Here is a 115,343-nt window from a genome sequence, read left to right as displayed (position 1 = left end):
CGTCGAACTCAATGAACCGGATGTTCAGGACCTCAACGGCACCGCAGATTCCAGTTCCATTAACGATACATGTGATGCAGAGAACAGCACCGACACCCCTAAGGGTGATGCAGAGAGCACCGAGGGTGGTGGGGTTGATTCGCCTGGAAGCAGCGCTGATGTTGCTGCAGGTGAAGCACCCCACGGAGCCCTCTGGGTGAAGGCCTATGATATGGGTAAGGTCGACTTCCAGGAACTCAAGGGTAAGGGTATAACCGATATCTTCCTTGAGCAGCTGGCCTTCAACGATGCAAGGTTCAGGTCAAACCTTACCTCATTCCTTGGAAACGCCTCAGCCAATGGTTTGAGGGTGAGCGTCTGGGTCATCTGCCTCAAGGACTCAAGCGGTAACTGGTTCGACCCCACAGGGAGATACGCCTACAACGTCACAACCACGCAGACCGTCACGGTACAGGAACCCTACAAGTACTACTATACAGTAACCGTCAGGAAACCCTATACGGTCACCGTAAAGCAGTGGTACAAGTCATGGTACAAGTACAGGGGTAAATGGAAGTACAAATGGAAGTACAGGTACGTTAAAAAGACCCTCTACAAGTACGTTAAGGAGACAAGATACACAGTAAAGTACAGGACCGTTACAAAGACCGTTAAAAGCGTTGAGACACGCTACGGATACAACACGACCCGTGCCCAGGAATTCATAGACAACCTCACACAGAGGGTGCTCGGATACACGGGCATCAGTGGTGTCGGGGGCGTGCACCTTGACTACATCAGATACCCTGGTAACGCATACCAGAGCCCAGGTGCAACAGAGGCCATAACCGGGATAGTTAAGAGGATAAGTGAAGCTGTTAAATCAGTTAACCCTGAATTTCTTCTATCAGCGGCCCTCATGCCCGAGAAGGGAGTCAACGCCTACTATTATGGTCAGGACTACACGAAACTCGCAGAGTACCTTGACGTCCTCATCCCGATGGCATACAAGGGCAACTACCGTGAAGGTTCATCATGGATAGAGAACGTCTCCGCCTACATCAAGAGTAAGAGCCTCAGTGCAGAGGTGTGGACAGGTCTTCAGACCTACAGGTCAGATGCTGATGTGACACCCATCCCTGCAGATGAACTCCTTGGAGATATTAACGCCGCCCTTCGTGGAGGGGCTGATGGCTACGCCCTCTTCAGGTACGGACTGATTGACAGGGAATTCCTTGGTGGAGTTCCAGCTGCAATAACAAAGCCGGTCGCTGACAATTCACTGACCTCATCCATGATCATGGACGCGGCCAGCAGGGTTAAGGCATTTGTGGAGTCAAATCACAGGCTCCCCAACTACGTCACCGTGGGGGAGATGCAGGTCACTCCTGGTGAATTCCTCTACATGCTGGCAGGGCTCATCAGCGGCAGGACCCCTGAGAGAGGGTCCTTCAGTGAAGCATCAGATATAAATCTCACGGCTTCAGGGACAATTCAGAAGGAGGAGTACCTGAGAATAGCCTCAGATGTCCTTAATTACATGTCATCAACAGGGAACGCACCATCAAGGATCTCATCAACTGCAGGGGACCTCAGCTTCAATGTCCTCCTCTACATCTTCTCAAAGATCGTCGCATTCCAGGAGGCCAACGGCAGACTGCCCAACTATGTGACGGTTGACAGTTCTGTTTTCTCAGGAAAGTACCTTGCAGCAACAGCAAACTGTCAGGTGGGCAGTCCTGAGATAAGGGCGCTTGCATCGAGCATCACTAAAGGACTTACATCGGCACTCTCAAAGGCAACCGCAATCTTCAACTGGGTCAGGGATAATATCAGTTACAGCTTCTACTACAACACAAGGTACGGTGCCCTGGGAACACTCAAAAACCGGTCAGGTAACTGTGTGGACATCACCCACCTCCTGGTGGCCCTTTCAAGGGCTGCAGGGATACAGGCGAGGTACGTCCATGCAGCATGCACCTTCATTTCAGGGAACACCTATGGACACGTCTGGGCCCAGCTCTATGTAAACGGTGCATGGGTAAACGCTGATGCATCAAGCAATATGAACTCCTTTGGAGTTATAAAGAACTGGAATAGCGCCAGTATAAAGGGGTACTATGAGGAACTACCATTCTAGTCTCCCCCCTTTTTTATTTTTTTAAATTTTAAGTGGTCCGTGAGCATCATATCCAGTTTATCGTTTTTCCACTGAATCCGTGGAGACCAGATAAATAAGCATACCTTATATTCTCATCCCCACACACAGATCACTGAGGACCAGATAAAACACACCATACCACATCTACTCTCATCCCCCACACACACAGATCACTGAAGACAGATCACTGAAACACTGAACTAAATCCTTCTCCTGTTACCAAAACCCATACACACAAGCAAGAATTAACAAACTAAATCCTCTTCCTGTATTTGAGTTCCCTGAACTCAAGGATCACCGCGGTGCCCTCATCTGATTCGAATCTGAGTTCACCGTCAAGCTGGTCTGCAAGGGCCTTCATGAGCGACATCCCCACACCCTCCCTGTACTCAGCCCCCAGGCCCGCGCCGTCATCGGTGACCGTGAGCCTCAGGAGCCCATCACCCTTCAGTTTCACCCTGATGTGGCCCCTGCCATCAGGGAACGCATGCCTGATTGAGTTGGTGACTGCCTCGTTTATAAGAAGTCCCAGGGGTATTGCGGTTTCTAGGTTCAGCCTGATATCTGTTTCAACACTGAACTCAACCCCATATTCATCGAAGGCTCCCCTCAGACGCTCTATCAGTCTTGTGATGAACGATTCCATGTCAACGCCTGTGAAGTCACCTGTGTCGTAGATGGTTTCATGGAGGATCGCCATTGCCCTCACACGGTTCTGGGCGTCCGTGAGGACAGATTTCACTGCTTCATCGGCACCTATTGACTGAATGTTAAGGAGGCTTATGATTATCTGGAGGTTGTTCTTTACCCTGTGGTGCACTTCACTGAGGAGGGCGTCCCTCTCAGTGAGGGCATCCTCAAGGGACCTCTGCGTCCTTATAAGGTCAGTTATGTCCGTGAGTGACACCATAGATCCCCTGAAATCTCCATCGGTGTACATGGGGATCATCCAGCCCATGTAGTAACAATCACCTATCCTTAGCCTTTCTATCATCAAGGGTTCCCTGTGGGATGGTTCAACAGGGATTTCATCCACCTCAAGCTCCTTCATGGCCCTGTTCCTGTAGATCATGTTTCCATCATGATCCAGGACAGCTATGGCCTCACCAAGGTTTTCAACAACATTCCTGAAGAACCTCCGGGCCTCGATGAGGGCCTCCTGGTACTTCACCTTCTTATCATCTATACCGCTGAGTTCCTCTGCAAGGAACACCACCGAGATGATGATGAGGGATGCCATCATACCCATCATGAAGATCACTCCGAAGCCGGGAAAGAGTGCAGGTTCGATTCTGAGGGTCAGGATGCCCAGGATGGTTATGCAGATTATCATGATGGGGAGTATGATCCTTGCAAGGCGTCCCTCACTGAAGGACCTGTGGAGGGGTGCCATCACACCATCCTCAGGGTAGAGGCTGAGTATGGCCGTGCATGAGAGTATGTGGAGTGTGGCCGTGTAGAAGGCCATCATGAAGTAGGTGCTGTAGACGCCCACTCCCCCGATGTACCCTGTGAAGACACAGTATGCCACCGAACCGCAGATAAGGGTCAGGATCTGGGGGAGTATGTACCTTGATGAGGCAAGGAGGATGAGTATCAGGCCGTAGGCAATGAAGATGATTGATGTTATGAACCTAGAGTTTACACCGTACTCCAGTGAACCGGTATCAAGGTAACCTGCAAGTGTGAGGGTGTAGAAGACCAGGAAGAAGACGCCTGCATAGACTGCAGGGAGTTTCACATCCCTTGAGAGCATGATAAGGGATGCTGCAAGGACCATGAAAATGACTGCTGTCACAGGCTGGACCGGAGCTGAACCCAGGACCTCACCCTTCATGAAGGTGTTTCCAAGGAACCAGCCGGCAAGGATAATGAGGGAGAAGATGATGATCAGAATTGAGACTAAAAATGACAGTCGCCTTGCAAAGGCCTCGGATTTTGAAACCAGAAAAATCACCCATACAGTGATATGTCAGCGGCGGTAATAATAATTTTTGATTTAAGAGGGGATTGATTATTAACTTTTATGGAAAAGGTTATATTGATCGTTCATCAGACTCTGCATCCGGGGGGATTGCAGTGAAGTCCTTTTTCTGTCCATTCTGCAGGGCCAATGTTGTGGCCGAGGTCCATGGAAACCAGAGGGCAAGGTTCTATTACATGGTATGCCCATCATGCGGTGCAAGGGTGTGCCTTGATACCGGCTGATGGCCTTATGCTGCTTTGACAGGATACTTTTATGAATTCCCACTGTAGCTGCATTCAGATGCCAGAACCATGCACCTGACTCCTGGAGATGATGCGCCCTTAACTTATATGGACCATTAGCCATAGATTAATTAAGGGTGATATCATTGAAGACCTGGACTTTGCTCCTCATCCTCCTGCTCCTCTCCCTGAACCATGTCAGCGGAGCCCCCTGGGATGATCAGGCCGTGGACTCCACCAGCTACGGGATCATCAGGGAGTCCCATGGTGAAGGGGATGGGAAGTACTGGATATTCCGGCCCTCAAGGCCCGGAAGGTACCCTGTTGTTGTATTCATACATGGCTGGGCAGCCACCGAGCCCCTCTTCTACATGGCATGGATAAGGCACCTTGTGGGGAGGGGTAACATCGTTGTCTACCCCAGGTACCAGAACCTCCTGGATACCGGTTCAGAGAACTTCACAGATAACAGTGCAGAGGCCCTCAAGGACGCCCTTATGAGGATCGGTAATGAATACAGCGGTGAACTCTTCCTTATAGGCCACTCTGCCGGGGGATCATAGCGGTGAACCTTGCATCAAGGGATGATCTCCCGGAACCAGGGGCTGTCCTTGCAGTCCAGCCGGGTGTGTCTGAGGAGGGGAGGAAGTTCGAGAACCTCACAGGAATCCCGCCCGGGACGCTGCTTGTCGTCATGGCTGGTGATGATGATAACATAACAGGGACCAGGGACTCCTACCTCATAATGGAGGAGACGCCCCAGATCCCCTCTGAGAGGAAGATGTTCCTCCTGGTCAGGTCAGACGGACCCCTAAGGGCGGATCACCTGTCACCCCTCGCGGTTTCGGATGAATTCGGGGTCCTGGTTGATAACCTTGACTACAGCGGATACTGGAAGGTCCTTGACATCCTCATAGAACTTGGAGGGGAGAACCGGACCCTCATGGATGTGGACATGGAGAGGATACAGGATATGGGTAACTGGAGCGACGGGAGGCCCGTGCAGAGGATGATCCTCCTCTACCGGCCGGGGGTCGGATGGATGATATGAAGGGGTCCATGGAAATGAAGAGATGGAAACTGCCCTGATTGGTAGGTATATTAGTTTAATACTATTAACTTGAGTCATGGAGGAATATTATGGACAGGAAGATCCCTATAATCGCAGCCCTTGTGGCTGTCCTCATAATAACACCGGTACTTGCAGTTGAAGTCTTTGATGAGGCCATATTCTCACAGATACCCTACAGTTACACGTCCTACACATCAATACCCGCCAACAAGCCGGGTGAGGGGTCACTGGGGGGCTACTATTCCATAAACGGTAGGGGAGGGACTTCAATTTCAGGATAGTCCTCCCGGGGGCAGAGAACTTTGACACCCATGAGGTTAACGGTACAAGGATATGCTACAATGAGAGCGGACTTACAGGGACCGGTCACATTGATGAAATTGACGTGACATGGAACACCATAACCTCCCTCCTGAGGGGCGACCTCAAGGGGGCCATGTTCCGGACCATGCTCAGGGGCACCTACAATATGACCTGCGCCGCGTGGACTGGCGGTGGAGCCTTTATAAATGATGGTGAGAAGTTCAGGGGCAACTTCACCATAAACGGGATTGAAACCTTCTTCGGGGGTAACTTCACCCTCCTCGAGGAGAACGGCCGCATGGTTATAAGGGCTGATTACATCTGGCACCCCCAGGGAAAACCCAGTGAGGCTAAAAGGGTCCGTAAGGACTTCTACATGTAGAAACTTTTTTTCTTTTTATCTGTCGGCGTAGTCAACTATGATCCTCTCTGAGCAGTTCTCCCTTATCACGGTGATATTAACATCCCTCCGGGCCTCAAGCATCAGGTTTATTTTAACGTCGGTCAGGTTCTCCTTCTCCACCCTCACCTCCCTGAGGGTTCCGTCAAGGGCCCCTGCAGATAAAAGGGAGAAGGCGAGTACCATGACGATGAGGAATGATAGGAGGGCCCACTCGCCGGCTGTCCCCGTCCTTATCCTGTTCTTCCTCCGGAGACAGTGGTAGGGTGTGTCCTTGAGGGGGTAGAGGAGGGGGCATCCGTAGACCGTGAAGAGGTCCATTATAATGTGGGATGTGATTCCAGCAAGTAGGGGTATCCCGTAGGCTGGGCTCTTCACTGCAAAGAGGAGAAGGGGTGGTAAAATGAGCAGCGAGTGTCCGATGCCCCTGTGTCTCCCTGTGAGGAAGTCCATGATGTCTGGGGTTACTGCTGATGCCCCGGCGAGGAGGGCCCCTGTGATCAGGCCTGATGCAGGGATCAGGGTGTTTATTATTATGAAGAGGAGAGCTCCTGCCACAATATGCGTCCTTGGCTTCATGTTCTCTAACCTGCAATGTAGGTCATGGTCCTGAAGGTTATGAGGCCGAACCAGAGGGCTCCGGCTGCCATGAAGCCCTCCCTGACCCCCACCCTGAAGTAGCAGAATGCTATGATTATGGATATCACCGCGAAGACAGCCACGGTGACGTCCACGCTCTCCTCATCCATGCACTCAGATGGGTTGGCCTTCCTGAAGGTCCTGTAGAAGGGGTAGACCTCCCTCCTGAAGGTCCCTGTAAGGCCTGTCATGTAGGTTATGTTGCCGTTCTCATGGAGCCAGAGGTACTTCCTTGAGGCCTTCTCTGAGAGGTCCTCGAAGTGGTCCATGAAGACCCAGGTCATGGATTCAAGGGAGGAGAGCCTTTCAAGGAGTTCGTTCACCGTGAGTTTGTCGGGTGCTTCAGGGTCATGGCTCCTCATTATCATCATGAGCCCTGCCTTGAGGGGCATGGGTGAGGGTATGTAGACCATCACAGGGTCTCCAGGGATTTTCTGATCCCTGAGGGCCTCTGTGATCTCCTGGTAGGTTTCCCTTACGCTTCCCCCGCAGAAGACTATGTTGTTCTTCTCTAGGCAGGACGCAATTTTTATTATGTTCATAAGAATAAGTAATAAGTAATACTATTTAAGTTTTTCGTATGTTCGGTCCTGGTGGAGCCTCCCCACTACGGGTAAATCTTTATGTGCGCCATGATAAAGAAACTAAAGAAAGTGTGATGGTGGATCTGGATGAGAAGTAGAGCAGAGAGTATACTCAGAAACAGCGACTACAGGCGCGTACTTGAGAACATCGCATCCCTCACAGGAATACAGATGGTCCAGTACCTCCTCCCCCTCATAACATTCCCATACCTTACAAGGGTCCTCGGACCCGGTAACTATGGTAAGGTGGCCTTTGCAGTGGCCTTCATAACCTACTTCAACCTCATAACCGACTACGGATTCAACCTCTCAGCAACAAGGGAGATATCCATAAACAGGGATGACACCAAAAAGGTCTCAAGGATCTACAGTTCGGTAATGGTGACAAAGACCCTCCTCATGTTACTCACCTTCACAGCCATGCTCACCATCGTACTATCAGTTGACATGTTCAGGTCGGACCTCCCCCTCTACATATACACCTACGGCATCGTCCTTGGAAGCGTCCTCTTCCCTGTATGGTTCTTCCAGGGGTTTGAGAGGATGAGGTACATAAGCATCCTCAGGATACTCAGCTCACTCATATACACCGGCCTAATATTCATTGTGGTGAGGGGTCCCATGGACTACCTCTACGTGCCCCTCCTCAACTCCCTCGGATTCATAGCGGTTGGAATCTACAGTCAGAGGATAGTGAAGAGGGAGTTCAATGTCAGGTTCTTAAGGCCCTCACCGGCCGATGTAAGGGAGCAGCTTGTTGATGGATGGCACCTCTTCATCTCAACCATTGCAGTAAGCCTCTACACAACATCAAACCGGTTCATGCTCGGACTCCTCGCAGGGAACGTGACTGTTGGGTATTATGCCGTGGCAGAGGATATAACAAGGGCCCTCCTTGGACTCACATCACCCATAAGCCAGGCCATCTACCCCTACTTCTCCAGGATACAGGAGGATGACCGGGATAGGGCCAGGAGTGAACTTAAGAAGATGCTCATCATAATGGGTGCCCTGACCTTCGGCCTCTCGGTCCTTATGGTCCCCCTTGCACCCTTCATCATAGGGGTGCTTGCTGGTCAGGGATACGCTGAGAGCATACCCCTCCTCCAGATACTGGTCTTCATAATATTCGCGGTGGGGGTAAACAATATCCTGGGTACACAGGGTCTTCTTTCCTTCGGTTACAAGAAGGATTTCACCAGGATGGTCCTCTATGGAGGCCTGATCCACATTGTACTCTTCCTCGCCCTTGTAATCCTCATGGGTTCGGTGGGTGCCGCGATAGCCGTTGTGGCAACCGAAATAATAATCTGTATAATAGGATATACACTCCTTAAGATGAGGGGGGTTCTCTGATAACCCGGTTAAGAGGTGAATTCATGTTCAACTATATCATTGTGGGCGCCGGCCTTGCAGGTGCCGTTATGGCGGAGAGGATAGCGGATGAACTCGATGAAAGGGTGCTGGTCATTGAGAGAAGAAACCATATAGGCGGTAACTGCTATGATGAACGTGATGAGAACGGCATCATCATCCATAAGTACGGGCCCCACATCTTCCACACAGATTACAGGGAGGTCTTCGAGTACCTCTCACGCTTCACAGAGTGGAGGGAATACCAGCACCGTGTGCTGGGATCAATTGATGGAAGGCTGGTCCCCCTGCCCTTCAACCTCACATCAATGAGGGAACTTCTGCCGGAGAGCCTTTCACGGCGCCTTGAGGAGAAACTACTTGAAAAGCACCCCCATGGGGCGCGGGTCCACATACTGGAACTCATGGAGGAGGATGACCCTGACCTCAGATTCCTGGCAGACTACATCTACAGGAAAGTCTTCCTGAACTACACCATGAAGCAGTGGGGCCTGAAGCCAGAGGAGATTGACCCCGAGGTTACCGGGCGCGTGCCGGTGGTCCTCTCCAATGATGACAGGTACTTCCAGGACACCTACCAGGCTGTGCCCCTCAGGGGTTACACCGGGATGATAGGGAGGATGCTTGACCACCCGAACATCAAACTCATGCTCAACACATCCCATGATGAGGTCCTGGAGCTCAGGGATGGAAGTATCTTCGTTATGGGTTCGGAGTTCAGGGGTAAACTGGTATTCACAGGGAAGATCGATGAACTCTTCAATTACAGGTACGGTGAGCTCCCCTACCGTTCCCTTGACTTCAGGTTCGAAGCACATGACATGGAATGGTTCCAGGAGGCTGCGACCATAAACTACCCCAACAACTATGATTACACCAGGATCACTGAGTTCAAGCACCTTCACCCTGTAAGGTCAGATAGGACAGTTATAGTGAAGGAGTACCCCTGCAGTCATGTGAGGGGTGAAAATGAGGCTTGCTATCCCATCTTCACAGAGGAGACCCGTGAAATGTACAGAAGGTACCTTGAACTTGCAGCTGACTACGATAACCTTGTCCTTGTGGGCAGGCTTGCAGAGTACAGATACTATGACATGGATGACATCGTAAAGAGGAGCCTGGAGGTCTTCAGGGAACGGATACTCTGATGAATTCAGCCGCTACAATAGAAGTAAAGTACCATGTTTTAAGAGAACCACACGAGAGGAGATACCTTGAAAGTTTCAGCAGTGGTTGTGACCTTTAATCGGAAGGAACTTCTCATTGAATGCCTGGAGGCCCTCAGGAGGCAGACAAGACCCCTTGATGCCCTGTACATCATAGACAACGCATCAACCGACGGTACAGAGGAACTCCTCGGGAAGGAAGGATACCTTAACGGAAGCATGGAGAACCTCCATGATGGAGGTGTGATTAAAGTCAACTACATCAGACTCCCGAAAAACACGGGGGGAGCCGGAGGATTCCATGAGGGAGTCAGAAGAGCCTACAGTGATGGATACGACTGGATATGGCTCATGGACGATGATGCTGAACCCCTCCCTGAGAGTCTTGAGAGATTACTTGATTATGAGAGTGATGGTGTTGCTGCCCTTGCCAATCTAAAGGTTGGCATTGATGGCATGCCACAGGTGATACACAGGGGTTTCTTTGATTTTAACAGTTTCAGATGGGTTGTACGACCCATTAATCCTGAGATGGCTGATGAGTGCATTAAGATTGACCACGCATCATTTGTGGGCATCCTCATTAATTCAGAGTCCATAGGGAAGGTTGGGTTCCCGAGGGAAGATTTTTTCCTGCACTATGATGATGTTGAGTACTGTTTAAGGTTGAGGGGTACGGGTGATATAATCCTTGTTACAGGAAGCAGGATACTCCACAAGGACGCTGCCTGGGATAACCTTGAAAAGAAAAGATTTTTATGGAAAGAAGTTTCCATGGTTCCCTATGAGAAACTATGGCTCAGGTATTATGGTCTCAGGAACCATACCTGGCTACGTAAAAGGAATATGAACCCCCTGCTCTTCTACATATTCCTTTTAAGGGCAATTCCCCTTTCACTACTGGGACAGATCATCTCCATGGATAATGTAATAAAAAGATGCAGATTCATACTGAGTGCATATTATGATGGTATCCGAGGAAACTTCAATAACGAGAAACCTAAAAAACTGTTATATGAATAGTTTTACCAGGGAAACGGTATCATTATTAGAGTGTTATATGGATGAACAAATATGATTCTCCACATGACAATCATGAGTTTATTCAGAGCCCCCAGTTTGCTAAAAAATCCTTATTCAGATACTGAAAGTTAATAAACCTTGATTGGTACTCTCCTTTAAAACCTTGAGGGAGTAATGTGACCGTGCAAGGAGAAAATCGACGCTTTCAAGGGAATCATCAGCACCATCAATATCCCTAATCCGGTCCTCTGTTAGTTCCAATGCATGCGGGAACCCGTCAGAGGAGATAGGCCCTGGTGATGAGTGCATTCAAGATCCTACTCCATCCTTTAAGCCTTGAAGTGTGGTAATTGTCCGCTGAACCATACCCGCTTCTTATATTATCATGTACACTGAGGGGGTCACAGCCCATCCTTTACCTCGGGTGCTATGAGTATTCCCTCATCATATTCTATTTCACCAACCATGACATTATAAACCCTGTATTCTTCAGGGGCCGGCTCCTTAACGGCAGGATAATAATATAAGTAAGCATTGAATCCGATATGGTTCCTTAAATGGTATACAAGCTTGTGTAGTAGCTCCGGGGCCCCTGTAACAGTTCTTGCAGGGCAGAATGAACCTTTGTATCTGGATATGCTGGAATCATGTCCTATTCACTCCAGTTAAATGTGTGGAGTAGACAGGTTCTCATAGTTAGTTGGCCATGTCAGGGCCAGGGGATTGATCTACCGCCGGCATCTTAGACTCTTCATCTGCATCATATGAAAAGGATATAAACATGGACCTATAAAGTGATGGTATGAATCAGGTGCAGAGGATAGTTAAGAACATCGGTGTTACAGGGTTTGCCCAGGTTTTAACATCATTAATGGCCTTCGTACTCCTCCTATACCTTGCAAGGATCCTTGGCGAAGCCGACTTCGGGAAGTACAGTTTTGCAATCTCACTTACCACTCTCCTTGCAACATTCACAGACCTCGGTGTCAACCAGTTACTTGTAAGAGAGATAGCAAGGGATAAGGATCTCTCGGAAAGTTACATCAGTAACGCCGTCATCCTGAAGGTGCCGCTGGGGGTGATGACCCTTGCACTGGTACCCATCCTTTCATGGTTACTATCACTTAGCGGTGATATAACCATGCTCCTTTACCTCTTCGGATTCTATAACGTCCTTCTCACGATTTCAGGCACCTATCTCTCACTCTTCCAGGCGTGGGAGAGGATGGAGTATGTTGCAGTCTTCCAGATAATTGAGAGGTCCGTGACCGTCACGCTTGGACTCGCGGTCCTTTTCATGGGTTATGGTGTCTTTGCCGTTGCCCTTGTCTATGCAGTTGCCGGTGTCCTTGACCTCCTTGTTGCATCAGCTATCAGCTTTAAGAGGTTTGTGAGGCCGTCCATCAGCTTTGAACCTGGTCTTCAGTGGAGGCTCCTCGTGGAGGGTCTCCCCTTCGGTCTTAATTCCCTTTTTGCAGTGTTCTTCTTCAAGATAGACACCGTGCTCCTGGGGATCCTCAGGGATGATGTTGCTGTTGGTGTATACAATGCTGCCTACAACCCCCTCCTGAGCCTCAGCATGATAATATCAGGCATGGTTTCATCAGCGGTTTATCCAGTGATGTCAAGGCAGTTTACTGATGGGGGGGATGTCCTTGAGAACTTTACCATAGTATCCTGCAAGTATCTTTCAATCATCAGCTTCCCCATGGCCGCCGGGTGTCTGGTACTTGCAGACAGGTTCATCTCCCTCTTCTACGGTGGAGGTTTCAGTGGATCCATAATCGCCTTTCAGATCCTGAGCCTCTTCATACCCATAAGGCTTGTGAGCACCATCACAGGGACCCTTTTAAGTTCCATAGACAGGCAGGGCTTCAGGATGCTCAGCGTGAGCCTGAGCGCTGCCCTGAACATCATACTGAACATCATACTCATACCATTATACAGTTACATCGGTGCAAGTATAGCGACAGTGGTGTCAGAGCTATTCCTCTACATGCTCTTCCTCCACTATATAGGTAGACACTATAAACATGTAGATGTGAACGGTACATTCAGGAAACCTGCACTTGCATCTGTAATTATGGGGGCGGCCGTCTACCTGATGATGGACCTGAACCTTTTAATCATTATACTTCTTGCATCCTGCATTTACTTCGGAGTCCTTATCCTCATCAGGACCTTTGATGAGGAGGATAAGGTGATACTGATGAAACTTATGGGGAGGAGTCCATGAAGAACATTGGTGAGATCAGGGATCTTTGTACCGGCTGCGGGACATGCGCTGCCATGTGCCCCAGAGAGATAATTGAAATGAATGTTAACAGAAAAAAAGGAATATATGAACCAATCATAGTAGGGGAATGTGATGAGTGCGGCGTCTGCATAAAGGTCTGCCCGGGGGTATCCGTTGATTTCAGGGAACTTAACAGGGAAATATTCGGTTATGAAGGAGAAGACATGCTCATTGGGAACTATAAGGCCTGCTATGTTGCCCATTCAACCAATGAAAAACTCAGATACGATGCATCATCAGGTGGTATGGTAACCCAGATACTCATCCACCTACTTAATAAGGGCATCATCGACGGAGCCCTCGTAACCCATATGAACCCCAAAAAACCCCTTGAACCTGAACCTTTCATTGCAAGGACCCCTGAGGATATCATTGAGGCGGCTGGATCCAAGTACTGCCCGGTACCGGCGAACATAGCCCTCAAAGAGATCCTCAAGAAACCCGGAAGGTACGCTGTTGTAGGTCTGCCCTGCCATATCCAAGGCGTCAGAAAGGCCGAAATAATCAACAGGAAACTAAAGGAGAGAATAGTATATCACCTAGGAATAGTATGCAACCACACACCATCATTCAAGGCAACAGAATTCCTCCTTGAAAAACTGGGAGTCAGCAAAAATGAAGTTAAAAGTATAAAGTATCGTGGTGAGGGATGGCCCGGAAGCCTTAAAATTGAAACAACCACGGGTCAAATACTACTACTACTACCCGAATATTGGGGATCTGGGTTCGGGCAACTCTTTATACCCCCAAGATGTAGAAGATGCTCTGACCATATGGCCGAATTATCTGACATGTCATTTGCAGACCCCTGGCTACGGGAATTTGAAGGTGAAAATATAGGAAAAACCTTAATAGTACTCAGGAAGGACATTAAAATACTTGATGACCTTAAGAAGGAGGGACTATGTAACCTTGAACCTATAGAAGCAGAAAAGGTCCTTCTTTCACAATTATACAATATTTACATGAAAAAGAAGGTTCATATGATCGATAATGACCTATATAAAGGCAGATTCCCAGAAATTGACCTTATCGACAAATTAATCTCCATTTTTGAACCAGAAAAACTGCGAATTCCCAAAAAACTCATAAAGATATACATGACCCTATACTCCATTCTCGTATCTCTAAAGGCTCGTAAAGATTTCCTCATGTGATTTTAAGGGAATCGCAGAGTTCCCTTACAAGTTCACCATTCTTGAGGGCCTTTCTTTTCACCTCTGGGATGACCTTTTCTAGATGTTTTTTTATTCTTTCACGGTTCTCCCAGGCCTTCATGGTCTTTTCATGTAGGATATCATAGTTCAAATCATCTATGTCTATTATGTACTCATCTAGGCCAAGAAGTTCTCCTATTATCCCATGCATTTTGTGACTGTAGGCAATACCAACACTTGGTATGCACTGTGATGTTGATGCAATAACAGCGTGCATCCTTGCCCCTATAAATAAATCACAAAGTCCTATTATTCCTTTAACTTCCTCTGGCGTATAGTCCCCTTCAATAACATTAACGAGATTCTTATTTTTGATTTTTGAATAAACTTTTTTTGCAATTGAATAATCATCATGGACATTATTTAGGACATGAGGTATTAGGAGTATGTTAACATCATAGGTTTCGATTAGTTTGTCTATGAGTTTAGCATTCATCATTATATAATCCATATGACGACCAGCATCTTTAAGAAGATCATATATGTGCTGACTCACATTTATACCTATTATTGATCCCTGAGACGCCCTTATATCCTCATTTTTTAGTATTTCCTTGATATTTTCCTTCGATGCGGTTTTAAGTAGAAAGGCGGGGTCAGCTCCTAAAAAGTAATTTCTTATTCCTAACATTTTTAAATAATTCTCTGTTATCTTCTCCCTTATAATCAGAAGGTCAACTTTATTTAAGCAGAACTTGGCCAATAAACGGGAAATGGGATTATTAAATGGCCCCAGGGACTGTGCATAAATAACATAAGCCTTCTTAGCCAGTAATTTATAGGAAACTATATTATAAAAAAACCCGAATACTGTTAGTATTCCATAGTCCTCAGAAATGGTGTCTCCATGGAGATCAATAACGATATCAAAGTCATCAGATTCTTTTCTGATTTTGAATAAACGGAGTTTTGAAAGTAGATCATCTGAAAATTCAATTCCCTTACAGTTTAATTTGTCCCTGTTTGGCCATGGAGTCACTGCCTTGAATAGTGCGTTTTCAAAATAGTTCTTTAGTGTCTGAACTGTACTTTTAAGTATGGCTGCAGTTCCTTTATTTCTAGAACATTCAATGCCTATAAGTAAAAATCTGACACCTTTCACCTTTATTCCTCACATATATACCTTACAGCCGCATTAAATCCTTCAACCATGTGATCATATGTGAATCCATCATTTATTATCTTTCTAGAAGCATCACCCATCCTCCTTTCAAGGTCAGGGTCATCTAGTATTTTCTTTATAGATAAGGCCAGTGCTTCAACATCTCTCTCAGGTACCATGAATCCATTAACACCATCCCTGATCAGATCATATGCACCTCCAACAGCCTCCGTTGCAATAACTGGTTTACCGCATTGCATGGCTTCATTAAGTACAAAAACCCATGGATCACCTATTTTAAACGTGATAGATGGCACAACAACAACATTCGCCATTAAATAATAGGTGCATATTTCATCCTGAGATGCTTTGCCTGCAAAAAATACATTATCGATTTTCAGTTCTTCAACAAGTTTTTTAAGATTTTCTTCTTCATCACCATAACCCACTATAACTAAAGAGGATTCTGGATCATCTAACACCCCAAATGCCTTTATAAGGTAGTCAACACCTTTTCGTTTTACCAAACGTCCTACGTATAGTACAATTTTTTTATTGAAATCTCCCTTTATATTATTATTTTTTATTTTTATATGAGTTGCATTGGGCATTATAAATATCTTTTCACTTTTAGTGAGCTTTTCATAGTATTTCTTGTGTATGGTCCCTGGTACTACAATAGCATCAGCCAGCTTCGAGAAAATTTTTACTAATGGATTTATAAGTTTTCTCTTGGTTGAAAATCCCCAGTCCCAATCCTCCCTGAAGAGCAGTATCTTCTTCCCTCTCAGCTTTGCAATAGCATATATTATCATCGTTTTAACTAATTCAGGAATATTACCCCATGAACCTCCAACCACCAGATCATAATCAGCTTTTAAAAGCTCCTTTGCAAGATCAAAAATGCTACCAGAAATTTTATAATCCAATCCCTCCATCTCTTTAATCGCATCCTTATATGATTCTGCATAAACGTCTCCAATAATATTAAAATCTGTGAAAAAATATTTGATTTCAAATAATTCATTCAATTTTTTGAAAAAAGGTATTCTGTACCACATAGCCGTATTATGTATGAAAAGTATTTTCATGTTCTGACACCCCATTCTTTTCTTGATTTTTAGTTTTAAGCCCCAGATTATAAATCCTTCTAACTTATGCATCTTACACTCTTTAGTGTCAAGTTCAAGACCAGTAGAGGAAATTCGGCTCGGCTATTAACCTTTTTGAGGTCTTAACTGTACCTACAACCTGCGCTACAGATCCCTTATTCCATGAACAGTTCGTATTCGTTATGAGTATTTTAGTCATAATATGGCCTCCAATTGTTATACATTTTAGTATCATTATTTTGATAGTATCTTAGAGTAACCGTTATCATAAATAACATTTGACTTAGCAATTCTATTTATAGTATTTAGGAGCGTGTCGTTTTCTAGAGAAGAATCTAAAATTATTTTTTTATTTAAAACATTATATCTGGACAGATATCCATAGTAATTGTTTATTCCAGAAGGACTTGTATAGTTAAGAATTCTAAATTTTTTTGCTGTGAATATTTCCTCCGTGAAAAAGCTCATTTTAAAATTCCCAGTAGAAAATCCTTTACCAAACGAACATACTGAAAAAAGGAACTTGTGATCTCCAATATTATCAAAGAGCACAACCTTCTTTTCATCACCAAAATGCAATACCCATAAGGCACTGTAAACGTCGCTTTTGTAGACCGTACCCGCATCAAGCACGGTCTTTTCAGAAAATTCTGGAAATGCACGCCCTGGAGCATCACCTAAACTGTAAACGAGGGAAGTCCCAGCAATAAACTGTAAAAAAAGTACTGAAGAAAGTATTAATACTCTCCACTGGACTAAAGATCCTCTATTAAAAACTCTAAAGAATTTTTCTGCAATAAATTCCCCCCCAAAAACAAAGAAAATCGCAGTGCATATGAGAATAAGGTAAAATAACCTTCCCACATCATAACCCTTCGTGACATAGGGAAGTACAACAGATAAAAAAAGGATAAATAGACCGACAAAGGATAAACAAATAAGATTAGCATTTAAATGCTCTGAATATCTTTTCCGAAGTGCATCCACAATACCTATGGCAATGAAACCAAGAGACAAATAGTGACTAATAATTCTCACAAACTGTGAAACATACTTAACCCCAACACCAAATGCTGTAGTAACAGTTCCACCTCTATAATCCATTACAAAAAATTTTGTAAGACTAGCAATAGTATTCCTAAAGAACTCAACTCCTGCAATGAACGGGACCCTAGTAACCTGGCCGAACCATAGAAATAAAACCGTGAAAAACAGAACACTGAAACCTATCGTAAGATTTGAATTATTCTCCTCCTTGAAGAACAATAATATTGAAGAGAACAAAAATATGAAAAAAGTTATATAAGCCGTTGAGTAATGTGAGAATATTATCAGAATTGAGAATATTAAAAATAGAAGAGCCTTCTTCCACCCCATGATCCTATTATTTAACAAGACCATCACCGCCAGCGCAAAGAAGAAGACTGCCATCGCAGTTCTTAAATGTGTCGGCATATCCCACAGAAATGGCTGCTGAGATGCAAATAAAATTGCAGCTATTAAGGCTCTTCTACCACCATATTCCCTAAAAATATTGAAAACTATAATAGGAAGTAAAAAGAGACCACATTGCATTAATTTAAAGATACAATTCACAGATAATCCGCTCAATAATGAATAGATCGCTGGAAATATTGTAATACTTAAACAAGAATTATATGCACCCGCATAATTTGAAATAGACCAATATCCCATTTTAAGTGTTAAATTACCCAGATAGTATTCAAGCATTGCATCATTGAATACCCATATATATTCTGAATATAAAGACACCACCAAAGCCATACTCAGACTAATATTAAATATGGCGGTTGTATAGGTTAGTGATGAAATACTTCCGCGAAAGATCGTGATCAAAGAAATAGCATAAACTATTACCAACATCATCAAAAAAATATTAAATAAAGGACTATGGTAAGTTCTCATAATATAAGAACCTATTATACCCATTAAAGGCAACAAAAACGACATTATCATCGGAGAGGTCAATTTTTCATTTTTCAGAGAACTTAAAATATTAAAATCAAATGAAATTTTATTTCTCGCCAAAATTAAAAGAACTAAAAATACAATATTAAATGCTAATAATAATGGAAACAATGAAAGTGGCTTATAAACCATAAAATAAAAACTATTAACCACCAATCCAATAAATATTGAAAGTCCAACACCCAGACCAATAGATAATAAAAAAACATCAAGAAAAGATTCAGACAAACCAAGAGACTCAAGAAAAAGATAACCCAAAGCCACTATAAAAGTACTTAATATTAAGACTCCTCTCAGTAATGGAATATCCATCAGAACAGCTATATCCGTGACTAAAAGCAATAAAATGAAATAAATAACATCCTTTCTCATAGTAATCCCCTGTAAATCCTTTCAAGTTTATCTAGGTGTTCCTTTATTGTGTACTTTTTTGCACTTTCATATGCATTTCTTTCGAACTCCTTTAATATAGAAGGATCCTCTAAGAGTCTTTTAAGTACGCCCTTAAGCTCATCCTTATCTCCCGGCTCAAACAGAAAGCCGTTGCAACCTTCACTGACAAGTTCAGGAATCCCCCCAATATCGCTTCCAATCACTGGCGTTGAATGAGCAAAACTTTCATATACAACCATCGGCGAATTCTCATACCATACTGAAGGAACAACAGTTACATTAGCCTTACCATACATTCCACTGAGCTCTTCACCCTCAAGGAATCCATGAAAAATTATTCTCTCATCGTCTCCGTGGAGTGCCTTCAGTTTATTCTCATCAGGACCTCGCCCCACGATATGGAGCCTAATGTTATCCGCCTCAAGTTCTCTGAAGGCCCTTATCAGGACATCTACACCTTTATGTTTAGATAATGCCCCAACATAGAGGAAATCAATTTTATCATAGGTCTTTTTAATTCTTTTGGAAAGTGATTCTACAGGATTCCTTAAGAGAACCATATTATCATTAAAAAAGCCATTAGCTCTTAATTCATCGATCAAAAATTGTGAAGGTGCAGTGCATAAATCGGGTTTTCCATTAATTGAAGCTTTCTGTAACCTTTTATAAATTTTACAGATAAACCTGGGATTTTTGCAGATATTCCCCTTAGAATTCAGAAGATTGGTTCGAACACAAACTGGACAGAAATCATGGGCTGTGAAAACTAATGGGATTTTTAGATCTTTGACGGCTTTGAAAACACTTGCGGAAAGGCCTTTATAATTATTTATATGAACAAGATCTGGTCTTTCCTTTTTTAGGATATTCTTTATTTTTATGTAGGCATCAAGATTAAAAGTATCAAGTAAATGATAGATTAACTTCCTGAAAAGTGTAAGTTCACGAGCATCATATGCAGTTGAAAGGTTAAAGGGGAAAATTCTATAAACCCTTACATTATTTATATGATCAATATAATTTTCTTTTCCAGGAGCCGGTGTAATAACAATAACCTCATGTCCCCGTTCCACCAGATTTTCAGCTATCCTACCGACATAGATCTCAGCACCACCCCGAACGTGCGGCTTATAGAATCGGCTGATGAAACATATTTTCATGATTAATGCTCCAGAAGATCCAGTATAATTGAAGATACATTCATTAATTCAATTTTTTCACTTTCAACATTTAAATCTGCATTATAAACAAAGAAAACTGGCGTTTCCGCCCTGTGATTTCCTGAATGAAGTCTGTGTGAATTACTCCTTGAGAATATCTCACCGTTAACATCCCAGCCAACTCCCCATTCATCATCCAATTTAAAAATTATATCAGGGTACTTTGCAATATGATCTCCCCTGTAAAGATCCTCCCTTCTGATGGCCCATTCAACTAATTTTTCTCCTTCAGGTCCTCTGATTGATAATAACAGTTCAATCAGATCATCCCTTATGGACTCATATGAATCCGATGCTAACTTCCTATTTATACGTATACCTGCATAACTATAAGATTTTACACCTCCAGATGGGTCTGAAAGGTAACATATACTCTCAGAGCCATTAATGGGTGTTGTATTAACATAAAGCTCCAATCCTCTGGGGAACATTCTTAGAACCCTGGAAGCTAATTTACCAATGAACCTGTACCTGTCAATAAGTGATAGTGCAGTTCCCTTCATATTCGTCATGAGAGCGTCCATTTTGCTATTACCTTCCTTCAACTTTAAAAACCCATTCCTTCTTAAAATTTCATTTATATTAACAACTTTAACTGGCCTCATGGCATGACCATGGTCACTTAAAACGATAAGAGCTGTTTTTTCATCGACTTTATTGAGGAATGGGCCTATAACATCCCTGTCATAAAATTTGTAGAAATCAAGAATAACATTCTCATAAGGATTGCCTTCTTCATAGAACGGATCATTTTTATCATTGTACATCCAGAAAAGGTGCTGAATGTTATCTATTGATGATGAATAGTAAAAGAAGAGATCCCAGTCAATATCATCATAGAGTTTAAGGCCTAGGGCAACCTCATTCAGGATAACATCCTTGGTTGGTTCTATCATGTCTCCAAGGCGAACTGGATAAGATGTGAGAGGCTTCAGGCCTGAAAAATCGTATTTAGTTTCTAATTCCTCTGGCCAGCAGTCTATGTCAAACTTTTTTATATCAACTTCAGTTGTACGCCCTATCATTACTCCATTCACGGGCCATGCAGGGTACCCTCCATGGGGGAAGAGTATGCAAACCTTTTTGTTAAGCCTTTTCCCCGCATCATCCCAGAAAGTTTTCCCTGAAACATTATTTTTAAGATGGCCTCCATATTCTGCATCTGTAAATGGATCCTTAAAGAAAACGAATCCATGCTCTGCCGGATTTTTGCCCGTGTAGATGGAAGCCCAGGCTGTAGGTGAATCTGGAGGGAAAACAGAGGACAATTTTACATCGGGTGATTGTTCTTTTAGTTTTCTGAAATTTGGAAGTTCCTTTTCAAACTTGTTTATTAGTTCGATGTCCAGTCCATCAATACCTATTACCATTACTTTCATTTAATTTCACCACTTTTTCAGAAATTTCCCTCAGGAGAAAGTCCTTTATTTCATTCATGTCGCAACTTCCATCCAGAACGGTCATATTATAACTTGAAGCTACATTCCTGTAATTCAGAACCCGCTCCTCCAGGTACTTTATGGATGGAGTGTCGTCCTTCCTTGAAAAGGCTACATCCACAGGAACATCTATAAAGAAGGACATGGTTGGCTCTGGAAAGAATCTGAAGAACCTGTCTATCTCCTTTTTTATCCTTTGATCTGAGTAGTTGAGGTCCGAGGAAAGATCCGTTACCACGGTGTCAAAGATGTACCTGTCACATATTATGCTGCGCCCCATCATAAATGGTAGTTTGACCCTGAACAGTAGCTGTATCAGATAATCAAGAAGCATTATATAGTAGTATACTTTGAATAAAAGGGGATGTTCATTTATCTTTTTCTTTTTTTCATCAGAATAATCCTTATAATCATGGAACATGTCCTTGTCACGGAGCAGTATCTTCCTTCCAAGGTGTATGAAGGGCTTCAATAGGAAGGGTTCCAGTCTGCCATAGACGTAAGTACATTTTATACCTTTTTTCCTTAACATTGTATTAACATATTCTGCATATGTTGTCTTACCCGAACCGTCGATACCGCTGAATGAAATCAGAAATTTATCAGGCTTCCCTGTAGACATTTTCGATTCTCCCCGCTATCTGTGCCCATGAGTACATCTCAACCTTTTTGCGTGTTTCTATTCTTGCATCGGATTCTTTAAAATATTTCACGGCCTCCATGAACTCTTCAATGTCATCAGCAAAGATCAGGCCATCCCCCTCACTGAAGATCCTTGTAAGACCCCCGAATTTCGTTGATACTACGGGCAGATTGCATGACATGGCTTCCAGAACAGAAAGGGGCATGTCTATGCAGTCAGCCCCGCTTTTTCCCATGAAGTTCTCTTTTGGAACAACAGGAAAAGCGTAGCAGTCAGAGAGGGCATATATTTCCTCTACATTTTCAAAATAAGAATTAAATACCGTGCAACCGGCCTCCTTCAGTCTGTTCAGAAGGTTCTTATCCAAACCCTGAGATACTGCTCCAACAATCAAAACCTGAACTCCATCCATTTCCTGCAGATCTAAAAGCCAGTTAATGTTCCTGCCCTCCTTTATGGATCCTACATGGAGTACCAGGAAGTCATCCGTGTCCAGTTTAAACCTTTTTCTTAAAACATCCCTTCTTTTCTTCAGTGAAGGATGGAACCTGTCAAAGTCCATCCCCACGATGGGTAGGAAAACTGTTCTGAAATTAAGGTCCTCAAATTTCTTTTCTGTTTCCGGTGACTGGACGATAACGACGTCGGGTCTGAAAAGTTTGATCATTTTAAGGGAAATCTTTGAGAATGTTGGTCTCATCATGGATATTATGGATCTGGAACCCGTGAACACGCTTACGATTTTGAGTATGATGAAGCTGATAAGGGAGGATCCGCTGACATAATGCACATAAGATGGATTAAACTCTTTTAAGTCCTTCCAGAATCGGAATGAGATTATATTTCGTGGGTTGAGGCCTAGAACATCATGTTCCTCTGAGAGATATCTGTGAAGATAGAATGCTGTCTTTCTCATGGCCTCATCAAGTTCCACGTCAAATTCACCTAGCAGACATATCCTCATGAAATTACCTCTTGAAAAACCTTCTCTGTTATCCTGGAAGACCTTTCCCACGTGTAGTTCTTTTCAACCATCTTCCTTCCATTCTGACCCATAACTTCAGCTTTTTCAGGGTCCTCAATCAGTCTTCTTATTGCATCCGCAAGGGCCTCAGGATCACCTGGGGGTACAAGGAGTCCTGTTTCACCATCCCTTATAACATACTTTATACCGCCAACACGTGAACCTATAACAGGTTTGCCGCAGGCATTGGCCTCTATAAGGACCATTCCAAAGCCCTCAGCTATGTTAAGTGTTGGCAGGACAAGCATATCGGATGCCCTGTAGAGGTCAATCAGTGTCTCCTCATCTATAAACCCTGTGAAGAGTGTCCTGTTGATTATACCGAGTGATTCTGAGATTCTCTTATAATCGGGTATCATGTCACCTGTTCCTGCAAGTACAAGGTATGTGTCCTCATCTTTGATCATGCTGAAGGCCCTGAGGAGCACATCAACACCCTTATGAGTATGGCCCCTGTTCATTGCACCAACGAACAGTATGATTTTAGAATTCTCTGGCAACCCATATCTCGATTTCCAGTCGCTTCTTCCGGGTTTATACACTTCAGTGTCAACTCCCGGGGGTATCCAGACTGTCCTCTCAATGAATTCATTAATCATCTCTGACTCATTGTGAACGTAGGGTGATGGTGTGATTATCCTATCAGATGACTTGAGGGTGAGCTGAAGGAGAGTCTTGTTGTAAATGGATGAGAGTGTTCTCAGTGGCCATGACTCCTTAATTACATCGTTATGGTAGGTTAAAACAAAGGGTACCTTCATCCTCTTTGATGCTATGGCAGCCATGTCCGCATAGAATGGCACTGGCGTGTGTGCGTTGACTACATCGAACGTTTCTTTTCTTAATATATTTGAAATTGAAGAAACTAAAGTCAGATCAATTGGTGTGTTTGATATTGAAACTCTACTTTTAATCCTTATGATCATTATTCCATGGTCCTCTTCGGCACTCTTATTAGCACTTGTAATGACAGTTATCTTATGACCCATGTCTAGGAGGTTTTTAGAAATATTATATGTGTAATGTTCAACTCCTCCAGCTCGTGGGGGAAAGTAGGGTGCTACAATGAGTATTTTCATCTGAATCACCGCATATCAACTACTGACTTATAAACGGATATTAATTTTTCAACATTCTTTGCCCACGAATATTTCTCTGATTCTCTTCTTGCGTTTAGAGACATGGTATTAAGGAGATCTTTATTATCCTTTAGGATCAGTATCTTATCAATAATTTCTTCTACATTTTCAACGACAAATCCAGTTATTCCATCATTTATGATTTCGGCATGAGCAGTATTACTCACTATCACTGGTAATCCTGATGCTAAAGCTTCGAGGATCACTAGTGGCGATCCTTCACCCTTTCTTGATGGGAAAATTAATACATCAGAAGAAATGTAATACTCTTTTAGATCATCCTTGTTAGATATCATCCCTGTAAGGGTTACATTTTTAATATTTTCTCTTTGTAGGGTCTTTTTTATTTCAGCCATTTTTGGGCCGTCACCACAACAAATAAACTGTACTTCCTCATCAAGTCTCCTTGCAACATCGACAATAATGTCAACACCCTTTTTATAAGTAAATCGTCCTACGAATAATACCCTGAAATCTTTAGAATTACTTGAAGGTTTATTTTCGACATCTGGGTTATATAGGCTCGTGTCTACAGCATTGGAAATTAATAACGAAGATCTTTTAAATTTTTTGTATATATAATCCTTTACTTCACCTCCCACAGAAAGTATTTTGGAGGCATTTTTTACCACATATGAAGAAAATATTTCATTAATCTGGAAAAGTAACCTGTAAATCGGATTTTCATAGCTTACAAACCCCACATGTATAGTTAGGACAATTGGTTTATCAAATTTTTTTGCAACTCTAGTAGCAAAAAAAGATGAAAGATAGAATCTATCATGAATATGAACTATGTCAGCTTCCTGGACAAGTCTTTTTAATATCTTATTCAACTCCAAAATGTTAAAGATTGGCTGAGGAATATCAAAATTTTTATATAAAAAGTCACTTGCAGAAACTCTGTATATTGTTATTCCATGGACTTTATCTAATTTTTTTTCATTATCAACCTTACTAGTAATTACTTTAACTTCATACCCCATTTTCACAAGATTTTTAGCCTGTTGAAAGGCTACTTCCTCCAAACCACCAATAAAAGGATGGAAAAAATGTGATACTATCAATACTTTCATGAAAAATCCCCAAGAATTATTTTATCTTTTTAATGATAAGTGTTTTAAAAATCTTAAAACCGTCTTTAATCGATGAAAGCTTTGCTTCAGTTCTCCGCCTTTTATATGATATGGGAGTTTCGGCAATCTTAAATCCTGCTTTTGAAAATCTGGAAAACATCTCAGCTTCAAGTTCAAATCCCGGATAACTAAACCCCTCTAGAAGGAGATATTGAATGGCCTTTTTTTGTAAACTGAAGCCCATGTCACGTGCCCTTGAAACGCCCACGCCATCTGTTTCAATGTACTGGTAGTTGAAGGACCATGATCCCTTCTCTATTAACTCAGCAGTGTTATCTGTTGAACCATCATTCACAATCACAATCTCAAGGAGGTCTCTAGGATAATCCAGTTCCTCCATTGCATGGAGGCATCTTTCAAGAATATCTGCCTCATTCCTCATGGGTATAACAATCGATACCGTCCTCAAATTAAACACCTAGTAAAGTGAACCCCTGAGGAACTTCCTCCTGAGCATATATTCTATGTGCCTCCACCCATCCTTGAAGGAGTGGAGCTTGGCCTCACCACCCCTCCTCTGCCTGTAGGGTATGGGTATCTGCTTGATCTTCAGGTTCTTCTCAGAGGCTTCGATTACCATCTCTATGGCGAATTCCATTCCAGGAGCCCTTAGTTCCATCCTGTCAAGCGCCTTCCTTCTGAAGGCCCTCATACCACAGTGGGTGTCCCTTATATTGTTCCTGAAGAGTATGTTGAGCATCCTTGAGAGGATAGGATTTCCTACGTACCTGTGGAGGGCTGACATGGCACCATCTTCCATCATACCATTCATCCGATCCCCGATTACAAAGTCGTAGCCATTCTCTATCTCCCTTAGGAAGTCAGGGATCATCTCAAAAGGGTAAGTGAGGTCAGCGTCACCCATCACCAGAATATCGCCCCTGGCCTCTCTGAACCCCCTCTTGTATGCGTTTCCATATCCCCTTTTATCCTCCCTGACAACCCGTGCTCCTGCATCAAGGGCCTCCCTGGCCGTTCCATCCTCTGAGGCATTGTCAACGACCAGTATCTCAACATCGTATCCCATCTCCCTGATCTTCTCCACTGGGACGGATCTTATCGTCCTCCCAACGACGCCCTCCTCATTGAGGGCTGGTATTACTATTGACACGAACATGGTAACACCATAATATTGTGAAGATAAACATTTAACTTTCATTTTGTTGACTCCACATATAAATTATTCGGTGATGGGGTGCATTAATATAAACCAAAGAAACATGTATTATATGGGTGATAATATGAAACCATATATTTTTCTCCTTCTAACCATGGCACTCCTCACCTTCGTGGCCACGGCCTCATGCTACGGAGAGGATGGTACTGCAGGGAATGTGACTGTGGACTCCACAGCCTCCCTGGAAGTTAAGAATGAAAGGCCCCGACTCGAGAATCACCTCAACAGATCATACTATCTCGATAATTACAGTGAACTTCTCAGTGAGGCCCTTGCAAAAAACAGGGCTATAAGAACACTCTCTACAGTAAGTACAGAAAAACGGGTGATAAACGCTACTACAGGCCTACGTTGATGCAGGGTACGCCGTCAGGGTCTTCTCAAACATCAAGAGTAAAAGGCCCCTCAGGACTGATGAGAAGATACTTGAAATCAAGACCATCCAGGCAAACAACGCCTACTTCTCACACAGCCTCCCTCCATCAAACAGTTACACGGCCATCGTATTCAGGAACAGTTCATCCTACTACAGGAACTTCCCCTCAGACTACAAATCAAGCCTGCCGTTCACATACTATAAGAACAAGGGCTGGAACATTTATCCGGTGAAAACATCAAACCTTGCAGCTGCAAGCACCGGGAAGGAGTTCCTTGAGATCCTTGATGAGCAGAAACTGACACTGACCTTCAGGACCTATAACGGTATGCGCTACGCCGTCTTCCCCATGTACTTTGACTACAGTGGTGCGGCTATAGGCTGGCTTGACAGCTTTGCACAGGGCAACATGGCGGGTCACTACGGGAGGGCCTACAACCTCACAGGAAAAAGGGAGTGCCTTGACATCTCAAATTCACTCATTAACAGCTTCCGCGCCCCTACGGGCCTTGTTAAATCCACGAAGTACGGGAACTTCTACCTTCACTATAACTTCCTCAGGGAACACTATATACTGAACGCCCACCTCATCTGTACACTGGGACTCCAGAGGGCATACAGGTTCACAGGAAATCCAAGGGCTCTGTTGCTCTTCAGGGATGGTGTTTCAACCTTCAGGAGGATGCACTGGAAGTATGACAGTGGCAGCTGGACCTATTATGCGGTTAGCGGGAGGTACTACAGGCCGGCCTGGCCTGCAAGCACAGCATACCACAGGCTGCACGTTAACCTTTCAAACAGCGTCTACCTTGCAACCGGAGACTACTACTACAGGAAAATAGCCCTCAAGTGGAACGGTCACCTCACAAGGAGAGGCCTGAGCCCTGAGAGGATCTGATAACACTATTTTTTTATTTTATCTGAACGTGTTTTCCTTTTAATGATTATGCCTGAATTCTGATTGCGTATCATCACCTGCAACCTCTCAGGCCGGTGTTTCTGTAGGGTAAAAAAAATAGTTTATTCCTGTGGGAACTTGTTCCTTGTTGCGTTAGCTATCCTCACCAGGGTCAGCATCACCGGGACCTCCACCAGGACACCCACCACCGCTGCAAGGGCAGCACCTGAGTTTAAACCGAAGAGGGATATTGCAACGGCCACCGCAAGTTCAAAGAAGTTACTTGCACCTATCATGGCTGCCGGTGCCGCGACCGAGTGCCTGAGCCTCCATGCACGTGCCCAGAGGTAGGCCAGGGTGAATATGAGGAATGTCTGTATTATAAGGGGGACCGCTATGAGTCCTATGTGGAGGGGGTTCTGGATTATCACCGAGCCCTGGAAGGAGAATATTATTATGAGGGTCAAGAGCAGTCCTGTGATGGTGACGTTCTCAAATTTAGCCAGGAACTCCTGGAAGTACTCCGGGCCCCGGGTTGACAGGAGCCTTCTCCTCGTGAGGTAGCCTGCTGTGAGCGGTATCACCACGAAGAGCACCACCGAGAGTATGAGGGTGTCGTAGGGCACCCTTATGTCGCCTATCCCCAGGAGGAATGCCACTATGGGTGCGTAGGCAAAGACCAGTATGAGGTCGTTTACCGCAACCTGGACCAGGGTGTATGCGGCATCACCCCGTGTGAGGCTGCTCCAGACAAAGACCATGGCGGTGCATGGTGCCGCGCCCAGGAGCACCGCCCCTGCAAGGTACTCCCTCCCCAGTTCAGGGGGTATGAGCTGTGAGAAGACCCCAAGGAGGAAGAAGGAGGATATGATGTACATGGTGAAGGGTTTTATGAGCCAGTTGGTCCCGCAGGTAACCGTGAGTCCCCTGAGCTCCCTTGTGGCCCTGAGTATGCTTGAGAAGTCTATCCTGAGCATCATGGGATATATCATGAGCCATATCAGGACGGCGACCGGGAGGGATACCTGTGCGTACTGCAACCTATTGAGGAAGCGGGGGAATGCAGGGATGTAGTATCCGATTGCCACCCCGAAGATTATGCAGAGGATCACCCAGAGTGAGAGGTACTTTTCGAATAAGCCTATCTGTTCTCCTTTCATCTGATCACCTTGAGGTTTTCACTGCAAGTATATTGATGTATCTAAATATATAGATTTTTCCGATGAGTTACGGTCCTCATCATGAGGGCGTGTAGGCATCATAACATCCCATACCTTTTAAGCCTCCCGATGAATACACGGGCCCAGGTATAGGCTATGAGACTTCCCCCGATATCACCTGCAACAACACCCCACCAGACGCCCGCCTCACCCATTCCAAGGGTGACTGCCAGGAGGTAGGCGAAGACAACCACGAGGAGGACCTGCCTTATGAAGGAGAGGACCAGGGATGTGAGTCCCCTCCCTGTCCCCTGAAACACTGACCCTGACATTATCCCGGGGGGCAGGAAAATGTAGAAGAGGCATATGACCCTCAGGAACTCGGTTATCCTGGGTGCGAGGGCCGCGGAGGCCTGGGAGTAGGAGAATATCCATGAGATCCATGGTGCAAGTATGAAGGTGAAGCCTGCTGTGGCTGCTGCTATGATGAGTCCTATCTTTATTGAGTATCCATGGGCCACTTCAAGGTTCCTGAAGTTCTTTGACCCGTATGCGAACCCCGATACACTTATAAGGGCCGTTGCGACTGCTATGACAGGCACTATGGCCATCATAACTATCCTCCACCCTGCAGAGTAGACTGCGACTGCACTTGTACCTGCTGCAGTGACGAGTATCCAGTTTATGACCGCTGTGACCATTGACATGATGAAGAACTCTGCACTTGCAGGGACTGTAACAGAGATTATTGACCATGCGATGCTCCTGTCAGGTTTAAACCGTCCCCTGCCTATGGATGTGAAGGTTTTCCCGGCGAGGAACCAGTAGATGATTATCAGGGAAACTACCAGCTGTGATATGACTGTCGCCCAGGCAGCTCCTGCAATACCCCAGCCTGCATTGTATATGAAGATGGGGTCAAGGACCATGTTGAGGACGGCTGAGATCCCCATGGCATACATGGGCCTCTTGGCATCACCCTCAGACCTCAGTATACCGTAGGCTGCCCCTGTGAAGAGGGTGAACACTGTACCTGCAAATACGATGCTACCATAGTCAAGGGCCTCCCTGAAGGCCCCTGCAGCGCCAAGGGAGAGTAGTATGTTGCCCAGGAGCAGCTCTATTATAAGTGTGAGGACCAGGGAGACTGCCAGTGTTATGATGACTGTGTGAGTTGCACTGTTGTCCACGGCGTCCATGTCACCGGCCCCCAGGTACCTTGATACCGAGGAGGCGGCCCCTGCACCGAGACCATTTGATAAACCCACCATGACCATGTAGACTGGTGTCACGAAACCTATGGCTGCGAGGGCCTCACCTCCCAGCCCAGCGACCCAGACCGCATCCACAAGGTTGTAGATGGATGTGAGGAGCATCGCTATTATCATTGGGCCTGAGAGCTTCAGGATGGCCCTCCTCGGGTCCCCCCTGATTATATTAACGCCTTCTGTCATCTTCAATCCTCCTTATCTCCATTGCCTCCTCTGCAAGCCTCTGGCACATCCTGATGAATGCTTCCTGTTCTTCCATGGTCATGTTTCTGAACAGGAGTTCTGCCCATTTCCTCTCAGCATCCATTATGATAGGTATGGCCTGCCTGCCCTTCTCTGTGAGACTGAGCATGTATCTCCTTCTGTTATCTGGGTCCTGTTTTCTATTTAAAAATCCCCTGTCTTCCAGTCGCCTGATGGTCCTTGCTATGGTCCCCTTGTCCACCTGGAAGAACCAGGCCAGTTCGTCCTGGGTGACTCCAGGTCTGTGGTTTACGCGAAGTATGCATGCCACTTGGGCGTCTGTGAGGTTCATGTCTTCAAGTTCCCTTGATATGAAGACCCTGTGGCTCCTGAGGATTATTGAGAGAAGCCCTCTTAGTGGTATCTTTGGATTCAAATAATCAACTCCTGTGGAGTGTATGATGGAACCAACCATATAAATGTTGTTAGTGCAACTGTTGTTAATGCAACATAAAGTTCTGTGTGTAGGAACAGGAATAAGTCAGTTAAAATAAAAAGGATGGATTAGAGGACCAGATAAGCCGGTAACCTTCCATTCCTTCCATAGAAATCAATTATTCTACTGTAACCAAGGACAATGCTTATGAAGCTCAACCTGCCATGGCCTGTGGTCGCATATCTTGGTGCCCTGCCTGTGCGGTCTATGAACCCCTTTATGCCTGAAGCCACTGATACATAAGCTGCACGGTACAGCCTACCGGACCCTGATATACCCGTACTTCCAGCGTAGCCCACAGAACGTGGTTTTAGTGGGTTCAGAGTGCCACTATTGAGCTGTATGGTCCCACGTGTAAGGAGGTCTAGAAACTGGGCCATAGTGTACCTCCGCGCCTGTATTGTCAGATATGATGGGAGCTGCCTGTAGCGTCCATAGTATTTATTCACCCATGCCGCAGCTGCAGTAAGCTGTCCAACGCTTATCCCTGTTACAGGAGCTGCTAGGACATTAACTGTGGTGTTGACCATCTGATTATCAACCACTGCAGTTATAAGGACCATTCCGGGACTGTTAAGGTTCCTGAGTACGGAGGATGCCGTCCCATTAACCATAAGGGCATCATCCAGCACACCTGCACTTGATGAGAAGTTAACAGGTAAACTGAACCCTGTATGGTGGATGCCACCCTCACTGTCCTCTCTGAGGCTTACTGTAACCACTGGTTTGCCGCCCACGGTAACAGTTGAGGGGTCAACCCTCATCTTCAAAACCAGCCACGGGTCGCATATAACATCACTTGCCGTGAGTTCTGTGAAGTCGGGTGCGTTGCTGCCCCACCAGTTGTAGCGTGCATCAATCCCCTCACCCTCCTCACAGTAGACATCAACATGGGCGTTGTTTATGATGCGGCAGAAATTAAGCACAGTCCTTGTGTAGTAGCTTAGTACAGCTGAGCCAAGTTTCCATGTATCTGCGCTGTTACCCGTGAAGGTACTGCCCCTTATATCTGCAAGTTCCGCGTGTAAGCTCCCCACTGCACCCGCACCAAAGTATGCACTGTTATCTGTGAAGTTACTGTTCCTCACTGTAAGGTTACCGTAGTCATTCTTGACTGCACCTGCATGCTCATCTGCCCTGTTGGCATGGAAGGTGCATCCATCCACGATGGCCGTGACATGAGACATGAGGACCGCTCCACCATACAGTGCCCTGCATGAGGAGAATGTGCTGTTTACAAGTGTCACATGGAATATTCCTGAGGTACTCCTTCCATATAAAGCGCCCCCCCCAACGGGCTGAAATGCCATTGAAGACTGAACCATAGATATATGCAGCATCACCCTCATTTTATGGGGAAAGGAAGACTGAACCCCCTAATCCATCGGCTGTGTCCTGGTTGAAGGCTGAATCTTTGACTGTGATGTTCCCATAGCTAGTGATGGCCCCACCATTCCCTGCATGGTTTGATTCGAAGGATGAACCCATAATACTGAGACTGGAATATCCAGTACTGAAAACTGCACCCCCAGCACTGGCTGAGTTTTCAATGAAAAACCGAATCAATTATTATGGTTGAAGCACCGTGACTGGCGTGAATCGCTCCACCTGAGTTCTCTGCATGGTTCCACTTGAACGTACTGTTCCTGACAGTAAGGTTGCTCTCATAGCATGTGTAGATGGCGCCGCCAATGTTATTGACACTGTTGTTGGTGAATGTGCACCCCTCAACAATCATCTCTGCAAACATCTCATTGTAGAGCGCACCCCCACCTGTACCTGTGGTTATGATGTTATTTTCAAAGCGACTGTTGATTATCACTGCCCTTGAGCAGTCCATAAAGTCCCCGTAGTTGCTTATAGCAGCACCGTAGTCCCCTGTGTTCTCGGTGAACACACAGTTTTCAACGGTGAGCTCGCCTTGGTTAAATATGGCTCCGCCATAGGAGTCATTACCCCTTTTTCACTGTGAGGTTCCTCAGGAGGAAACTAACACCGTCATTAACAGTGAATGCCCTTAAAAGGTACCCGCAGTTTATAACCGTCCCTGTGGTTGACTGTCCCGTCAGGGTGAGGTTCCTGTCTATGGTTATGCCCCTGTTGTCATCGCCAGTGTATTCCCCATCTGCAAGCCAGATACTGTCACCTGAAGATGCTGTCAGGGTGGCGTTCCTTATGGTTGCCTTTGGAGTATCCCATGAGAGTCCATCATTATCATCAGAACCTGCTGTTGAAACATAAATATCAGCAGCAGATGATGTTCCTGACAGAATAAAGGCTGCTCCAAGGACACACAGGAGAAATAGATTTCTCTTATTCATTTATACCATCCTGTACACCAGATGTACATTTATATGTAGCACCATGATCTTTATAAAATATTCTAAAAAAATTAGATGAAAGTTTTTAAATCATTAAAATCATATATCAAAAGTTATTGAAATTTTTTATCTTATGATGTGCCCCATATCCACCGGTAGATTACTGAACTGAAACTCAGGGTTCTTCAAAAAAGGCCGAATCCATCTATATGGACTGGTCTGTTCTCATCAAGGAGCTTCAGGAGATCCCCAGGATTATAGAGGATCTCATAGATTATCTCTGCAGCCACATTCTCTGGCAGGTACCTGATGAACTTGTTCTTAACAAAGTTATTGAGGTGGGTCTGGAGGCGTAGGGGGAAGCCGTCCTCACATATTATAGAGGGAATATCCTCCATTATGAACAGGATGTCGCTGTAATCTATGTTGGCAACGAAGGAAGTTTTGAATGCATCATTCACCACATTACTTATGCTGTTCTCAGCCTCCAGGGCGAAGATGTCTGAAATCAGTTTATTAACCCTGTCACCTGCAAAGGTGTAGATGCTTATAGTTGAATCCATGTTAACTGGGATCATGCCCTCCTCCAGGCCGAATGACTCAGCCCTTCCCATATAATTCTTAATCTTAATCCGTGAATGTTCATCAAGGTTCCGCAGGAGGTCCCTGTTGAAGTTGCCAAGTATTATATCGTAGGCGTGCCTTGAAACTTCAAAGCTCACCGGCATCCCACCACTGTTCCATTTAGGTATATCAGCATTACCACTGTAAGGCTTAACCCGAACCGTGAACCTTTCATAGTCAATATCCATTACAATCCACTCATCTCCCCCCAGCATGAAAACAGACCCCCTCTGAAGGTAGGTTACCGCGAAAAACGCGTCAATGGTCCCTATGGTCATTGCCCCCTTTTTAACCTTGAATTCATAGTTAGGGGGGAATACTGAATAGAACTCCAGGAAGTTCATCTTTCCAAAGGTCTTCTCAAATTTGAATCCATGGTGGATGTAAGGACCGTACTCCCTTAAGAAGTCCTCATCGATCATGAATTCAATCATCCCATGAAAATCATCCTCTGATATCCTTGAGAATACACTTGATCTGTTGAGGAGTCTGTAAATATCAGAGGGTTCAGGTTTTTCCAGTTCAAAGACGGAGCTGAGGATCTGATGGAAATAGATATCAAGGGGCCTTTCAGGTATCCTTAAATTCTCAAGTTTACCTGAAAGTGCCAGTGAAACCGTTGAAAGAGCTATTAAAACATCCATACCCCCATTAGTGAATATCACAGTCCTCTGAGAACCCCTCTTCCTACCGCTCCTACCTGTCCTCTGGAGGAACTGGTTTACAGAGGCCGGTGCACTTAGATGGACCACCACATCAATATCACCCACGTCTATACCAAGTTCAAGGGTGCTGGTGCTCACCATGAAGGCCCCTGAAAGTTCCTTGAATTTAGCCTCGGCATCCTCCCTAAGGTCCTTGCTGAGGGATCCGTGGTGTATGAATACTTCAACATCAAGTTTTTCCTTTATTATCCTATAGTAAGCTTCAGCTCTGGCCCTTGATGGTGAAAAGATCAGGACCTTTCTCCCGGTGAGTCTTTTGAGTATATCAAGCAATTCTTCAAGATCTTCAACATTGGGATCCTTAAGATTAACATTGAATATGCGGAAGTCCAGTTTCCGGTCTGATTCACTCTTTACCAGTGAACACCCTCCAGGGCTCATCCAGTCCATTACCGCGTCAGGGTTCCCGATGGTGGCTGAAAGACCTATCCTCTGCGGCCTGCGGTCCGTGTAGCTCTCTATCCTTGAAAGGAGGGAGTTAAGCTGAACACCCCTGTCAGCCTCGATGAAGTAGTGTATCTCATCTATGATGATGTACCTGAGGTTCCTGAAGATCCTCCGCTTTTCATCATGGGTCCTGTTTATAAGGATGACCTCCAGGGACTCGGGGGTTATGAGGAGTACCTCAACCGGGTCCCTGATGAACCTCTTCTTGGCGCTGCCTGAGACATCACCGTGCCACTTCATAGCCTCAAGGTTAAAGTGGCTGCACCAGGAATCCATGCGCATGTGCATGTCATTTATAAGGGCCTTGAGGGGCGATACATAGAGCAGGCACACTGGCTCTGCACCTTCACCTATCATGGAGTTAAAGATGGGTATGATAGCCGCCTCTGTTTTACCTGAAGCTGTGCTTGCAAGTATAAGGGTGTCATCTCCCCCCATTATGGGTTCAAGGGCTGCCCTCTGGACATCTCTAAGTTTATTCCAGCCCAGCCGGTTTACAAGAAAATGGCTGAGCCTAGGATTCAGTATTTCAGACATCTAACCCTCTCAAAGAGTCAAATCCAGTCTTCATCCTCTAATTCTATTTCCTCCTTCTCCTCGAAGAGGTCAAGTATCTCGTCTTCAGTCTTGAGTTCAGGGTTCTGCTGTACAACGTCAAGGACGCTTATAAATGATTTCACAAAGATCCTTGGAGGTATATAACCCGTCAGTTCAGCGCTTGATTCATGCCTTGAAATTATGCCCTCAAGGGAGTCCCTGACAATCCCGGCATCCCAGTCATAGAGTTCCTCATGCATGGAGATGAGTCTGCTGGATAACTCCATGAGATCCTCCCTTTTAAACCCATCCAGCTTGATTATGGGTTTTCTGAGGTCCTTCAGCTCCGTGTGGAGAACATCCTCTATCCTCTCATTTAGGGCTGTGTAGGAGGGTATCCCGAGCTTCTGATCCTCAAAGAACTCAGGGGTTCCTGCGAATATGAAGAGGGTGTTCCTGAACCTTCCGCCGTTACAGGCATCATATATGTTCCTCATATAGTCGTAGGCTGTGTCCCTGAGCTTCTTGTTGTGGAGGGTCATGATATGCTCTGCCTCATCTATAAGTATGACAAGGCCGGCATAGTTAAGGGATTTTAGAAACGCTGAAAGTGATTCAAGGTGTTTGAAGGCGTTTTCCTTGTCAATATCGCCCTTAACCCCGAACTTTCGCTTTATTGTGAATGGGATGTTGGTCTCACCACTCAACCATGCGATGGCATGCTTTGCTGTCTCATGATCCCCCTTTGATAAAAGGTTATAATAATTTTCTATGGCCGTGGCGAAGCTTGCTGAATACTTGTGGGCTTCTTTAAGGTCATTATGGATATTATCCCGCACAATCTGCTCCTGCTGGGAGGGGTCGATAGTTTCGCGAAGGGCCACCGTCCTTATCTTTGTCATCCACCGCTCAATTATATGTTCAAGGGATATTCCGGTCTTGCAGGTAAGGGACCTTGCAATATTACGATAAACAACCTCGAACTTGTTAAAGGGGACGTCACGGCTGAGGGTTACCTTTGAGACAACAAAGTTCTCTGCAAGCGCCTTCTCCTCAATTAGCTTCAGGAAGAAGGATTTCCCAGCCCCGAACTCTCCATTCAGAAACTTTGTTACAGCCACACCACCCCTTACCCTCTCAAATATCTTCTGGAATTCTTCAATCTCGTTCTCACGCCCCACACATATCTCACTGACACCCTCAGGAGGCACGTTACCGTTTTTAAGGGCGTTAAGGATGTTCTCTGGATCCATTAATATACCTCCTACTCAAATGATATTAATCCGAAGTCCCTCTTACCACCCTGACTGTTGTAGAGGGTTACTATCCTCTCTGGGTCCCTTGAGGGGTAATGTTTGATTCCTGTCCTCCATGCATTAAGGGAGTAAAACTCCTCAAGCTCATCATAGGGCTTACTGACTCCATATGAATCCATGAATTCCCCCAGAAGCCTGATAAAGGTCTTTATATCCATCTGCTTCCTATTATCAAAGCGTTTAATGATACCATGAAGGGAATTTATTGAGTTCAAGATAAATTCATCAATGTTGAATGAGACGTTTTCAAGGTAAAGGGGAAAGTTTTTAACGAAATTGGCCCGGGAGTATATCCGTTTAAAGTCAGCCTCAGATATCTCCCTGTATTCTGATTTGAGGGCTGATGAATATCTATTCCCATTTAAAAACGAAAGGTTTTTCCTGAGATCCACTGCAGGTAACGGGGGGCTGAAGAACTTTATACCCTTAAGTCTGATCTTCCTGGTGGATTCATAGTAATCATAGAGGGTTCCGCTATCATTGTAGACCCCATCAACCATGGTGTATGCAATGAAGGTCAGGTTCCTCCGCCCGTTTACTATAATGGGTGCGAAGATGAATATCCTGTCATTGGGGCGTATACTGTTGACATTCCTGCTCCTCTTCTTTCTAGCTCCTATAACCAGGTTTCTTGATACATCCTCAAGTAAATCAGGATCTATCCTATGGATCCAGAAATTAGATTTTCTATCTGAAATTGGTCCTTTTTTTATGGGAAAACCCCCCTTAAGACACTGAATACCCTTTAAACGTTTTTTTTTTTGAAATTAATAGATAAAGTTTTTTATTTGTCTGTATATGAAAGGCTTAAGTATGTGAAGGAATATTAAATTTTTATGTGTAAACATTCATTTACTGCGGAAGTCTGTATTAATGCCCTGAAAAATCTGTAAAAAAATCATTTGTAAGTTGGCAGTGGGGAAAAGGGCGGTGCAGTGAATCTTGATATCATAAGGACGTGCTTCCCATGTCTATGTGGTGGATGGAACTGAATAGTGACTCTGAAACCAGAGAACCGGAAAATAAATTCAGGACACGTGGTGGTGAACCCGGCAGATGCCTCAACTGCAGGGCTGAAGTGGGAAGTTCTCCTCAGGTTCTATGCACCGAATGTTCAAGGACACTGTACGCATTGGAATCCCTTGAAAGATTACTTGAAACCTTTAAACCAGGGGAAGAATTCCATCTGGAAGAAATAACCGCTAAAATGGATGAATCTCAGAGAATCGAGTTCCAGGGAATGGTCTGGATACTTGATGAATTCGGTCTCCTCGACTACAGGGATGGTTCATGCAGGATAAAATCTGATGAAACCGTTAACAGCTTCCTCATAGAGAACATAAAACTCAAGGAAATCATGAAGGAGAAGGGGCAGGAACCCGGGGTAACCGACAGAACAGAAGACCATGAAGCAGAGGAAGAGGAAACCGAGTGCCCCATATGCGGAGAACTCAAACCTGCTACAGAGTTCTATGTGACAGGAAAGGGCAGGGAGTGTAAGGATTGTGCAGGTAAAAGGAACGCTGCACTCTCCCTTGCTGAAATAAGAAAAAGGGTTGAACCCGGAGTTAAATTCAGAGTTGATGATATCATAGAAAGTGAAGAGGAACGCGTAAACATACAGGGATTCATATGGGAGCTTCAGGAATTCGACCTTATTGAAGAGGACGCCTTCAAAAATTACACCCTGATAGATGACAGTAAATTAACAGAGTTCTACTCAAAGTACGGTGAAGGAGAGCTTGTTAAAGATTCGAATATGGTGAAGGAGTGCCGCATCTGTAACAGGACCCTGCCAAAATCCAGTTTTTACAGTACAGGGGACAGTACACGTGATGAGTGCAGGGAATGCTATGATAAGATAATGGCATGGGAGACCTTTTTATCCATGAAAGACGTTGTGGCTGATGGACCATTCAAAAGAGAGGATTTAATTGACTCCTTTGAGGACCCTCAGCAGCTGGATATCAATATAATGATCCTCCAGGATCACGACCTTGTCGAAGAAACAGGTGAAGGATTCGAACTCAAACACCGGGAGGAACTTGAAGAGATCTACAGGATATACACTGGAGCTGAACCAGAACCAGCAACAGAACAGGCATCCCCCAGCAGAAAGGAGATAATCCATATAAACCAGAGCACCGATGAAAGCCACAACCTCCTCATGAATGGAATTATAAATCGAAATCAATTAATGGATACCATGGAAGAACTCAATCCATTCATGGGATTCATGAAAAAGTGTATGATAATACAGAAGGATGGCTGCTTTGAAGTCCTCATCGAATTGAATGTAAAAAGTGAATCCATCCATGATACTCTAAGTATGCTTGAAGAGAAAAACTGGGAAAACAGGGTCGGCCTTGACGACTATATGAGGCCAACATAGTTAAGTACATCCGTTGTCTTTTCCCGGAGTACGTCCTTTGATCTTTCATAGCAGAGTTCAACCACATTTTCAAGATCATCCTCGCCTTCCCAGTAGTTCTCCAAGAACTTATAACCGTATACATCTGCCAGGAGGCGAATCACATAGGTTGTTATGAAGATATCATCAATGTAGCCGTAGGCACCATAAACGGTTTCAGGGATAACATCCATTGGCACGACATAATATGCTATGGCTGCACTGATTTTAAGTTTTAACTGGCTTTTAAGACCCTCATACCCCAGTAAATCCGACAGAAGTTTAAAGAGTTGAGGTCCATAATCTATGAAGGATGCGTACTCACCATTGAATGACTCAAGATTTTCAACTAGTATATCATAAAAATCCTTGAATTTTGTCTCCATCAATAACCACCCTGACGATTTCTATTTTACGGTGACTTCTATTATAATATTTACTGTTACCATAGTACCCATACAGAAGGTACGGGATGCATCCAGAAACAGAAAGGACCCTAACAGGGGCTCCTTATCATCCCCCTCAATTAATGTCTTAAGCACCGGTCCTTGAGGAGGGAGCCGCCCCGCCGGTAAAGTTAATGCCTGTTTATTTTAACAATGTTGTAAAGGTATATAGCGCCTCCGGCCGCAAAATAACCCATCACTGTCTGGTCAAGAATACCTGTCTCAACAGATATGATGAGATAGGCCATTATAAGGGCGTAGAGCATGATGTAAAATGTGTCCCCTGTTTTTTTCATTATCCTGTAACCGGCTCCCGTAATTAACCCGAGTATACCCATTCCCGCAGCCACACCTGCTGTGCCGAAATCCACAAGCATCTGCCCAAAGATTGTTGGAGTGATTGTCACACCAGTTCTCCAGGAAATAAGCTTCCCTATCAAGGTTCTTGGTCCATCCCCAGGGCCCGGGATCATGCTCATGATCAGGTCACCATGTAAAGCACCGGTTGGTCCCGAGAGATGGGATAACATGTCGAGGACGTTGAGGGTGAAGGCTGCTCGCATCTTAAGAAAGTTCATGGCGCTGATGCTGGTAACTGAATATTCCTCCACAGACCTGAAGTAACCTATACCCATAATTACAAGGAATGCGAAGAGGAATGATCCCAGAATCTCCCATATATCAAATAGTCCAGTATAATACCCCATGATGGCAATAATCAGAATCAATGCCACCACCGGGGTCCTGTAGCCAAGAAGGGTTAAAAAAGCAGCGCAGATAAGAGCCAGTACCATTATTCTGAATTTCACCCTTGCCCTATCTATGCTGCCTTCCTTCATTTTTTCAAGGAGATGGGATGATATCAATGCTGTTGCAGGGATCATGAGGAATGCTGGAATTGTAAGTTTCGGGTTAAGACTGTATCTGAGGGTTGGATGGAGGAGGGGTAAACCGCCAACATCCGTGATTGTTATAATGAAGAATATTATGCTGACCAGAAATAGTGTTAGACCGATGGAATTGATATCTTCACTTTTGAATTTCAGATAATATTCCATGTCCTTAAGGATGAACCTTGGTATTATCATGGAAAACAGGAAAAAAAAGATGAAGCCTATTAGTATGGTTAGGTGCAGTTTCCATGAAACTGAAGTTGATGCCATTATCATAAATATAGAGAATGCCAGGATGAACAGTGGGGGGGCAAAAATATGATTCTTCAGTACATGGCTCTTCTCAAGAAATTTAAGGAATTTACCGCTGGGATAAGCCTTCCTGAAGTAACTGTCTAACCATATTTTCTCAACACTCAAAAGGATTTTTAAAAATATGTTGTAAAGCAGCATACCCTTAATTTCAGACTCAATCCTTCTGCAGGTTTTTATTGCCATACTGTAAATCTGACTCATAAAACTGTGCTCCCTGATTATTTAGAGTGATTTAAGGTCTATGATCTTTACCACATCGTATTTGCTTTTTATCTTTTCAATGACTGCTTTGTCTGCACTGTATATTCTCAGGTTTATGAAATCTGTCTGCCCGTTTACATCCCCAAGAATTCTATCGGCTATTTTAAGGGTGCTGGGGGTTGCCTTGAAAATTTCTATTCTTTCCTGCTGAACATTCAGGTTTATGGGCACATATTTTTCTTTAATATACAGTTCTTTTGAGAGTTCCTGGAATTTAGAAACATCATAGTTTTTGATGGGAATATTGGTGGTCAATTCATAATTCACACCAGGTACATCTATAATCAGGTCCGATATCCTGTTTATGCGTCGTGGTTTGATAACAACATCAACGGCGTCTTTTTTACCGGTGGCTTGCAGAGTAATTGAATCAATATAGAAATCTGCAAACTTGTTCTGATATGGTCCTGCAAGCAATTTTTCACCGTTAACATCTATCAGGATACTTAGATAACCGTTTAAATATCCTACCCACAGGACTTCACCACGTATTTCTTCCTTTCTTTTTGTTAATGAGTTATATCCACTTATCTTACTCTCAACTACTTTGCCCCTGCTATAAAATTCGCTGTATTTCGTCTCGACCTTCGAAATATCCGAGACATCAAATGTAAATACCTCCTGATTGGAATCAATGTCAGCAGTTCTGATAAAACCATAGACTACTGCAGAGCATACAAATAGGATTATTGCTATGTCGATTATTGTTAAACCACCAATTTTCTTCATGGAATTCTCTCTCCATACAGTTGAAGTTATCTCATAGTTAAAGGAAAGAACTTAATAAATGTTGTTTTGGTGCATCGTTCCGGATCCGGACACTTAAGGGCAGCTGCTGTTTTCGGGTACTTACACTTCCCCTAATCTTCATGGGTTTTAATAAAATCCTCAGGACGCCCATGTACCAGGTTGAAGACCAGCTCACATCCCTATACAGTGTTAATCCTCAGGACGCCCAGGTACTCTCTACTCAATTATTGCTGTCACTATGATATACTCTTTACCACTTTCTGTCACAGATGAACCCTAAATGTGTTGTTATTAAATCCTTTTCAATCCTCTTTCTAACTATTTCTAAACAGGCACCTGATTCCATAAGAAAAACCTGCTTCTGAAGATGAAGAGGCCTATCATCGAAGCAAAAAAAGTCCCCCGAACGAGAGAGGGATAACTCACAGGAATGATAATATGAAAGTGGATGATCCGCTATGAAGTCCATTCCGGCAGTTAGAAAATAAATCAATGGTTATCGGAATTAGGAGCCTTTCCTGCTTTCCAGAAAGTTCAATCTCCTCTAAACATAGAAAAACTTAAATAGACCCGGCATAGAGAATCAGTTTGTAACATTAATAATCATAACACAATCATCAACCTGATTAATAGAGGGAGCTGAACATGGAAAATTCAGATAGCAGGGCCATTTACATTGTTCCATCTCTGATAGTATTCCTAGCTGTTCTTTTTGTAACCCTCAGCTACCGTTGGCCATTTGGATGGGACATCTTTTATCATATACACATTTCAAAGGTTTACATTACAGAGGGCCTAACCCTCTTCGACCCTATTTATAATGCTCCTGCAGGGAATATAATAAATTATCCCCCAATCTTTCACTTCACCCTCATCCTTTTATCATACATTTTAAGAACAGGGCTCTTTGAAACTGCAAGATTCATGCAGCCTTTTCTGGCAGGACTTGTTGTCTTATCAGTTAGCTTTGTCGCCTCAAAATTCTACAAAAAACAGATGATAGGCCTTGCTGCGGGTATCCTTCTATTTTCCGGCGCAATTTCAGCAAGACTTGTTCAAGCATTGCCCGAGAACATGGCCCTCATATTCTTCCCCCTGAGTATTTACTTTTATTATAAATTTTTTAAAGAGGATAAACCCATCACAGCTGTTATATCCGGACTTTTAATGGGCTTAATCGCACTTATACATCCAGCTGCAACATTCTGTCTCGGATTCACAGTCACAATCATAACCCTCGGGATCATGGGCTCCGAGCTTTACATGGAAAGGAACCTTTCAGTGATAGGCAGGGTGCTCTTCAGCTACATCCTCTTCATCATATCAGCAGGTTTAATCGCTGCACTGTGGTGGGCGCCTGCCATTTATTTCAAGAATACAGGTCCCGGCGGTGTCAGCACAGCCCTGCAGACTTCAAGAAGACTCAGCATCCTGAAGTACCCCAATGCGCTGGGTTATCCCGCCATCATCTTATCTGCCATTGGGGTGATAACTGCCCTTAAAAGATTCGAGCTTGAAGACAGGATAATCCTATTATGGATCCTTGCAGTGCTCCTGCTATCAAAGGCCTACTATTTTGGAATCAACGTTATAACATACCGTGTTCTGATCTATATAATGATCCCTCTCAGTATTCTGGCCGCCAGTGGACTGATTTCAGCATTTAAAAGCATCCAGAGAAAGGATAAAAATCTGGCATGGATTTTTCTGGCACTGATACTCATACTGGCAACCTTCCAGGGTTTTAGCAACCTTTCCAGTAAGAACATTGCAGATTACGGTGCCCTGACACACCATGGGCGAGTTGTGATCGCGCCACCAGCTGAATCAGAGGTTGAACTTGCAGAATGGTTCAATAAACAAGGGGATAATGGGACCATCTCCTTTTCAAATTACTTCACAGCGGGTTTCGTGATGGCCTATACGAACAGACCGGTTAACCCCCTCCTCTATGAAAAAGGAGGAATGCCCACAGCCGAAGAAATCTCAAAAAACGGCACTCGATACCTTGTATTCGATAAAAGACTTAAAGCAACAGGTAATTTCACATTCAAAGTCTCTGAAGGCTTCATTTTCTATAACCCGTCACTCATCAATGTATCCAGCCTCAACCACACCTACCTTGAAAGGGTCTACGAAAACAGGGACTTCGTTGTATACCTATACATGACAGAGCAGTAGGAGGGAAATGAATCATCCTTCAGAGGTCAGAGAGACTTAACATGTACTGTTCCAGCGGTGCTAAAAAGAGGCCTGCCTATCTCCAGAACCCTATTCACAACCTGACGGTGCATGGCATCATGACAGGATAAACCCTTAATTCGTTTTATCCAGGGTATCAGAGGCTTCTTATCATCCCCTCAATCACCGTCTTAAGCACCGGTCCCGTCACGGGGACATCGTAGGTTCTTCCATCGACGCTGATGCTGATCCCTGAACTGTCGGTGTTGAGGAAGTACTCTGTCTTCTGCTTGTTCTCCCGCCTTGAGGCTATACCATCCCTGTAGGCATCAATGGATAGTATCTTCCTGAGGTCAATATTTATGGTACGCTTGGATCCGGCGAATATCATCCTCCGGTTCGTCAGGACCAGGACCCCCCTGTCGATCTCCTTGAGCTCCTCCTGGGACTCGCTCCGGGCCTGCAATCCCCCCAGGCGCAGGGAAACATTCTTTGAAACCCTTACGGTCGGTCCCCCGTAGGTTCCTATGGTGCGGCGGACAGCCCTTGGCTCCCAGAAGCTCACCCCTTCAAGGACAAGGACAGCCCTCTCATTCTTCTTGAGGATCACCGGGGACTCGGGTTCCCTGAAATTAACCCTCCCGGCCGCTGCATCATCAAGCCACCTCTTAATATCATGTTCCCTCTGGAGGGCGTCTGACATTCCACCGTGGGCTATCCTGGTCCATTCCTCCCCGGTGAGGGCCTGGTGGGCATAGGTCCTCCATGTAGCATTATTTTCATCCCCGACCCTTTGAAGGGAATACCTGTCATCCTTACCTGCGAATACAGCGCCGCATTCAGTGCACCGGTAACCATTCTCTGTTAAAAGGCCCATGAGCTTCTTCTCGGTGTAGGGTTCAAGGCTCGACTTCCTGCAGACAGGGCAGAGTTCTATCCATGATGCATCTGCAGGGGGTTTGAATTCCTCTTCATGGTCCTCGCCGGGGGCGGGTGTTTCAGGCATTTCCTTACCCTCCCTTTTTATTTCCTCAAGCATCCCCATGTAACCCTGCAGTTTCTCATAGTTCCCGCGACCCGCGTCTTGAGCCATCTTATTCACAACCATCCCCATGTAACCCTGCAGTTTCTCCTTATCTGCACCGGTTTTAACTTCCAGGATGACGGGGTCATCCCCGTGACATGATACCGTGACCTCCATGACCGCCGGGCTGATGCAGACAAGTTCATCATTGAGGGCATCCAGTTCCGAACTTATGGCATCTTTAAGGTTCTCAAGCATTCTGCTGAAGTCCTTCTTCCTGATCTTTCTTCTTCTGAACTTCTCTGCAGCTTTGAGGATTCTCCTGTTGTATTCCTCAAGGGTCTTCATGTCCCTCAGAAAGTTTTCAGGGGTCAGCATGTCCAGGTTCTCGGTATCATCCCCCCTGAGAACCACTTCAGGGCAGGGGTTCTCTTTCTCTTCACCCCCATTTCCTCCAGCATTGTCCTTCAGGGGCCTGCCGCAGTTGAAGCAGTACCTTGCATCGTCGCGGTTCTTCTCTCCGCAGTTCCAGCAGTAAACCATTGGATCACCATAATTAATATTTACTGTTAATGGATATATCTTTCATGTCTCATAAATATCTGATGAGTCAAAAAAATTTATCATCTAAACTGGATGGTTCCCTCATGAACAGATCAAATTATTAATAAAGCCTGCAGGATGACTTATATGAAAACCTAAGACCTTAAGAGAATAGGGATACCCGGGGTATCATCACCCCTAGGTTTGAGGGACCTCTGCAAGGGACCTCTTCCAGATTATAATGGACCTTCCGGAAGACAGCCTTGAGATAGACTTCATTCATGAGCAGATCCTTTTACATGGATACCCTAAGGAGAGGGAAATTCCGGGAAGACCATAATAGAAAGGAATGTTTCCTGAGAAGGTAAGTGTCATGTTCATGGTTCTCAGAAAATCAATGAAGGATCCCCATAAGCTGGGGGTGAAACCCTCAAGGACGGTTCTGCTATCCTGAATTCATGTTCTCCTCCTGTATTCAAGTTCCCTGAAGGGTACCATGAACTCTGTGCCCCGTGAATCCTCCATGGTGAGTATCCTCAGTTCACCCTCAAGTTGACCTACAAGGGCCCTTACAAGTTTCAGGGCTGTTCCTGCCTTAAAATCCTTTAACCCGGCACCATCATCAGCCACCCTTAAATGATACCCTGAATCCTGTTCTCTGATCTCAACCTCTATCCTCCCCGGGGATGCGTGTTTCAGGGCGTTTGAGACCAGTTCATTTATTATGAGTGCGAGTGGCATGGCTGTTTCAAGGTTGACTTTCACATCACTGTCCAGGTGGAAGTCAATACTCCAGGCATCGAAGACCGACTTCAGGTGATCGATTATCCTTGAGGTGCAGGTCTGCATGCTGACCAGCGTATGGTCCCCTTTACTGTATATGGATTCCTGGATCATGGCCATTGCCTGGACCCTTGTCTGTATGGCGATGAGGGCCTCCCTTGCCCCTTCATCCGCATCATGGAGCTGGATGTTTATGAGGCTCAGGATTATCTGGAGGTTGTTCTTGACCCTGTGGTGGAGTTCCCTGAGGAGGGCCTCCTTCTCTGCAATGTTCGCCCTCAGGTCATCCTGTATCCTCACTATGCCTGTAACATCCATGAGTGAGATGATACCCCCATCCTCCAGGGGGATCATCCACCCCGTGAAGTACCTTCCCTTTGCCCTGAAGGTTTCAACGGGCTGTGGCAGCTTGCTCTTCTTCATCTCATCCCAGAATCCTCCATAGGTGATCCCCAGTTCCTTCATGGCTGTGTTCTCATAGATCGGTTTGCCGGTGCCGTCCAGGACAGTTACAGCCTCCTCCATGTGGTCAATAACGTTCCTGAAGAACTTCCAGGTTCTCTCCATCCTTTTCTGGTTCCTTATCCTCTCGGTGTCAACCAGGTTGAGCCTGTAGGCCGTGAAGGTTATTATGATGATGGCAAGGGCTAGGTTTACTGCTGCAAGGAATATCTCGGTGGAGAAGGGAAGGTATTCCTCTGCAGTGATTATTATGAGGGCTGTGAGTGTGATGGCTGCCATCATGACCGGGATGAGCATCCTGCCTGTGTAGCCTCCTATCCTCTCAGAGTATAGGGGTTCCACGAGCCCCTCCGATGTTCTGGTGCTGAGGAAGCCCACAGCCAGGAGGAGAAGGATGATTGCCGATGCAGGGGATGTCTGTAGCCTGGGTGATGTCTCAATGACACCCGTAATGCCCGAGAGGAATGCTGCATAGCCAACGGTGCCTGCAATGTAGCAGCACAGCTGGGCTGCATGGTAACACCTGAATGTGAAGAGTATTATGGCTGTTGTGTACACTATGATGAGTGCTGATGTCACGGTGCATGCAGCCGGGAGCTGGAGGTTGAGCAGCCCCTGTATGCAGCTGCAGTTTCCTGTAACCTGGAGGATGAAGAGGATGGCTGCAAGGGCAAGGGATGCTGCTCCTTCCGAGTATCTTACCGTGAGTACTGATATTGAAAGGAGAATGAAACTTATGGATGTTACGGGATTGTTATCAAAAAAGAAGGAGCTTCCTGCAGAAACATGGTGGCCTGCAATGAAGAGGACCAGGGTTATGGTTGATATTATCATGACTGAAATGCTTGTCAGGTAAGATATCTTCTTATCAAGGGTCATGGGTTTTATAAAAGACATTTTAACCACCCATTCGTACTATAAAACTGAATTCTATAAATATTTTTTGATAGACACCAGGAATGAGAGATCTGAATGTATTAACAGTTTAATAACATTTTTAGAACCATAAAAATCGAGCAGTGCCTGTTTTAGTACATCACAGATGAAAGTGTGGTTCTGATCCCCAGTGCAGGACCCTTCCAATATTCGTTATAGTTCTCTATTACGAAGGTTCGGTCAGAATTAATAGGGGATCCATGAGACCCCCTGCACCCCACAGATACCATAGATAGGATTCATGATAGGTTCATGACCCCTTTCAGCACCCCATTCTGGAATCGGATACTGTAAATAGATAAGATCCATGATAGTTCATGGCGGGCGTTTTTACAAGGCAAATGATGAGTGATTTGTGAATTACATAGTTAGAGATGACCCTTTGTAATCTGGGGTGGAATTCTTCAACCTAATTTGTGAAGTACATAGTTAGAGATGACCGATGTGACAGGTCTGACGAAGAAGCAGACCATGAAAATTTGTGAAGTACATAGTTAGAGATGACCTGAGAACAAAAGGGCTGTTTCATGGTTAAACTGTTGATTTTTTTATTTTAGTGACCATAGTCCCATGAGTCTTTGATGGTGTCTGAATCAACTATATTTAATCTGGATCTCAATGGACTCTAAAGTGCTTAAAAGACCTCTTTGAATAAACAGCACATTAAAACTTACTTCAATGATAACAAACATTGATTTAAATATATCCTTGCACGTTTTAATTCTTTTATTTTTATTTTAAGGTGTTATGGCCGGTTTATTGGTTATTTTAAGGCCTCTGGTTCAGTCGTCTATCCCATGAAAATTCACAGGAAAATTTTAATAACAATAAGTTATTTTAACTCCTTTTTTACTTTAAAAGGTTGTACAGGCACCATGGATTATTTATCTTGTTATGATTGTTTTAAAATTGTTTTAGATCATTTCGGTGTCTTATTTTTTTATTTGGAGATGTTTTGTTGAGTCGTCTGCCTTTATAAATGGAGTGCATTATTGGGGGTCGACAAATTTATATATCTGAAAGGAGAAATTTCATAGCGTTAAGGGCCAAACAGAGAAAAAATCCGTCCTGTTAAAATCAGACCAAAATGGGATTGAAATGAACTTGTTCCGCCTGTTCTATATCTTTTTTTATTAATAGTTAAAATCAGACCAAAATGGGATTGAAATCCAAACGGGTTTTTAACAAAATTAACAAACTCTTTAAGTTAAAATCAGACCAAAATGGGATTGAAATTTTGTAGTCTTTTTTCTTACAATTTTCACCTCTACACCAGGTTAAAATCAGACCAAAATGGGATTGAAATCCAACCATATCATCATAAACTATATTAAACCGTTCAGTTAAAATCAGACCAAAATGGGATTGAAATAAGTCACAGTGAATACGAAGAAATACAAGACATAGTGTTAAAATCAGACCAAAATGGGATTGAAATGTGGTGGTTTGGGTGGTCTGGCGTCAGGGTGGCCTTGTTAAAATCAGACCAAAATGGGATTGAAATGAGGGAGCAGTTTCAACACACCCTACCGGATCGGCGAAGTTAAAATCAGACCAAAATGGGATTGAAATTACCAGTCAAGGAACAAGACATGTAAGAAACATAAAGTTAAAATCAGACCAAAATGGGATTGAAATAACATTGGTGATTGCTGGAGTTTAAGTAATCTACTTGTTAAAATCAGACCAAAATGGGATTGAAATATTATATAAATATAGGTGATAAATATAATGAAAATAAGTTAAAATCAGACCAAAATGGGATTGAAATCAACTTTGACGTTGTTGATTAGGGTTTTGCCCTTGGGTTAAAATCAGACCAAAATGGGATTGAAATGGTTTCTCCGTGAACGGGGTGCATAGCGGTGCTTTCGTTAAAATCAGACCAAAATGGGATTGAAATTCTATGACTTTTTGGATGGTGCTTTTTAAGGCTTTGGTTAAAATCAGACCAAAATGGGATTGAAATTTTTATATTATATGAACATAATAAATATGCAATATTGGTTAAAATCAGACCAAAATGGGATTGAAATCGTGTATCCACCATTGCACCACTAATTTGATTAAAAGTTAAAATCAGACCAAAATGGGATTGAAATGATGAATACAAAAAAGATATATACATAATAAGATATGTTAAAATCAGACCAAAATGGGATTGAAATGTATGATACCCATTTCTTTTGGTTTCCTGATGCATTGTTAAAATCAGACCAAAATGGGATTGAAATCAAAGGAAGTGGGGAAACTCAGCAAATCATTTAAGGAAGTTAAAATCAGACCAAAATGGGATTGAAATTGAACTCTCAGCCAAACGCTACAACACCATGTTCTTGTTAAAATCAGACCAAAATGGGATTGAAATCAGTGAAGATTGATGATGCTGTCCTCCCGGCCCCCGGTTAAAATCAGACCAAAATGGGATTGAAATTAGAGGACTCAGTCTTCCTCCATGGAGGGCACGGGTTAAAATCAGACCAAAATGGGATTGAAATAAGGGAAAGAGGTGATGCATATGGACGTAGTAGAAAGTTAAAATCAGACCAAAATGGGATTGAAATTTGAGGATGCTGGCCATGATGGTGATTCTCCTGACGGTTAAAATCAGACCAAAATGGGATTGAAATTCATATCCGTCCCTGCGGAATGTTCTCCTCCGCACAGTTAAAATCAGACCAAAATGGGATTGAAATCATTTAATTCAGTGATGTTCACATTGAACTGGCTACTGGTTAAAATCAGACCAAAATGGGATTGAAATTCATACCTTCCTGTGCCATTGTAGACGTAACATTTGTTAAAATCAGACCAAAATGGGATTGAAATCTGAAGATGCTTTACAAGTACTCGGTAATTGTATTGGTTAAAATCAGACCAAAATGGGATTGAAATCATAGATGAACTAGGATACTTCAACAACGCAACAGAGTTAAAATCAGACCAAAATGGGATTGAAATCGATGTAGGGGCTAGATTCACAGTCACAGGAGAAGGTTAAAATCAGACCAAAATGGGATTGAAATACTTTGTGTAATTGGTATGCAAATGTTATTATGTCATCGTTAAAATCAGACCAAAATGGGATTGAAATGTTCCTAATGGGAATTGGGAAGTTTCATGGTGGCAGAGTTAAAATCAGACCAAAATGGGATTGAAATCATATTCCCTTATTTCCCTTATATTTCTATTCATTGTTAAAATCAGACCAAAATGGGATTGAAATGGAAATATAGTGTCTCCATAAGCCTCAGCGACGGTCTGTTAAAATCAGACCAAAATGGGATTGAAATTCACGCATCGACTTATTCAAGGTGGAGGTGAATGAATTCGTTAAAATCAGACCAAAATGGGATTGAAATAAGCCATCAACAATGTTAACAGTTCCCTTGGGAATCGTTAAAATCAGACCAAAATGGGATTGAAATCTGGTGATCGGCTGGCGGCTCTGACGCCTCAGATCCGTTAAAATCAGACCAAAATGGGATTGAAATACCACATATCTATATCTATGGAATCAAGTATATATAGTTAAAATCAGACAAAAATGGGATTGAAATTGATCTTCTCCTGTGTTTTCCTGTGTTCGAGTGTGAGTTAAAATCAGACCAAAATGGGATTGAAATATATTATGTATGTGTATTTTGTTGTCAGCGAAGTTGGTTAAAATCAGACCAAAATGGGATTGAAATGCCACTGACTACTATTGCCCCGCCTTCTTCGCTGAGGGTTAAAATCAGACCAAAATGGGATTGAAATCCGTCTCAGAGACAATCAGAAACCTCCCACAGGAAGAGTTAAAATCAGACCAAAATGGGATTGAAATCTGCACGTATTTTACGCTGCCTGTCACTATGAATCGTTAAAATCAGACCAAAATGGGATTGAAATATCTGCTTCGGTTGCTCCGAACGCTCATCCAGTGAAGTTAAAATCAGACCAAAATGGGATTGAAATCCCATCCTTCCTGGTCTTGGAGGGTGTGGTGGAGGAGTTAAAATCAGACCAAAATGGGATTGAAATCTGTGAAGTAGGCTTCTATGACTGGTTTGGGTGGTGTGTTAAAATCAGACCAAAATGGGATTGAAATGAACTTGTTCAGCCTGTTCTAAATTATCTTCTTTCATCAGTTAAAATCAGACCAAAATGGGATTGAAATCGGCTTTTGCTCTATTTGGAGACATATTACTTCTTGTTAAAATCAGACCAAAATGGGATTGAAATAAAACCTCCATAATAATCTATATGGACTTTGGTACTGTTAAAATCAGACCAAAATGGGATTGAAATATCTAATTCTGATCCTGCTATTTCCTCCAGCTCATCGTTAAAATCAGACCAAAATGGGATTGAAATGTTGTTTCCATGCATATCCTGGCGAATATTTCTCGTTAAAATCAGACCAAAATGGGATTGAAATCCTCCAGGGGGTTCTGGTGGCTTTACCCGGCCTCTTGTTAAAATCAGACCAAAATGGGATTGAAATGCGACACGGCGGAAAACTAGTAGAAAACACCAGGAAAGTTAAAATCAGACCAAAATGGGATTGAAATGTGGGTCCATAAGCGCGAATTCTATCTGCTCAAATGAGTTAAAATCAGACCAAAATGGGATTGAAATTCTTTTGTGATTTCCATTATTCTTTTTCGTTTGCCTAGTTAAAATCAGACCAAAATGGGATTGAAATCCTCCACTGTGACTCCGACCACGTATCTTACCTGGGTTAAAATCAGACCAAAATGGGATTGAAATGAAAGGGTAATGAATAATTCTGGAATGCCGTTCCAGGTTAAAATCAGACCAAAATGGGATTGAAATGGTAGACTATACACTACCTACATACTCATTAACCAGGTTAAAATCAGACCAAAATGGGATTGAAATGAAGATTAATTCGCAGTTGTCGGGGAGGGCTACTTCTGTTAAAATCAGACCAAAATGGGATTGAAATCATATTCTTCGCCTCCTCAATGTATTCAGCGAGATCCGTTAAAATCAGACCAAAATGGGATTGAAATTTGAATACGTCTTCGAATATTTCGACTCTTTCTCTGGTTAAAATCAGACCAAAATGGGATTGAAATGTACTTTCCGTTCACATATTTCCCACGGCTTGTGAGGGTTAAAATCAGACCAAAATGGGATTGAAATTCGAGAGGAAGTACTTCACTCTCGATGAACTCGGTTAAAATCAGACCAAAATGGGATTGAAATGCTCAACGTTCACGTACGCCTCATACTCCTCCGCACCGTTAAAATCAGACCAAAATGGGATTGAAATACACTCAAATGGTATGTTTGGTAAAACTACATGATAAGTTAAAATCAGACCAAAATGGGATTGAAATGAACTTGGCGAAGTACGCATCTTGTGCGTACTTCTCACCGTTAAAATCAGACCAAAATGGGATTGAAATGAACTTGGCGAAGTACGCATCTTGTGCGTACTTCTCACCGTTAAAATCAGACCAAAATGGGATTGAAATGGAGGAAGCGGATCGGGTCCTCCACCTGCTCCTCCAGTTAAAATCAGACCAAAATGGGATTGAAATCCGTTTTGGTATGCTATTCTTTATCGTCTATAGTATGTTAAAATCAGACCAAAATGGGATTGAAATGCTTCTTCTAGTACTGCCTGGGCGTTTTTTGCCCAGGGTTAAAATCAGACCAAAATGGGATTGAAATTGCGAAGTATAATGCGAAGTATAATGCGAAGTATAATGCGAAGTATAAGTTAAAATCAGACCAAAATGGGATTGAAATTTCTGTTTTTTTCATCAAATCACCCCATATTCTTTTGGTTAAAATCAGACCAAAATGGGATTGAAATATTTCTTTCTTCTTCTGGCATTCCCATTTCAACTACTGTTAAAATCAGACCAAAATGGGATTGAAATTTTCAGATGCTATGGTGATACTCCGCCCATCCCTCAGTTAAAATCAGACCAAAATGGGATTGAAATTGGTTTGATATTTTTTTGATTAAGGTTTTTAGCAAGGTTAAAATCAGACCAAAATGGGATTGAAATTTGGTCTGACGTCACTATCTTCCCCAGACCTATGCGTTAAAATCAGACCAAAATGGGATTGAAATCGGGAGGAGTATTCTGACCGGAATCTATGATAACGTCGTTAAAATCAGACCAAAATGGGATTGAAATCTTCATCTATTTCTGGGATTCGGTCTCTCCATGCATGGGTTAAAATCAGACCAAAATGGGATTGAAATTGATCAGTAGACTTATTGTCATTATTATTATTGCAAGTTAAAATCAGACCAAAATGGGATTGAAATTTGGTTTGACGTCACTATCTTCCCCAGACCTATGCAGTTAAAATCAGACCAAAATGGGATTGAAATTTTGATTTCCATTTTCTTTCACCCCATTTCTTTTTTTTTTGGGTTAAAATCAGACCAAAATGGGATTGAAATGAGGATTTGCAATGTCTGTGTGAGGCCTTCATCGTCGGTTAAAATCAGACCAAAATGGGATTGAAATTTATGGTGTCTATTGCTTTTTCAAGTTCTTTATTTATTGTTAAAATCAGACCAAAATGGGATTGAAATTTACTTTTTCAGCAACGGCCATAAAGCCGTTGTTGACCGTTAAAATCAGACCAAAATGGGATTGAAATAAAGCTGCAACAAGTACAAAGCATACCACAAGAACTATTTTTTTTTGTCTATCTATCCAATTGTCCACTCCCTAACAATGAATAATATGAAAATCCCGGTTATAAGCGTTGAGGAGTTGCGTAATCCTGTTTTATGGTATTGATGAAAACTGGAAAATGAAACAAATTGAATCAGTCGCGATGAAGAACCTTAAGTTCTCCAGTCCTAACATCGATTATCAGTCCATGGACAGGTATATCATGGGGGATTGCCCTGAATTCCTTGATGGTCCTGACACCTTCAATAACATTTTTTTCCTCATCATCAATTGCCAGGATCCAGTCCTCCAGTCCAAGTTCCTCGATAAAATCAGGGGGGACTCCCTTCTCTTCCATGGTTTCCCTGAGTCTTTCAAAGTCAACATTTGCCATTCCGCAGTCAGTATGCCCTATGACCATTATCTCCTCGACGCCGAGGGAGTGCACCGCAACCACAAGTGACCTCAGTGCATCATCTGTTATGGTGTTACCTGCATTCTTTATGATCTTGGCGTCACCCCTTTCAAGGCCCATTGCAGGTTCAAGGAAGTCTGTTAGCCTTGTGTCCATACATGTTACGATGGCAAGTTTCTTGGCCGGTCTTTTACCGGGGTCTTCACCCTTAAAATTCCTCAGGAATTCCTGGTTTTTTTCCAGTAACTGATCTATAATCATCGTATCACCTTAAAAAAAATAAAATAGGATGGTTTTTTTATTTATGGGTCAGTGGAGGTTCCTGACCTGTGTCAAACCCTGTCTTGTAGCCGAAGGTGTTCTGTACCCTGATGTTTATTTCATGCCATATCCTTGCAAGGGGTATCTCTGCAGGGCAGAGTTCCTCACACTGGCCACAGTTGGTACATGAATCCACCATGTGCATCATCCTCTCAAGGTGGAAGACAGGGGATGGTGGAAGTTTACCTTTTTCAAGCCATTCAGGAGTCCTTGTTTCAAGTGAACACTCTTCACAGTAACAGATCGGGCATGCTTCTCTGCAGCTGTAGCACTTGATGCAGCGGTTCAGGTCATCCATGTACTTATCAAGGTTCATAAGGATTTCAGCACCGCTTTCTTCACTGAAGTCATTTTTCTGCCACTTGGTTGCAAGGTTAACCATTGCCTGGTCAATCTTTTCACGTATTTCAATACCCTTGGGTATTGGGTCCTCTACATGAATCACTCCTGCGTTTATTGCCTTTTCAAGGACTTCAGCACCCTTTTCAGATGTTACTTCCACGAAGGTTGCCTTGCCGGCCAGGGGTCCTATAACACCCCAGTTACCCAGTGCAAGGTCAGCCATCCTTGGTATGTTCTTCTCACATCTTCTGCAGTTGGTCCTTCTACCGTAACCCATCTCTTCTACTTCATCAACACTGATGCCCTTTTCATCGTCTGATGTTTCAATTATCAGTTTACCCTTTGCTATTTCCTCCTTGATAACGTCGTCAGGGTCCATTTCATATACTTCTTCTATCATCTGCCTCGTCTTTACAGGTGGAAGTGTTCCTCCACAGTTAACACCCACCATTATCACGTTGTTCCTGTCTATCTTACCCCTCTTGGCGACCTCAACTATTGTCATGGCATCACATGGCTTTGTTGTGACAGCTATCTTCATGTCCCTTGCGCCGTTAAGGTAACGTGTGATGACCTTTGCAATGTTGAGTGTACCGCAGTGGAGTGAACCTGCAGATTCTATGACCTCATTGGGATCTGTTATCAGGGTTGGGACGGCATCGTAGAGATCTGAACCCTTCTTAACGGCTAGAACCGCGTCAACGATTCCTTCTTCAAGCAGGAATTTCAGCAGTGAGGTTACGGCCCCTCCATATTCACCTTTTTCTGCAATTTCTTCATTCTCTGAAAAAGCATAATACATATCGTTTACTTCAACCATCATCAAGCCCCCTCATTTCTCTATACTGGCTGCGGAAACCTTGAGCTCCGGCATCTTGGCTGCAGGGTCAAGTTCGCTGGAGCTTGTCAGCATGTTGGCAGCGCATTCTGCGAAGTGGAATGGGATGAACAGAACACCCTTCATTATATCGGGTGTGACCCTTGCTGTTATCTCAATTTCACCCCTTCTTGTTCTGACCTTAACCATGTCACCACTTCTGATTCCAAGTTCAGAGGCGTCTTCGTCGTTTATTTCAACAAATCCTGTTGGCAGTTCCCTGTCAAGGGTCTCTGATCTCCTTGTCATTGATCCTGTGTGGTAATGGAACAGTACACGACCCGTTGTAAGGATGAATGGGTACTCTTCATCTGGAACTTCAGCAGGGTCTTTGTGTTCTATTGGGAAGAATATTCCAAGGCCGTCAGGTGTTGCAAACTGTTCTGTGTGAAGTATTGGTGTTCCTGGATGGCTTTCATCGGGGCATGGCCAGTGAAGACCTTCTGGTTTTGAAAGCCTTTCAGGGTTCATGCCCGCGTACTGGGGTGTTACCTCCCTTATCTCTTCAAAGATCTCGGCTGGGGAGTTAAAGTCAAATCCTTCGGCTCCCATCCTCTTTGCCAGGTCGCATATTATGTCCCAGTCTTCTCTGGCATCACCTGGAGCTTCAACAGCCTTTCTTATGTACTGAACACGCCTTTCTGTGCTTGTGTATGTACCGTCCTTTTCAGCCCAGGCAGCTGCAGGTAGAACAACATCAGCCAGTTCAGCGGTTTCTGTCATGAATATGTCCTGGACAACCAGGAATTCGAGGCTTTCAAGGGATTCCTTAACGTGCTGAATGTCGGGGTCGGAGACCATGGGGTTTTCACCCATTATGTACATGGCCTTGAGCTCTCCCTTCTCAGCCGCATTCATCATTTCAACGACTGTCAGCCCTGGTGTGCATTTAAGGTCACTGCATCCCCATGCACAGGTCATCTTCTCGGTTGCTTCCTCATCAATGACCTTCTGGTATCCTGGATAGAATGCAGGGAGGGCTCCCATGTCACAGGCTCCCTGAACATTGTTCTGACCCCTCAGCGGGTTGACCCCTGCACCGGGCTTACCTATGTTACCTGTGAGCATGGCTAGGTTTGCGGTTGAAATAACGTTGTCTGTACCTGTAATGTGCTGTGTTATACCCATGGCAAAGAGTATGGCTGCGCTGTCTGCCTCTGCATACACCCTTGCAGCTTCCCTGATCTTATCCGCAGGTGTGAGTGTTAATTCCTCAACATCCTCTGGTTTGTATTTCTTCACTACTTCCTTGAGTTCTTCAAAGCCCTTTGTCCTTTTCTCTATGAAATCCTTATCTTCCAGGCCCTCTTCGATTATCACGTTCATCATTGCGTTAAGCAGCGGGATGTCTGTGCCTGGTTTGAAGGGCAGGTATATGTCGGCCTGTTTGGCTGTTGGTGTGATCCTGGGGTCTGCAACTATTAATTTTGCGCCCTTGGACTTTGCACGGAGAACCCTTCTCCATATGAGCGGGTGCTGTTCTGCTGTGTTTGAACCTATAATGAATATGCAGCTGGCTTCCTCGATGTCTATAATTGAATTTGTCATTGCACCTGACCCAAAGGTCTGTGCCAGCCCAGCGACTGATGGTCCGTGGCAGAGCCTTGCGCAGTGATCAATGTTCTGTGTCCCGATCACTGCCCTGGCAAATTTCTGGAGGCTGTAGTTTTCCTCATTGGTACACCTTGCAGATGCAAGGAATGCTAGGAGATCAGGATCCTCCTCACGGTATTCTTTAAGTTTGGATGCGATGAGGTCAAGGGCCTCATCCCATGATGCTTCTCTGAACTCACCGTTCTCCTTTATCAGAGGGGTTTTGAGACGGTCGTCCCTGCTCACAAACTGGTAGGCGAAGTTACCCTTAGGACACAACTTTCCCTCATTCATGGGATGCCTTTTCCAGGGCTCAACACCCTCTATTTCCCCGTTGACTGATATTATGTTCATTCCACAGCCACAACCACAGTAAGGACATGTGTTAGGAACATATTCAATATTCATATTATCACCTCCATTTAAAAAAAATGTAAATGGTATACCTACTCCTTGAGGTAGGTGTACCAGTAGAGGCACGCAACGAAGACAGCGCCCCCTACAATGTTACCGAGTGTAACTGGTATCATGTTGTTTATGAAGAACTGGCTCCATGTAACTCCACCAAGGAAGATGCCGACTGGTATGAAGAACATGTTTGCAACACTGTGTTCGAATCCTATGGCAACGAATGCGAATATAGGGAACCATATTCCCCAGATTTTACCTATGATATCATCAGAAGCAATCGCCAGGTATACTGCAAGACAAACAAGCCAGTTACAGCCAATACCCCTGAGGAATGCCTGAGTCCATGTAAGTGATTTTATGGTTTTACCTGCAGCAACGAACTCAACTCCTCCAAGAGCCTTGAGCTTGGCAATCTGCAGGGCAGATGCCTGCCAGGGGTCTGCTGAAAGGATACCTGTAGCAACTGCAAGGAAGTAAGCAACAAATACTGCTCCAACAAGGTTGAATACCCAGCTTGTTACCCAATTCCTTATCAATCCCATGACACTTGCTCTCTTATCGAGTATACCAAATGGCATGTACATACAGTTCCCTGTGAAGAGCTCAGAACCCGCAATTATGACAAGCATGAGCCCGACTGGGAACACTGCACCAAAGACAAGTTTAACAAGACCTGCAGGGTATCCTGCTTTGGCCATTCCACCAGTTACAACTTCGGCCAAGAGGCCTCCAAAAGCTATGTATGCACCCGCAAGGAAACTCAAAACTATAACCTTTCCAAGTGGTGCTTTTTCTTTCAGTTCCGCGATCGCAGAACAGGCTTTCGCTGTATCAGCAGGGGATTTGAATGATGATCCCATTATTTAACACCTCCCATTAATTACATTTCTCATATTAAATAATGATATTTAATAATTTTTCTAAAAGGAGGGAATAGAAATATTTATATACCTATATCCATTTAACGTGAAGTGGTTAGATTATCAGAGGAGATCAACATCATTAAAAATTAGTTTAACGCCATGAAACCTGAAGAAGAGGTAAAAGCAAAACAATCATAAGCGGGTGGAAAAAATAAACTAAAAATTAATGACTAATACAAACAATCATAAGCGGGTGGAAAAAATAAACTAAAAATTAATGACTAATCTTTATCTCCTCTTATCTGTTTATCAATCTTTTTTCTAAGTTTTTCTGTTTTATCACCCTTTATCTGCTCATCAACTTCCTTCCTGAGCTCCTCAGAATACTCCCCTTTGGTCTTTATCTGCTCATCAACCTCCTTCCTGAGCTCCTCAGAATACTCCCCTTTGGTCTTTATCTGCTCATCAACCTCCTTCCTGAGCTCCTCAGGATCCTTACTCCTTATCTGCTCTTCAATCTTCTTTTTAGACATCTTGTTCCCCCTTTTATTAATAATTAACTTTTTATTTAATAAAAGTCTTTCTATTTGAACCCAAAGCAAAAAAATAAAAGTTCATGTTTTACTCTGAGGATCCATAGCTATGTTATTCTGACACTGCTTAGAATTTCCTCAAAGGTCGTGTCGTTGTTCCTAGGCCCTGTGTACATGAAGGCGTAGCCATTGTTCCTGTCAAGTTTAATGTAGACGAATATGGTTGAACTTGTTGAATCAAGAGCCTTCACAACTGCAGCGTTACGGCCATCAACCTTCCTCACCTCTGCAGAGACCACACCTGACTCATCCTTCATCTGGTTCTTAACAGTCTCAGCATCCTTAAGGTAGTATCCAGCCCTTGCAGTGACCCTTGCAACAGCAAGTTCATAACTGTCATTACCAAGGTAAACGATTACATCCTTTGAAATCCCCGGCTCCCTTGCAAAGGCCCCCTGTGCCCTGGCAGAATCAAAGGTCTCCCATGTAGCAGGGTAGGTGAAGTTCAGGTCCCGTCAGAGAAGCTCTTGGACTGGGGTTCCTCACTCACACATCCAGATACCGTTACCGCCGCGGCAACGAGAATTAGAAATAAAAACCTCTTCATTTAGCAACCTCCAATATTATTATGCCATGAATGTAATTTATAGTTTATGAGGGCATTCACTGAAATGAAAGATATAAATAGGGTGCCGCCAAAAGATTAGGAACTATATATAGGGCAAGACCCAAAGTATATCCACTCAGATAATGGACCCTTTAAGGTAATTGATTTTACAGGTTGATATCATGAAGGTTAAGGAATGGTGTATGTTCTGTGGGGAATGCGCCGGTGTATGTCCGCGCAACCTCATAGAGGTCCGGGAAACATCCATCAGGTTTTCAGAGGATATGTGTAAGGAATGCAATATCTGTATAGATGCCTGCCCTGTGAGGGCGCTTGAGAGGTGAATATCATGGTGACTGAAACAGATGTCCTTGTAATAGGCGCCGGCCCGGCCGGTTCAACAGCAGCAAAACATGCAGCCCTCGGGGGAGCTGAAGTCCTCCTTATAGATAAAAAATCAGAAATAGGAGCCCCAAAGAGGTGTGCTGAGGGAGTGTCAATCGGTGGTCTTGAATCCCTGGGTATAAAGCCAAGTCCCCGCTGGGTTACAAAGAAACTTGATGGTGTACGCCTCGTATCACCAAACGGTACCGATGTCTGGCTGACCTCCGATAAGGTTGAACTCCCTGAGGCCGGCTACATCCTCGAGAGGAAGGTCTTTGACAAGCACATGGCCATGGATGCTGCAAGGGCCGGTTCAAGGATAATGGTTAAGACCCTTGCAACGGGCATGGAGAAGACCGATGACGGCTACCTTGTCAGGGCAGAATCCATGGGCAGGGAATTCGATATAAAGGCCAGGATAGTCATCGCAGCTGATGGCCCCGAGTCAAGGGTTGCAAGGTGGGGGGGCCTCAGAACAGCCACCAGGCCCAAGGACATGGAATCAGCCGCCCAGTTCGAGATGGTGGGAGTTGAAATGGAGGACAACAACTGCATAGAGTTCTACTTCGGGAGCGTGGCACCGGGTGGTTATGCATGGATATTCCCCAAGGGTGATGACATAGCCAATGTGGGCCTCGGCGTACTCTCAACCGAAACAGATAAGAGCGCCTATGAACACCTGCTTGAATTTGTGGAGTCCTGCCCCGCTACAAAGAATGCGCAGCCAGTTGAACTCAACATAGGCGGTGACCCTGTTGGTGGAATGCCAAAGAAACTTGTTGCAGACAGCCTCATGGTCGTTGGTGATGCTGCAGGTCAGGTGAACCCCCTGACCGGTGGAGGTATAATAAGCGGCATGACCGGGGGTATGCTGGCCGGAAGGGTTGCTGCGGCTGCAGTTGCCGATGGAGATGTCAGTGAGAAGAGGCTCATGGAGTATGAAAGGGACTGCCGTGAGAGGATCGGTAAGGAGATAGACAGGTACCTCAAGGTCAAGGATTACATGCTCACACTCAGCGACAGCGAACTTGACTCCATTGCAGAGGCATTCCAGGATGTTGAGTTTGAGAAGGTGAGCACCACCGAGCTTGTGAAGAAACTCATAAAGGTCTCCCCAAAGGCCCTTATAAAGCTGGGTAAGCTCTTCTAATTTATTCCAGTTGTTCAACTCCTACTTTTTTATCATGTAAACAGGGACCCCTGACCCTTGATGCTAAGCACCCTTCATGTATAGAAGTATGATTATGCAGCCCAGATAGAAAATCATCAGCACCCTGTGGTAGATGAAGTCGGCTATCTCAACCATCCGCTCCCTCTCAGTGAAATTTGAAAGGTATAATGGTACCGTTGCAATGAAGGAGGGGAGTATAACTATCAGTATCTGGAGGATGCTGATGTACCCTTCAAGGTAGGCATAGCCGAGGATTATGCAGAAGATGATGGATACGGCCGTTGTCATCAGCCCCCTCTCCTTGTACATGAGGTATGTTCCCATCCCTGCAAGGTACATCATGAGATAAACCGGTGGTGGAACAACAAGTAAGCCTCCAAGGAGTACAGAGGCTGAAGCAAGTCTGAGGACCGTGTTTGTTGCCGTGCTTGCAAGGGGCGCCAGCATGGTATCCTTCAGCCTCAGGGGTGGGAGGGTGTATATGAACTGGTTAAGGACCATGAGGAGCATGATAAGGGAGAAAATGGGGTTGAGGATGTATGAAACCAAGAGGGAGGTTATGATGATAGCTCCTATGAAGACCAGAACCCTCCATGGTTCAACATGGTTCTCTATGAAGGGTCTGCTGCTCTTCATCCGGTCCTTCCTGTCGACCTCGATGTCTGTAAGGTCATTGAGTGAGTACAGCCCGCCCCAGAGGAGGGTTACAAGGAAAAGTCCCATGAGAAACCCTAGAGGATCCACGCTGGATGCGTAGGTGAGGGCAAGAAGGTACATGTGGACGTTCTTTGCTCCCCAGCTGATCCTCGTTGACCTTAAAAGTGTTTTCAGCATTTCATCTTCTCCAGTATCAGCCTCGGTCTGCAGCCGTATAGGTCAATGTACCCCTGAATCTCATCGGCATCTGCACAGTCCATATGGGCCCTTATAATACTTAAGGTCTCCTGACGGGTGTAATCTATCTTCACGGCCCTGAAGGGAACCATGAGAAGATGACAGAGTAAAGGTGATATGACGGGTATGTCTGTGAAGATATCAGGCTTCTTCCCTCGAAAGCGGAGCCTCCAGGCCGTCTGGAATATGATATTCATGTCCCTGAAGACCGACCTGTATCTGAGGTACTCCCGGATACACTTCAGGTAGAACTTCAGGGCCTCGCCTCCAGCTCCAAGGGTCCACTGGCTGAAGCCCATAGAATCAGAGAAGTCATGGCTGTCATGGAACCTGTCAGCAAAGAGGACGGCATCGAATTCAGCGAACCGTCTGTAGACATCAGCGGCTGAATCCACTCCAAGCTCTGATTTCACATCCTCTAGTATGGATCTGAAAACCTCCTCCGCGGTGACCTCAACAGTTTCCAGGTTGCATGGCACCTCATAGACATTCATTCCGAGCTTGCGGATCCCATAATATATATTGGAGGATTTACCTGTCCCTGGAGCCCCTATAACGTGCAGTATATTTCCCCGGCTCCCTTTAAGTTCCTCAAGCTCCTCAATGAGCCTCCTGAATGACTCTGTCTCAACGAAGATCCTGTTGTCCTCTGCACGGTTCACCTTGAAATCCATAATAATAATTAATATCCTTCAACATATAATGATTAAGGTGATACCATGAACCTCAAAACCCGCGCATTCAATGACCGTGGCAGGATACCCTCAAAGTACACCTGTGATGGTGAGAACATATCACCACCCCTCTCCTGGGATGGTGTCCCTGAGGAGGCCGAATCCCTTGCATTAATATGCGACGACCCCGACGCCCCATCAAAGGTCTGGACCCACTGGGTGATATTCAACATCCCCCCTGACTCAGGAGGACTTGATGAAGAGGTGCCCCACCTAAGGAGACTCCCTGATGGTTCAGTCCAGGGCTACAATGATTCAGGAAAAATAGGCTACAGCGGGCCCTGCCCTCCCTCAGGGGTCCACAGGTACTTCTTCATGCTTTACGCCCTTGACACGACCCTTGACCTTGAACCGGGCTCATCTAAGGAGGATGTCCTTGAGGCTATGAAGGGGCATGTCCTTGCAGAGGCAGAGATCATAGGCCTCTACAGGAGGGGCTGACCCACGCATTATGCAGGTTCAGGGATGGAGGGTCTGCCCTGATCATGAGGGCTAAGAAAAAGGAATCCAATGAGGCTAGAGATCATAACCTGGGTTTTCCTCTCTAAGTTGTGGACTTCCACCCTCTAAAACCCTGAAGATATGACCTGATGAACTGTAGGATGCACTAGATATTGTTGGGAACCCTCAGTTTGGGTGGGAGTGCCTTTATACGGGCCGGCGCACCTATCGCCAGTGACCATGGAGGCACATTCCTTGTAACCACCGCACCTGCGGCCACCATGGCGCCCTCACCCACCTCTATCCTTGATAGGAAGGTTGAATTAGCCCCTATAGAGGCGCCCTGCCTTATTATAGGTCCCCTCAGCTTATACTTGACCCTTATAGGGTAGCGGTCATTGGTGAAACAGGCGCAGGGGCCTATGAAGACATTGTCCTCTATGTAACTGTTCTTGGGGAGATAAACGTTTGACTGGATGCTGACATTGCTGCCTATCTTTGAATGGCCCTCGATAACCGTGTTTGTACCTATGAGTACATCATCGCCTATGGTGGTCTTCTCCCTTATAAGGACGTTGTGCCCTGTCCTGAGGTTGTCGCCTATGGTGACATCATTATAGATCACCGTGTTTGAACGCAGGAGTGGGTTCTTGCCTATAACCGGGGGTTTGCTGAACTTCTTGTAACCGTAACCCACTATTATGTTTTCACTTTCCCTCTTGTAGCTCCACTCCTCCTCCCGGTCACCGAAAAGAAGGCTCTTTATCTTTGGCATTACCCTTTACATCCCCATGGCTTATATGTATATTAATATTTCAACGGTGCATAATATATTTTATGGATAAGGAAGAGCTGGCTGAAATTATAGGAAGGATAAGGGCCGATATAGGCCATGATGATGCAAGGGTAAGGATCTGTGATGTGGTCCTGGATGATGAAACAGGCGACCTCCTGATAACTGCACCTGACAGGTCAGATAAGTCCTTGATAATAGGTAAGGGTGGATGGGTGGCCGGCAGGTTGAGGGAGGAGCTCGGTGCCGGCAGGGTCCATGTTGAGGCCATGACCGATGTAAGCGTCAGGAGGATGCGGGTGAGGTTTGCCCTTGAAAGGGTGAAGGAACTCAGGGAATCCTTCATGGCCACCCGTGTCCTTGAAGAGCCCCTCAGGATGCGTCTTGATAAACTTTCAGCCTTTAATTTCCTTTCAGAGTGGGATGAAACAGGTGTAAGGGTGGGTGTTGCTCTCTCAGGTGGTGTTGACAGTTCGTTCTCCCTCATACTTGCAAAGAATATTGGCCTGAAGCCCGAGGCCTTCACCGTTGACCCGGGGACCATCATACTGCCTGGTCATGTTAAAAGAGGGATAGGGAGGCTCTGCAGCGCCCTGGGTGTGAGGCATGAGTTCATAGAGGTGGACTTCAGCGACTTCCTGGAGGAGGCCCTTGAGGGAAGGTTCCATCCCTGCGGTCGCTGCTCAGGGATGATACAGGACGCGGTTACCGGAAGGGTGAAGGAGGCCGGTCTGGACACCGTGGTCTTCGGGGACCTCCTTGCAACCGGTTACCAGTCCCTCCAGGTTACCGATGGTGTTCTGAGGATAAATCTCCCTGCAGCCTTTGCAGCGTCAAAGCAGGAGGTCAGATCGGTTGCATCAGCATTTAAAATCAGCGGTTCCAGGGTATTTGGCTGTCCCCTCCTCGGGGAGGTCCAGAGGAGGCACCCTCACCTCAGACGCTACTCGATACAGAGGGTGCTCCGTGAGACAAGGGCGGGTGTCCTTGAACCAGGTGAGGCCCTTGAACTGGTATGGAGCATCTGTAAATAAAAGGGAAAACTGCGGTTATTCGGCGAATACCTTGAGTAACCCGTAGGCTATCAGGAATACTCCAACAAGGTACCCTACAAGCTGGGGGTAGAGTATCATCAGTATACCTATAAGTACCGCCAGAAGACCTATTATTTTTGGTTCGGTTTCGGATTTCATGTAATAATTATCTGTGAAAAATGATATATAAAAATTTCGAATGGGTGTTATCCATCAAAAGTAGGAAATTCAGGTTCTGACTCTGCAGCCATTAAAAGGAGATTCAGATACAGAAATGAGGGTCACATCCATGAAGGGAAAAATAGATTTACATCTCGGACCTGACAAAGGATTTTATCTCTGCCACCGACTCCCTGACCATTTCAGGCGCGGGTCCGCCTGGAACCATCCTTGCCCTTACATTCTCAAGGGGGTCAAGGGCCTTCCTCACGGTTTCATCATCAAGGCCGAGCTTATCCCCTGTAACCTCCAGGCTCACCTCATCAACGTAGCCTGAGTCTATATCACCTGGTCCGAGGCCGTCCTCAAGGGCCCTTGTAACTAGCCTCCCCACTATCCTGTGGGCCACCCTGAAGGGGATCCCCCTCTCACGGACCATGAGATCCGCAAGGTCGGTTGCCGTTGCAAAGTTCGAGGATGCAAGTTCAAGGGCGCGTTCCCTGTTAACCCTTATACCCGTCAGCATACCCCTCACAACACGTATCATGGATTTAACAGTCTCCACAGCCCGCCAGAGGTGTGGTGTTACCTCCTGGAGGTCCCTGTTATAGGTGTATGGCAGCGCCCTCATGATCCCCATGATGGTCATGAGTTCTCCCTGGACACTGGATGTCTTTGCACGGGCTATCTCTGCAACGTCAGGGTTCTTCTTCTGGGGCATTATGGATGATGTGGATGAGAATTCATCAGGAAGCTCTATGACCCCGAATTCATAGGTGCTCCAGAGTATCATCTCCTCGGAGATCCTGCTGAGGTCAACTGCAAGCATTGAGAGGTCGAATACCGCTTCAGCTATGAAATCCCTTGAACTCACGGCGTCCATGGAGTTCCTCATGTAATCGGCAAAACCAAGCAGTTCGGTTGTAAGTTCCCTGTTTATGGGGAAACTGGTGGTTGCCATGGCAGCGGAGCCCAGGGGGTTCATGTCAACCCTCTTAAGGGTGTCCTGGAGCCTCTCATAGTCCCTTTTAAGTGAGTATGCATATGCCATCAGGTGATGTCCCAGGGTCGTTGGCTGGGCATGCTGGAGGTGGGTGTAGCCCACCATGACGGTTTCGGTGTGCTCGGATGCAAGATCAGCGATCTTATCAATAAAATCAAGGAGTTCATGGCTGATAACCTGGATACTGTCCTTGAGGGCCAGTCGGAGGTCCGTTGCCACCTGGTCATTCCTTGATTTGCCTGTGTGCATGAACCCTGCCTCAGGGCCTATCCTGGCGGTTACATAGTTCTCCACAGCCATGTGGATGTCCTCAACCGAGGGGTCCATGTCAAGGGCCTCTACACCCTCCTCTTTGAGCTCCCGGAGGGCTTCTATGATCTTATCAGCCACTTCATGGGGTATTATACCCTCACGGGCCAGCATGGATGTGTGGGCTATGTTGCAGTCAACATCCGCCTCGAATATGTGGTGGTCGAATTCCAGGGAGGATGTGAAATCTGCGGCCTCATCCTCCATGCCCTTACCGAGTCTGCCAGCCCTGAGATTCAAGCTTCCACCCTATTCCCTGGTTTTCCATTCTGTGTATCCGCATTTACCGCAGGCGTATCTATCCCCATGGTCTGCCATGAAGACACCGTTTGAGCATCTGACGCAGAAGGGATTCTTCCTTACGAGTTTATCATCCTTTACCTCATAGAGTTCAAACTTCTTCATCTACTCTTCCTCCTCTTCTTCCTGGGATGCCTCTGTGTTCTTCTTTATAACGTGTTCGGGTTCTATCTCCCTGAGTTTCTCCAGGGATTCATAGAGTTTGGCGTACCCTGAAGCCCTTGGCTCGCCGAATCCCTGGTCGATCTTGTCAACCACCAGAAGGTCCTTATCCGCATCGAGCATGGCAACAAGTTTGTTTTTAACTTCAAAGACCTTCGGTGTTGCCTCACCTTCATATAAGCATTCGAATTTGATCTCCTTTCTGTTAAAAAGCAGGTTTTCCTTTTCCTCTATTATATTAATATCCATACTATGCCTCCTCAAATTTTTTTATGAGTTCTTCAGCTCTTCTGAATGTTTCATCGGCCTTCACCAGGACAACGCCTTCATTGGGCTGGCCATAGAGGACCGTGGTTCCTGGTGGTGCCAGCAGGATTGATGGGAGGACGGCAAGGTCCTCCTCACCGTCAACGATTATCATGAAACGTTTACCGCTACTGGATGACTCCCTGATGGCTGTCTCTATTGATGACCATAGGCTGCGGGTTACCGTGCCCGGGGGATTCTCCGCCCTAATGACCTCTGCAGTATCCTTCAGGTCCTGGTCTGAAGCTCTTCGCTGTATTCTGTTGTCAATTATACTTATATCTGGCTTCAGACCATGTTTAAGGGCGTTGCTGGTTGTGACATCACCCACGGTTATGAGGAAGGACTCCTCATCCACCCTGACATCACTGAGCGACCGGTAGAGCTTCCCTAGTGGCTCCTTCAGTTCCCTTCTCAGTTCCTGTGGAAGTATGTACACTCTCTGACACCCTTGCTGTTTCCTTCCAGAAGTGATATTACCTTACCCTCAGGGCATATTCGCCTGGAAGTGTTATGTTGAGTTCCCTTGCTATGTCTGACCTTTCCGGATCAATGATTATGAGGAGTCCGCTCCAGTTGGTGGATGCCGGCACGTCACAGACCGGGCAGCGCTCACCGGTTGTTATCCTCTTACACCTTGTGCATGCCTTTTCACTCATTTTTTACTCTTCCTTTTCTCTTCTTCTATCCATTCGAATTTTCCAAGGCCGGGCTGCCTCATGGTGAGGCCTATTTTGACTCCTTCCCTTCTGCCCTTGAGGCTGATGGCCACTATCCTTGCCCTTACAAGGTCGCCCTCGTCCAGGCGTTTACCTGACTCCTTACCCACAAGGGAGCCCTTCTTCCCATCGTAGGTTATGTAGTCATCGGTAACCTGGGATACGTGGACAAGACCGTCCAGTGGCCCGATGCGTACAAAGGCGCCGAACTCTGCAATCTCTATAACTTCGCCCTCAACGATCTCATGGAGTTCTGGTTTGAAGAAGAGGGCTGTGAAGGTCACCTCATGGTAGGCTGCGCCGTCGCCCATTATGACCTTCCCGATGCCTATATCCTCTATCTCATTGACGGTTATCATCTGCCCGAGGTTCTTGTCCATCCTTCCAACGTAGGTCTCGTTGAGAACCTCTACGGCAACCTCCTCAATCGGCTCCTCGAAGCGGTCCGGAGGTATTCTGACGGTATCAACAATTTTTGTTACATAATACAATGGGGATCCCCCATTAAAAGATTACTCCATGTATTTCTCCCTGTAGAGTTCAATGGAGTGGTTGACAGCTTCAAATGCCTTTTCTGCGCCTTCCCAACCGATTATCTTTGTCTCCTTGCCTTCAAGGTTCTTGTAAACTTCAAAGAAGTGTGCTATTTCCTTTGGAATGTGTTCAGGGAGGTCTGATACATCCTTAACACCCCTGTAGTGGGGGTCCTCCACCGGCACTGCCAGGATCTTGTCATCCTGGTCTCCTCCATCGATCATCCTTAAAAGACCGATGGGGCGTGATTCTATGATGCATCCAGGGAATGTTGGCTGGTCCATGAGAACCAGTATATCCATGGGGTCTCCGTCATCATAGAGGGTCCTTGGTATTATACCGTACTCTGCAGGGTAGAAAACGGGTGAGTACAGTACCCTGTCAAGGGCAAATGCCTCAAGGTCCTTATGGTACTCGTACTTGTTCCTTGAGCCCTTTGGTATTTCAACAACAGCGTATACTACTTCCGGTATGGATGGTCCTGGTTCTATATCCTTCCATAGATTCATGAAAAACCTCCTAATTCATATATGGCCATCAACTGTAAGATATTTTTTCTGTCTGAGGTATACAACCGTTATACCCCTTGATCTTGCCCTTCTCCTGAGTTCCCTGTCATTGGTGCAGAGTATCTCTGAAATCCTGAGGAGAGCGTCGTCTGGGGTTTCGCCCTCCCTGAGCTCCTCTCTGACCACCCTGAAGGGGGGTCTTCTGGCGATTGAGAGCCCCACTGATGCAGCTATACCTGCCCTTCCACGGGATCTTCTCCTGATGGCTTCAAGTTCCCCTATAACAAAGGAGGGCACGACAAGATCATGGGTCGGGAAGAGCCTTTCAAGTTCAGAGACTATGTCAACATTGAACTGGTAGGGTATCATAAAAAATTGGCGTCCAGAATCACCCTATTTGATGATACCATAACCTATCAGCCTCCATCTTGCACCGACCCTCCTTGAGAGGGCTATCCTCTGACCCTCCTCTGCACATGCAGGGAGTTTAAGGACAACATCTGCGTCATCAGCCCTTGCAGATTTAACAACTCCCACGGTTGTTGTTGTCCCCACGTTTATCATGAGGGGTTCTCCTGTCTTTATTGGCTCGACCTTTGTCTCCTCCTTGGTACCGACGACGCGTTCAAGGAGGTGGGTCTCCATTGTGAAGGAATGTCTTACCGGTGGCAGTGTCCCTGGTTCGCCTGCAACTGAACCTGAAAGCGAGTCTGCCTTGGTGAGTGCAGGGTCGAGGAGGGTGCCGACCCCGACGAGCCCTCCAGGTCCAACCTCCTCCATCTCCTGTCCTCCTGCAACAAGACCTGTGATCTCGGAGTGCAGGCTCATCCATGTCTGTTTACCGTCCTTCTTTATCTGTATGCCTGGCTTTATCTCTATTTCATCACCGACATGGAATCGTCCCTGGACCAGGGAGCCTCCTATAACCCCTCCTGCCAGATGTTCAGGGTCTGCGCCTGGCTTGTTTATATCAAAGGACCGTGCAACGTACATCCTGGCGGGCTTGTCAACTTCTCTTTCAGGAGTTTTGATTTTCTCTTCAATTGTTTCAATGAGAATATCGATGTTTGCGCCCTGCTGAGCAGACACTGGTATTATAGGTGCATCTTCAGCGCATGTACCCCTTACAAACTCCTTTATCTCCCTGTAGCTTTCAAGGGCCCTCTCCCTTGACACGATATCTATCTTGTTCTGGACGACTATAACATCCTTGACCCCTATAACATCCAGGGCCATCAGGTGCTCCTTTGTCTGGGGCTGGGGGCAGGGCTCATTTGCCGCGATTACCAGTATTGCACCGTCCATGAGGGCTGCGCCTGAAAGCATGGTTGCCATGAGGGTTTCATGGCCCGGTGCATCCACAAAGGACACCTTCCTGAGGAGTTCTGTCTCTGTGCCACAGTTCTCACATACCGTTGCCGTTGTGTAGCACACTGGAGGTTCGCATTCAGGGCATTTCCTGAATGTTATATCCGCATATCCTAGGCGGATGGATATACCCCTCTTGGTTTCCTCACTGTGTGTGTCGGTCCACACACCTGAGAGGGCCTTTGTAAGGGTTGTTTTACCATGGTCCACGTGCCCCACTAGACCAATGTTTATTTCAGATTGATTTTTCACAGATTACACCTATAATTTTTGGTTTATTATTCTTCCTGGGCGCCTATGAGTTCTTCCAGTGGTTTTTCACCCTTTTCAATGACCACCGTATTTATCTGAACTATGTCGTCAGATACAGTGTTTCCCCTGAAGGTCTTCCTTCTTCTCTCACCCTTCCGGGCTGGTTTGTAACCAACACCACCGGATACAAGGCTCCTGACCCTCCTTGCTCCGGGTATGGTTCTCTTCATCGGGAAACCATTCTTGTCGCTTCCGCCTGTGATTTTCAGTTTGTATCCTTCCAGTCCTATGATTGACCCCTCAAATTCATCTCCTATACTGAGGCCTACAAGTCCCCTGGACTCTGACGGGTCAACCTCCATCTGGACGCTTTTCTCCTTGTCTGAAATCACAATCTTAAATGCCAATATATCTCCTCCTGATTCTATTTATATTAAAATGGTGCTTTCATTCCCCAGTCAGGATCCCTTTTCCTCTTGACCTCGGCTATCCTCTCAAAAAGGTCAAGTTCCTCTTCACTGAGATCCCCTGACATTTCATCCATGAGAATACGGTAGTGGTTCTCTGGTATGTCAACGTAGAGCGTGTCTCCCTCGTTGATGTTTTTACCGTAAACAGCATCCTTTATGGCCATTGCAACCTTCTGACCCCTTGATGCTGATTTGAGGTTTTCGCCCTTGTCCTGCATGCTCTCAACGGTACCCACAGGGTTTCCATTCTCATCCATCAGGGGGTAGCCCTGTTTTATCATGCCTGTGAGGATTTCAACACCGCCAATGGCTGGTTTACTCTGTCTGAAGACAAGTTTCGGTATGAGCCTTATGCTTGCAGGTTTTATAACTGCATCCATCCATTCCTTCTTCTTCTTTTCCTCAATGCCTCTGACCCATTCCTCGTATTCTTCCATTATCCTGTAGATGACGTTGCCCTGGAATAGCTTGATCTCTGAGTTTTTGAGTTCACTGGCAGCTGATGGCAGTACCTTCACATTGAAGGCTATTATGGCGCCGTAGACAGTGTCCTCCTGGAGGGCTATCTCTGCATTGACCACATCCCTCCTTGAGACATCCCCTATATCAGCCACCTTTATGGGAACTTCTATATCCCTGAGGATCTTGACAACGGCTTCAAGGGAGCCGAGGGTGTCTGCCTTAACAACCACTCCTGCCTCGTCTGTGTCTATCTTTATGTCCTCTATCTCACCGAGTATCTCCTCTTTCACTGTATCAGGGTCGGTTACAACCCTCAGAGGGGATCCTGCCATCACATCATCGACGTCGGGTGCAACGATCTTTATACCTGCAGCCGCAACAACCTCATCAACCTTCTGGAAGTTCCTCCCGGATTCCCTCATCTCCTCCAGGGGTCCTGGTTTGAGGAGTGACCTTATCCTTGTGAATACAACGTCACCGGATGTCATCATGGCGATGGTGTCGTCCTTCCTGAGTATACCGTCGTATATGACGGCGTCCATGGTCATTCCAAGGCCCTTCTCTTCCTTAACCTCAAGGATGGTCCCCTTTGCAGGTGCGTCCTCCTCGATTTTCAGCTGTTCCTTGAGGTACTGCTGTGCAAGTCCCATGAGCATGGTCAGGAGCTCGGGTATGCCCTCTCCTGTTACAGCGCTTATGGGTATTATGCTGACCTGTGAGGCGAAGTTGGTTACCCTGTCAAACCTCTCTGACTCAAAGCCCTCCTCATGGAGTTTGCCCACCAGTTCATAGACCCTGGTGTCCAGTACCTGCTGTGTACGGGCGTCCTGCCTGCTGAAGGTGGTCATGAAGGGCTCCTTTTCATGGACCTTCCATCCGGGGATCCTGTCGACCTTGTTTGCAGCCACCACGAAGGGTGTCCTGTACATTTTAAGGATGTTGAGGGCCTCCAGGGTCTGGGGCTTGAATCCCTCGTTGATATCTACGATGAGTATTGCAAGGTCTGCCAGGGCCCCTCCACGTTTCCTGAGGGTTGTGAATGCCTCATGTCCGGGGGTGTCTATGAAGAAAAGTTCTGGCAGTGTTTCCCTGATGGAGAATTTCTTGAGGAAGTCTCCGCAGATCCTTTCAATGACATCTATGGGTATCTCTGTTGCTCCTATGTGCTGTGTTATACCCCCCGCTTCCCTTGAGGCAACTGCACTGCCCCTTATATGGTCAAGGAGGGTGGTTTTTCCATGATCAACGTGTCCGAGTACTGAGACAATTGGTGATCTGATCTTCATTGGAATCTCCGGTCTATTCCTCGTAAATCATCTCTCTATCAGGCATTTCATAAGTGCAGATTTCGGATTCGTCAAAGAAAAGTTTAATCTCCCTTTCAGCTGATTCCGGGGAATCTGAAGCGTGTATTATGTTTCTTCCTGTTTCAAGGGCAAAGTCTCCCCTGATTGTTCCCACATCTGCCTCTGCAGGGTTTGTGGCGCCCACCATCTTCCTTATGAGTGATATGCAGTCCCTGCCCTCTATGACCATTGCAAGGACGGGTGCGGAGGTTATGTAGGACACAAGGTCTGTGAAGAATGGTTTTTCCCTATGTTCCTGGTAGTGCTCCATTGCAAGTTCCTCAGGGATCTGGAGCATCTTTGCCGCCACTATCTGGAGTCCCCTTTCCTCGAATCGGGATATTATCCTTCCTGCGAGGCGCCTCTTCACTGCGTCAGGTTTCAGCATTACAAAGCTTCTTTCCATCATTTTTTAACCCATTTAACTTTTCTTGGAACCCTTCCCAGTTTTATCATGTTTTTCTCGCATTTGCTGCCGCAGAAGAAATAAATGGTACCGTCCTTCTTAACGTACATCTTACCGGTACCCGGCTCTATTTCCTCGTTGCAGAATGAACAGACTCTCATTTAAAACACCTACTCATTAGGGGGTCCTGATTTCCTTGGCTTCCCTGATGGTGTCAAGGAGCATGAGGATATCGCCTTCCCTCACAGGACCCATAACGTTCCTTGTCAGTATCCTTCCCTTGTCTCTTCCATCAAGGATCCTGCATTTTACCTGCATTACCTCTCCAGTCATCCCGGTCCTTTTGAGGACCTCAATAACTTCCGCTGGAGTTGCTTCCTCCATTAAATCACCTTTATGTTAAATTGAAAGTGAAAGGCGTTTTTGCCTTTCATTTACTTTTTGAGTTCTTCAACCTTTTCTATTATCTCGGTTATGATTTCCTCAGCATCTCCTGATTCCACTATGCATGCTGAGGCTGTGCCGACGTTTAAACCTGCGGCTGCTCCCAGTTCATCCTTTGTCGGGATGTATATGTATGGTATTTCCTTTTCTTCTGCAAGGAGCGGGATATGAGCCACTATTTCAGCAGGTTCAACGTCCTCGGCTATGAGCACGAGCTGGGCAACTCCCCTCTCGATTGCCTTGGTAACCTCATTGGTACCCTTGGATATTTTCCCTGTTTCCCTGGCGATTTCAAGGGCCTCTGCAGCCTTATCCGCCAGTTCCTTTGGTACATCAAATTTCACGTATATTGCCTTTGCCATGTTATTTACCTCCTTTTTCATCTGGTCTTCATACCATCCATCGGTAATTACACCAATCTGGATCAGTAATCCAATTTATGGATTAACATGAATTGGGTGAGTACTTTTATATGTTCTCGCTATATAAAAGTTGCTGGATACGGATTTTCATGAGAAATCGTATTAATATAAATTCCCGGGGGCTCAGCCGGATCAAACCGGGAAAACAAGGATTAATAAAGATTGATCTTTCATCACATATAAAGTTTTGCCGCTAACAAAAAGGTAATATGAATGATTGGAACCGGATGTAAAGGATCCCTACATCCCTAGAGTTCCATCTTTTTAACAGCCAGCTTGATGTCATCCTTTTTTACTGTTTTCCTGCCGGCGTGTTTTGCGAGTTTAACCGCTTCTACTGCGATTTTTTCGCCTCTTTCTTCAAGTGCTTCTGCAAGTGCTTCCCTTGCATCATCACTCACCCTTTCTGCACCGGCATTCTTTATTATTCTCCCAATTGGGGCTATTGGCAATTCCATAATTAACCACCTCATTTTATGTAATATTATCTATCATATTATCCTATATAAATATATCGCTAATCTTAGGGTTTCTCTCGGCCATAGATTGGTCCATGGGGCACCTTAACCAAATCAATATAATCAGAGGGTTCAGTAAGGTGAGAGATTAACATGAGAGTGGATTAACAAAAAATAGAAAAATTTAAAAGGAAAAAATTAGCCTCAAATATTAAAAGGAGTATTATGGCTTATTTTTACCTATAACATCCCTTAACTGGTTTATATCGGGTTCAACTTCAACAGGCTTTGTTGAAGCCCTTATGGCGGTGTCAGGATCCTTAAGCACGTGGCCGGTTACCACGCAGACAACCCGCTCGCCCCTGTCAACGACGCCCTCATCAACAAGCTTCAACAGCCCTGCGATGGAGGCTGCAGATGCCGGTTCAACACCTATACCCTCCTTCCTTGCCAGGAGCTTCTGGGCAGAGAGTATCTCCTCATCGGTCACGGTCTCTGCATAACCATCGGATTCATATATGGCGCGAAGGGCCTTGAGGTAACTCACAGGGGCCCCTATCCTTATGGCCGTTGCAACGGTCTCGGGATCCTTAACAGGTTCAATATCGGTACTGCCCCTCCTGAATGCATCAACAACAGGAGCGGCTCCCTCGGCCTGTATACCCGTCATCATTGGTCTATCATCGATGAAACCCGCCCTGTAGAACTCGGAGATCCCCTTCCATATCGCCGAGATGTTACCGGCATTTCCAACTGGAAGTATTATCCTGTCAGGGGACTCCCAGCCAAGGTCATCCACGATCTCAAATCCAATGGACTTCTGACCCTCAAGCCTGAAGGGGTTTACAGAGTTAAGGAGGTAGAGTTCACCCATAAGGGCGAGTTTTGTGACAGCCTCAAGGGCCTCATCAAAGTTCCCCCTGACAGAGAGGACCCTGGCACCATGGAACATTGCCTGGGCCAGTTTACCCAGGGCAACCTTACCCGATGGCAGGAGCACGACACACCCAAGACTGGCCCTTGCCGCGTAGGCTGCCAGAGATGCTGATGTGTTCCCTGTTGAGGCGCATCCAACCGTGTCAACGTCCAGTTCAACGGCCTTGGTTATCCCTACGCTCATGCCCCTGTCCTTGAAGCTCCCTGTTGGATTGGAACCCTCAACCTTCACATAGAGTTCAACTCCTGTTTCCCCTCCGATGGTGTCACACCTGACAAAGGGTGTTCCGCCCTCATCAAGGCTGATGATCCTTGAAGGGTCAACAGGCATGAATTCCCTGTACTTCCACATGTTCTGTCTTCTGCAGCTGAAAACATCCCTTGAAACATCAGGTTCGCATTCAACCTCAAGTACTGACCCGCATTCACTGCAGGTGTAGATAATCTCATCTAAAGCGTATTCCCTACCACATGATATGCATCTTATCATAAACATCCTCCAAACGGTTATACATTATGTCTATTTTGGCTGATCAAAGTAACAAAAACCACATATTACACAACCACAGTTCAAATATGACCTTTCTAATTTTTAAATATTCCCTATAAAACTAAATAAGGAAAACGTCTTAAGTAATTGTTAATTTACTATTGCAAAATTCCATAAGCAGAAGAATTGATCCTCTTCTTTAGGATAAACACTTCCAAGCTTGACACTTGCAAATAAATGACTATATTAATTCCGTTCTTACTTCTTTTTTCTGTCGTTATCTAATTTGTTATCCATCACATCAAGATAGGCGCATTACTCAAAAACCACAACAATTTCATTTACAGCTGCAAATAACAATTTTGAGCTGACAATTGCTGTGACCACTGCAGTTTTTGGAATAGGATCAGTAGCAGCGTTTGCAACTTTAATTGGGCCATAATAGAGTTTCCACTACTTATAAGTCTTGTAAATGTAGCACTACTTTTTCAGAGGCGATATTTCGCCATATAAATCTATAATAAGCTATGGAGTTAAGAGCGTTAATGTTAGGCAGTGTACATAAAACAAATTTATATATTTAAATATATTGATATACAGATACGAAGCATAAGAAAGCTGTCTTATGGAAAAAATGTGTTATGGAGAAGTGAGGCGATTCAATGAAAGAAACAGCAAAAAAATTGAAAGAAATATTGAATTTAAATGGGGTCGTAGGAGTAACATTGATAAAGGACGAAAAATATGTCCCCGATGGTATTGAAACATTGGAAAATCCATTATTTTATTGTGTGATGCTTAAAAAAGCTGCAAGCGAAAGAAAATCATTTTATGCTCCTGCTGAAGTGCAATCATGTCCCAGAGGTAAAGCAGTCTTAGGGATGGGTGATACCCCTGAATTTGAAAAAACTGGGGAGTTCTATATTAATAAAAGTTCTGCAGCCGATACTCGTGCGGCAACCCGGTTAGTTGAATCTGTCCCTCGTTTAAAAGATGTAAAAGGAACGTTAATACAGCCTTTAGAAGATGCTAAAAATCCTGATGTGGTTTTAGCTTTCCCCACTAATGCAAGAAATGCACATGAGCTTATACATGCCTCTATTTATCAAACTGGAGGTAGTATAAACGCAGAGTTTGCAGCGCCTTACAGTTTCTGCGGTTATACGACAGCGAGAACTTATTTAAATGATGAAGTTAGTTTTGCAATTCCGTGTGGTGCTGCAAAAAAAGCTGTGAAAATGATCGGTGAAGAATACACAGATGAAGAACTGATAGTTACAATTCCCGGCCAACAAATAAATCAAGTGGCTGAAAATCTGACAAAGCTTGGCTCTGTAAAAGAACGGATGAAAGCAAAGACCGGGGAATAATTATGAACGTTGAAGAAGTTAAAAAAAAATAGGTCAGGAAATGATATCAATCTTAGATCTTAATAAATCTCCAGTTGGAGTAAAATTTTTAGAAACAGATGAAAAAGCACCGGTAAATGTGGAATTTCTTGAAAAACATCGATACTGTCAAGCTTTAATGAAGGCTAGGAGCGGTGAAGACGTTGTTCTAGCTGGAGAAGAAATTTCATGCCCTGCTGCAGCAGTTGCTTTTGGTTTCCGTCCTTTACCAGAGAAACTTGAGTCTGGAAAGGGTCTTGTAGGTTTTGGTATAGTATCAGACCCTGAAGTTGGAAAGGAAATGTTTGAAGGTATGTCGAAACTGAAACCTGGACAGATTCAGCAGTTGCATATTTTTCCATTAGAAAAGGCGGAATATATTCCGGATATTGTGATTGTGGAAGATTACCCTGAAAAACTCATGTGGATTGCTCTTGCGTATCTACATGCTGTGGGTGGGAAAAGAATAGAAAGTTCTACTGCCATTTTACAGGCAACCTGCGTTGATGCTACCATCATTCCATTCCTCAGTCAACGCATGAACTTTGTTTACGGATGTTATGGCTGTAGAGACGCTACAGATTTAGGCGAACATGAAGCCATACTGGGATTTCCAGGATCAATGCTTCCTAAAATCATAGAACATCTGGAATACCTTGGTAAAACAGCAATACCTCGGTCTCGCTCAAAAGGAGCATTTTCTCTTTTAAAAGGGAAAGATAAATGGGTAAAAGATTGCTCAAATTAGAATGTATATAATGGATTTTAATTCTTCTTCTTACCTTATTTAAAAAGAACATTTCAAGAATTTAATGATTAGAATGAGTTTGATGATAAATAAATTAACAGCTTTAGAAATTATGCGCGGAGGTAGAGTGTTTTGGAAAATAATAAATGTGGATGTGAAGATGAACCGCCTGCTGAGGCAGAAGAAAATGTTGAACCTTGTTGTGGATCTGATGATACAGATATAGAAGAAGATGCTGGATGTTGTTGTGGAGCTAAACATCCTGATGAATCACTTGTGGATAACCCTGATAAGCCTACCTTCATAGCAGATGATGAATTTATTAAAGAATTTGAAAAACGTGCTCATTCAATAGGTATAAAAGTTATAGGATACACTCAGCTTACTTCTGAGCTATTAATTAAGAAGATAAATTTATTCAATACCCAAATGCCATTGTATTGACAATGGAAATGAGTAACGAAACCATTGAGACAGCTCCGGGTCCAGAAGCATTGGCATTAAATAATGCAAACTATGAAAGATTAGGTAATTTAACTTATAAACTCTCTGACTATCTTAGAGAACAAGGTTATGCAACAGAAGTTGCTCACCCTTTTGAAGGAGAGTTATAAATTTCCCCCTACTTGCTCAAAAAGCAGGAATAGGTTATATAGGGAAAAAACGGTCTTTTAATAACTCCTGAATGTGGTCCAAGACAAAAAATTTCAGCAATAATTACAAGCATAGCAAATCTACCTATAAAAGATAAAAATGAGCATGCGTGGATACCTGAATACTGTGAAAGATGCGGTGAATGCATCAAAGCCTGCCCTGAAAAAGCATTGGTAGAAATAGAAACTTGCTGTGGGGGCGAAGAAGTCAAATACAAGAAATTGCATTGGCTAAAGTCAGGGCTGTATTTACTGTATAGAGGCATGTACATTCGATGAAAAAGGATATGAGCACATTAAGAACAAATTTGACAAAATAAATGCTAAATTAAAAGATAAACAAAGAAAGAACTTTAACATTGAATTATGGGAAGACTGGGCTAGATTTTTCTCTATTTACTGGTCTGGTTAATGGTGCTACTATCGCAATGGCAATGACAGAAAATGATGAACAAATCATCCTTTTAGAAAAAGAAGACCGGTTAAAAGGGAGTATTAAAGATCCGGAAGAATTAGAACGTCCTGCGGCTGATTTAATGTTTAGTATGGATGCAAAAGATATGGCGAGTTTATTAAAAAAATAATGACTCTACAAAATCCATAGAATTACTCTCCTCTGAAAAAATAGGGATTTATGCGTTGATAAGCCAGTTAGAACTTATGGATAAAGGATATACGTTATTTTTAGGCAGATTAGGTTTTAGATTAGGTGGAGGAGGAGGTTGCTGCGGCTAAATATTCTTGTTTTAATTTATAAACTTTAAGAGGTGATAAAATGGATTCAAAGATGAAAGAAATGTGCCAGACCAGATGAAAAATACAGATAACTCTAAAATGATGCAAAACTACCAGATAAGGAAAAGATGAAATAAATGTGCAAAATGATGGAAAAAGCAGGTTCCAAGCCAAATTCTTTAAAGAGTGAATGGGCATCTTCACTGAAAAATAAAGCATAGAATCAAAGATGATTATAGTATAGCACTGAATCAACCGATAACCTGGATGAAAACATGTGTAAAGGCTGCAATATTTGCGTCGAGTTCTGTCCCCACGAAGTTTATGAACAATCTGAAAAAGCGAAAAGGAATGCAGAAAATGTGTTCTACGCACTCTATTATGTCCAGAAAAAGCTATAACAATAGAAAAGGCAGAAGAACATGCAGCGCTGAGTGAAGGCCAAAATAATGCAGAAGTTATAATTTTAAATGCTCTGGAAACTTGTCCCATCAGATTTTAACAGTTCATTAGATTATACTTGGCAAAAAAGTGATATTAAAGCAGAGATTGAAAAATTAAGTGAAATGGAATTATTTCTCCTTTATACCTGTCTAGCCCTTCGTTGTTAGTTATTGTTAACTGTGTCACGTCACCAGTATTACTTTTTATGTTAAAGCACTTATTCTGTGATGTATGCTAACCGGAAGATAATTTTATCATAAATTCACCCGCAAGGATAGATCGAAATGAAGAAGAGATAACCTTTATCCCTCAAGAACTTTGATCAGACGACCCCCTTGATGTAGGTGTATATCCCCAGGGTCAGGTTCGCCTCAACGAAGGCTGCCACAATGAGGAACACTATCCCTATACCCAGAAGCATCAATGAATCCTTGAGCTCATCACTGTGTTCAGAGTAGAAATGAAGCATCCTCTCGGTGAGGGACCCGTACCATGTCTCGGTAATGACGTCTCCAAGGAAGTGATAGGTGAAGCTCGCCAGTCTGAAGCCGGCGGCCCCTGCAATTATGAGTCCGGGTATCTCAAATACTCCATGGGGCATCGTCAGGAGAAAGAAATCTCCGAGGGGAACCTTCGATGCAAAGAAACCGATGAAAAGTCCGTTCACAAACAGGAAGAGGGCAGTGAAAACACCGAGGAGAATACCCCCACCGTATATCAGCAGGGCGGCCTGGAGGTTGTGGAGGAATATTGATGCTGTTGTGAGTTTCAGTTCACCCTCAGCAATGCTCCTCCTGAACTCATCCATCAGTGGGTTCAGCAGGCCGCCAACCGCCCCTGAGAACAGGTACCCTGCAAAAAGCGATGCAAGAAAAATGAATGTTGAAACCATCAAGAATGTTTCATTGGTCCTTATAAGGTAACTCAGAGTCCCCTCATACCGTTCCTTTTTCATTTTATCCCTCAAGAACCCCCTCAGCAACACGTAGGGCCTTTTCTCGTTTTTCTGAAAGTTCCTCAAAGAACTTTCTTACAAACTCTGCAGTATTATTTTTACATTCACCACACATAAGTGTACCGTTTCTGCAGGAATCATATATCTCCTCAAGGTCATCATCCCGCCCTGACATATGGTAGAGGAGTGTCTCATAGATGATGCAATCCTCGGGGACTCCTCCAAGTTCCCTCTGCTCCTTCAGGGTCTCCCTTCCACCTGTCTTAGCGTTCCTTATCTTGGCTTCAGCCTCCTCAGGGGTGTCGCTCAGGAATATTGCGGATTTTGGCTTGCTGCTTGACATCTTCCCCCCTGTAAGGCCCCTCATGAACCTGTGGTAGGTTGATGATGGCTGTATGAATCCGAATTTCTCCCTGAACCTCGCCGCCATATCCCTGGTGAGCCTTATATGGGGGTCCTGGTCCGGTCCAACAGGCACGAGGGTGGGTCTTGGACCACCCATTTCCTCTAGCTGGGGGTGGAGTATGTCAGAGACCTGGATTATGGGGGCGTACATATGGGCCATGCTTGTTGAACCTGTAAAGCCATAGATGGCCCTGAGTTCATTGAAGTTAACCTTTCCTGCAAGAATGTATGCAAGGTCCTCAACCATGAGGTTCTCTGACTGGAGGTAGACGTGAATGTTCTTCTTTGAAAGGTCCAGTCCAAGTGCAATGTAGTTCGCAATGTACTCCTCAACAGCGATCCTCCTGGATGTTTCAAAGTCAATGCCCCTGGCAGAGTATGCCTCCATATTGGCTATCGGTATGAATATTTCGGCTCCGATGCTGTCATACCATCGGAGCTGGTCAACTATCATCTTATGGCCGATATGCATTTTTCCGCTTGGCATCATCCCAGTCACAACTGCAAAGTCCTCCCCCTTCCTGACGGCTTCAAGGATCCTTTCGTAGTCCCTGTGCCCGAAGACTATCCCCCTCCTCATGAGCCAGCTGGGGTCAGGTACATCATCCAGTATCTCACTGAAGGGCTTCACACCAAATTTCTCGATAAGTTCCTGATATTCAAGGCTTGCTGATCCCCATGGATCTATCACTACAATCACCTACAGAATCTTCTGTTCCAGAATCATGGCCTTACCCATCTAACAGTTCAGGCAATCACTGGCTTATCCCGTCAAAGGGTGATCTTATCAGATCATGGCCTTATCCAGTCAACAAGGTAATAGGTAATGTCCTCCTCATCATCAAGGAAGGCCAGGAGCAGTCTCTTGTTAACCCCGTGGGCCACCCTCACATAGCTTGAAAAGTCAAGGGCGTGTATGGTTGCATTCTCGGATATCACCCTGACAAGGTAGGCTGAATGGGTCCTTCCGGGGGCTCCTCCCCTCTCATAGAGCCTGAACTCTACACCGTACTTGAATCCTGTCTTCACGATGTAGCCCCTGTTCCTGAGGTCCCTGTAGACAAGGTACTTGCTGTAGAGTCCCCTCTCAGCAAGGAGGGATATGAATTCCTCCAGTGTAACATCGTCGTCATCCTTCTTCAGTTTGAGTTTACCCTTCTCCATGAGGTAGGCTGCCTCGATAAGGGAAATCTGAAGTCTTTCCTCATAGATCTTACCATAATGGCTCTTCTCATGAAGCCTCCTTGCCATCGAGTTCAGTTTTACTGTTACCACTTCATCTCCAAGCTGTCCCTGCATTCATCACTCCTCCATTTCTGGACTTACCTGCATGAGCTGATTTATATGTGATGAGGACATGTATCCCTGCCCAGTTATAGCATGTCCCCTCCATCCTCTCCCCCTAACACCATCACAGCTACTCAATTATAGCATGCCTCTTCCTAAGATCCTTCTCCTCAAACACCATCACAGCTACTCAATTATAGCATGCCTCTTCCTAAGATCCTTCTCCTTCTTTCCAAGTATTGACATGAACTCAGCTATGAGGCCATCAAGGAAAAGGTGGGTGGTGTCCTCGAAGAGCGTCCCCATGGGCGTGAGGTCATCATAGTCCCCCCTGAGGACACTTGAGGTGTAGTACTTCCATGGCTCCTTTGTCTTGCTTGGTATGGTTATAACCACATCTGAACTTTCGGTGAGGGTTGACCCTGGGGTTGCTGTTATTGCGATGACCGTTGCACCCACTGAGGCTGATGTCTCGGCTGCAAGGGTGACGGTCTTGGTCTCTCCTGACCCTGAAATGGCCACAAGGCAGTCCTCGGCACTTATTGCGGGAGTGGTGACATCACCAACGGCATAAACCGTGAATCCAAGGTGCATGAGCCTCATTGCAAAGGCCTTACCCACAAGTTCCGATCTTCCAGTTCCCACAATGAAGACCGCCCTTGAAGCCATTATAGAGGATATCATCCTTTCAAGCTCTGATTCATCAACCTGGCCTATGGCCCTGTTGGCGTGTTCTGTGATCTTTGCAACGGTGTTTTTAAGTATCTCCATTTCAATCAACTTAAAACATTTTATAACAAACTATTCAGGGAGGTTGGTTATCCTTATACCCGCATTCCTCACTCTGTTTTTGATGTTCAGGTTTATGAGGAGGGGTGTTATCTTCTCTATGATCCTTGCATTTTCAAGTGGCCCGCAGTCAACTGCCCTGACACCCTTTATCTTCTCTGCCAGTTCCATTGCAGTCTCAAGGGCGTCCTGATGGTCCGATGCCACCAGACAGTCACAGTCAACAGGACTCTCAATATCAAGGAGGGCGGATGCGCTTATGTTGTTGAATGCAGCGGCAACCCTTGTGCCCTGGTCCTCAAGGAAGCCCGCCGCCCTCTCGGCTGCTGAACCCTCCCACAGGTCAACGTACTTGACAGCTGAGCCTCCAAGGCAGCTCTCAATGGGGACGGTGGCATCTATGAGGACCATGTCCCTGAGCTGATCCTTTATGGAACCCAGGGTCGCCATCTGTGCCTGGAGGGGCACCGTCAGTATGGCAACGTCTGCTGCTTCCGCGGCTTCAGGGTTTGCGGCTCCCTCCACCATGAGATCATCCCTTTCTGCGAGTTCAAGGACCTGACTGACGGCTTTATCCGCCTTTTCAGGGTCCCTTGAACCTATAATTACATGTTCACCGGCAACTGCAAGTCTCAGGGCGATTCCAAGTCCCTGATCTCCTGTTCCTCCAATAACTGCAATCTTCATATTCATCACCTTAAAACTCAATCAGTGGATTATTCTCCTTAAAAATTCAATGCTACTCTCAATCTCACGGGTGTTCTTAACCTCAACCGTCAGCACACCCCTGTAGCCATGGTCCTCCAGTTTATCAAGAAGGCCCCTGAAGTCTATGCTGCCCTCACCCAGGGCGTCGTGGCTGTCGGTTTCACGGTCATTGTCAGAGAGGTGTACGTGGCCCACCCTCCCTGTGACCATCTCATCCACACCGTAACCCATGGTGGCTGCATGGGCCACGTCAAGGGTGACCATGGTGTCAAGTTCCTCCACGGCACCCCATAGCTCATCAAGGTCCCTCATAAGGGGGCCTTCAAGGCGGGGCATGTTCTCGGGGAAAACACCAACACCCCTCTCCTCCCCGTAATCAACTATCTCCCTGAGGGACTCCATGTTCCTCTCCATTATCCTCCCGCTGTAGCGTCTTCCTAGGAAGGGGACCAGTCCAGGGTGGACCACAAGGACATCTGCCCCGATATCGGCTGCAAGGTCCACTGACCTCATCACCTCCCTGACAGATGCATCCCTTACCCTGTCATTGAGTGATGCTATGTTGATGTCGGATATGGGTGCATGTACCGTGAATCCGATGCTGTATGAATCCGTGACCTCAACATCGGCCATGGGGTACTCGTTTATGATTTCACAGTAATCGGCGCCAATGTCCTCAAGGTATTCAAGGATCTCGCTTATGCTGTGCTCTGCGAGTGCCAGGGTTGAGACACCGATCTTCATGAGATCACCTCAGGCCTCGGGTCTCACCCTCGCCCTTATGGGTATATCCTTCTTCATGGCCTCCATGATGATATCTGCAAGTTCAATATCCCTCCGGATCTTTATGGTGCCCTTCTTACCGACAGTGGCCGTGAAGAGATACTCATCATCTACCAGTATGTCAAAGGACACGCCGACAGCGTCCTTGCCAAAGTTGAGGACAACGTAGTTTCCTGCGAGTTCAACAGGGACCTCAACCGTTTCATCGATCTCCCTTGATTCGAGGGGTTCTATGCCGATGCTTATACCTATGTTCTTCTCGATCTCCTCAATGGTCCTGCCCTTCTTTCCTATGATCTGGGGTATGTACTTCTCCTCTATCCAGACCCTTGCACGTTCATCTGATTCAAGTTCAACCCTGACCCCTGCACCGGGGATCCTCTTTTTGAATTCCCTTTCAATCTCCCTCTCGGCTATCTTGTGGGCTGATGGTTTTCTGGCCCGGGTCGATGCTGCTGCGACATCCATGACTATGGTCTGCTCACCGTAGGTGTAGATCTCATGCATGAGTTCACCGGACTCAAGGTCCCTGATCTCTATGACCGGACGGGCAAGGTCTGCTTCCTGCATCCCGGTGGGAACCTTAACCGTGAGTGAAACATCATAGACGGCCTTAACCTCTCCATCCTCAATGAATACTGTTGTATCGACAACGGAGGGTATAACTCCAAGCTCCACCCTTCCAAGGATCCTCTGTATGGCGTCTATTGGCCTAGTGGCGTGGACAACGCCAACCATTCCCACCCCTGCAAGCCTCATATCAGCAAATATTCTGAAGTCCCGTGTCTTCCTGAGTTCATCGTAGATTGTGTAGTCTGGCCTTACAAGGAGGAGGATGTCGGCTGTCTTCTGCATGTCCCTCTCGATGGGTGCGTACTGGGTTATCTCGTCACCCACCTGGAGGTCCCTTGGTGACTCCATTGTCTTGACTATGGCCTTCATCTCCCTGCTGTAGAACTCTGCAACAGCCTGGGCAAAGGTACTCTTACCTGCCCCCGGGGATCCTGCGATGAGAACACCCTTGGCGGTGTCCCTGAGCCTTTCAATGAGCCTGTCAGATAACTTGTAGTCCTCAAGGGATACCCTTGCAACGGGCCTGACGGCGGTTATCTCGAAGGCTTCTGAGAAGGGTGGCCTTGCAATGGATATCCTGTACTCCCTGAACTGGACCACCGTGGCTCCTTCCATTTCTATCTCAATGAAGCTTTTGAAATCACTTTTAGCCCTCTCAACGATTTCACGGGCCATCCTGTTTATGTCTGAGTGCTTCAGTGGCCGGTCATCAATTTTAACCAGTTTGATATTCCCTGGCCGGCCCTTCTTGGCCATGGGTGCAACGTTCTCCTTGAGGTGCACCGACATCGTGTACTCATCAAAGTACTTGCTTATCTCGAGCTCCTCATAGCCGAGCACCTCGGGTTTTATGTAGAAGACGTCAAGACCCTGGGCCTTCCCGACCTCTGCCTGCACCCTGTCACTGGTTATTAGGAGGGCGTCGTATTCCCTGGCGGTCTCCCTTATCATCGAGTCTATCTCACCGCCCCTTGCCAGGGATATCTCATCCAGTGTGGGGCGTCTCCCAACGAATATCAGGGATATTATGTTCTCCCGGTGGAGCTCCTGAAGGTTCTTGAGCTCCTCAAGACCGTTGAATCCCGTCTCCCTGCCACGGTTGGCCTGGTATTCAAGTTCAGATACAACTGCCTCGGGCACGATCACCTCGCTGCCCCTGAACTCGTCCTCCTGGACTATCCCGGTGATCCTCCCATCGACAATAACACTTGTATCTGGAACAATCTTCATTTAACCATCCCCATATATTTCTTCAGGGTCAAAGACCTTCACGGCGTCCTCCCTGACTCTGAGTTCATCGCCCTCTATGCTCCTGTAGAAGCAGGACTTGTAGCCTGTATGGCAGGCCCCTCCCTCCTGTTCGACGAGGAGGACGACTGCGTCCATGTCACAGTCAACCAGCACCTCCTTTACATGCTGCACGTGGCCTGAGCTTTCACCCTTAAGCCATATCCTGCCCCTGGAGGTGCTCCAGTAGTGTGCCATTCCTGTTTCAAGGGTCCTTTTGAGGGCTTCCCTGTTCATGTATGCCACCATGAGGACCTCGCCTGTCTCATGGTCCTGTGCAACTGCGATTACAAGGTCTTCGCCATTAATATTATGTCTGAAATTCAGTAAAATGCTAACATCTCCCTTTAATATAATCCACGATTTCATTCCTCTTAACGGTCTCCTGGGTGGCGTCCTCCATGTTCCGCACGGTCACCACACCCTCCTGGAGGTCCCTCTCACCTGCAAGGACCGTGAAGGCTGCTCCAAGGTGATCTGCATAGGAGAGGGCCTTCCTGAGTTTCCTGCCCCCTGCCTCAAGGTCCGCCGATACTCCTGCAAGCCTGAGTTCCTGTGCTATCTTCACGGCCTCGGACCTCACAGATTCATGTATGGGTATCACAAAGACGTCAACCATCCTCATCTCGGATTCATCCATTTCAAGGGCGTTCATGAGGCGGTCAAATCCGAATGCGAAGCCTGTTGATTCAACAGACTCGCCCCCAAAGGTTTCAACCAGATTGTATGTTCCCCCGCCGCATATCTGCCGCTGGGCGCCCAGTTCAGGGACGTAGATCTCGAAGACCGTCCCAGTATAGTAGTCAAGTCCCCTTGCAATGCCCAGGTTAACCTTGTAGCCGTCCATTCCAAAGTCCTCAAGGACGTCAAGGAGCTCCTGGAACTCCCTCACGGCTGCCAGTGACTCATCGTAACCAGTAAGGTGGCCCTTCACATCTTCAAGTACTTCAGGACCGCCCCTGGTCCCTATGAGGTTCATCAGAAGGTCCCTTGCTTCATCTGAGATTTCAGTGCCTTCAAGACATGACCTGAGTTCATCCACATCGCCCTTATCTATGATACCCATTATCCTGTCCTGAAGGTCGGGCTGGATGTTCTCATGTCCAAGAACCCCCCTCAGGATTCCAAGGTGGCCTATGTGGACCTCGAAGCCCTCGAGTCCAAGGTCCCTGAGGGCATGGGATGCCAGGGTTATTACCTCTGCCTCTGCAAGGGGTGATCTTCCACCGATGAGTTCGCATCCGAACTGCCAGAACTGCCTGAACCTGCCCTTCTGTGGCCTCTCATACCTGAAGCAGCTGCCGAAGTAGTACATCTTTATGGGTCTGGGTGTTCTCTGGAGTTCATTCATGTAGAGCCTTGCAACCGGGGCTGTGAGTTCGGGCCTCAGTGCCAGGTCCCTTCCACCCTTATCTGTGAAGTGGTATATCTGGTTGACCACCTCCTCCCCCGACTTTAGTGTGAAGAGTCTGAGTTCCTCGAATATCGGTGTCTTGATCTCATGATAGCCATAGGTTTCGAAGGTCCTTCTGAGCCTGTTTTCAACCCTTTTCCTGTTTTCCATCTCGGCAAAAAGGAAATCCCTTGTTCCTCTAGGTCTTGATATATCCATGACGGTGATTCCTCCAGTAAAAATGATAAAAGAGATGTAGTGAGATTTCATCATTCATAATATTTAAGGTATTCCTTGAGCATCTTCGGGAATGATGAGGCGTTAAGGAACCTTAAACCAAGGCGTTCGGCCCATACCCTGATGCCATCATCTGCAGCCACGACACCTGCACCGAGTTCCTTGGCAAGGAGTAGGACGTCAAGGTCAGGTGCACTGTCGAGGGTGCCCTTCCTGAGGGCTGAACGGTACTTTTTACGGAGGTCCTTTATGGCCTTAGCCAGGACCCTGCTTTCGATCTCGGTCTTCTTCACATCCCTTGATGCCATTATGATTGACTGTATCCCTGCCTCCCACAGCATGGTCTCCGAGATCCTGAGTCCCTTGTTCATCCTCTCCCTTATGTCATGGACGTATTCATAGAATATCTGGGAGGGTATCTGGGTGTCATAGCGGTTGGGGGTCTTCTTAACTATCCATGTCTCTGCCTTAATCAGGGTTTCCGGGGGGCATTCGTAGCGTGTCATGTAATCCGTGAACTCCTTGTATGTTACAGGGGGCATGTGGCAGCTGATGTTGAGCTTTATCCTGCTTCTTGCAATGAGATCAAGCATTGCATCAACTGACCTGTTAAGGTCTCCTTCTCCAAGCATCTCCCTTAACTGGTTGTCTGTGAAGGCCGTTGTATCGAGTACAAATCTCTGCTTTGCAGGCATGTCGCAATCCCCTTACATCAACAGGAATGATATTTATCGCCGATGATAAATAAATATTGCACGATGGATGAAAAATCCCCTCCCCTAACTGAAGTTAACTGAAAAATTATATTCCCTGGAAGATAATTAGGATCAGAGGATAGAGGTTGTGATAAACTGATAACCGGCAGGACACGTGTTACCGGCATAATCGGCCACCCCCTAAGCCACAGCCTGTCCCCCAGATGCACAACGCTGCATTCAGGAGCCTTGATATGGACTGGGTCTACGTTCCATTCCCTGTGAGGCCTGAAAAGCTTGGAAGGGCTGTGCGCGGCCTTGAAGCCCTCAACGTGAGGGGTGTGAACGTCACCATACCCCATAAGGAGGCTGTGATTGAATATGTTGACGAACTCCATGAAACCGCATCCCTGATAGGGGCCGTTAATACCCTTGAATTTGATGATGGTACCGTGAGGGGTTACAATACCGATGCCGATGGATGCCTGAGGGCCCTTGAAGAGGTCACCTCCGTCAGGAACTCCAGTGTCCTGATACTGGGGGCGGGTGGGGCTGCCAGGGCATGTGCATTCAGGCTGGCCCTTGCAGGGGCCTCGGGGATTTTGATACTCAACAGGACACCTGAGAGGGCCCATTCTCTTGCAGGGGATATAGGGGAGAAGCTCGGCTTTGATGTATCATCAGGGGGCTACGACCTTATACCTGAGGCTGCGGTGGATGCCGATATAATCATAGACACGACACCCGTCGGGATGCACCCCCATACAGATGACGAAGCCCTGGTAACCGCCGAGCTCATGCATGAGGGCATGGTTGTCTATGACCTTGTCTACAACCCCGTAAGGACCGTTCTCCTCCGTGAGGCTGAAAAGGCATCTGCTGTTCCTGTATCAGGGCTCAAGATGCTCGTGTATCAGGGTGCTGAGTCCTTCAGGATATGGACCGGCAGGAAAGCCCCGATCGATGTTATGGAGGAGGCTGTCCTTGAGGGTCTTTGGAGGAAAGATTGAATCCTGATACATGCAACGGTTGCCCTGCTAATCCATAATTTTTCCCTGAACCCATGAAAGCCTGTTGATAGTATCTGACCCAAAGATTTTAAGATGCTCCGACAATAATGATTTAATGGTAAAACAGATGGTGTATTATTAATTCATGCTTAAGTATTATAATCTTTGATCGGTGATTTTTATGAGCGGACCCTGGGTAGAGAAGTACAGACCACAGAAACTTGATGATATCGTAGGCCAGGAACATGTTATACCACGCCTCAAGCGCTATGTTGAGGAGAAGAGCATGCCGAACCTCATGTTCACAGGACCAGCAGGTGTGGGTAAGACAACAACTGCCCTGGCCCTTGCAAAGGAGATCCTCGGCGATTACTGGCGGCAGAACTTCCTTGAACTCAACGCCTCAGACGCCAGGGGTATAGACACCGTAAGGACCAGTATAAAGAACTTCTGCCGCCTGAAACCCGTGGGTGCGCCCTTCAGGATAATATTCCTTGATGAAGTGGACAACATGACAAAGGACGCCCAGCACGCCCTCCGAAGGGAGATGGAGATGTACACCAAGACATCCTCCTTCATACTCTCCTGCAACTACTCATCAAAGATCATAGACCCCATACAGTCAAGGTGCGCCATATTCAGGTTCCTTCCCCTCAAGGGCCACCAGATAATAAAAAGGCTTGAATACATCGCCAGGGAGGAGGGCCTTGAATACGAGCCACAGGCCCTTGACACCATAGTCTACTTTGCAGAGGGGGACCTCAGGAAATCCATAAACCTCCTTCAGTCAGCGGCATCCCTCGGTGAGAAGATAACAGAGGAGAGCATCTATGAGGTTGTCTCAAGGGCAAGGCCCAAGGATGTGAGGAAGATGATCAACACCGTCCTCAACGGCAAGTTCATGGATGCAAGGGACATACTCCGGGAGATAATGGTCCTGCAGGGTATAAGCGGCGAGGACATGGTGACCCAGATATACCAGGAACTATCCAGGATGGCCATGGAGGGGGCTCTGGAGGGTGAGAAGTACATAAAACTCATTGAAGCAATAGGTGAATACGATTTCAGGATAAGGGAAGGTGCAAATCCAAGGATACAGCTTGAAGCCCTCCTTGCAAAGTTCCTGGAATACAGTTAAATCCTCAAGGGGTAGCCCAGGATGTCATGGACAGAGAAGTACAGGCCCAGGACCTTTGAAGAGGTTGCAGGGAACAAGAAGGCCATAGAGGAGATAAAGAAGTGGATTGACGAGTGGAAGGCCGGGAACCCCCAGCCACCCCTGCTTCTGGTCGGGCCCCCTGGGACCGGTAAGACAACCCTTGCACACATCATAGGACGGGAGTTCTCAGACACCCTTGAACTCAATGCAAGCGACAAGCGGTCCCAGGACGCCATCAGGAGGACCGCAGGCGAGGCATCCTCAACCTACTCCCTCTTCAACCATGACCTTAAACTCATAATACTCGACGAGGTTGACGGTATACACGGTAATGAGGACCGTGGGGGTGTCCAGGCCATAAACAGGATAATAAAGGAGAGCAGGCAACCCCTGGTCCTGACGGCCAACGACCCCTACAGCAAGAGATTGCAGACCATAAAACCAAAATGCAAGGTTATAAACATCCGCAAGGTTCACACAGCCTCCATAGCAGCCGCCCTTAAAAGGATCTGCAGGGCTGAAGGTATTGACTGCCCCCCCGATGTCCTGAAGGAACTTGCAAAGAGGTCCATGGGGGACCTCAGATCGGCCATCAACGACCTTGAGGCCATGGCAAAGGGTGAGGAAAGTGTGGGGAAGGAGCTCCTGGACACCGGTGCCAAGGATGCCGTCTCCACAATCTTTGATGCCGTCAGGGCCGTGCTGAAGAGCCGCGATGTGGTTAAGGTCAGGGAGGCCATGAGGGTTGATGATGACCCCACAAGCGTCCTTGAGTTCATTGCAGAGAACGTCCCGAGGGAGTATGAGAAGCCCCATGAGATCAGCAGGGCCTATGATATGCTCTCCCGGGCTGATGTGTTCTTCGGGCGTGCTGTGAGGAGCAGGGACTACACCTACTGGCGCTACGCATCTGAACTCATGGGTCCAGGGGTCGCCCTATCAAAGGATGAGACCTATCGGAAATTTGTCCGCTACAGCGGTTCATCCTCATTCAGGATACTTAGAAGGACCAGGAAGAAGAGGGCCCTCAGGGACAGCGTGGCCAGGAAGATGGCCGGGAAGATGCACATATCACCCAGGGTGGCTATTTCAATGTTCCCCTTCCTTGAGATAATCTTCGAGAACGATGAGATGGCCTATGAGATAAAGGAATACCTTGAACTGACCGATGAGGAGGTTAAACTCTTCAGGAAGAGGAAGATCAGGGCCCCTGAAAGGAAGAAACCCGGAAAGAAAACTGAAACCCCAGGGAGACCCCTGCCAGGTCCGGAGAAAAGGGATGATGAAGCCGGCGCGGATAAGGGAAGAAGTAGAAAATCCCCTGAAGATGGCTCTGAAAGGAACAGGTCCCATGGGCAAGGTGAAAAGAAAAATAAAAAGAATGATGAAAAACCAAAGGAGAAGCAAACATCACTGTTCCAGTTCAAATAGAGGGAAGATGCACATCCACCGGTTTACATGAAGGATGAAGAAGATCCAGAGAAAAAGACAGAGATGTTCCGGTTTAATGTCACCTGATTTGTCATTTTCCTTGCGAATTCTCATCCAGATAGATGAGGGATTTCATCAGCTTCTCCCTGAACTGGGGGACCCTGGCGCTGAAGAACTCCATAAAGTTCTCAACCATGGGGTCATCCGTCACCCTTATTTTAGTTCCAAGCCATGACTCGATCCATTCAGCCGGCACCGTTATGAAGGGGTATATTATGCTCCCCGATGACCTGTAATGATTCCTTATCCCTTCACCCCCCAGCATATCTTCAAATACTGCTGCAGCAGCATGGTCAAGGGTCTCGGGGCGTGCCTTTATCCCTTCATCATCAAAGACTATGCCGTACTTCCTTGTGTAGGGTTCAAGGACCGTGTAGAGTGCCAGGGCCAGCTCACCCTCAGCATCAACAGAGACCCTGCTCCTTGGCTCAAGGAATGATGCAAGGATCCTTGATGATCTTGAGCAGATCTTCTGAAAGACCTTGGAGCGTACAACCTCCAGGTCAGGGAATTCCCTCCTGAAGGTCTCCTCCCTCCTCCTTGAAAACCTTGAAAACCTCAGATTATTTATAAGCACACCCCCAGAGGTTACACTCACAAACCTTGTATCCACACCGATCCTTCCAAGGAACCTCAGAATCTCTCTTCTCCTCCCATCATCCATTCCATCACTAAAGATCCTATCCCCACCTGAAATATGTTAATGTTTATCAGGGCAGAAAGCCAGCCTCCGAATCCAATGGCGCCGCCACCCCCTGGCATGCATGAATTCTCCAGGGACAGAATAACCATCCTCAAAGCAGATCCCCATGATATGTAAATGTTTATCAGAGCCCCATAATAATATAAGTTCAGTGGTGTTCCTTAAAACCACACCATGGATTCAGGAAAGGGGGTGACTTCAATGTTTGGAATCTTTGGGAGGAAGAAAGAGGAGAGAAACCTTATTGAACTTGAACCCGACGGTCCTGTTGACTGTATAGCCGACTTCACCTACAACTTCTACTGGCAGCACCATGGTGAGAAGCTTGACCCCGACCAGCTGATACCAGGAACAGAATACAGTTACAGGGATGTTGTTGAGCACGTCAGGAGTGGCGGGGAGGTGAGGATAAAGGGTGATGCAGGTCACCGGCTGGCCTCAAGCATGGGAGCAGACCTCAAATACTTCGGGGGGACCGGAGGGTCGGTGATGGCAGGGACCCTTACCGTTGATGGAGACGTGGATACACGCATGGGTATAAGCATGGTCTCCGGGACCATCTATGTCAGGGGCAAGGTCAGGGACCCGATAGGTAACCTCATAGAGGTTAAATCTGACCGCAGGGGATATAAGAAGTTCATCTCAGTTACAGATGTCCTTACAGGGGGTCATGGTGGTGAAAAACTCCTTGGAGCCACCCTAACAGGTAACCGCATGGTTATCGATGATGGTCACGTCCGGGACACCCTGGGGGCCCGCCTGGATACCGATGCCGAGATAATCCACAAGGGAGATGTGGATCTCTCAACAGGGATACTCATGAGGAGGGGTACAGTGATGGTCAAGGGTGATGCAGGTAAGAACACCGGGGCACTCCTCAGCGGGGGCACCGTGATAATAGATGGTGACTGTGATGACTTTTCAGGGATTGACATGAGGTCCGGTTACCTGATTGTAAACGGTGACGCGGGTAAGTTTATGGGTGCCCAGAGGAAGGGTGGTGTTATCCTTGCAAGGAAGGGAAAACCTGTCCCCCGACCAGTGAAAATGAACTAACAGGTGAGGATAAGAATCTGATACTGAAGGCCGGCTTCAATCCACAGCACTTCAGGAGATTCTCATAGAATCATTTATATAAAATAACCAGGACCCCATCATAATAGCTAAATAAAAAAATAAAATAGGGTTTATTTTTTAAGCGGACCGAAGAAGTATCCTGCTCCAAGGAGACAGAATATTCCAATAACCCCCAGGATTGCATATAACTGTGTTCCTGCTGATTCCTGTGGCCTTGAAGGGGTTGAAACCTCATAAGCCTTTCCAGGTTCTTTACCTAGCGCTTCAAGGGATGCTGACTCCTGTGCAGACTGTGAAGTTCTTGCTGCAGCTGATGTTCCGACTGAAACTCCTGATACACCACCAGGGGTCCTTCCAGGCTGTGAATCCCTTCCATGTCCGGTTACTGGGGGTTTTCCATGTGGTGTGCCTGTCTCACCACCAGTGGTAGTCTCACCGAATATCCCTGAGATGGTGCTGAGTTCGGCTGATGATAGCTGCACCATATCCCTAGTGTAGGCCTGCCTGATGTACCCTGCAATCATCCGGACCGCTGATGGGTCCATCTGACTCCTCACCGAGGCGTCAAGGAGGAAGGTTTCAGCTATCCTCCTCCAGACATCAGCTGATGCAACATCCACGAGGGCGTCTGATGTAAAGAGATCCCTTATCTGGAGTGCTATTGAAACGCTTCCAGACGGTCCATCCTTGAGTTTGCCCTGCACCCATACCGGGTTGAGGAGTGTCACGGCAAGGTCATCGTAGGTTGACTCCTGGAGGGTCCTTATGATCGGTGTTCCGTATGCGGTCCTTGCAATGTAACCCGTTATATCCCTTCCTGTGAGGTAGTTCACCATGAAGTTAACGGTCACCGAGACCCTGTAGAGGCATGTGCCCTCCCCTGGTGTCCTGTATGGCATTATAACTATGCTGGTGTCAACTGTCCTCAGGAGGGCCTCAAGGAGCCGTGGGCTCTGTACACCGTTAAGTCCCCTTCCATAGGCGTATGAGTAGTAGCTCAGGTAGGTCTCTGCAAGTTCCTCTGGTGTCCAGTTATCCCTTGACCAGAGTATCCTGTCGACACCTGCACCATGGGGGTCTGCCCCTGGTGGAAGCCCGAATATCCTTGTCCTTGCAAGCCGATCCGCCTGTTCCTCCGCCTCTGAACTGTTCATCCCTGATGATACCACCTGGTTGTAGATATCTGTCCTGACAGCCAGGTAGTGTTTCCTTAGATAGTTCTGTTCAGCAGGCTCGTTGAGGCTGACCAGTCTCTTTATGGTGTTGTCAATGACATCCATAGCCCCTGGTATGAGGCCCCTGAAGTTGTGGAAGTCACTTATAAGAACATCGATCCTTGGCCTTCCAAGTTCACTCAGGGGTATTATCTCTGTTCCTATCAGGGTTCCGCTCTCATAGACAGGTCTCACTCCCAGGAAGTAGAATATGGCTGCTATGCTCTGACCATTCGTTGATATAACATCCCCTATGTCCACTGCAACGGTTTCAGGGTACCTGCCGTTGCTGGCTTGCCGGTAGCGTCTGAGCATCTCCTCGGCAGCCCTTGACCCTGTAATCATGGCAGCCTGATCAGGTATGGCTGATGGGTCAAAGGTGTACATGTTACGTCCTGTCGGGAGTGTGGCTAGGTTGATAACCGGGCTCTTTGCAGTCACCGGCTGTATGAATTCACAGTTGAGGGCCCTGAGGAGTGAGTTCATCTCATTCGCTGCGCTCTGAATGAGAAGGTTCCTTATCTCATCCCTCATGGAGGTCCTGTTCGCAGGGTCAAAGGAGATTATTGAGTCTATGAACTTCTCAAGGATCTCTGCATCAGGCAGGCTGCCGAAGGTGTGGAGTCCATAGGGTGTGAGTATCCCTGTAAGCTCCTCAAGGTACTCGTGGAGTTTTTCCCTGAGTACGCTGAAGGATGCTGTGCTGCCAGTTCCAAGCCTTGTTTCAAGGCCCGTCCTCCTGACACCATCACGGATTAGGGATTCGAGGGCCGTCATCCTCTCGGTGTCTCCTGCGGCCTCGGCGACTGTGTAGGATCCTAGGAGATCAGCGAGTTCCTGGTAGACGCCGTAGAGCTCTGTCCTTATGACTGGGGGTACAAGGTAGGATACTGTGACCGCATAGGCCCTCCTCTTGGCCGGGTTTATAACGGCCTCAAGGGGGTCCTCCATCTTAAGCAGGTGTATGTTTGGCATGGCCCCTATGAGAGTGTTTGGCCAGTCATTCTCTGTCATTGCATTGAAGTTTCCAGGGAGGAGTTCCAGGGTCCCGTGCTGTCCTATATGTACAACCGCATCGGCCCTGAACCCCTTCTTGAGCCAGAGGTAGAATGCTATGAACTGATGTGTGGGTGGGAGTTTTCCATCATCAAGTCCCTGGATGGTCCCCTTCCTCTTCCAGACCGGCTGCGGAGCCAGGAATATGTTGCCCATCATGATCCCCGGTATGACTATGCTTCCATTGTAGACCATGATGTTGCCAGGTGCGGGACCCCACATGGCCTCTACCTGTCTTCTGAGTGATGCTGGCAGTCCTGAATACCATTTGAGGTAATCCTGGAGGGGTACTGTGACGCAGCCGATTTCCACGAGTCTTCTGAGTTCTGACTGTGTCATGTTCTGGGGGTTCCTGCCTGCCCTGTTTATCATCTCATAGATGGCCTCGGGGGTGAGGTTTGAGTCGCCGACCCTGTAGCCTGCTGCCTTCATTGCAAGGAGTATGTTGCTGAGGCTGGCGTAGAGGTTGAGTCCATTGGTGGCCGGCATCCCCTCATCATGGGTGCTGTCAAAGTAGACCATGGCTATCCTCTTGTCACAGTTCTCCTTGTTCCTGAGGTTAACCCAGGCAAGGGTTCTGTTAACAAGCTGGTCCACTCCGGGCTCATATGCAACGTATTCCTTGAGGGTGACCCCTGTGAGAGGATCTGTCCCTGTTATCCTGTTTCCCCCTATGAGTATGGGTTCTATACGGCCCTGCATCTCGAACATTGCAAGCCAGTAGTATTCAAGGCCCCTTAAACCCTTCTTCTCTGCTCCCTCTATGTAGTCTTCAAGGGATGTCTGGAGGAAGACCGGGAGGGGGCCCTGGACGGGTACGTTGAGGTCTGTGAAGAATGTTATTGTCTGGTTGTCTGGCCAGTAACCGAACTGTACGCATGCAACAAGTGCGTCGATCACCGATGTGTTGTTGTCCATGAAGAAGCGCCTTGAGGCTCCTATTGGATCCGAACAGTAGAAGTAGGGTATCACGTTGAGGCCCTTTGCCTCGAATTTCTGTATGAGTGTCTCATAGACGTCCATGTTACCTGAGAGGTAGTACCTGTTGAGTATGGCGATACCCACCCATGGAGCCCCTGGCCTGTACATTGGTGTGCTGCGGTACCAGTCCATGTAGGCCTCCCTGTCGGTGTATGTCCCGGGTGCCATTGGATGGTATAGGAAGTCCTGGAGGCCGGGTACGAGTTTCGTGTCATTGGATGTCAGGTTCACCGCACCGCTGAGCCTCAGGACCTCCAGCAGTGTTCTCTTCACGTTCTCACATGAGAGTGCAGGTGCTGCTACCGGTCCATAGGCAGGGAGGTTTGTTATATTAACACCTGTAAGGTTGGGTTTTACGGGTCCGAGGACGAAGATCCTTGCTCCTGGTTTGAGATCCGTTGCGAGGGCCTGGAAGTCAACGGGAGCATCGAAATCTGTCCCGTAGCTCATGCCGGTAACAGGGTATCCTGGCCTTGTGAAGAGGAAGAATATGTCCGCCTCCCTTATGTCCTGCCGGAACCTGGCTGAGGTCGTTGAGTTGAGGTTGAATGTGTCCATGGTGTAGATTTTAAGGCTGAAGTTGTAGCCCTCGCCTGTCAGGTTCCTGTAGGCATCGTTCATTATGGGGTCCACTGTTCCAACAACGCAGCCTGTGATGAGCACAACCATATTTGTATCCCTGAGCATCTTTGTACCGTTATCTGCCGTTGAGTTATCATCTGCTGCAGATACTGCTGGAACTGAAATCGTCATTATCAATATTAAGACCAGTAGGAATTTCCTGATATTTTCACCTCCTTTATTATTTTACATGGATGATATGACTCTCAAGGGTACTTTAATCTTAACTAAAATGAATTAAGTAATAATACATTTAAAGGAGTCCTGGAAAATGTAATACTGGATTGTTAGAGAAGCTTAAATGACCGGTTGGGTCAGATAGGAAAATGCAGTGGAGGATTCTGAGAGATACTGTAAAAATAAGGGAGACTATTTTATGATTATCTTTTCAAAGTACTCATCATAGGCTATGTGAAAGTGTGGGAGTTCCCTTCTGAGTTCTTCCTCGAGTTCAAGGATGCGCCGCATATCCTCCCTGTCAGCGAAGGCTATCAGCTTCCTCTCCCAGGCCTCCTTGCATCTGAGGCTGCAGGGTATGAAACCTGATGGGAGTACAACCGCACATGCATCCCCTGGCACCTCCAGTTCAGCCAGCTCCTCAAGGTGATCCTCATCAATGGCGTACCTTGTATCCTCTGAGAAGCTCCTGATACAGCATTCAGGGTACCCCAGGAGGCGTCCTATATTCTCATCATCACCCCTGTAAACCCCAAGTTCGGTTGAGATCACAGGGTCAAGGGCCGGCCTTGTTGGCGGATTATACTTTCTCGTTATCTCAATCTCCAGCTGGAGCCTTGACATCAGCTGGTTGAACTGGAAGTCATCCATACGGCATATAACACTCAGGCAATCCCTGCAACCATCATCCCTTATCCTGACTATCCTTTCATAGACCTTTTCAAGCATAAGACCACATCTTTATCCTGGTACCTGACAGAATCATAGTTCACCGGCATTCCACCGGATCACACCTTCACCCTGTACTCAAGTACAAGGTCCTTTCCGAGGGTGTAGTGTTTTATGAGTTCAAGTCTGACTGCATCAGCCATATCCTTTATGCCCTCACCATCCACCAGTGTCCTTGCAGCCTCGCCACCCACAATCATGGGTGCTATGCAGACCCTGACCTCATCCACCAGGCCTGCTGTGATCATGGAGTAATTCAGGGTTGAACCCCCCTCAAGCATCAGCTTCCTCACACCCCTCCTGTGGAGTTCCTCCATGAGCACCTCAAGGTCCACCCTCTCCCCCCCAGTGACTATAACATCGGCACTCTCCCTGAGGACAGAAACCCTCCCTTCAGGTGCCATCTCTGAGACAGCTATTATGGTGGGGGCCTCATTATTGAGCACCCTTGAATGCGGGGGTGTCCTTGCCCTGCTGTCAACCACCACCCTGATTGGGTTCTCCTCTGGACTGGCATCTATTTTATGCACGGTCAGCCTGGGGTCATCTGCAAGGACCGTGTTGATACCCACCATTATGGCATCGGACTCCCTTCGAAGTTCATGGACCCTTACAAGGTCCTCCCTTCCAGATATCTCTGAACTTCCTGTTTCTGTTGCAATCTTCCCGTCAAGTGTCATTGCAGCGTTCAGTATCACGTGGGGCCTCATCCTATTCCCTCAGATGTCTGTATTGATAACATTATATCCATCATCCTATAAATCAGTCATTCACACAATAAAAGGAGGTTAAGATTATGGACAGGTACAGGAGAGGGATGGAGATCCTTGAATCAATTAACAGGGAATCCTACAGGGCCCTTAAGGAGGAGCTTGAAGAGGTATCCCCCGACCTCTCACGTTTTGTGGCTGAGTTTGCATACGGTGATGTTTACTCAAGGAAGGGCCTTGACCTTAAGACCCGGGAGCTTATCACAATCGCTGCGCTGACGGTTCTGGGGGCTGAGAAGCAGCTCAAGAGTCATGTTAAGGGTGCCCTGAATGCTGGCTGCACAAGGGAGGAAATAATAGAGGTTATCATTCAGATGGCTGTTTATGCAGGGTTTCCTGCAGCGATAAACGGGGCCATAGCAGCAAAGGAAGCCTTCAGAGACTGAAAAATAAGAACAGGAGGGTAAAGTAAGCCATCGCGACCCTCATCACAGCCCAGAGACTCCGGTAAACCTATAACAGCAATTCAAGATCCTCATCAAAATCAAAGGACAGGCCCATGGTACTACCTATAAAAAACCATGAGCCCCATCACAATCCAAAGACCTTCCCTGCATTTTCAGTGGTTATCCTGTCAGCTTCCCCTACCTTAATGTCCTTGATCTCGGCTATCTTTTTAACAGCCTCCTCAACGAAGGCCGGTTCGTTACGTTTACCCCTGAAGGGTGAGAGGTAGGGGCTGTCTGTTTCTGTTAAGATGTTCTCAAGGGGTAGCTTCTCCACGAGGTCCATGTGGTGCTCCGAGAATACAACCATGGTAGGCACCGATATATAGTAGCCCTCATCAATTATCCTGCGGGCTGTTTCATGGCTTCCGCTGTAACAGTGAAATACCACCAGAGGGATGCTGTAATCAAGCACTGCCTCAAGGGCCCTTTCCTCCGCATCCCTTGCATGGACCACGAGGGGCATTTCATATTCAGCCGCCAGTCCCGCGAATACCCTGAAGGTATCCTCCTGTTTTTTTCTACCCCCCGGATCCCTGGTATGATGGAAGTCCATCCCTGTCTCGCCTATGGCCACTATCCTGTCGATGCTGGACTCTATCTGGGATACAACCTCTTCTATGAGTTCCCTCCTTGCCTTGGATGCGTCGGTGGGGTGGAAGCCCATGGTGGCGTATATGAAGTCAGGGTGCTGTGATGCCAGTTCAAGGGCCATCCTGTTACCTCCAGGACCCACCCCCGAGTCTATAACAGCGTCAAGTTTTTTTCTTGCCCTTTCAATAACCTCTTCACGGTTTCTGTTGAAGTCCTTGAAGTCAAGGTGACAGTGAATATCTATAATGAAAGATACCTCCAGAAGAACATCTTAAAATAAATGAGGGGTTTATGTTCCGAATCTCCGTTCCCTCTCCTGGTATGACCTTATAGCCCTCAGGAAGTCCACCTTTCTGAGTTCAGGCCAGAGGCTGTCGCAGAAGTAGAGCTCCGAGTAGGAGGACTGCCAGAGGAGGAAGCCGCTGAGGCGTTCCTCGCCGCTTGTCCTTATAATAAGGTGGGGGTCCTCAAGGCCTGCTGTGTAGAGGTTCCTGTTTATCAGGTCCTCATCGATGTCCTCTAGTTCTATTTTCCCTGCCTTCACATCCTCTGCAATCTTCCTTGCAGCGTCAACTATCTCCTGCCTGCCATCATAGCCTATGGCTATGTTCACCAGGCGGTCGGAGTACTGCTCCGTTGACTTCTCAGCCACCTCTATGGCCCTTCTCACGTCCTCAGGTAGGAGTTCAAGTTTGCCAACAGCCTTGACCCTGACCCTGTTTTTATGTATCTTTTCATTGCTGGTTATGGCCTCAAAGTTTTCCTTGAAGAGGTTCATGAGGCCTTTAACTTCCCTTTCAGGCCTTTTAAAGTTCTCTGTTGAGAATGCATATGCTGTTACGATCTCTATGCCAAGGTCAACGCACCAGTCCAGGACCTTCTCAAGGGTCTCGATGCCCTTTTTATGGCCCTCAATGGGGTCGAAGCTGCCATGGATCCGTGAGTATCGTCTGTTACCGTCCATTATGATTGCTATGTGTCTGGGCATCTTCTCTTTTTTGAGGTTGCGGGATATGTACCATTCATATAGTCTATAGATTGGTTTTAAAGGTGACATCTCATATCTACCCTTCCAGTTTTTCCGGGTCATCTGAAATTTAAAATTTAATCATGATCAGTTCTCCTTGTGGCAAGCCAGTGGGCGAAGTTCAGTGCCCTTATATAGCCTTCCCTTGTCTGGGACCGTGATGTGTCAATAAAAATTCCCTTGAAGCCCAGGGCAACGGCGCCGTAGCTTCTGGCCTTGCCGATGAGAACCAGTGATCTGAATATGAGGTTACCGGTGATCCCGTCGGGTGCTATGATTATGTTACACCCGTCGCCAACGGCTTCCTCTATCAGTATGTGGTAGTGTTTAACTTTATATTTATCCCTTATCATTGATGTGAGTGCCTCACCCTCACGTATTGACCTGTCAATTTCAGGGGCCCTTCCAAGGTCACCCTCCCTTCCACCTGAAATCACGGCTATGCACGGTTCTGTTCCTGTTTTCATGAGGAATTTGGCGGCGCTTAATGCGATTTCAGCCCTTTCCTCAAGGTTTCTCCCCTCATCTATACCGACGGGTGCAAGGAGGAAGCTGCCTGTGCCTGTTTTTATCCATGATGCCCTCCTGAGGGGGCCCTCCCCCTTGAGCTCTGATATTATGTCCGCAGATGGCAGGGACCCCCTTACGTATGCGTCTGCATCCTCCTCTTTTATGTGTCTGATGAACTCCTCAGAGGAGTGAACAAGTTCAACGTGAAAATCAACGGCTTCAGCTGCCTTCTCAATCTCGGTGTTGTCCCCGGCACCGGCAATGATCTTCATTTAGAAAGCCCCTTTATCAGTATTACTGGCTCATAATTCGGGCCTCCTTTTAGGGAGGGTGTTCAGCCACTGTCTTCAGTCAGGTTAAGGTGCATTTAGAGTATCATAACAATATATATAATGGTGGTGTCCTATTGATTATAAATGTTCCGCCAACCACGGCGCTAAATTTATATGAAAGATCTGGAAATAGATTTTTAGGTTAACAGAAAAATAATATGCAGATCCATTAAAATCCTAATTATCCTTCAAAAAAGAAGAGGAAGGTAAAACTATGGATACCAAGAACAAGATAATCCTAGGACTGTTCATTGTAATTATCGGTCTTTCAGTTTTAACATATGAGAATTACATTACAAATTCCCAGAACGTATTTATCGGAGAGAAACACGTCCTTCTGCTCTGCGCAGATCCAAGCGAACCAAGATCAGGAATCGGTGCCGTTGACATGGCATTCATATTAACCCTGAATAACGGTAACATAACCAATGTAACCGCAGTCTACCCACACAACATGGCCCACCCCACCGCGGAGCCCCCCGCTGCACTCAGGGCTCAGGGAGTGAACAGATGGTTACTCCACGACTCCCTCTGGGAAGCGGACACAGAGAAGGGGGTCAGGCTGGCCCAGGAAATAGTTGAATACAATACCGGCGTGAAGACAGATATCGTGGTCATAGTCACCCCACAGGCAGTTGACGGAATACTGCAGGCCATAGGACCTGTATATGTTGAAGGACAGGGCTATGTCTCAGGTAACAGTATAAACTTCCTGAGGGATGAGCAGAGGCAGGGCTCCTCAAGGGGCCCCGCGGTCCAGTCCCTGATGAAGGCAATATTCAATGCAACAAAGGACAGGTCAAAGTACATCGCCCTTGTAAATGCAGGTATACAGCAGTACCAGCAGGGCAACATTGTTGTGGTACCCCAGGGGGCGTTTATCCAGTTCCTGATTTCAACCGGGATAGAAAGGGCAACCACCTAACCCCACATATATTTTTTATTTTACAGTAAACTGGTAAACCGGATCATTAAGCGCAAAACTTAACTATCAGAATGTAGATATAGACTCTGGGGGATTACCTTGTCTTTGAATGACAGTGAAAAATCCGGGGGTTACCTGATCTGCACAAACTGTGGAGGCTACTATCAGCTGAAAGCCGGTGAAAGTCCATCTGATTTTGATTCCTGCGAATGTGGAGGTTTGCTGGAATATCATCGGCGACTGGAAGAGGTTTATGAAGAACCCAGTGAAAGCTCCGGTGATTACGTTGAATATGCTGATGACCGGAAGTTAAACATTCTGAAGGATCTATCAGAGAGCATCGAAAACGAGAAGAAAACCCTGGAGGAAATAACAGATGGTAAATGGTCCCTCATGGACTTTGTTGCCGAGAAAAGAATCCTGGATGATGTCAGAAAACAGAAGAAACTTGTGAACGAACTCCTTGATGAGGAGATCATTGAAGGTAACCTTGTAACGGGTACAGGTGTTAAGACTGAAAACTTCATATCACAGGTACGTGAGCAGAGGGACATGATGGCTGAACTCGATGGCAGAAGTTCCCTTAACAGCCGGTTCCTGAAGACCGCAGTTACAATTCTGCTTATTTTTATAGCAATATGTTTCGTATACTTCTTTTTCGCAATAAAGTTAACATGAAGACCCTGCAAATTATCAGACAGGTCTCAAAGAATTTTTTTAACGTTCACTGAATTCATCTCAGGCAAACACCAGAAGAATCAAAAAAAAATTCATTCTTAGGGGACACTGGGTGAATCAGTGCCCCTGACATTCCCTCAGGGCTGCTTCAACAGCCTCAAGGGTTCTGTCAGCGTGCTCCATCTCATGTGCGGCTGATATGAAGCAGCACTCAAACTGTGACGGTGGTATGAACACCCCACCATCAAGGAGGGAGTGGAAGTACCTCATAAAGAGTTCAGTGTCAGAGGTCCTGGCGGTCCTGTAGTCTGTGACCTCCTCCCCTGTAAAGTAGACCTGGAACATTGATGCAAGGCCTGCAACCTGATAGTTCAGGTCAAGGTCCGAGAGGATGTCCCTTAAACCTCCCCTCATATATGAGCCCATCCTTTCAAGTCCATGGTAAAGGTCTTCATCAAGGAGCTGAAGGGTTCTGATACCTGCAGCTACCGATACAGGGTTTCCGTTGAAGGTCCCTGCCTGGTATACTGGCCCTGCAGGCGCTATATTCTCCATTATCTCCCTTTTACCTGCAAGTACGCCCATAGGGAACCCTCCACCGGCAATTTTTCCCAGTGTAACCAGGTCAGGTTCAACACCATAGTACTCCTGGGCCCCTCCAGCCGCAACCCTGAACCCTGTGATAACCTCATCAAATATTAGGAGTATGTCGTTCTCCATGGTTATGTCCCTGAGGAACTGGAGGTAACCGTTCATGGGTTCTATACACCCGACGTTACCCATAACCGGCTCCACCATTATGCAGGCTATTTCAGGGCCCATCTCCTCCATGAGTTCAACCATTGCCTCCTCATCATTAAAGGGGGCTGTGAGGGTGTTGCTCACCGTTGCCCCGGGTATCCCGGGGGAGTCAGGGGCTGCCGCTGCACCGGATCCTGGTTTTACAAGGACGTAGTCGTGGGCTCCGTGGTATGACCCCTCAAATTTAACTATCTTATCCCTGCCCGTGAATGCTCTTGCAAGTCTCACAGCAGCCATGGTTGCCTCGGTACCAGAGTTCATGAAGCGGACCATCTCCGCGCAGGGCACCCTGTCTATTATCATCCCTGCAAGTTCTACTTCACCTTCCGATGGGACACCATAGGCGGTTCCCCTCCTGATCTGACGGGTGACCGCCTCAACAACCTCTGGATGGGCATGTCCAAGTATAAGGGGCCCGTAGGCCAGACAGTAGTCTATGTATTCCACGCCATCAACACTTTCAAGTACGCATCCTCTGCCACCGGCTGCAAAGAAAGGGTATGGTTCAAACCTCCTTACAGGTGAACTCACACCGCCTGGCAGAACATCCTGAGCCATTCTAAAAAGTTCCTCTGAATTCATACAAGATCCCTCTGAACCAGTCTTCAAGTAACATAAAATCCGAAAACCTTTAACTGCTCCACTCTAAACCTTCCTACCCTCCGAAAGGGCTATGAGCGCATTTGCTGCAGCCACAGCCACGGGAGTCCCCCCCTTGGGGCCCTCCGTTATCATGTGGGGTAGTTCTGTCCTCCGGAGGGCCTCCTTTGACTCTGCAGCACCTACAAAGCCTACAGGAACACCTATAACAGCATCTGCATCCAGTGACCCGTCTTCTACAAGTTCAATTACCTTCATGAGGGCTGTGGGTGCGTTTCCAATGACGATGAGCCCCCTGAAGCCCTTCTCTGCAGCGTACTCCACCGCGGCGGCGGCCCTTGTGATTTCCCTGCCGGCTGCAATCTCCGCAACCTCAGGCCTCCTGATGAAGGACACCGCCCTGTCGCCTGTTATACCGGCCCGAACCATTTCAATATCGGTGAGTATGCTCCCCGATTCCCTGAGGGACCCCAGGGCTGCCTGTACAAAGTCACTGCTGAACCTTGTAATCCTTGCATATTCAGGGTCCGCCGTGGAGTGAACTATCCTCTCAACTATGGCAGCCTCCTCTTCCCCTAAACCGGCTATGTCATTCCCTATGAGTTCCCTGACTATCTCCCTGCTCTTTCTAGCAATCTCATAGCCCTGGCCTGTGGATGCACCCATCACTCTATCACCTACGGTGTGAGCCTCCTCCTGTCCCTGGGGAAGAGCACTGTTTCCCTTATGTTCTTAAGGCCAGTGAGGGTCATGTTGAATCTCTCAGCTCCAAGTCCCCACCCTGCATGGGGAGGCATCCCGTACTCAAAGGCTTCAAGGTAGCTCTTAAAGGATTCAGGGTTCAGTCCCTGCCTCCTGATCTTCTCAACAAGGAGGTCGTGCTGGTGCACCCTCATGGCACCCGAGGATATCTCAAGGTCGCGGTACATCAGGTCAAAGGCATGGCTCCTCTCGGGTTCATCCTCATCAGGCATGACATAGAAGGGCTTTATTGCTGTCGGCCAGGAGGTTATGAAGTAGTAGCCATCCATTATCTCACCAAGGGCCTTCTCAGCCGCCCTCGGCAGGTCCTCGCCGTGCTTCATGGGGACCCCCTTTGAGTTAACCATCTCAACCGCCTCATCGTATTCTATCCTCTCAAAGGGTATTTCAGGGACCTCAAGTTCCCTTCCAAGGGTTTCCAGTGCATCCGAGCAGTGCTCGTTGACGTCCTCAATGACCCTTACAACGAGGTTCTCAAGTATCTTCATGACATCCTCATGGTCAAGGAAGGATGCCTCTATGTCGATGGAGATGACCTCATTGAGGTGCCTGAGGGTGTCGTGTTCCTCTGCACGGAATATGGGTGCGATTTCATATACACGGTCAAGGCCGGTTGCCATCATCATCTGCTTGTAGAGCTGGGGGCTCTGACCAAGGAAGGCCTCCCTCTCAAAGTAGGTTATGGGGAAGAGCTCCGTGCCCCCCTCTGTGGCGGATGCCACGAGTTTTGGGGTGTTTATTTCAAGGAAATCATTTTCTTCGAGGAATACGCGGACTGAATGCAGCATCCTGCTTTTTATCTTGAATATTGCACTTACACCCGGCTTTCGAAGGTCCAGGAACCTTGCATCAAGCCTCGTGTCTATCTCAGCCTTCACCTTCTCTGTGGGGTCCAGGGGGAGTGGCTGTTTTGATGGGCTGAGCACCCTCAGGTAGGAGGGTATCACCTCAAATCCGCCCGGTGCCTTGCCTGACTCCTGCACCTTACCCTTAAATGCCACCACTGATTCCTTTTTAAGTTTCCTGATGGATTTGAAGAGCTCCTCGTCAATCTTTTTGCTGGGGGCTGTTATCTGGAGGAGTCCGTCCCTGTCCCTTAGAAGAACGAATATTATTCCTCCAAGGTCCCTTATCTCATGGACCCAGCCCATGACCGTGACTTCCTCTCCATCCATCCCCGGGTCTATGTCCTTTGAATAGTGACTTCTTCGAAGATCTCCTAGTAACATTAAATCACCTCTCCAATCTTTTCCTGAATGATTCTGCATGTGCATAGAGGCCTTCATATTCTGCAAGTTTCAGAACAGTGTCTTTGATATTTTTAAGGCCTTCATGTGTTATTTTCTGCACTGTTGGTTTTTTTATGAATGACTCTGTGGACAGCCCCGAATACATCCTTGCGCAGCCTGCCGTCGGGAGCACGTGGTTTGTGCCTGAACCATAATCCCCTGCAGCGACCGGTGAGAGTTCACCCAGGAATATGGATCCGGCGTTCCTTACATCCCTGAGGGTTTCCTCAGGGGAAGCTGTCATTATAACAAGGTGTTCGGGTGCGTAGTGGTTGCTGAATTCCACAGCCTCATCAAGGTCTGAGGTTATAACTATCATCCCGTATCTCTCAAGGGACTCCTCTATTATAGTGGCCCTTTCCATGTATTTAATATTTTCACGGACCCTGTCATTCACATCCTCTGCAAGTCCCTCTGAATCAGTTACAAGTACACTTGCAGCCTGCGGGTCATGTTCTGCCTGGGCAAGTATCTCATATGCGATGTAGTCGGGGTCCGCGGTTTCATCGGCTATTATGAGGACCTCTGATGGTCCTGCAGGAAAGTCAATATCCACGTCCCCGTAGACCAGCTTCTTTGCTGCGGTCACGAATATGTTCCCCGGCCCCACTATCTTGTCCACGGGCATTATGGTCTCTGTGCCGTAGGCCATTGCAGCGATTGCCTGGGCACCCCCGACCCGGTATATCTCATCTGCACCTGCAAGGTCAGCCGCCACGAGGATGGCATCCGAAACTGAACCATCCCTTCCAGGTGGTGTGCAGCAGACTATCCTTCCCACACCGGCTATCCTTGCCGGGATGACCGTCATGAGGACCGTTGACGGGTAAACAGCCCTTCCACCGGGGATGTAGCAGCCGGCACTCTCAAGGGGCCTTACTATCTGCCCTGCCATTACACCGGGCCTCACCTCCTCCATCCACCCTGATGGCAGCTGGAGCCTGTGGAATGATTCTATATTCGATGCTGCATCCTCAAGGGCCCCCCTAACATCAGGGTCGAGTCTTTCATGGGCTGCCTCTATCTCCTTCCCATCAACAAGGAAGTTTTCAGGTGAGACTCCGTCAAATTTCTCTGTAAGCTCCCTGAGGGCCCGGTCACCCTCCGACCTCACCCTTCCTATGATTTCGGTTACCGGTCCAAGCACATCATCAACGTCTATCCTTGACCTTTCAACAAGTTCCTGAATCCTGTCATGATCAAAGTCGGTTATCCTCATCGGGATGATCCTCCATGAGATTGATATAAATAATTAGTTTTATGGTGCCGCTCCTTTTAAGGGTTATCAGAAAAAATGATTAATTAGTTTAGCCGGCAGGCAGGCACAGTGCTGAATTTAATATTCTGAAAAATTGGAGTAATAAATAGATTTATTTCCCCCATCTTACATCAATATTAAACATGGTTAAAATCTGTTCATATAAAGGACTGAACTGCCATGTTTTTTTTATTAATGAATACCGTATCTCCGATTTTGGTAAGGGGCTGCTCTGTGAACCAAAATTTTTAAATAATAAATTTAATACATACTTATAAGGAGAATGAGGCTGGTAAAATGTATAAGGACGAAATGATACAACTTCACCAATTTTTAGTATATGTTCTGAAGTACCTTGAGAATAGATATGATATTAAAGACGAATGCGAGGAGTACTTCTCCCTGAACATCAGCCCCCATCACATCCACCGGACCAAGGCCGAACACAAGTATGCTATTTTTGTCCTTTCAAGCGCCATATCAGAGATACTCGCCAAAAAGGAAAACAACAACCTCCCTCCGAACGTGGTTAATGGACTTTCAGAGCTTGCTAAGCGCTCAAGAAAGGAACTCGTTAAGATAGAAGCCAAACTCGAGGCAAAATAAGCTCCCCTCACATTCACATAATATATCCTATTAATTTTAAGCATTAGCCATAATGCCAGTCTCATATTAAATGCAGCCATCAGCAGAGGATCATCCCGACCCTGAGATTCTCTCCCTTTACCATCATCTATTAATACACGGGGGCGACAATTTTATAATATTATCATGATTTCACAGCTCTGGAAGTCCGGGGCAATGTTAATCAGGAGGGTGTTTTTAATGAAGGCTATGGAACGGATGATATGTCTTGTGGATGGAGAGCACTACCTGCCTGTGACAAAGGCCGCCGTTGAAACCCTTGACTCAATGGAGCACATCGATGTGAAGGCCCTCATATTCATAGGTGGAACCGAGAAGCTCAGAACCTCCTCGCCGGATGAGTACAGTGAGATGATGGAGAGGCCCGTCTACTTCGGTGAGGACCATGACAGGATCCCCTATGAACTCATAGGCAAACTCATAAGAAAGTACTGTGCAGACACCGTCATGGACCTCAGTGATGAACCTGTCCTTGATTACTCAAAGAGGTTCAGGATAGCCTCCGTGGTCCTTGGTGAGGGTGCGGTTTACAGGGGCCCTGACTTTGAATTCCAGCCCCTCACAGAATACGATGTTCTTGAAAAACCATCCCTCAAGATCCTGGGGACGGGTAAGAGGATAGGTAAAACAGCCGTCTCTGCCTATGCAGCCCGCCTCATCCATGAACGCAGGTACAACCCATGCGTGGTTGCAATGGGTCGGGGCGGTCCTGAAGAACCTGAAATCGTTCGTGGAGATGAGATTGACATAACCCCCGAGTACCTGATGGAACAGTCAGATAGGGGTGTGCATGCAGCCTCTGACCACTGGGAGGACGCCCTCATGAGCCGCATACTCACCGTTGGCTGCCGGCGCTGCGGCGGGGGGATGGCAGGGGATGTCTTCATAACCAACATGAAGCGTGGCGCTGAACTTGCAAACACCCTTGACGCCGACTTCATAATCCTTGAGGGGAGCGGGGCCGCCATACCCCCTGTGAAGTCCATGAGACACATCGTCCTTGTTGGAGCAAACCAGCCCATCATGAACATTAAAAACTTCCTCGGCCCCTTCAGGATCAAACTGGCGGACCTTGTTATACTCACCATGTGCGAGGAACCCATGGCCAGTGACATGAAGGTGAGGGAGATAGTCGAGTTCATAGGGGACATAAACCCCGATGCAGAGGTCATAGCAACCGTATTCAGACCGAAACCCCTGGGCGATATAGCTGGTAAGAATGTGCTCTTTGCAACAACAGCCCCTGAATCCGTGCAGGGCCTCCTTGTTGAGCACCTTGAATCAGAGTACGGGTGCAGGGTCGTTGGAACAACACCCCACCTCTCAAACAGACCCTTACTCCAGAAGGACATTGAAAGGTACATCAACGAGGCGGATGTTATGCTCACCGAACTCAAGGCCGCTGCAGTTGACGTGGCGACCAGGGACGCCCTGGAGGCTGGACTTGAGGTTGTATACTGTGACAACATACCCGTTGTCAGGGATGGTTCCCAGGATGAGCTGGATGATGCCATAATTGACGTTGTTGAGATGGCCATTAACGATTTCAACACCAGGAAGACACCATGAAAACCCGGTCTTCCTGTTTAAGGATCTGAAGATGTCATCTCTGGAACGAACAGCACAGGGAAAACATGACAGGAACTGAGAAACCCCTGGACCATGCCGATTTGAAGAAACTCCTCAGGTTCTCACTTACAGAGAAGAAGGTTATCCAGGAGCTTGGCATACCCGGGGAAGCCTTCATACCCCTTCTTTTTTCCATACGTTTTGGTGGTGACTGGAGCCTTGCAGAGAAAACCGGCAGGTTCATGGCCATAAAGGAGAAGGTGACCCGCTTTGATGAAGAGGAAATGGTGGGCAGGACCCTTGAAATAGTCTACCTCTTCCTTAATCCATCGGTGCTCAGGGAGGAGGGAACTGTCTACCGGCTTGAGAAGTGCAGCTCAAGGAATGAAAGGGAACTTGTTAAAAGGCCCTACCGTGTCCTGGTGGATGGTGACTACATACTGAGGGCTGTTCTTGACCCCCTGGACCTTAAAATAAGGCTCAAGAGGATAGAAGGTCCGCTGGAGTTCACAGGTTCAGGTGCCTACGGTGTGGCCCATGAAATGGAACACCTGAGGTGCGTGGAGGCAGAGGGCACTCCCTTCTGGGAATTTGAATATGAAATAGAAGATTGACGGGACCTGAAAAGGATCACCTGATAAACCATCTTTCTGATTTTCCAGGAACACCAAAATGGGGTGTCAGTAACATATATATATTTATAAATTTAGATATATGAATAGTTAGTGAATTAGATGACGGTGATGGCATGAAAAATGGAAGCTGCTGTGGAAACAGTGAACCACAGAAGGATGATTCAAAGAGTGAATGTGGATGCGGATTCATAGAATACAGGGACCAGTGCAGGATTCCAAACCCATCAAAACCCTCTGTGATGGTGGATGAAGGATTCCTTAAAGATTTTGAAGAATATGCAGGTTCACTGGGAATTAAAAAGGTCGGATACGCCCTCGTTACCCCTGATGTTGTCATTGCTGAAAGGTTCATCCAGTACCCCAGTGCCATAGTACTTACCGCTGAAATGGATGAAGAGCTTATAAAAACAGCGCCCGGTGAAGAGGCCCGGAGGCTGAACAGCAGCCTCTATGACAGGCTGGCTGAGATGACTTTCAGGCTTGCAGATTACCTCAGGGAAAGGGGGTACTTTGCAGAGGCCATACACCCAATGAGCGGAATCCTCAACCTCACACTGATGGCCCAGAGGGCAGGGATTGGGTTTAAAGGCCACAGCGGCCTCCTCATAACCCCTGAATCAGGTCCGGCCCAGAAGGTTTCAGCCATAATCACAAGCATAGCCAGCCTCCCCCTGAAGGATGATAACGAACATGAATGGATAACCGAATACTGTAAAAGGTGCGGCAAGTGCATCAGGGCATGCCCAGAGGAGGCCCTCATTGAGTTTAAAGGATGCTGCAGCTCCAGTGTGGTTCTGATGGATGAGAGGTGTATAGGGTGCAGTCAGGGCTGCACATTCTGCATAGAAAACTGCCCCTTCTATACAAAGGGCTACCATCATATAAGGTCAAGATTCGAGAGGTTGATGGCGAAACCTGAAGCTGCAGCGAATTCAAGGTGATTGCACTTAAAGACATCGGAGATTAATGGTAAACTACCCTCCAAGGAAGGGAATCCCAGCAGCAATGTTAATATTAAAGCTCCAACATAAATTATGCCGGTGTATAATATGAAGGCTGATGCAGTCAAGATTGCAGACGGTGTCTACTGGGTTGGTGTCATGGACTGGGATATCCGCAGTTACCATGGCTACACCCTGGGCGGTACAACCTACAACGTCTACCTTGTATTTGGAGAAGAAAGGGTTGCCCTGATAGACAACACATACCCTGGAACATCAGCACAGATGTTCGGAAGGATAAAGGACGCCTTTAGAAGGGAAGGGCTGGAAGAAAGGATAGACGTGATGGTGCAGAACCACGTTGAAAGGGACCACAGCGGCTCCCTTCCAGAGGTCCTGAGGAAATATGAACCCGAGATAATCTGCACAGAAAAGGCGGCGGAGGGTTTAAGGGGGCATTATCATCAGCTGAAGGACATTGAATTCAGAACCGTTAAGACGGGAGACACTGTGGATCTTGGCAGAAAAACCCTCACCTTCCTTGAGGCACCCATGCTCCACTGGCCAGACAGCATGTTCACCTTCCTGGCAGAGGATGGGGTTCTTTTCTCCAATGATGCATTTGGACAGCACCTCTGCATCAGCAAAAGGTTCGACCGGGATGTTCCTGAGAATGTGCTAATGGATGCGGCTTCAAAGTTCTATGCAAACCTCCTGACACCGCTGTCACCCCTTGTCCTCAGGAAGTTCGGTGAAGTAAAGGAACTGGGACTCCTTGAGAAGATAAGGATGATTGCACCATCCCATGGACAGATCTGGACGGACCCCATGAAGGTGATCGGAGCATACACAGACTGGGCCACGGGTAAATGCCCTGAGAAGGCAACCATAATCTACGATACCATGCACTACTCAACAAGGATGCTTGCACATGCCCTTGCAGAGGGACTCATGGCAGAAGGGATAGATGTTGTGATGCACTTCCTCC

The 115,343-nt window shown here is 46.2% G+C and carries 115 protein-coding genes, 2 pseudogenes and 2 CRISPR repeat arrays (2 of these 119 running past the window's edge); of the genes and pseudogenes, 40 read left to right on the top strand and 77 right to left on the bottom strand.

Annotated elements, in window-relative coordinates:
• On the top strand, nucleotides 1-2,119 hold the 3' portion of the coding sequence (locus FZP57_RS03580) for a pseudomurein-binding repeat-containing protein (protein WP_191216494.1). 23 nt of this gene lie to the left of the window's left edge; the window shows 2,119 of its 2,142 coding nt (coding positions 24-2,142); its start codon lies beyond the left edge, outside the window; its stop codon occupies nucleotides 2,117-2,119.
• A gap of 274 nt (nucleotides 2,120-2,393) precedes the next feature.
• On the opposite strand, the gene FZP57_RS03575 is transcribed toward FZP57_RS03580, so the two are convergent.
• A complete protein-coding gene (locus FZP57_RS03575; protein WP_191216493.1) occupies nucleotides 2,394-4,097 on the bottom strand; it encodes a sensor histidine kinase in 1,704 nt (567 codons plus the stop codon).
• A gap of 122 nt (nucleotides 4,098-4,219) precedes the next feature.
• Between FZP57_RS03575 and FZP57_RS09585 the strand changes: the two genes are divergently transcribed.
• The 5 genes from FZP57_RS09585 to FZP57_RS03555 all read left to right on the top strand — a co-directional run bounded on the left by FZP57_RS09585 (nucleotide 4,220) and on the right by FZP57_RS03555 (nucleotide 6,105).
• Entirely contained in the window at nucleotides 4,220-4,348 is a 129-nt protein-coding gene (locus FZP57_RS09585; RefSeq protein WP_255477827.1) for a hypothetical protein, read from the top strand.
• A 146-nt stretch (nucleotides 4,349-4,494) separates the two neighbouring features.
• Complete coding sequence (locus FZP57_RS03570) at nucleotides 4,495-4,911, top strand: S9 family peptidase (RefSeq protein ID WP_191216492.1); 417 nt, start codon at nucleotides 4,495-4,497, stop codon at nucleotides 4,909-4,911.
• Between the two features lie 2 nt (nucleotides 4,912-4,913).
• Nucleotides 4,914-5,399, top strand: coding sequence for a hypothetical protein (locus FZP57_RS03565; RefSeq protein WP_191216491.1), 486 nt, complete (start codon nucleotides 4,914-4,916; stop codon nucleotides 5,397-5,399).
• Nucleotides 5,400-5,488: 89 nt separating this feature from the next.
• Nucleotides 5,489-5,701: a hypothetical protein gene (locus FZP57_RS03560; protein ID WP_191216490.1), complete on the top strand. Its 213-nt coding sequence runs from the start codon at nucleotides 5,489-5,491 to the stop codon at nucleotides 5,699-5,701.
• Between the two features lie 104 nt (nucleotides 5,702-5,805).
• Nucleotides 5,806-6,105, top strand: a complete 300-nt coding sequence (locus tag FZP57_RS03555; protein WP_191216489.1) for a hypothetical protein — start codon at nucleotides 5,806-5,808, stop codon at nucleotides 6,103-6,105.
• A gap of 15 nt (nucleotides 6,106-6,120) precedes the next feature.
• On the opposite strand, the gene FZP57_RS03550 is transcribed toward FZP57_RS03555, so the two are convergent.
• Nucleotides 6,121-6,702 (bottom strand): metal-dependent hydrolase, encoded by a 582-nt coding sequence (locus FZP57_RS03550; RefSeq protein WP_191216488.1) that lies wholly within the window; start codon nucleotides 6,700-6,702, stop codon nucleotides 6,121-6,123.
• 5 nt (nucleotides 6,703-6,707) lie between these two features.
• Entirely contained in the window at nucleotides 6,708-7,304 is a 597-nt protein-coding gene (locus FZP57_RS03545; RefSeq protein ID WP_191216487.1) for a hypothetical protein, read from the bottom strand.
• 129 nt (nucleotides 7,305-7,433) lie between these two features.
• Here FZP57_RS03545 and FZP57_RS03540 point away from each other — a divergent pair, with 129 nt between their 5' ends.
• The 6 genes from FZP57_RS03540 (at nucleotide 7,434) to FZP57_RS03515 (ending at nucleotide 14,362) form a co-directional block, all read left to right on the top strand.
• Nucleotides 7,434-8,702, top strand: a complete 1,269-nt coding sequence (locus tag FZP57_RS03540; protein ID WP_191216486.1) for a flippase — start codon at nucleotides 7,434-7,436, stop codon at nucleotides 8,700-8,702.
• 23 nt (nucleotides 8,703-8,725) lie between these two features.
• On the top strand, nucleotides 8,726-9,868 hold the full coding sequence (gene glf / locus FZP57_RS03535; RefSeq protein WP_074358799.1) for a UDP-galactopyranose mutase: 1,143 nt from the start codon (nucleotides 8,726-8,728) through the stop codon (nucleotides 9,866-9,868).
• A 66-nt stretch (nucleotides 9,869-9,934) separates the two neighbouring features.
• A complete protein-coding gene (locus tag FZP57_RS03530; RefSeq protein WP_191216485.1) occupies nucleotides 9,935-10,909 on the top strand; it encodes a glycosyltransferase family 2 protein in 975 nt (324 codons plus the stop codon).
• Between the two features lie 350 nt (nucleotides 10,910-11,259).
• Nucleotides 11,260-11,436, top strand: coding sequence for a hypothetical protein (locus FZP57_RS03525; RefSeq protein WP_191216484.1), 177 nt, complete (start codon nucleotides 11,260-11,262; stop codon nucleotides 11,434-11,436).
• 275 nt (nucleotides 11,437-11,711) lie between these two features.
• On the top strand, nucleotides 11,712-13,145 hold the full coding sequence (locus FZP57_RS03520) for a flippase (RefSeq protein WP_191216483.1): 1,434 nt from the start codon (nucleotides 11,712-11,714) through the stop codon (nucleotides 13,143-13,145).
• Nucleotides 13,142-14,362, top strand: coding sequence for a Coenzyme F420 hydrogenase/dehydrogenase, beta subunit C-terminal domain (locus FZP57_RS03515; RefSeq protein WP_191216482.1), 1,221 nt, complete (start codon nucleotides 13,142-13,144; stop codon nucleotides 14,360-14,362). The genes FZP57_RS03520 and FZP57_RS03515 overlap by 4 nt, the downstream gene beginning before the upstream one ends.
• Here the strand turns inward: FZP57_RS03515 and FZP57_RS03510 are convergent.
• The 11 genes from FZP57_RS03510 to FZP57_RS03460 form a co-directional block, all read right to left on the bottom strand.
• On the bottom strand, nucleotides 14,355-15,524 hold the full coding sequence (locus FZP57_RS03510; protein ID WP_191216481.1) for a polysaccharide pyruvyl transferase family protein: 1,170 nt from the start codon (nucleotides 15,522-15,524) through the stop codon (nucleotides 14,355-14,357). The two genes, FZP57_RS03515 and FZP57_RS03510, sit on opposite strands and share 8 nt — an antisense overlap.
• Before the next feature lie 2 nt (nucleotides 15,525-15,526).
• Entirely contained in the window at nucleotides 15,527-16,615 is a 1,089-nt protein-coding gene (locus tag FZP57_RS03505) for a glycosyltransferase family 4 protein (RefSeq protein ID WP_191216480.1), read from the bottom strand.
• A 255-nt stretch (nucleotides 16,616-16,870) separates the two neighbouring features.
• The gene (locus FZP57_RS03500; RefSeq protein WP_191216479.1) at nucleotides 16,871-18,997 is read right to left on the bottom strand and encodes a DUF2206 domain-containing protein; all 2,127 of its coding nucleotides are present in this window, start codon (nucleotides 18,995-18,997) and stop codon (nucleotides 16,871-16,873) included.
• Complete coding sequence (locus FZP57_RS03495) at nucleotides 18,994-20,178, bottom strand: glycosyltransferase family 4 protein (RefSeq protein ID WP_191216478.1); 1,185 nt, start codon at nucleotides 20,176-20,178, stop codon at nucleotides 18,994-18,996. The genes FZP57_RS03500 and FZP57_RS03495 overlap by 4 nt, the downstream gene beginning before the upstream one ends.
• Before the next feature lie 2 nt (nucleotides 20,179-20,180).
• Nucleotides 20,181-21,617 (bottom strand): alkaline phosphatase family protein, encoded by a 1,437-nt coding sequence (locus FZP57_RS03490; RefSeq protein WP_191216477.1) that lies wholly within the window; start codon nucleotides 21,615-21,617, stop codon nucleotides 20,181-20,183.
• Nucleotides 21,592-22,299, bottom strand: coding sequence for a hypothetical protein (locus FZP57_RS03485; protein WP_191216476.1), 708 nt, complete (start codon nucleotides 22,297-22,299; stop codon nucleotides 21,592-21,594). The genes FZP57_RS03490 and FZP57_RS03485 overlap by 26 nt, the downstream gene beginning before the upstream one ends.
• A complete protein-coding gene (locus FZP57_RS03480) occupies nucleotides 22,280-23,284 on the bottom strand; it encodes a glycosyltransferase family 4 protein (protein ID WP_074358788.1) in 1,005 nt (334 codons plus the stop codon). Before FZP57_RS03480 ends, FZP57_RS03485 begins: the two co-directional genes overlap by 20 nt.
• Nucleotides 23,281-24,423: a glycosyltransferase family 4 protein gene (locus tag FZP57_RS03475; protein WP_191216475.1), complete on the bottom strand. Its 1,143-nt coding sequence runs from the start codon at nucleotides 24,421-24,423 to the stop codon at nucleotides 23,281-23,283. The genes FZP57_RS03480 and FZP57_RS03475 overlap by 4 nt, the downstream gene beginning before the upstream one ends.
• Before the next feature lie 5 nt (nucleotides 24,424-24,428).
• Nucleotides 24,429-25,559: a glycosyltransferase family 4 protein gene (locus FZP57_RS03470; protein WP_191216474.1), complete on the bottom strand. Its 1,131-nt coding sequence runs from the start codon at nucleotides 25,557-25,559 to the stop codon at nucleotides 24,429-24,431.
• A 16-nt stretch (nucleotides 25,560-25,575) separates the two neighbouring features.
• On the bottom strand, nucleotides 25,576-26,028 hold the full coding sequence (locus FZP57_RS03465; RefSeq protein WP_191216473.1) for a glycosyltransferase family 2 protein: 453 nt from the start codon (nucleotides 26,026-26,028) through the stop codon (nucleotides 25,576-25,578).
• A 9-nt stretch (nucleotides 26,029-26,037) separates the two neighbouring features.
• Nucleotides 26,038-26,736, bottom strand: coding sequence for a glycosyltransferase family 2 protein (locus FZP57_RS03460; protein WP_191216472.1), 699 nt, complete (start codon nucleotides 26,734-26,736; stop codon nucleotides 26,038-26,040).
• Nucleotides 26,737-26,860: 124 nt separating this feature from the next.
• Between FZP57_RS03460 and FZP57_RS09365 the strand changes: the two genes are divergently transcribed.
• Together FZP57_RS09365 and FZP57_RS09360 are read left to right on the top strand one after the other, a co-directional pair.
• Nucleotides 26,861-27,151, top strand: coding sequence for a hypothetical protein (locus FZP57_RS09365; protein ID WP_238337980.1), 291 nt, complete (start codon nucleotides 26,861-26,863; stop codon nucleotides 27,149-27,151).
• Nucleotides 27,152-27,401: 250 nt separating this feature from the next.
• Nucleotides 27,402-28,070: a D-glucuronyl C5-epimerase family protein gene (locus FZP57_RS09360; protein WP_238337979.1), complete on the top strand. Its 669-nt coding sequence runs from the start codon at nucleotides 27,402-27,404 to the stop codon at nucleotides 28,068-28,070.
• A gap of 122 nt (nucleotides 28,071-28,192) precedes the next feature.
• On the opposite strand, the gene arsB is transcribed toward FZP57_RS09360, so the two are convergent.
• The 10 genes from arsB to FZP57_RS03405 all read right to left on the bottom strand — a co-directional run bounded on the left by arsB (nucleotide 28,193) and on the right by FZP57_RS03405 (nucleotide 37,650).
• Nucleotides 28,193-29,230, bottom strand: coding sequence for an ACR3 family arsenite efflux transporter (arsB, locus tag FZP57_RS03450; RefSeq protein ID WP_191216471.1), 1,038 nt, complete (start codon nucleotides 29,228-29,230; stop codon nucleotides 28,193-28,195).
• Between the two features lie 98 nt (nucleotides 29,231-29,328).
• Nucleotides 29,329-30,684: an MATE family efflux transporter gene (locus FZP57_RS03445; RefSeq protein ID WP_074358782.1), complete on the bottom strand. Its 1,356-nt coding sequence runs from the start codon at nucleotides 30,682-30,684 to the stop codon at nucleotides 29,329-29,331.
• The gene (locus FZP57_RS03440) at nucleotides 30,668-31,120 is read right to left on the bottom strand and encodes a MarR family winged helix-turn-helix transcriptional regulator (RefSeq protein ID WP_238337978.1); all 453 of its coding nucleotides are present in this window, start codon (nucleotides 31,118-31,120) and stop codon (nucleotides 30,668-30,670) included. Before FZP57_RS03440 ends, FZP57_RS03445 begins: the two co-directional genes overlap by 17 nt.
• Before the next feature lie 128 nt (nucleotides 31,121-31,248).
• Nucleotides 31,249-32,427: a hypothetical protein gene (locus tag FZP57_RS03435; RefSeq protein WP_191216470.1), complete on the bottom strand. Its 1,179-nt coding sequence runs from the start codon at nucleotides 32,425-32,427 to the stop codon at nucleotides 31,249-31,251.
• A 103-nt stretch (nucleotides 32,428-32,530) separates the two neighbouring features.
• Nucleotides 32,531-32,746, bottom strand: a complete 216-nt coding sequence (locus tag FZP57_RS09715; RefSeq protein ID WP_191216469.1) for a hypothetical protein — start codon at nucleotides 32,744-32,746, stop codon at nucleotides 32,531-32,533.
• Complete coding sequence (locus tag FZP57_RS03425; protein WP_238337977.1) at nucleotides 32,727-33,077, bottom strand: hypothetical protein; 351 nt, start codon at nucleotides 33,075-33,077, stop codon at nucleotides 32,727-32,729. Before FZP57_RS03425 ends, FZP57_RS09715 begins: the two co-directional genes overlap by 20 nt.
• Before the next feature lie 55 nt (nucleotides 33,078-33,132).
• On the bottom strand, nucleotides 33,133-33,501 hold the full coding sequence (locus FZP57_RS03420) for a hypothetical protein (RefSeq protein ID WP_191216468.1): 369 nt from the start codon (nucleotides 33,499-33,501) through the stop codon (nucleotides 33,133-33,135).
• Nucleotides 33,502-33,686: 185 nt separating this feature from the next.
• Entirely contained in the window at nucleotides 33,687-35,834 is a 2,148-nt protein-coding gene (locus tag FZP57_RS03415; protein ID WP_074358776.1) for a DEAD/DEAH box helicase, read from the bottom strand.
• A gap of 17 nt (nucleotides 35,835-35,851) precedes the next feature.
• Nucleotides 35,852-37,087, bottom strand: coding sequence for a BREX system ATP-binding domain-containing protein (locus FZP57_RS03410; protein ID WP_074358775.1), 1,236 nt, complete (start codon nucleotides 37,085-37,087; stop codon nucleotides 35,852-35,854).
• An 11-nt stretch (nucleotides 37,088-37,098) separates the two neighbouring features.
• A complete protein-coding gene (locus FZP57_RS03405) occupies nucleotides 37,099-37,650 on the bottom strand; it encodes a hypothetical protein (RefSeq protein ID WP_238337976.1) in 552 nt (183 codons plus the stop codon).
• 482 nt (nucleotides 37,651-38,132) lie between these two features.
• On the opposite strand from FZP57_RS03405, the gene FZP57_RS03400 reads away from it, so the two are divergent.
• Nucleotides 38,133-39,542 carry a hypothetical protein gene (locus FZP57_RS03400; protein ID WP_074358773.1) on the top strand — a complete coding sequence of 470 codons (1,410 nt, stop codon included), beginning with the start codon at nucleotides 38,133-38,135 and terminating at the stop codon, nucleotides 39,540-39,542.
• Here the strand turns inward: FZP57_RS03400 and FZP57_RS03395 are convergent.
• From FZP57_RS03395 to FZP57_RS03385, 3 genes are all read right to left on the bottom strand, one after another.
• Nucleotides 39,524-39,946 (bottom strand): YkvA family protein, encoded by a 423-nt coding sequence (locus FZP57_RS03395; protein ID WP_074358772.1) that lies wholly within the window; start codon nucleotides 39,944-39,946, stop codon nucleotides 39,524-39,526. The genes FZP57_RS03400 and FZP57_RS03395 overlap by 19 nt on opposite strands.
• Before the next feature lie 191 nt (nucleotides 39,947-40,137).
• Complete coding sequence (locus FZP57_RS03390) at nucleotides 40,138-41,352, bottom strand: oligosaccharide repeat unit polymerase family protein (protein WP_238338007.1); 1,215 nt, start codon at nucleotides 41,350-41,352, stop codon at nucleotides 40,138-40,140.
• 84 nt (nucleotides 41,353-41,436) lie between these two features.
• Nucleotides 41,437-42,204, bottom strand: coding sequence for a hypothetical protein (locus FZP57_RS03385; RefSeq protein WP_074358770.1), 768 nt, complete (start codon nucleotides 42,202-42,204; stop codon nucleotides 41,437-41,439).
• A gap of 666 nt (nucleotides 42,205-42,870) precedes the next feature.
• On the opposite strand from FZP57_RS03385, the gene FZP57_RS03380 reads away from it, so the two are divergent.
• On the top strand, nucleotides 42,871-44,406 hold the full coding sequence (locus FZP57_RS03380; protein ID WP_191216466.1) for a glycosyltransferase family 39 protein: 1,536 nt from the start codon (nucleotides 42,871-42,873) through the stop codon (nucleotides 44,404-44,406).
• Between the two features lie 157 nt (nucleotides 44,407-44,563).
• On the opposite strand, the gene FZP57_RS03375 is transcribed toward FZP57_RS03380, so the two are convergent.
• The 8 genes from FZP57_RS03375 to FZP57_RS03340 form a co-directional block, all read right to left on the bottom strand.
• Nucleotides 44,564-45,973 carry a zinc ribbon domain-containing protein gene (locus FZP57_RS03375; RefSeq protein ID WP_074358768.1) on the bottom strand — a complete coding sequence of 470 codons (1,410 nt, stop codon included), beginning with the start codon at nucleotides 45,971-45,973 and terminating at the stop codon, nucleotides 44,564-44,566.
• Between the two features lie 456 nt (nucleotides 45,974-46,429).
• On the bottom strand, nucleotides 46,430-48,115 hold the full coding sequence (locus tag FZP57_RS03370; RefSeq protein WP_074358767.1) for a sensor histidine kinase: 1,686 nt from the start codon (nucleotides 48,113-48,115) through the stop codon (nucleotides 46,430-46,432).
• Between the two features lie 389 nt (nucleotides 48,116-48,504).
• A CRISPR array of direct repeats spans nucleotides 48,505-48,660; the repeat unit is 19 nt; unit sequence TACATAGTTAGAGATGACC.
• Nucleotides 48,661-49,224: 564 nt separating this feature from the next.
• Nucleotides 49,225-54,790: a CRISPR direct-repeat array (repeat unit 30 nt; unit sequence GTTAAAATCAGACCAAAATGGGATTGAAAT).
• A 171-nt stretch (nucleotides 54,791-54,961) separates the two neighbouring features.
• Nucleotides 54,962-55,483: a carbonic anhydrase gene (locus tag FZP57_RS03365; RefSeq protein WP_191216465.1), complete on the bottom strand. Its 522-nt coding sequence runs from the start codon at nucleotides 55,481-55,483 to the stop codon at nucleotides 54,962-54,964.
• Between the two features lie 37 nt (nucleotides 55,484-55,520).
• On the bottom strand, nucleotides 55,521-56,708 hold the full coding sequence (locus tag FZP57_RS03360; protein WP_074358765.1) for a Coenzyme F420 hydrogenase/dehydrogenase, beta subunit C-terminal domain: 1,188 nt from the start codon (nucleotides 56,706-56,708) through the stop codon (nucleotides 55,521-55,523).
• Between the two features lie 9 nt (nucleotides 56,709-56,717).
• A complete protein-coding gene (gene fdhF, locus FZP57_RS03355) occupies nucleotides 56,718-58,763 on the bottom strand; it encodes a formate dehydrogenase subunit alpha (RefSeq protein ID WP_074358764.1) in 2,046 nt (681 codons plus the stop codon).
• Nucleotides 58,764-58,801: 38 nt separating this feature from the next.
• Complete coding sequence (locus FZP57_RS03350; protein ID WP_074358763.1) at nucleotides 58,802-59,626, bottom strand: formate/nitrite transporter family protein; 825 nt, start codon at nucleotides 59,624-59,626, stop codon at nucleotides 58,802-58,804.
• Between the two features lie 284 nt (nucleotides 59,627-59,910).
• The gene (locus tag FZP57_RS03345) at nucleotides 59,911-60,162 is read right to left on the bottom strand and encodes a hypothetical protein (RefSeq protein ID WP_074358762.1); all 252 of its coding nucleotides are present in this window, start codon (nucleotides 60,160-60,162) and stop codon (nucleotides 59,911-59,913) included.
• Between the two features lie 107 nt (nucleotides 60,163-60,269).
• Nucleotides 60,270-60,479 carry a hypothetical protein gene (locus FZP57_RS03340; RefSeq protein WP_191216464.1) on the bottom strand — a complete coding sequence of 70 codons (210 nt, stop codon included), beginning with the start codon at nucleotides 60,477-60,479 and terminating at the stop codon, nucleotides 60,270-60,272.
• Between the two features lie 472 nt (nucleotides 60,480-60,951).
• Between FZP57_RS03340 and FZP57_RS03335 the strand changes: the two genes are divergently transcribed.
• Together FZP57_RS03335 and FZP57_RS03330 are read left to right on the top strand one after the other, a co-directional pair.
• Nucleotides 60,952-61,113 carry a 4Fe-4S binding protein gene (locus FZP57_RS03335; RefSeq protein WP_074358760.1) on the top strand — a complete coding sequence of 54 codons (162 nt, stop codon included), beginning with the start codon at nucleotides 60,952-60,954 and terminating at the stop codon, nucleotides 61,111-61,113.
• Nucleotides 61,114-61,121: 8 nt separating this feature from the next.
• Nucleotides 61,122-62,303, top strand: coding sequence for an NAD(P)/FAD-dependent oxidoreductase (locus tag FZP57_RS03330; RefSeq protein ID WP_074359733.1), 1,182 nt, complete (start codon nucleotides 61,122-61,124; stop codon nucleotides 62,301-62,303).
• A gap of 63 nt (nucleotides 62,304-62,366) precedes the next feature.
• Here the strand turns inward: FZP57_RS03330 and FZP57_RS03325 are convergent, their stop codons facing one another.
• The gene (locus FZP57_RS03325) at nucleotides 62,367-63,158 is read right to left on the bottom strand and encodes a UbiA family prenyltransferase (protein WP_191216463.1); all 792 of its coding nucleotides are present in this window, start codon (nucleotides 63,156-63,158) and stop codon (nucleotides 62,367-62,369) included.
• Nucleotides 63,152-63,892, bottom strand: coding sequence for a hypothetical protein (locus FZP57_RS03320; RefSeq protein WP_074358758.1), 741 nt, complete (start codon nucleotides 63,890-63,892; stop codon nucleotides 63,152-63,154). Before FZP57_RS03320 ends, FZP57_RS03325 begins: the two co-directional genes overlap by 7 nt.
• Nucleotides 63,893-63,937: 45 nt before the next feature.
• Here FZP57_RS03320 and FZP57_RS03315 point away from each other — a divergent pair, with 45 nt between their 5' ends.
• Nucleotides 63,938-64,393: a YbhB/YbcL family Raf kinase inhibitor-like protein gene (locus FZP57_RS03315; RefSeq protein WP_074358757.1), complete on the top strand. Its 456-nt coding sequence runs from the start codon at nucleotides 63,938-63,940 to the stop codon at nucleotides 64,391-64,393.
• 166 nt (nucleotides 64,394-64,559) lie between these two features.
• On the opposite strand, the gene FZP57_RS03310 is transcribed toward FZP57_RS03315, so the two are convergent.
• Nucleotides 64,560-65,168 carry an acyltransferase gene (locus FZP57_RS03310; protein ID WP_074358756.1) on the bottom strand — a complete coding sequence of 203 codons (609 nt, stop codon included), beginning with the start codon at nucleotides 65,166-65,168 and terminating at the stop codon, nucleotides 64,560-64,562.
• A 62-nt stretch (nucleotides 65,169-65,230) separates the two neighbouring features.
• Here FZP57_RS03310 and FZP57_RS03305 point away from each other — a divergent pair, with 62 nt between their 5' ends.
• Nucleotides 65,231-66,220: an ATPase gene (locus FZP57_RS03305; protein ID WP_191216462.1), complete on the top strand. Its 990-nt coding sequence runs from the start codon at nucleotides 65,231-65,233 to the stop codon at nucleotides 66,218-66,220.
• 15 nt (nucleotides 66,221-66,235) lie between these two features.
• Here FZP57_RS03305 and FZP57_RS03300 read toward each other — a convergent pair whose 3' ends face one another.
• The 18 genes from FZP57_RS03300 to thrC all read right to left on the bottom strand — a co-directional run bounded on the left by FZP57_RS03300 (nucleotide 66,236) and on the right by thrC (nucleotide 77,275).
• Nucleotides 66,236-66,379, bottom strand: coding sequence for a DUF3096 domain-containing protein (locus FZP57_RS03300; RefSeq protein ID WP_145924513.1), 144 nt, complete (start codon nucleotides 66,377-66,379; stop codon nucleotides 66,236-66,238).
• A gap of 148 nt (nucleotides 66,380-66,527) precedes the next feature.
• Nucleotides 66,528-67,931 (bottom strand): argininosuccinate lyase, encoded by a 1,404-nt coding sequence (gene argH, locus FZP57_RS03295; protein ID WP_074358754.1) that lies wholly within the window; start codon nucleotides 67,929-67,931, stop codon nucleotides 66,528-66,530.
• 9 nt (nucleotides 67,932-67,940) lie between these two features.
• Nucleotides 67,941-68,096 (bottom strand): 30S ribosomal protein S27ae, encoded by a 156-nt coding sequence (locus tag FZP57_RS03290; protein ID WP_074358753.1) that lies wholly within the window; start codon nucleotides 68,094-68,096, stop codon nucleotides 67,941-67,943.
• Complete coding sequence (locus FZP57_RS03285) at nucleotides 68,097-68,402, bottom strand: 30S ribosomal protein S24e (RefSeq protein WP_191216461.1); 306 nt, start codon at nucleotides 68,400-68,402, stop codon at nucleotides 68,097-68,099.
• 1 nt (nucleotide 68,403) lies between these two features.
• Nucleotides 68,404-68,898: a GTP-dependent dephospho-CoA kinase family protein gene (locus tag FZP57_RS03280; protein WP_074358751.1), complete on the bottom strand. Its 495-nt coding sequence runs from the start codon at nucleotides 68,896-68,898 to the stop codon at nucleotides 68,404-68,406.
• Nucleotides 68,899-68,935: 37 nt separating this feature from the next.
• The gene (gene spt4, locus FZP57_RS03275) at nucleotides 68,936-69,118 is read right to left on the bottom strand and encodes a transcription elongation factor subunit Spt4 (protein ID WP_074358750.1); all 183 of its coding nucleotides are present in this window, start codon (nucleotides 69,116-69,118) and stop codon (nucleotides 68,936-68,938) included.
• Complete coding sequence (gene rpoE / locus FZP57_RS03270) at nucleotides 69,115-69,669, bottom strand: DNA-directed RNA polymerase (RefSeq protein ID WP_074358749.1); 555 nt, start codon at nucleotides 69,667-69,669, stop codon at nucleotides 69,115-69,117. Before rpoE ends, spt4 begins: the two co-directional genes overlap by 4 nt.
• 21 nt (nucleotides 69,670-69,690) lie before the next feature.
• Nucleotides 69,691-70,221, bottom strand: a complete 531-nt coding sequence (locus tag FZP57_RS03265) for an inorganic diphosphatase (RefSeq protein ID WP_074358748.1) — start codon at nucleotides 70,219-70,221, stop codon at nucleotides 69,691-69,693.
• Between the two features lie 15 nt (nucleotides 70,222-70,236).
• Entirely contained in the window at nucleotides 70,237-70,590 is a 354-nt protein-coding gene (locus FZP57_RS03260) for a PIN domain-containing protein (protein ID WP_074358747.1), read from the bottom strand.
• A gap of 24 nt (nucleotides 70,591-70,614) precedes the next feature.
• On the bottom strand, nucleotides 70,615-71,841 hold the full coding sequence (gene eif2g / locus FZP57_RS03255; protein ID WP_074358746.1) for a translation initiation factor IF-2 subunit gamma: 1,227 nt from the start codon (nucleotides 71,839-71,841) through the stop codon (nucleotides 70,615-70,617).
• A 26-nt stretch (nucleotides 71,842-71,867) separates the two neighbouring features.
• On the bottom strand, nucleotides 71,868-72,248 hold the full coding sequence (locus FZP57_RS03250; RefSeq protein ID WP_074358745.1) for a 30S ribosomal protein S6e: 381 nt from the start codon (nucleotides 72,246-72,248) through the stop codon (nucleotides 71,868-71,870).
• A gap of 26 nt (nucleotides 72,249-72,274) precedes the next feature.
• The gene (gene infB, locus FZP57_RS03245; protein WP_191216460.1) at nucleotides 72,275-74,059 is read right to left on the bottom strand and encodes a translation initiation factor IF-2; all 1,785 of its coding nucleotides are present in this window, start codon (nucleotides 74,057-74,059) and stop codon (nucleotides 72,275-72,277) included.
• A 13-nt stretch (nucleotides 74,060-74,072) separates the two neighbouring features.
• A complete protein-coding gene (ndk, locus tag FZP57_RS03240) occupies nucleotides 74,073-74,528 on the bottom strand; it encodes a nucleoside-diphosphate kinase (RefSeq protein WP_191216459.1) in 456 nt (151 codons plus the stop codon).
• Nucleotides 74,525-74,686, bottom strand: coding sequence for a 50S ribosomal protein L24e (locus tag FZP57_RS03235; protein WP_074358742.1), 162 nt, complete (start codon nucleotides 74,684-74,686; stop codon nucleotides 74,525-74,527). The genes ndk and FZP57_RS03235 overlap by 4 nt, the downstream gene beginning before the upstream one ends.
• A gap of 16 nt (nucleotides 74,687-74,702) precedes the next feature.
• Nucleotides 74,703-74,909 carry a 30S ribosomal protein S28e gene (locus FZP57_RS03230; RefSeq protein ID WP_074358741.1) on the bottom strand — a complete coding sequence of 69 codons (207 nt, stop codon included), beginning with the start codon at nucleotides 74,907-74,909 and terminating at the stop codon, nucleotides 74,703-74,705.
• Nucleotides 74,910-74,959: 50 nt separating this feature from the next.
• A complete protein-coding gene (gene rpl7ae / locus FZP57_RS03225) occupies nucleotides 74,960-75,331 on the bottom strand; it encodes a 50S ribosomal protein L7Ae (RefSeq protein ID WP_191216458.1) in 372 nt (123 codons plus the stop codon).
• A 308-nt stretch (nucleotides 75,332-75,639) separates the two neighbouring features.
• Nucleotides 75,640-75,849 carry a histone family protein gene (locus FZP57_RS03220; protein WP_074358740.1) on the bottom strand — a complete coding sequence of 70 codons (210 nt, stop codon included), beginning with the start codon at nucleotides 75,847-75,849 and terminating at the stop codon, nucleotides 75,640-75,642.
• Between the two features lie 223 nt (nucleotides 75,850-76,072).
• Entirely contained in the window at nucleotides 76,073-77,275 is a 1,203-nt protein-coding gene (gene thrC / locus FZP57_RS03215; RefSeq protein ID WP_074358739.1) for a threonine synthase, read from the bottom strand.
• Nucleotides 77,276-77,585: 310 nt separating this feature from the next.
• On the opposite strand from thrC, the pseudogene FZP57_RS09710 reads away from it, so the two are divergent.
• From FZP57_RS09710 to FZP57_RS09700, 8 genes and pseudogenes are all read left to right on the top strand, one after another.
• A pseudogene (locus FZP57_RS09710) lies at nucleotides 77,586-77,788 on the top strand (arsenical-resistance protein); the annotation flags it as partial.
• A gap of 149 nt (nucleotides 77,789-77,937) precedes the next feature.
• Nucleotides 77,938-78,645: a DUF169 domain-containing protein gene (locus FZP57_RS03210; RefSeq protein WP_074358738.1), complete on the top strand. Its 708-nt coding sequence runs from the start codon at nucleotides 77,938-77,940 to the stop codon at nucleotides 78,643-78,645.
• A 40-nt stretch (nucleotides 78,646-78,685) separates the two neighbouring features.
• The gene (locus FZP57_RS03205; RefSeq protein WP_191216457.1) at nucleotides 78,686-79,411 is read left to right on the top strand and encodes a DUF169 domain-containing protein; all 726 of its coding nucleotides are present in this window, start codon (nucleotides 78,686-78,688) and stop codon (nucleotides 79,409-79,411) included.
• A gap of 132 nt (nucleotides 79,412-79,543) precedes the next feature.
• Entirely contained in the window at nucleotides 79,544-79,855 is a 312-nt protein-coding gene (locus tag FZP57_RS03200; protein ID WP_145924512.1) for a hypothetical protein, read from the top strand.
• A gap of 2 nt (nucleotides 79,856-79,857) precedes the next feature.
• On the top strand, nucleotides 79,858-80,025 hold the full coding sequence (locus tag FZP57_RS03195) for a hypothetical protein (RefSeq protein WP_191216456.1): 168 nt from the start codon (nucleotides 79,858-79,860) through the stop codon (nucleotides 80,023-80,025).
• A gap of 60 nt (nucleotides 80,026-80,085) precedes the next feature.
• Nucleotides 80,086-80,343, top strand: coding sequence for a 4Fe-4S binding protein (locus FZP57_RS09705; RefSeq protein ID WP_191216572.1), 258 nt, complete (start codon nucleotides 80,086-80,088; stop codon nucleotides 80,341-80,343).
• A 149-nt stretch (nucleotides 80,344-80,492) separates the two neighbouring features.
• Complete coding sequence (locus FZP57_RS03185; protein WP_191216455.1) at nucleotides 80,493-80,648, top strand: hypothetical protein; 156 nt, start codon at nucleotides 80,493-80,495, stop codon at nucleotides 80,646-80,648.
• Between the two features lie 426 nt (nucleotides 80,649-81,074).
• The gene (locus tag FZP57_RS09700) at nucleotides 81,075-81,200 is read left to right on the top strand and encodes a 4Fe-4S binding protein (RefSeq protein WP_340222550.1); all 126 of its coding nucleotides are present in this window, start codon (nucleotides 81,075-81,077) and stop codon (nucleotides 81,198-81,200) included.
• Between the two features lie 365 nt (nucleotides 81,201-81,565).
• On the opposite strand, the gene FZP57_RS03175 is transcribed toward FZP57_RS09700, so the two are convergent.
• The 10 genes from FZP57_RS03175 to FZP57_RS03130 all read right to left on the bottom strand — a co-directional run bounded on the left by FZP57_RS03175 (nucleotide 81,566) and on the right by FZP57_RS03130 (nucleotide 90,355).
• Complete coding sequence (locus tag FZP57_RS03175) at nucleotides 81,566-82,198, bottom strand: stage II sporulation protein M (protein WP_074359731.1); 633 nt, start codon at nucleotides 82,196-82,198, stop codon at nucleotides 81,566-81,568.
• Between the two features lies 1 nt (nucleotide 82,199).
• Nucleotides 82,200-83,294 carry a tryptophan--tRNA ligase gene (locus tag FZP57_RS03170; RefSeq protein WP_191216454.1) on the bottom strand — a complete coding sequence of 365 codons (1,095 nt, stop codon included), beginning with the start codon at nucleotides 83,292-83,294 and terminating at the stop codon, nucleotides 82,200-82,202.
• Between the two features lie 101 nt (nucleotides 83,295-83,395).
• Complete coding sequence (endA, locus tag FZP57_RS03165; RefSeq protein ID WP_074358735.1) at nucleotides 83,396-83,902, bottom strand: tRNA-intron lyase; 507 nt, start codon at nucleotides 83,900-83,902, stop codon at nucleotides 83,396-83,398.
• A gap of 174 nt (nucleotides 83,903-84,076) precedes the next feature.
• Entirely contained in the window at nucleotides 84,077-84,661 is a 585-nt protein-coding gene (gene hxlB, locus FZP57_RS03160; RefSeq protein WP_074359730.1) for a 6-phospho-3-hexuloisomerase, read from the bottom strand.
• A 30-nt stretch (nucleotides 84,662-84,691) separates the two neighbouring features.
• A complete protein-coding gene (npdG, locus tag FZP57_RS03155) occupies nucleotides 84,692-85,366 on the bottom strand; it encodes an NADPH-dependent F420 reductase (RefSeq protein ID WP_074358734.1) in 675 nt (224 codons plus the stop codon).
• Between the two features lie 21 nt (nucleotides 85,367-85,387).
• The gene (locus FZP57_RS03150) at nucleotides 85,388-86,131 is read right to left on the bottom strand and encodes a sugar phosphate isomerase/epimerase (RefSeq protein WP_191216453.1); all 744 of its coding nucleotides are present in this window, start codon (nucleotides 86,129-86,131) and stop codon (nucleotides 85,388-85,390) included.
• A gap of 9 nt (nucleotides 86,132-86,140) precedes the next feature.
• Nucleotides 86,141-87,973 (bottom strand): PINc/VapC family ATPase, encoded by a 1,833-nt coding sequence (locus FZP57_RS03145; protein ID WP_074358732.1) that lies wholly within the window; start codon nucleotides 87,971-87,973, stop codon nucleotides 86,141-86,143.
• Entirely contained in the window at nucleotides 87,974-88,363 is a 390-nt protein-coding gene (gene hisI / locus FZP57_RS03140) for a phosphoribosyl-AMP cyclohydrolase (RefSeq protein WP_074359729.1), read from the bottom strand.
• Nucleotide 88,364: 1 nt separating this feature from the next.
• Entirely contained in the window at nucleotides 88,365-89,642 is a 1,278-nt protein-coding gene (hisS, locus tag FZP57_RS03135; RefSeq protein WP_191216452.1) for a histidine--tRNA ligase, read from the bottom strand.
• Nucleotides 89,643-89,692: 50 nt separating this feature from the next.
• A complete protein-coding gene (locus FZP57_RS03130) occupies nucleotides 89,693-90,355 on the bottom strand; it encodes an RNA ligase partner protein (protein ID WP_074358730.1) in 663 nt (220 codons plus the stop codon).
• A gap of 156 nt (nucleotides 90,356-90,511) precedes the next feature.
• Here FZP57_RS03130 and FZP57_RS03125 point away from each other — a divergent pair.
• The 3 genes and pseudogenes from FZP57_RS03125 (at nucleotide 90,512) to FZP57_RS03115 (ending at nucleotide 93,955) form a co-directional block, all read left to right on the top strand.
• A pseudogene (locus FZP57_RS03125) lies at nucleotides 90,512-91,365 on the top strand (shikimate dehydrogenase).
• Between the two features lie 181 nt (nucleotides 91,366-91,546).
• A complete protein-coding gene (locus FZP57_RS03120) occupies nucleotides 91,547-92,503 on the top strand; it encodes a replication factor C small subunit (protein ID WP_074358728.1) in 957 nt (318 codons plus the stop codon).
• A gap of 21 nt (nucleotides 92,504-92,524) precedes the next feature.
• Nucleotides 92,525-93,955, top strand: a complete 1,431-nt coding sequence (locus FZP57_RS03115; RefSeq protein ID WP_191216450.1) for a replication factor C large subunit — start codon at nucleotides 92,525-92,527, stop codon at nucleotides 93,953-93,955.
• Between the two features lie 91 nt (nucleotides 93,956-94,046).
• On the opposite strand, the gene FZP57_RS03110 is transcribed toward FZP57_RS03115, so the two are convergent.
• Nucleotides 94,047-94,679, bottom strand: a complete 633-nt coding sequence (locus tag FZP57_RS03110; protein WP_191216449.1) for a hypothetical protein — start codon at nucleotides 94,677-94,679, stop codon at nucleotides 94,047-94,049.
• A 240-nt stretch (nucleotides 94,680-94,919) separates the two neighbouring features.
• On the opposite strand from FZP57_RS03110, the gene FZP57_RS03105 reads away from it, so the two are divergent.
• Nucleotides 94,920-95,774 (top strand): hypothetical protein, encoded by an 855-nt coding sequence (locus FZP57_RS03105; protein ID WP_238337975.1) that lies wholly within the window; start codon nucleotides 94,920-94,922, stop codon nucleotides 95,772-95,774.
• 131 nt (nucleotides 95,775-95,905) lie between these two features.
• Here the strand turns inward: FZP57_RS03105 and FZP57_RS03100 are convergent, their stop codons facing one another.
• From FZP57_RS03100 to FZP57_RS03090, 3 genes are all read right to left on the bottom strand, one after another.
• Nucleotides 95,906-99,799 carry a cobaltochelatase subunit CobN gene (locus FZP57_RS03100; RefSeq protein WP_191216571.1) on the bottom strand — a complete coding sequence of 1,298 codons (3,894 nt, stop codon included), beginning with the start codon at nucleotides 99,797-99,799 and terminating at the stop codon, nucleotides 95,906-95,908.
• A 237-nt stretch (nucleotides 99,800-100,036) separates the two neighbouring features.
• Nucleotides 100,037-100,573, bottom strand: coding sequence for a DUF483 domain-containing protein (locus tag FZP57_RS03095; RefSeq protein WP_191216448.1), 537 nt, complete (start codon nucleotides 100,571-100,573; stop codon nucleotides 100,037-100,039).
• A 59-nt stretch (nucleotides 100,574-100,632) separates the two neighbouring features.
• Nucleotides 100,633-101,283 carry a 2,5-diamino-6-(ribosylamino)-4(3H)-pyrimidinone 5'-phosphate reductase gene (locus tag FZP57_RS03090; protein WP_191216447.1) on the bottom strand — a complete coding sequence of 217 codons (651 nt, stop codon included), beginning with the start codon at nucleotides 101,281-101,283 and terminating at the stop codon, nucleotides 100,633-100,635.
• An 86-nt stretch (nucleotides 101,284-101,369) separates the two neighbouring features.
• On the opposite strand from FZP57_RS03090, the gene FZP57_RS03085 reads away from it, so the two are divergent.
• Entirely contained in the window at nucleotides 101,370-101,729 is a 360-nt protein-coding gene (locus FZP57_RS03085) for a carboxymuconolactone decarboxylase family protein (protein ID WP_191216446.1), read from the top strand.
• 145 nt (nucleotides 101,730-101,874) lie between these two features.
• Here the strand turns inward: FZP57_RS03085 and FZP57_RS03080 are convergent, their stop codons facing one another.
• The 3 genes from FZP57_RS03080 to mtxX all read right to left on the bottom strand — a co-directional run bounded on the left by FZP57_RS03080 (nucleotide 101,875) and on the right by mtxX (nucleotide 104,192).
• Nucleotides 101,875-102,570, bottom strand: coding sequence for a YchF/TatD family DNA exonuclease (locus FZP57_RS03080; RefSeq protein ID WP_315901951.1), 696 nt, complete (start codon nucleotides 102,568-102,570; stop codon nucleotides 101,875-101,877).
• A 102-nt stretch (nucleotides 102,571-102,672) separates the two neighbouring features.
• The gene (gene uppS, locus FZP57_RS03075; protein WP_191216445.1) at nucleotides 102,673-103,440 is read right to left on the bottom strand and encodes a polyprenyl diphosphate synthase; all 768 of its coding nucleotides are present in this window, start codon (nucleotides 103,438-103,440) and stop codon (nucleotides 102,673-102,675) included.
• Between the two features lie 47 nt (nucleotides 103,441-103,487).
• Nucleotides 103,488-104,192, bottom strand: a complete 705-nt coding sequence (mtxX, locus tag FZP57_RS03070) for a methanogenesis marker protein Mmp4/MtxX (RefSeq protein WP_191216444.1) — start codon at nucleotides 104,190-104,192, stop codon at nucleotides 103,488-103,490.
• 274 nt (nucleotides 104,193-104,466) lie between these two features.
• On the opposite strand from mtxX, the gene FZP57_RS03065 reads away from it, so the two are divergent.
• Together FZP57_RS03065 and FZP57_RS03060 are read left to right on the top strand one after the other, a co-directional pair.
• Nucleotides 104,467-105,177, top strand: a complete 711-nt coding sequence (locus FZP57_RS03065) for a DUF4012 domain-containing protein (protein ID WP_191216443.1) — start codon at nucleotides 104,467-104,469, stop codon at nucleotides 105,175-105,177.
• 99 nt (nucleotides 105,178-105,276) lie between these two features.
• Nucleotides 105,277-105,855 carry a hypothetical protein gene (locus FZP57_RS03060; protein ID WP_191216442.1) on the top strand — a complete coding sequence of 193 codons (579 nt, stop codon included), beginning with the start codon at nucleotides 105,277-105,279 and terminating at the stop codon, nucleotides 105,853-105,855.
• 117 nt (nucleotides 105,856-105,972) lie between these two features.
• Here FZP57_RS03060 and hemL read toward each other — a convergent pair whose 3' ends face one another.
• From hemL to hisD, 4 genes are all read right to left on the bottom strand, one after another.
• Entirely contained in the window at nucleotides 105,973-107,238 is a 1,266-nt protein-coding gene (gene hemL, locus FZP57_RS03055) for a glutamate-1-semialdehyde 2,1-aminomutase (protein WP_074358718.1), read from the bottom strand.
• A gap of 63 nt (nucleotides 107,239-107,301) precedes the next feature.
• A complete protein-coding gene (locus tag FZP57_RS03050; RefSeq protein WP_074358717.1) occupies nucleotides 107,302-107,922 on the bottom strand; it encodes a cobalt-precorrin-8 methylmutase in 621 nt (206 codons plus the stop codon).
• 11 nt (nucleotides 107,923-107,933) lie between these two features.
• Nucleotides 107,934-109,247 carry an aspartate--tRNA(Asn) ligase gene (aspS, locus tag FZP57_RS03045; protein WP_074358716.1) on the bottom strand — a complete coding sequence of 438 codons (1,314 nt, stop codon included), beginning with the start codon at nucleotides 109,245-109,247 and terminating at the stop codon, nucleotides 107,934-107,936.
• A 4-nt stretch (nucleotides 109,248-109,251) separates the two neighbouring features.
• The gene (gene hisD, locus FZP57_RS03040; RefSeq protein ID WP_074358715.1) at nucleotides 109,252-110,526 is read right to left on the bottom strand and encodes a histidinol dehydrogenase; all 1,275 of its coding nucleotides are present in this window, start codon (nucleotides 110,524-110,526) and stop codon (nucleotides 109,252-109,254) included.
• A 336-nt stretch (nucleotides 110,527-110,862) separates the two neighbouring features.
• Here hisD and FZP57_RS03035 point away from each other — a divergent pair, with 336 nt between their 5' ends.
• From FZP57_RS03035 to FZP57_RS03015, 5 genes are all read left to right on the top strand, one after another.
• On the top strand, nucleotides 110,863-111,171 hold the full coding sequence (locus FZP57_RS03035) for a UPF0058 family protein (protein WP_074358714.1): 309 nt from the start codon (nucleotides 110,863-110,865) through the stop codon (nucleotides 111,169-111,171).
• A 219-nt stretch (nucleotides 111,172-111,390) separates the two neighbouring features.
• Nucleotides 111,391-112,779 (top strand): cyclic 2,3-diphosphoglycerate synthase, encoded by a 1,389-nt coding sequence (locus FZP57_RS03030; RefSeq protein WP_074358713.1) that lies wholly within the window; start codon nucleotides 111,391-111,393, stop codon nucleotides 112,777-112,779.
• Between the two features lie 65 nt (nucleotides 112,780-112,844).
• Nucleotides 112,845-113,393, top strand: a complete 549-nt coding sequence (locus FZP57_RS03025; RefSeq protein ID WP_074358712.1) for a RimK/LysX family protein — start codon at nucleotides 112,845-112,847, stop codon at nucleotides 113,391-113,393.
• Between the two features lie 134 nt (nucleotides 113,394-113,527).
• Nucleotides 113,528-114,355: a 4Fe-4S binding protein gene (locus FZP57_RS03020; RefSeq protein ID WP_191216441.1), complete on the top strand. Its 828-nt coding sequence runs from the start codon at nucleotides 113,528-113,530 to the stop codon at nucleotides 114,353-114,355.
• A gap of 108 nt (nucleotides 114,356-114,463) precedes the next feature.
• A protein-coding gene (locus FZP57_RS03015; RefSeq protein ID WP_074358710.1) for an FprA family A-type flavoprotein crosses the window boundary here: on the top strand, nucleotides 114,464-115,343 show its 5' portion. Its footprint extends 350 nt past the window's final position; 880 of the gene's 1,230 nt are visible here — the first part of the coding sequence; the start codon lies at nucleotides 114,464-114,466; its stop codon lies beyond the right edge, outside the window.

It is taken from the genome of Methanothermobacter sp. THM-1 (assembly GCF_009914355.1).
In the GTDB taxonomy this organism is placed as follows: domain Archaea; phylum Methanobacteriota; class Methanobacteria; order Methanobacteriales; family Methanothermobacteraceae; genus Methanothermobacter; species Methanothermobacter wolfei.
This window is presented reverse-complemented; position numbering and strand designations above follow the sequence as displayed.

Bases quoted from the DNA above. Each gene is read 5' to 3' on its own strand.
- FZP57_RS03560 (WP_191216490.1), top strand. From the start codon at position 5,489: ATGGACAGGAAGATCCCTATAATCGCAGCCCTTGTGGCTGTCCTCATA.
- FZP57_RS03550 (WP_191216488.1), bottom strand. From the start codon at position 6,702: ATGAAGCCAAGGACGCATATTGTGGCAGGAGCTCTCCTCTTCATAATA.
- FZP57_RS03545 (WP_191216487.1), bottom strand. From the start codon at position 7,304: ATGAACATAATAAAAATTGCGTCCTGCCTAGAGAAGAACAACATAGTC.
- FZP57_RS03540 (WP_191216486.1), top strand. From the start codon at position 7,434: ATGAGAAGTAGAGCAGAGAGTATACTCAGAAACAGCGACTACAGGCGC.
- glf (WP_074358799.1), top strand. From the start codon at position 8,726: ATGTTCAACTATATCATTGTGGGCGCCGGCCTTGCAGGTGCCGTTATG.
- FZP57_RS03520 (WP_191216483.1), top strand. From the start codon at position 11,712: ATGAATCAGGTGCAGAGGATAGTTAAGAACATCGGTGTTACAGGGTTT.
- FZP57_RS03515 (WP_191216482.1), top strand. From the start codon at position 13,142: ATGAAGAACATTGGTGAGATCAGGGATCTTTGTACCGGCTGCGGGACA.
- FZP57_RS03505 (WP_191216480.1), bottom strand. From the start codon at position 16,615: ATGAAAATACTTTTCATACATAATACGGCTATGTGGTACAGAATACCT.
- FZP57_RS03500 (WP_191216479.1), bottom strand. From the start codon at position 18,997: ATGAGAAAGGATGTTATTTATTTCATTTTATTGCTTTTAGTCACGGAT.
- FZP57_RS03495 (WP_191216478.1), bottom strand. From the start codon at position 20,178: ATGAAAATATGTTTCATCAGCCGATTCTATAAGCCGCACGTTCGGGGT.
- FZP57_RS03490 (WP_191216477.1), bottom strand. From the start codon at position 21,617: ATGAAAGTAATGGTAATAGGTATTGATGGACTGGACATCGAACTAATA.
- FZP57_RS03485 (WP_191216476.1), bottom strand. From the start codon at position 22,299: ATGTCTACAGGGAAGCCTGATAAATTTCTGATTTCATTCAGCGGTATC.
- FZP57_RS03480 (WP_074358788.1), bottom strand. From the start codon at position 23,284: ATGAGGATATGTCTGCTAGGTGAATTTGACGTGGAACTTGATGAGGCC.
- FZP57_RS03475 (WP_191216475.1), bottom strand. From the start codon at position 24,423: ATGAAAATACTCATTGTAGCACCCTACTTTCCCCCACGAGCTGGAGGA.
- FZP57_RS03470 (WP_191216474.1), bottom strand. From the start codon at position 25,559: ATGAAAGTATTGATAGTATCACATTTTTTCCATCCTTTTATTGGTGGT.
- FZP57_RS03460 (WP_191216472.1), bottom strand. From the start codon at position 26,736: ATGTTCGTGTCAATAGTAATACCAGCCCTCAATGAGGAGGGCGTCGTT.
- FZP57_RS09365 (WP_238337980.1), top strand. From the start codon at position 26,861: ATGAAACCATATATTTTTCTCCTTCTAACCATGGCACTCCTCACCTTC.
- arsB (WP_191216471.1), bottom strand. From the start codon at position 29,230: ATGAAAGGAGAACAGATAGGCTTATTCGAAAAGTACCTCTCACTCTGG.
- FZP57_RS03445 (WP_074358782.1), bottom strand. From the start codon at position 30,684: ATGACAGAAGGCGTTAATATAATCAGGGGGGACCCGAGGAGGGCCATC.
- FZP57_RS03420 (WP_191216468.1), bottom strand. From the start codon at position 33,501: ATGAATAAGAGAAATCTATTTCTCCTGTGTGTCCTTGGAGCAGCCTTT.
- FZP57_RS03415 (WP_074358776.1), bottom strand. From the start codon at position 35,834: ATGTCTGAAATACTGAATCCTAGGCTCAGCCATTTTCTTGTAAACCGG.
- FZP57_RS03410 (WP_074358775.1), bottom strand. From the start codon at position 37,087: ATGGATCCAGAGAACATCCTTAACGCCCTTAAAAACGGTAACGTGCCT.
- FZP57_RS03405 (WP_238337976.1), bottom strand. From the start codon at position 37,650: ATGGTTGATGGGGTCTACAATGATAGCGGAACCCTCTATGATTACTAT.
- FZP57_RS03400 (WP_074358773.1), top strand. From the start codon at position 38,133: ATGGAACTGAATAGTGACTCTGAAACCAGAGAACCGGAAAATAAATTC.
- FZP57_RS03395 (WP_074358772.1), bottom strand. From the start codon at position 39,946: ATGGAGACAAAATTCAAGGATTTTTATGATATACTAGTTGAAAATCTT.
- FZP57_RS03390 (WP_238338007.1), bottom strand. From the start codon at position 41,352: ATGCTGCTTTACAACATATTTTTAAAAATCCTTTTGAGTGTTGAGAAA.
- FZP57_RS03385 (WP_074358770.1), bottom strand. From the start codon at position 42,204: ATGAAGAAAATTGGTGGTTTAACAATAATCGACATAGCAATAATCCTA.
- FZP57_RS03380 (WP_191216466.1), top strand. From the start codon at position 42,871: ATGGAAAATTCAGATAGCAGGGCCATTTACATTGTTCCATCTCTGATA.
- FZP57_RS03375 (WP_074358768.1), bottom strand. From the start codon at position 45,973: ATGGTTTACTGCTGGAACTGCGGAGAGAAGAACCGCGACGATGCAAGG.
- FZP57_RS03370 (WP_074358767.1), bottom strand. From the start codon at position 48,115: ATGTCTTTTATAAAACCCATGACCCTTGATAAGAAGATATCTTACCTG.
- FZP57_RS03365 (WP_191216465.1), bottom strand. From the start codon at position 55,483: ATGATTATAGATCAGTTACTGGAAAAAAACCAGGAATTCCTGAGGAAT.
- FZP57_RS03360 (WP_074358765.1), bottom strand. From the start codon at position 56,708: ATGATGGTTGAAGTAAACGATATGTATTATGCTTTTTCAGAGAATGAA.
- fdhF (WP_074358764.1), bottom strand. From the start codon at position 58,763: ATGAATATTGAATATGTTCCTAACACATGTCCTTACTGTGGTTGTGGC.
- FZP57_RS03350 (WP_074358763.1), bottom strand. From the start codon at position 59,626: ATGGGATCATCATTCAAATCCCCTGCTGATACAGCGAAAGCCTGTTCT.
- FZP57_RS03345 (WP_074358762.1), bottom strand. From the start codon at position 60,162: ATGTCTAAAAAGAAGATTGAAGAGCAGATAAGGAGTAAGGATCCTGAG.
- FZP57_RS03340 (WP_191216464.1), bottom strand. From the start codon at position 60,479: ATGAAGGATGAGTCAGGTGTGGTCTCTGCAGAGGTGAGGAAGGTTGAT.
- FZP57_RS03335 (WP_074358760.1), top strand. From the start codon at position 60,952: ATGAAGGTTAAGGAATGGTGTATGTTCTGTGGGGAATGCGCCGGTGTA.
- FZP57_RS03325 (WP_191216463.1), bottom strand. From the start codon at position 63,158: ATGCTGAAAACACTTTTAAGGTCAACGAGGATCAGCTGGGGAGCAAAG.
- FZP57_RS03320 (WP_074358758.1), bottom strand. From the start codon at position 63,892: ATGGATTTCAAGGTGAACCGTGCAGAGGACAACAGGATCTTCGTTGAG.
- FZP57_RS03315 (WP_074358757.1), top strand. From the start codon at position 63,938: ATGAACCTCAAAACCCGCGCATTCAATGACCGTGGCAGGATACCCTCA.
- FZP57_RS03310 (WP_074358756.1), bottom strand. From the start codon at position 65,168: ATGCCAAAGATAAAGAGCCTTCTTTTCGGTGACCGGGAGGAGGAGTGG.
- FZP57_RS03305 (WP_191216462.1), top strand. From the start codon at position 65,231: ATGGATAAGGAAGAGCTGGCTGAAATTATAGGAAGGATAAGGGCCGAT.
- FZP57_RS03300 (WP_145924513.1), bottom strand. From the start codon at position 66,379: ATGAAATCCGAAACCGAACCAAAAATAATAGGTCTTCTGGCGGTACTT.
- FZP57_RS03290 (WP_074358753.1), bottom strand. From the start codon at position 68,096: ATGAAGAAGTTTGAACTCTATGAGGTAAAGGATGATAAACTCGTAAGG.
- FZP57_RS03285 (WP_191216461.1), bottom strand. From the start codon at position 68,402: ATGGATATTAATATAATAGAGGAAAAGGAAAACCTGCTTTTTAACAGA.
- spt4 (WP_074358750.1), bottom strand. From the start codon at position 69,118: ATGAGTGAAAAGGCATGCACAAGGTGTAAGAGGATAACAACCGGTGAG.
- FZP57_RS03265 (WP_074358748.1), bottom strand. From the start codon at position 70,221: ATGAATCTATGGAAGGATATAGAACCAGGACCATCCATACCGGAAGTA.
- FZP57_RS03260 (WP_074358747.1), bottom strand. From the start codon at position 70,590: ATGATACCCTACCAGTTCAATGTTGACATAGTCTCTGAACTTGAAAGG.
- infB (WP_191216460.1), bottom strand. From the start codon at position 74,059: ATGAAGATCAGATCACCAATTGTCTCAGTACTCGGACACGTTGATCAT.
- ndk (WP_191216459.1), bottom strand. From the start codon at position 74,528: ATGATGGAAAGAAGCTTTGTAATGCTGAAACCTGACGCAGTGAAGAGG.
- FZP57_RS03235 (WP_074358742.1), bottom strand. From the start codon at position 74,686: ATGAGAGTCTGTTCATTCTGCAACGAGGAAATAGAGCCGGGTACCGGT.
- FZP57_RS03230 (WP_074358741.1), bottom strand. From the start codon at position 74,909: ATGGAGGAAGCAACTCCAGCGGAAGTTATTGAGGTCCTCAAAAGGACC.
- rpl7ae (WP_191216458.1), bottom strand. From the start codon at position 75,331: ATGGCAAAGGCAATATACGTGAAATTTGATGTACCAAAGGAACTGGCG.
- FZP57_RS03220 (WP_074358740.1), bottom strand. From the start codon at position 75,849: ATGGAATTGCCAATAGCCCCAATTGGGAGAATAATAAAGAATGCCGGT.
- thrC (WP_074358739.1), bottom strand. From the start codon at position 77,275: ATGATAAGATGCATATCATGTGGTAGGGAATACGCTTTAGATGAGATT.
- FZP57_RS03210 (WP_074358738.1), top strand. From the start codon at position 77,938: ATGAAAGAAACAGCAAAAAAATTGAAAGAAATATTGAATTTAAATGGG.
- FZP57_RS03205 (WP_191216457.1), top strand. From the start codon at position 78,686: ATGATATCAATCTTAGATCTTAATAAATCTCCAGTTGGAGTAAAATTT.
- FZP57_RS03195 (WP_191216456.1), top strand. From the start codon at position 79,858: ATGGAAATGAGTAACGAAACCATTGAGACAGCTCCGGGTCCAGAAGCA.
- FZP57_RS03185 (WP_191216455.1), top strand. From the start codon at position 80,493: ATGGCAATGACAGAAAATGATGAACAAATCATCCTTTTAGAAAAAGAA.
- FZP57_RS09700 (WP_340222550.1), top strand. From the start codon at position 81,075: ATGTGTAAAGGCTGCAATATTTGCGTCGAGTTCTGTCCCCACGAAGTT.
- FZP57_RS03175 (WP_074359731.1), bottom strand. From the start codon at position 82,198: ATGAAAAAGGAACGGTATGAGGGGACTCTGAGTTACCTTATAAGGACC.
- endA (WP_074358735.1), bottom strand. From the start codon at position 83,902: ATGCAGGGACAGCTTGGAGATGAAGTGGTAACAGTAAAACTGAACTCG.
- hxlB (WP_074359730.1), bottom strand. From the start codon at position 84,661: ATGGAGATACTTAAAAACACCGTTGCAAAGATCACAGAACACGCCAAC.
- npdG (WP_074358734.1), bottom strand. From the start codon at position 85,366: ATGAAGATTGCAGTTATTGGAGGAACAGGAGATCAGGGACTTGGAATC.
- FZP57_RS03150 (WP_191216453.1), bottom strand. From the start codon at position 86,131: ATGAAGATCGGTGTCTCAACCCTGGCACTCGCAGAGCACAGCATAAGC.
- FZP57_RS03145 (WP_074358732.1), bottom strand. From the start codon at position 87,973: ATGAAGATTGTTCCAGATACAAGTGTTATTGTCGATGGGAGGATCACC.
- hisS (WP_191216452.1), bottom strand. From the start codon at position 89,642: ATGGATATATCAAGACCTAGAGGAACAAGGGATTTCCTTTTTGCCGAG.
- FZP57_RS03130 (WP_074358730.1), bottom strand. From the start codon at position 90,355: ATGCCTGCAAAGCAGAGATTTGTACTCGATACAACGGCCTTCACAGAC.
- FZP57_RS03120 (WP_074358728.1), top strand. From the start codon at position 91,547: ATGAGCGGACCCTGGGTAGAGAAGTACAGACCACAGAAACTTGATGAT.
- FZP57_RS03115 (WP_191216450.1), top strand. From the start codon at position 92,525: ATGTCATGGACAGAGAAGTACAGGCCCAGGACCTTTGAAGAGGTTGCA.
- FZP57_RS03110 (WP_191216449.1), bottom strand. From the start codon at position 94,679: ATGGATGATGGGAGGAGAAGAGAGATTCTGAGGTTCCTTGGAAGGATC.
- FZP57_RS03105 (WP_238337975.1), top strand. From the start codon at position 94,920: ATGTTTGGAATCTTTGGGAGGAAGAAAGAGGAGAGAAACCTTATTGAA.
- FZP57_RS03100 (WP_191216571.1), bottom strand. From the start codon at position 99,799: ATGACGATTTCAGTTCCAGCAGTATCTGCAGCAGATGATAACTCAACG.
- FZP57_RS03095 (WP_191216448.1), bottom strand. From the start codon at position 100,573: ATGCTTGAAAAGGTCTATGAAAGGATAGTCAGGATAAGGGATGATGGT.
- FZP57_RS03090 (WP_191216447.1), bottom strand. From the start codon at position 101,283: ATGAGGCCCCACGTGATACTGAACGCTGCAATGACACTTGACGGGAAG.
- FZP57_RS03085 (WP_191216446.1), top strand. From the start codon at position 101,370: ATGGACAGGTACAGGAGAGGGATGGAGATCCTTGAATCAATTAACAGG.
- uppS (WP_191216445.1), bottom strand. From the start codon at position 103,440: ATGTCACCTTTAAAACCAATCTATAGACTATATGAATGGTACATATCC.
- mtxX (WP_191216444.1), bottom strand. From the start codon at position 104,192: ATGAAGATCATTGCCGGTGCCGGGGACAACACCGAGATTGAGAAGGCA.
- FZP57_RS03065 (WP_191216443.1), top strand. From the start codon at position 104,467: ATGGATACCAAGAACAAGATAATCCTAGGACTGTTCATTGTAATTATC.
- hemL (WP_074358718.1), bottom strand. From the start codon at position 107,238: ATGAATTCAGAGGAACTTTTTAGAATGGCTCAGGATGTTCTGCCAGGC.
- FZP57_RS03050 (WP_074358717.1), bottom strand. From the start codon at position 107,922: ATGGGTGCATCCACAGGCCAGGGCTATGAGATTGCTAGAAAGAGCAGG.
- aspS (WP_074358716.1), bottom strand. From the start codon at position 109,247: ATGTTACTAGGAGATCTTCGAAGAAGTCACTATTCAAAGGACATAGAC.
- hisD (WP_074358715.1), bottom strand. From the start codon at position 110,526: ATGAGGATAACCGACTTTGATCATGACAGGATTCAGGAACTTGTTGAA.
- FZP57_RS03035 (WP_074358714.1), top strand. From the start codon at position 110,863: ATGTATAAGGACGAAATGATACAACTTCACCAATTTTTAGTATATGTT.
- FZP57_RS03030 (WP_074358713.1), top strand. From the start codon at position 111,391: ATGAAGGCTATGGAACGGATGATATGTCTTGTGGATGGAGAGCACTAC.
- FZP57_RS03025 (WP_074358712.1), top strand. From the start codon at position 112,845: ATGACAGGAACTGAGAAACCCCTGGACCATGCCGATTTGAAGAAACTC.
- FZP57_RS03020 (WP_191216441.1), top strand. From the start codon at position 113,528: ATGAAAAATGGAAGCTGCTGTGGAAACAGTGAACCACAGAAGGATGAT.